The sequence below is a fragment of the Streptomyces sp. NBC_01515 genome, assembly GCF_045040345.1.
Classification (GTDB): Bacteria; Actinomycetota; Actinomycetes; order Streptomycetales; family Streptomycetaceae; genus Streptomyces.
In genome coordinates, this window is record NZ_CP109416.1 from 461,372 (window position 1) to 576,714 (window position 115,343).

Annotated in this window: 92 protein-coding genes and 4 pseudogenes (2 of these 96 running past the window's edge); 61 read left to right on the plus strand and 35 right to left on the minus strand. The window is 70.0% G+C overall.

Annotation, left to right across the window (positions count from 1 at the left end):
* Positions 1-500, plus strand: the 3' portion of a protein-coding gene (locus OG407_RS01710) for an NADPH-dependent F420 reductase (RefSeq protein WP_405854268.1). The gene continues 97 nt to the left of window position 1, outside the view; the window shows 500 of its 597 coding nt (coding positions 98-597); its start codon lies beyond the left edge, outside the window; the stop codon is at positions 498-500.
* A gap of 28 nt (positions 501-528) precedes the next feature.
* On the opposite strand, the pseudogene OG407_RS01715 reads toward OG407_RS01710, so the two are convergent.
* Positions 529-945: pseudogene (locus OG407_RS01715) on the minus strand (pyridoxamine 5-phosphate oxidase).
* Between the two features lie 77 nt (positions 946-1,022).
* Entirely contained in the window at positions 1,023-1,532 is a 510-nt protein-coding gene (locus OG407_RS01720; protein ID WP_405854270.1) for a winged helix-turn-helix transcriptional regulator, read from the minus strand.
* A gap of 80 nt (positions 1,533-1,612) precedes the next feature.
* Between OG407_RS01720 and OG407_RS01725 the strand changes: the two genes are divergently transcribed.
* The 10 genes from OG407_RS01725 to OG407_RS01770 all read left to right on the plus strand — a co-directional run bounded on the left by OG407_RS01725 (position 1,613) and on the right by OG407_RS01770 (position 12,434).
* The gene (locus OG407_RS01725; RefSeq protein WP_405854272.1) at positions 1,613-2,443 is read left to right on the plus strand and encodes an SDR family oxidoreductase; all 831 of its coding nucleotides are present in this window, start codon (positions 1,613-1,615) and stop codon (positions 2,441-2,443) included.
* 49 nt (positions 2,444-2,492) lie between these two features.
* Entirely contained in the window at positions 2,493-2,852 is a 360-nt protein-coding gene (locus tag OG407_RS01730; RefSeq protein WP_405854274.1) for a nuclear transport factor 2 family protein, read from the plus strand.
* A gap of 156 nt (positions 2,853-3,008) precedes the next feature.
* Positions 3,009-4,823: a RecQ family ATP-dependent DNA helicase gene (locus OG407_RS01735; RefSeq protein ID WP_405854276.1), complete on the plus strand. Its 1,815-nt coding sequence runs from the start codon at positions 3,009-3,011 to the stop codon at positions 4,821-4,823.
* Positions 4,824-5,034: 211 nt separating this feature from the next.
* Positions 5,035-6,060 carry a LacI family DNA-binding transcriptional regulator gene (locus OG407_RS01740; protein ID WP_405854278.1) on the plus strand — a complete coding sequence of 342 codons (1,026 nt, stop codon included), beginning with the start codon at positions 5,035-5,037 and terminating at the stop codon, positions 6,058-6,060.
* A 105-nt stretch (positions 6,061-6,165) separates the two neighbouring features.
* The gene (locus OG407_RS01745; RefSeq protein WP_405854279.1) at positions 6,166-7,392 is read left to right on the plus strand and encodes an extracellular solute-binding protein; all 1,227 of its coding nucleotides are present in this window, start codon (positions 6,166-6,168) and stop codon (positions 7,390-7,392) included.
* Positions 7,385-8,365, plus strand: a complete 981-nt coding sequence (locus OG407_RS01750; RefSeq protein WP_405854281.1) for a carbohydrate ABC transporter permease — start codon at positions 7,385-7,387, stop codon at positions 8,363-8,365. Before OG407_RS01745 ends, OG407_RS01750 begins: the two co-directional genes overlap by 8 nt.
* A gap of 7 nt (positions 8,366-8,372) precedes the next feature.
* The gene (locus tag OG407_RS01755; RefSeq protein ID WP_405854283.1) at positions 8,373-9,242 is read left to right on the plus strand and encodes a carbohydrate ABC transporter permease; all 870 of its coding nucleotides are present in this window, start codon (positions 8,373-8,375) and stop codon (positions 9,240-9,242) included.
* Positions 9,239-10,072 carry a ThuA domain-containing protein gene (locus OG407_RS01760; RefSeq protein ID WP_405854285.1) on the plus strand — a complete coding sequence of 278 codons (834 nt, stop codon included), beginning with the start codon at positions 9,239-9,241 and terminating at the stop codon, positions 10,070-10,072. Before OG407_RS01755 ends, OG407_RS01760 begins: the two co-directional genes overlap by 4 nt.
* Positions 10,069-11,211: a Gfo/Idh/MocA family protein gene (locus tag OG407_RS01765; protein ID WP_405854287.1), complete on the plus strand. Its 1,143-nt coding sequence runs from the start codon at positions 10,069-10,071 to the stop codon at positions 11,209-11,211. The genes OG407_RS01760 and OG407_RS01765 overlap by 4 nt, the downstream gene beginning before the upstream one ends.
* A 77-nt stretch (positions 11,212-11,288) precedes the next feature.
* On the plus strand, positions 11,289-12,434 hold the full coding sequence (locus OG407_RS01770; RefSeq protein ID WP_405868241.1) for a Gfo/Idh/MocA family protein: 1,146 nt from the start codon (positions 11,289-11,291) through the stop codon (positions 12,432-12,434).
* A 492-nt stretch (positions 12,435-12,926) separates the two neighbouring features.
* On the opposite strand, the gene OG407_RS01775 is transcribed toward OG407_RS01770, so the two are convergent.
* Positions 12,927-13,400 carry a hypothetical protein gene (locus OG407_RS01775; protein WP_405854289.1) on the minus strand — a complete coding sequence of 158 codons (474 nt, stop codon included), beginning with the start codon at positions 13,398-13,400 and terminating at the stop codon, positions 12,927-12,929.
* Between the two features lie 309 nt (positions 13,401-13,709).
* On the opposite strand from OG407_RS01775, the gene OG407_RS01780 reads away from it, so the two are divergent.
* Positions 13,710-14,144 carry a DUF485 domain-containing protein gene (locus tag OG407_RS01780; protein ID WP_405854291.1) on the plus strand — a complete coding sequence of 145 codons (435 nt, stop codon included), beginning with the start codon at positions 13,710-13,712 and terminating at the stop codon, positions 14,142-14,144.
* Entirely contained in the window at positions 14,141-15,748 is a 1,608-nt protein-coding gene (locus OG407_RS01785) for a cation acetate symporter (protein ID WP_405854293.1), read from the plus strand. Before OG407_RS01780 ends, OG407_RS01785 begins: the two co-directional genes overlap by 4 nt.
* A 232-nt stretch (positions 15,749-15,980) precedes the next feature.
* On the opposite strand, the gene OG407_RS01790 is transcribed toward OG407_RS01785, so the two are convergent.
* The gene (locus OG407_RS01790; protein WP_405854294.1) at positions 15,981-16,334 is read right to left on the minus strand and encodes a hypothetical protein; all 354 of its coding nucleotides are present in this window, start codon (positions 16,332-16,334) and stop codon (positions 15,981-15,983) included.
* 357 nt (positions 16,335-16,691) lie between these two features.
* Here OG407_RS01790 and OG407_RS01795 point away from each other — a divergent pair, with 357 nt between their 5' ends.
* The 5 genes from OG407_RS01795 to OG407_RS01815 all read left to right on the plus strand — a co-directional run bounded on the left by OG407_RS01795 (position 16,692) and on the right by OG407_RS01815 (position 23,681).
* Positions 16,692-17,150, plus strand: a complete 459-nt coding sequence (locus tag OG407_RS01795; RefSeq protein WP_405854296.1) for a cupin domain-containing protein — start codon at positions 16,692-16,694, stop codon at positions 17,148-17,150.
* Between the two features lie 68 nt (positions 17,151-17,218).
* Complete coding sequence (locus OG407_RS01800; protein WP_405854298.1) at positions 17,219-18,025, plus strand: alpha/beta fold hydrolase; 807 nt, start codon at positions 17,219-17,221, stop codon at positions 18,023-18,025.
* Complete coding sequence (locus tag OG407_RS01805) at positions 17,991-18,392, plus strand: MBL fold metallo-hydrolase (protein WP_405854300.1); 402 nt, start codon at positions 17,991-17,993, stop codon at positions 18,390-18,392. Before OG407_RS01800 ends, OG407_RS01805 begins: the two co-directional genes overlap by 35 nt.
* Positions 18,393-18,683: 291 nt before the next feature.
* The gene (locus OG407_RS01810) at positions 18,684-20,174 is read left to right on the plus strand and encodes an MFS transporter (protein ID WP_405854302.1); all 1,491 of its coding nucleotides are present in this window, start codon (positions 18,684-18,686) and stop codon (positions 20,172-20,174) included.
* A gap of 297 nt (positions 20,175-20,471) precedes the next feature.
* Positions 20,472-23,681: a TIM-barrel domain-containing protein gene (locus OG407_RS01815; protein ID WP_405868243.1), complete on the plus strand. Its 3,210-nt coding sequence runs from the start codon at positions 20,472-20,474 to the stop codon at positions 23,679-23,681.
* 84 nt (positions 23,682-23,765) lie between these two features.
* On the opposite strand, the gene OG407_RS01820 is transcribed toward OG407_RS01815, so the two are convergent.
* From OG407_RS01820 to OG407_RS01830, 3 genes are all read right to left on the minus strand, one after another.
* Positions 23,766-25,379: a flavin-containing monooxygenase gene (locus OG407_RS01820; protein ID WP_405854304.1), complete on the minus strand. Its 1,614-nt coding sequence runs from the start codon at positions 25,377-25,379 to the stop codon at positions 23,766-23,768.
* A 2-nt stretch (positions 25,380-25,381) separates the two neighbouring features.
* Positions 25,382-25,846 (minus strand): cupin domain-containing protein, encoded by a 465-nt coding sequence (locus tag OG407_RS01825; RefSeq protein ID WP_405854306.1) that lies wholly within the window; start codon positions 25,844-25,846, stop codon positions 25,382-25,384.
* A 116-nt stretch (positions 25,847-25,962) separates the two neighbouring features.
* Positions 25,963-26,748 (minus strand): IclR family transcriptional regulator, encoded by a 786-nt coding sequence (locus OG407_RS01830; RefSeq protein WP_405854308.1) that lies wholly within the window; start codon positions 26,746-26,748, stop codon positions 25,963-25,965.
* Positions 26,749-26,846: 98 nt separating this feature from the next.
* Here OG407_RS01830 and OG407_RS01835 point away from each other — a divergent pair, with 98 nt between their 5' ends.
* From OG407_RS01835 to OG407_RS01855, 5 genes are all read left to right on the plus strand, one after another.
* A complete protein-coding gene (locus OG407_RS01835) occupies positions 26,847-27,629 on the plus strand; it encodes an SDR family oxidoreductase (RefSeq protein ID WP_405854310.1) in 783 nt (260 codons plus the stop codon).
* Positions 27,629-28,132, plus strand: a complete 504-nt coding sequence (locus tag OG407_RS01840) for a cupin domain-containing protein (protein WP_405854312.1) — start codon at positions 27,629-27,631, stop codon at positions 28,130-28,132. The genes OG407_RS01835 and OG407_RS01840 overlap by 1 nt, the downstream gene beginning before the upstream one ends.
* Positions 28,129-29,007 carry an alpha/beta fold hydrolase gene (locus OG407_RS01845; RefSeq protein WP_405854313.1) on the plus strand — a complete coding sequence of 293 codons (879 nt, stop codon included), beginning with the start codon at positions 28,129-28,131 and terminating at the stop codon, positions 29,005-29,007. Before OG407_RS01840 ends, OG407_RS01845 begins: the two co-directional genes overlap by 4 nt.
* A complete protein-coding gene (locus tag OG407_RS01850; protein ID WP_405854315.1) occupies positions 29,004-29,939 on the plus strand; it encodes a 2,3-dihydroxyphenylpropionate 1,2-dioxygenase in 936 nt (311 codons plus the stop codon). Before OG407_RS01845 ends, OG407_RS01850 begins: the two co-directional genes overlap by 4 nt.
* A 332-nt stretch (positions 29,940-30,271) precedes the next feature.
* Positions 30,272-32,299, plus strand: a complete 2,028-nt coding sequence (locus OG407_RS01855; RefSeq protein ID WP_405854317.1) for an ATP-binding protein — start codon at positions 30,272-30,274, stop codon at positions 32,297-32,299.
* Positions 32,300-32,372: 73 nt separating this feature from the next.
* On the opposite strand, the gene OG407_RS01860 is transcribed toward OG407_RS01855, so the two are convergent.
* The 4 genes from OG407_RS01860 to OG407_RS01875 all read right to left on the minus strand — a co-directional run bounded on the left by OG407_RS01860 (position 32,373) and on the right by OG407_RS01875 (position 36,838).
* The gene (locus OG407_RS01860) at positions 32,373-32,750 is read right to left on the minus strand and encodes a hypothetical protein (protein ID WP_405854319.1); all 378 of its coding nucleotides are present in this window, start codon (positions 32,748-32,750) and stop codon (positions 32,373-32,375) included.
* A gap of 155 nt (positions 32,751-32,905) precedes the next feature.
* A complete protein-coding gene (locus OG407_RS01865) occupies positions 32,906-33,538 on the minus strand; it encodes a LysE family translocator (protein WP_405854321.1) in 633 nt (210 codons plus the stop codon).
* The gene (locus OG407_RS01870; protein WP_405854323.1) at positions 33,535-35,301 is read right to left on the minus strand and encodes an FAD-binding protein; all 1,767 of its coding nucleotides are present in this window, start codon (positions 35,299-35,301) and stop codon (positions 33,535-33,537) included. Before OG407_RS01870 ends, OG407_RS01865 begins: the two co-directional genes overlap by 4 nt.
* A 49-nt stretch (positions 35,302-35,350) precedes the next feature.
* A complete protein-coding gene (locus tag OG407_RS01875; RefSeq protein WP_405854324.1) occupies positions 35,351-36,838 on the minus strand; it encodes a B12-binding domain-containing radical SAM protein in 1,488 nt (495 codons plus the stop codon).
* Positions 36,839-36,963: 125 nt separating this feature from the next.
* Between OG407_RS01875 and OG407_RS01880 the strand changes: the two genes are divergently transcribed.
* Entirely contained in the window at positions 36,964-37,365 is a 402-nt protein-coding gene (locus OG407_RS01880; RefSeq protein WP_405854326.1) for an MMPL family transporter, read from the plus strand.
* 36 nt (positions 37,366-37,401) lie between these two features.
* On the opposite strand, the gene OG407_RS01885 is transcribed toward OG407_RS01880, so the two are convergent.
* Genes OG407_RS01885 through rutA form a run of 3 tightly spaced genes read right to left on the minus strand, consistent with a single transcriptional unit; the run spans position 37,402 to position 40,650 of the window.
* Positions 37,402-38,037: an isochorismatase family protein gene (locus OG407_RS01885; protein WP_405854328.1), complete on the minus strand. Its 636-nt coding sequence runs from the start codon at positions 38,035-38,037 to the stop codon at positions 37,402-37,404.
* Positions 38,034-39,518, minus strand: a complete 1,485-nt coding sequence (locus tag OG407_RS01890; protein WP_405854330.1) for an MFS transporter — start codon at positions 39,516-39,518, stop codon at positions 38,034-38,036. Before OG407_RS01890 ends, OG407_RS01885 begins: the two co-directional genes overlap by 4 nt.
* 58 nt (positions 39,519-39,576) lie before the next feature.
* Positions 39,577-40,650 carry a pyrimidine utilization protein A gene (rutA, locus tag OG407_RS01895; RefSeq protein ID WP_405854332.1) on the minus strand — a complete coding sequence of 358 codons (1,074 nt, stop codon included), beginning with the start codon at positions 40,648-40,650 and terminating at the stop codon, positions 39,577-39,579.
* Between the two features lie 262 nt (positions 40,651-40,912).
* Here rutA and OG407_RS01900 point away from each other — a divergent pair, with 262 nt between their 5' ends.
* Positions 40,913-43,849, plus strand: a complete 2,937-nt coding sequence (locus tag OG407_RS01900; RefSeq protein ID WP_405854334.1) for a SpoIIE family protein phosphatase — start codon at positions 40,913-40,915, stop codon at positions 43,847-43,849.
* 178 nt (positions 43,850-44,027) lie between these two features.
* Here the strand turns inward: OG407_RS01900 and OG407_RS01905 are convergent, their stop codons facing one another.
* Both OG407_RS01905 and OG407_RS01910 read right to left on the minus strand, forming a co-directional pair.
* Entirely contained in the window at positions 44,028-44,330 is a 303-nt protein-coding gene (locus OG407_RS01905) for a hypothetical protein (protein ID WP_405854336.1), read from the minus strand.
* Positions 44,331-44,369: 39 nt separating this feature from the next.
* Positions 44,370-44,516: pseudogene (locus tag OG407_RS01910) on the minus strand (FAD-dependent monooxygenase); the annotation flags it as partial.
* Positions 44,517-44,569: 53 nt separating this feature from the next.
* Between OG407_RS01910 and OG407_RS01915 the strand changes: the two are divergent.
* Entirely contained in the window at positions 44,570-45,199 is a 630-nt protein-coding gene (locus OG407_RS01915; RefSeq protein ID WP_405854338.1) for a cellulase family glycosylhydrolase, read from the plus strand.
* A gap of 206 nt (positions 45,200-45,405) precedes the next feature.
* Complete coding sequence (locus OG407_RS01920; RefSeq protein WP_405854340.1) at positions 45,406-47,445, plus strand: non-reducing end alpha-L-arabinofuranosidase family hydrolase; 2,040 nt, start codon at positions 45,406-45,408, stop codon at positions 47,443-47,445.
* A gap of 238 nt (positions 47,446-47,683) precedes the next feature.
* Here OG407_RS01920 and OG407_RS01925 read toward each other — a convergent pair whose 3' ends face one another.
* Entirely contained in the window at positions 47,684-48,481 is a 798-nt protein-coding gene (locus OG407_RS01925) for a FadR/GntR family transcriptional regulator (RefSeq protein WP_405854342.1), read from the minus strand.
* A gap of 361 nt (positions 48,482-48,842) precedes the next feature.
* On the opposite strand from OG407_RS01925, the gene OG407_RS01930 reads away from it, so the two are divergent.
* The 9 genes from OG407_RS01930 (at position 48,843) to OG407_RS01970 (ending at position 58,371) form a co-directional block, all read left to right on the plus strand.
* Entirely contained in the window at positions 48,843-50,204 is a 1,362-nt protein-coding gene (locus OG407_RS01930) for an ABC transporter substrate-binding protein (RefSeq protein ID WP_405854344.1), read from the plus strand.
* Positions 50,201-51,115: a carbohydrate ABC transporter permease gene (locus OG407_RS01935; protein WP_405854346.1), complete on the plus strand. Its 915-nt coding sequence runs from the start codon at positions 50,201-50,203 to the stop codon at positions 51,113-51,115. The genes OG407_RS01930 and OG407_RS01935 overlap by 4 nt, the downstream gene beginning before the upstream one ends.
* 55 nt (positions 51,116-51,170) lie before the next feature.
* Positions 51,171-52,073, plus strand: coding sequence for a carbohydrate ABC transporter permease (locus OG407_RS01940; RefSeq protein ID WP_405854348.1), 903 nt, complete (start codon positions 51,171-51,173; stop codon positions 52,071-52,073).
* A gap of 66 nt (positions 52,074-52,139) precedes the next feature.
* Positions 52,140-54,152, plus strand: a complete 2,013-nt coding sequence (locus tag OG407_RS01945) for a hypothetical protein (protein ID WP_405854350.1) — start codon at positions 52,140-52,142, stop codon at positions 54,150-54,152.
* Entirely contained in the window at positions 54,149-54,496 is a 348-nt protein-coding gene (locus OG407_RS01950; RefSeq protein WP_405854352.1) for an L-rhamnose mutarotase, read from the plus strand. The genes OG407_RS01945 and OG407_RS01950 overlap by 4 nt, the downstream gene beginning before the upstream one ends.
* A gap of 46 nt (positions 54,497-54,542) precedes the next feature.
* Positions 54,543-55,454 carry an amidohydrolase family protein gene (locus OG407_RS01955; protein ID WP_405854354.1) on the plus strand — a complete coding sequence of 304 codons (912 nt, stop codon included), beginning with the start codon at positions 54,543-54,545 and terminating at the stop codon, positions 55,452-55,454.
* A 113-nt stretch (positions 55,455-55,567) separates the two neighbouring features.
* The gene (locus OG407_RS01960) at positions 55,568-56,623 is read left to right on the plus strand and encodes a zinc-binding dehydrogenase (RefSeq protein ID WP_405854356.1); all 1,056 of its coding nucleotides are present in this window, start codon (positions 55,568-55,570) and stop codon (positions 56,621-56,623) included.
* Entirely contained in the window at positions 56,620-57,381 is a 762-nt protein-coding gene (locus OG407_RS01965; RefSeq protein ID WP_405854357.1) for an SDR family oxidoreductase, read from the plus strand. The genes OG407_RS01960 and OG407_RS01965 overlap by 4 nt, the downstream gene beginning before the upstream one ends.
* An 18-nt stretch (positions 57,382-57,399) precedes the next feature.
* Positions 57,400-58,371, plus strand: a complete 972-nt coding sequence (locus tag OG407_RS01970) for an aldo/keto reductase (protein WP_405854358.1) — start codon at positions 57,400-57,402, stop codon at positions 58,369-58,371.
* 92 nt (positions 58,372-58,463) lie between these two features.
* On the opposite strand, the gene OG407_RS01975 is transcribed toward OG407_RS01970, so the two are convergent.
* Positions 58,464-61,154, minus strand: coding sequence for an RICIN domain-containing protein (locus OG407_RS01975; RefSeq protein WP_405854360.1), 2,691 nt, complete (start codon positions 61,152-61,154; stop codon positions 58,464-58,466).
* Positions 61,155-61,540: 386 nt separating this feature from the next.
* Positions 61,541-62,263, minus strand: coding sequence for a FadR/GntR family transcriptional regulator (locus OG407_RS01980; protein ID WP_405854362.1), 723 nt, complete (start codon positions 62,261-62,263; stop codon positions 61,541-61,543).
* A gap of 299 nt (positions 62,264-62,562) precedes the next feature.
* Here OG407_RS01980 and OG407_RS01985 point away from each other — a divergent pair, with 299 nt between their 5' ends.
* The gene (locus OG407_RS01985) at positions 62,563-64,794 is read left to right on the plus strand and encodes an alpha-L-fucosidase (protein WP_405854364.1); all 2,232 of its coding nucleotides are present in this window, start codon (positions 62,563-62,565) and stop codon (positions 64,792-64,794) included.
* 220 nt (positions 64,795-65,014) lie between these two features.
* Here the strand turns inward: OG407_RS01985 and OG407_RS01990 are convergent, their stop codons facing one another.
* A complete protein-coding gene (locus OG407_RS01990; RefSeq protein WP_405854366.1) occupies positions 65,015-66,205 on the minus strand; it encodes an RNA-guided endonuclease InsQ/TnpB family protein in 1,191 nt (396 codons plus the stop codon).
* A gap of 162 nt (positions 66,206-66,367) precedes the next feature.
* Here OG407_RS01990 and OG407_RS01995 point away from each other — a divergent pair, with 162 nt between their 5' ends.
* From OG407_RS01995 to OG407_RS02005, 3 genes are all read left to right on the plus strand, one after another.
* On the plus strand, positions 66,368-67,315 hold the full coding sequence (locus tag OG407_RS01995) for an expansin EXLX1 family cellulose-binding protein (RefSeq protein WP_405854368.1): 948 nt from the start codon (positions 66,368-66,370) through the stop codon (positions 67,313-67,315).
* A 98-nt stretch (positions 67,316-67,413) separates the two neighbouring features.
* Positions 67,414-67,686 (plus strand): hypothetical protein, encoded by a 273-nt coding sequence (locus OG407_RS02000; RefSeq protein ID WP_405854370.1) that lies wholly within the window; start codon positions 67,414-67,416, stop codon positions 67,684-67,686.
* On the plus strand, positions 67,683-67,910 hold the full coding sequence (locus OG407_RS02005; protein WP_405868994.1) for a hypothetical protein: 228 nt from the start codon (positions 67,683-67,685) through the stop codon (positions 67,908-67,910). Before OG407_RS02000 ends, OG407_RS02005 begins: the two co-directional genes overlap by 4 nt.
* On the opposite strand, the pseudogene OG407_RS02010 reads toward OG407_RS02005, so the two are convergent.
* The 6 genes and pseudogenes from OG407_RS02010 to OG407_RS02035 form a co-directional block, all read right to left on the minus strand.
* Positions 67,894-68,007: pseudogene (locus OG407_RS02010) on the minus strand (MgtC/SapB family protein); the annotation flags it as partial. The gene OG407_RS02005 and the pseudogene OG407_RS02010 overlap by 17 nt on opposite strands.
* A 165-nt stretch (positions 68,008-68,172) precedes the next feature.
* Complete coding sequence (locus tag OG407_RS02015; protein WP_405854372.1) at positions 68,173-69,051, minus strand: TauD/TfdA dioxygenase family protein; 879 nt, start codon at positions 69,049-69,051, stop codon at positions 68,173-68,175.
* 44 nt (positions 69,052-69,095) lie between these two features.
* The gene (locus tag OG407_RS02020; RefSeq protein ID WP_405854374.1) at positions 69,096-69,239 is read right to left on the minus strand and encodes a hypothetical protein; all 144 of its coding nucleotides are present in this window, start codon (positions 69,237-69,239) and stop codon (positions 69,096-69,098) included.
* 10 nt (positions 69,240-69,249) lie between these two features.
* Positions 69,250-78,264, minus strand: a complete 9,015-nt coding sequence (locus tag OG407_RS02025; RefSeq protein ID WP_405854376.1) for an amino acid adenylation domain-containing protein — start codon at positions 78,262-78,264, stop codon at positions 69,250-69,252.
* A gap of 38 nt (positions 78,265-78,302) precedes the next feature.
* Positions 78,303-82,232: a non-ribosomal peptide synthetase gene (locus tag OG407_RS02030; RefSeq protein WP_405854378.1), complete on the minus strand. Its 3,930-nt coding sequence runs from the start codon at positions 82,230-82,232 to the stop codon at positions 78,303-78,305.
* Between the two features lie 559 nt (positions 82,233-82,791).
* Positions 82,792-83,178 (minus strand): signal peptidase I, encoded by a 387-nt coding sequence (locus OG407_RS02035; protein WP_403597283.1) that lies wholly within the window; start codon positions 83,176-83,178, stop codon positions 82,792-82,794.
* Positions 83,179-83,340: 162 nt separating this feature from the next.
* On the opposite strand from OG407_RS02035, the gene OG407_RS02040 reads away from it, so the two are divergent.
* Positions 83,341-84,240: a helix-turn-helix domain-containing protein gene (locus OG407_RS02040; RefSeq protein ID WP_405854380.1), complete on the plus strand. Its 900-nt coding sequence runs from the start codon at positions 83,341-83,343 to the stop codon at positions 84,238-84,240.
* A gap of 183 nt (positions 84,241-84,423) precedes the next feature.
* On the plus strand, positions 84,424-85,389 hold the full coding sequence (locus tag OG407_RS02045) for an SMP-30/gluconolactonase/LRE family protein (RefSeq protein ID WP_405854382.1): 966 nt from the start codon (positions 84,424-84,426) through the stop codon (positions 85,387-85,389).
* A 195-nt stretch (positions 85,390-85,584) separates the two neighbouring features.
* Here the strand turns inward: OG407_RS02045 and OG407_RS02050 are convergent, their stop codons facing one another.
* The gene (locus OG407_RS02050; RefSeq protein ID WP_405854384.1) at positions 85,585-86,790 is read right to left on the minus strand and encodes a glycosyltransferase; all 1,206 of its coding nucleotides are present in this window, start codon (positions 86,788-86,790) and stop codon (positions 85,585-85,587) included.
* A gap of 494 nt (positions 86,791-87,284) precedes the next feature.
* Here OG407_RS02050 and OG407_RS02055 point away from each other — a divergent pair, with 494 nt between their 5' ends.
* Both OG407_RS02055 and OG407_RS02060 read left to right on the plus strand, forming a co-directional pair.
* Positions 87,285-87,989, plus strand: coding sequence for a hypothetical protein (locus OG407_RS02055; RefSeq protein WP_405854386.1), 705 nt, complete (start codon positions 87,285-87,287; stop codon positions 87,987-87,989).
* Positions 87,990-88,178: 189 nt separating this feature from the next.
* Positions 88,179-88,850: a DeoR/GlpR family DNA-binding transcription regulator gene (locus tag OG407_RS02060; protein WP_405854388.1), complete on the plus strand. Its 672-nt coding sequence runs from the start codon at positions 88,179-88,181 to the stop codon at positions 88,848-88,850.
* A gap of 123 nt (positions 88,851-88,973) precedes the next feature.
* On the opposite strand, the gene OG407_RS02065 is transcribed toward OG407_RS02060, so the two are convergent.
* Entirely contained in the window at positions 88,974-89,411 is a 438-nt protein-coding gene (locus tag OG407_RS02065) for a RidA family protein (RefSeq protein WP_405854390.1), read from the minus strand.
* Positions 89,412-89,626: 215 nt separating this feature from the next.
* Between OG407_RS02065 and OG407_RS02070 the strand changes: the two genes are divergently transcribed.
* The 7 genes from OG407_RS02070 to OG407_RS02100 all read left to right on the plus strand — a co-directional run bounded on the left by OG407_RS02070 (position 89,627) and on the right by OG407_RS02100 (position 97,333).
* Entirely contained in the window at positions 89,627-90,481 is an 855-nt protein-coding gene (locus tag OG407_RS02070; protein WP_405854392.1) for a fumarylacetoacetate hydrolase family protein, read from the plus strand.
* Between the two features lie 2 nt (positions 90,482-90,483).
* Entirely contained in the window at positions 90,484-90,969 is a 486-nt protein-coding gene (locus OG407_RS02075; RefSeq protein ID WP_403597328.1) for a cupin domain-containing protein, read from the plus strand.
* Positions 90,966-91,952, plus strand: a complete 987-nt coding sequence (locus tag OG407_RS02080) for an acyl-CoA thioesterase (protein WP_405854394.1) — start codon at positions 90,966-90,968, stop codon at positions 91,950-91,952. The genes OG407_RS02075 and OG407_RS02080 overlap by 4 nt, the downstream gene beginning before the upstream one ends.
* Positions 91,953-92,013: 61 nt before the next feature.
* Positions 92,014-93,672 (plus strand): AMP-binding protein, encoded by a 1,659-nt coding sequence (locus tag OG407_RS02085; RefSeq protein WP_405854396.1) that lies wholly within the window; start codon positions 92,014-92,016, stop codon positions 93,670-93,672.
* Positions 93,669-96,038 carry a bifunctional salicylyl-CoA 5-hydroxylase/oxidoreductase gene (locus OG407_RS02090; RefSeq protein ID WP_405854398.1) on the plus strand — a complete coding sequence of 790 codons (2,370 nt, stop codon included), beginning with the start codon at positions 93,669-93,671 and terminating at the stop codon, positions 96,036-96,038. Before OG407_RS02085 ends, OG407_RS02090 begins: the two co-directional genes overlap by 4 nt.
* The gene (locus OG407_RS02095) at positions 96,035-96,472 is read left to right on the plus strand and encodes an acyl-CoA thioesterase (RefSeq protein WP_405854400.1); all 438 of its coding nucleotides are present in this window, start codon (positions 96,035-96,037) and stop codon (positions 96,470-96,472) included. Before OG407_RS02090 ends, OG407_RS02095 begins: the two co-directional genes overlap by 4 nt.
* A gap of 12 nt (positions 96,473-96,484) precedes the next feature.
* The gene (locus tag OG407_RS02100; RefSeq protein WP_405854402.1) at positions 96,485-97,333 is read left to right on the plus strand and encodes a PaaX family transcriptional regulator C-terminal domain-containing protein; all 849 of its coding nucleotides are present in this window, start codon (positions 96,485-96,487) and stop codon (positions 97,331-97,333) included.
* A gap of 10 nt (positions 97,334-97,343) precedes the next feature.
* Here the strand turns inward: OG407_RS02100 and OG407_RS02105 are convergent, their stop codons facing one another.
* Both OG407_RS02105 and OG407_RS02110 read right to left on the minus strand, forming a co-directional pair.
* Complete coding sequence (locus OG407_RS02105) at positions 97,344-97,958, minus strand: hypothetical protein (RefSeq protein ID WP_405854404.1); 615 nt, start codon at positions 97,956-97,958, stop codon at positions 97,344-97,346.
* Positions 97,955-98,524 carry an RNA polymerase sigma factor gene (locus OG407_RS02110; RefSeq protein ID WP_405868245.1) on the minus strand — a complete coding sequence of 190 codons (570 nt, stop codon included), beginning with the start codon at positions 98,522-98,524 and terminating at the stop codon, positions 97,955-97,957. Before OG407_RS02110 ends, OG407_RS02105 begins: the two co-directional genes overlap by 4 nt.
* A 103-nt stretch (positions 98,525-98,627) precedes the next feature.
* Here OG407_RS02110 and OG407_RS02115 point away from each other — a divergent pair, with 103 nt between their 5' ends.
* The 6 genes from OG407_RS02115 to OG407_RS02140 all read left to right on the plus strand — a co-directional run bounded on the left by OG407_RS02115 (position 98,628) and on the right by OG407_RS02140 (position 105,147).
* Entirely contained in the window at positions 98,628-99,128 is a 501-nt protein-coding gene (locus OG407_RS02115) for a MarR family winged helix-turn-helix transcriptional regulator (protein ID WP_405854406.1), read from the plus strand.
* A complete protein-coding gene (locus tag OG407_RS02120; RefSeq protein WP_405854408.1) occupies positions 99,125-100,846 on the plus strand; it encodes an MFS transporter in 1,722 nt (573 codons plus the stop codon). Before OG407_RS02115 ends, OG407_RS02120 begins: the two co-directional genes overlap by 4 nt.
* A gap of 445 nt (positions 100,847-101,291) precedes the next feature.
* Positions 101,292-102,323 carry a hypothetical protein gene (locus OG407_RS02125; protein WP_405854410.1) on the plus strand — a complete coding sequence of 344 codons (1,032 nt, stop codon included), beginning with the start codon at positions 101,292-101,294 and terminating at the stop codon, positions 102,321-102,323.
* A gap of 53 nt (positions 102,324-102,376) precedes the next feature.
* A complete protein-coding gene (locus tag OG407_RS02130; protein ID WP_405854412.1) occupies positions 102,377-103,753 on the plus strand; it encodes an alpha/beta fold hydrolase in 1,377 nt (458 codons plus the stop codon).
* 74 nt (positions 103,754-103,827) lie between these two features.
* Positions 103,828-104,310, plus strand: a complete 483-nt coding sequence (locus OG407_RS02135) for a MarR family winged helix-turn-helix transcriptional regulator (RefSeq protein WP_405854414.1) — start codon at positions 103,828-103,830, stop codon at positions 104,308-104,310.
* Between the two features lie 78 nt (positions 104,311-104,388).
* Positions 104,389-105,147, plus strand: coding sequence for an aspartate/glutamate racemase family protein (locus OG407_RS02140; RefSeq protein ID WP_405854416.1), 759 nt, complete (start codon positions 104,389-104,391; stop codon positions 105,145-105,147).
* Between the two features lie 106 nt (positions 105,148-105,253).
* On the opposite strand, the gene OG407_RS02145 is transcribed toward OG407_RS02140, so the two are convergent.
* Entirely contained in the window at positions 105,254-105,823 is a 570-nt protein-coding gene (locus tag OG407_RS02145) for a hypothetical protein (protein ID WP_405854418.1), read from the minus strand.
* A 148-nt stretch (positions 105,824-105,971) separates the two neighbouring features.
* Here OG407_RS02145 and OG407_RS02150 point away from each other — a divergent pair, with 148 nt between their 5' ends.
* Entirely contained in the window at positions 105,972-107,225 is a 1,254-nt protein-coding gene (locus OG407_RS02150) for an acyltransferase family protein (protein ID WP_405854420.1), read from the plus strand.
* Positions 107,226-107,261: 36 nt separating this feature from the next.
* On the opposite strand, the gene OG407_RS02155 is transcribed toward OG407_RS02150, so the two are convergent.
* A complete protein-coding gene (locus OG407_RS02155) occupies positions 107,262-108,524 on the minus strand; it encodes an MFS transporter (RefSeq protein WP_405854422.1) in 1,263 nt (420 codons plus the stop codon).
* Between the two features lie 207 nt (positions 108,525-108,731).
* On the minus strand, positions 108,732-111,368 hold the full coding sequence (locus OG407_RS02160) for an alpha-L-rhamnosidase C-terminal domain-containing protein (RefSeq protein ID WP_405854424.1): 2,637 nt from the start codon (positions 111,366-111,368) through the stop codon (positions 108,732-108,734).
* A gap of 222 nt (positions 111,369-111,590) precedes the next feature.
* On the opposite strand from OG407_RS02160, the gene OG407_RS02165 reads away from it, so the two are divergent.
* The 3 genes from OG407_RS02165 to OG407_RS02175 all read left to right on the plus strand — a co-directional run bounded on the left by OG407_RS02165 (position 111,591) and on the right by OG407_RS02175 (position 114,712).
* Positions 111,591-112,136 carry a hypothetical protein gene (locus tag OG407_RS02165; protein ID WP_405854426.1) on the plus strand — a complete coding sequence of 182 codons (546 nt, stop codon included), beginning with the start codon at positions 111,591-111,593 and terminating at the stop codon, positions 112,134-112,136.
* Between the two features lie 113 nt (positions 112,137-112,249).
* Positions 112,250-114,010: a sensor histidine kinase gene (locus OG407_RS02170; protein ID WP_405854428.1), complete on the plus strand. Its 1,761-nt coding sequence runs from the start codon at positions 112,250-112,252 to the stop codon at positions 114,008-114,010.
* A 45-nt stretch (positions 114,011-114,055) separates the two neighbouring features.
* The gene (locus OG407_RS02175) at positions 114,056-114,712 is read left to right on the plus strand and encodes a response regulator transcription factor (RefSeq protein ID WP_327406809.1); all 657 of its coding nucleotides are present in this window, start codon (positions 114,056-114,058) and stop codon (positions 114,710-114,712) included.
* 11 nt (positions 114,713-114,723) lie between these two features.
* On the opposite strand, the pseudogene OG407_RS02180 reads toward OG407_RS02175, so the two are convergent.
* A pseudogene (locus tag OG407_RS02180) lies at positions 114,724-114,999 on the minus strand (ester cyclase); the annotation flags it as partial.
* 35 nt (positions 115,000-115,034) lie between these two features.
* Positions 115,035-115,343, minus strand: the 3' portion of a protein-coding gene (locus OG407_RS02185; RefSeq protein ID WP_405854430.1) for a dihydrofolate reductase family protein. Its footprint extends 357 nt past the window's final position; only the last 309 of its 666 coding nucleotides appear in the window; the start codon falls outside the window, past its right edge; the stop codon is at positions 115,035-115,037.

Sequence of the window (115,343 nt, forward strand, 5' to 3'; positions counted from 1 at the left end):
CGCCGGGCACCGCCGCGGACGCCGTACGAACAGCGCGCATCGTCATCAACGCCACCCCCGGCGCAGGCTCGCTGGAGCGGCTCGCCGCGCTGCGCACGGAACTACGGGGCAAGATCCTCGTGGATGTCTCCAACGCCACCGTCGACGGACCGGACGGGCTGCCCGCCGGTCTGCTCTACCCGGGTTCGAGTCTCGCGGAGCAGCTTCAGGAGGCGCTGCCCGAGACGCACGTCGTCAAGACGCTCAACACGATGCTCCACTCGGTGATGACCGAGCCCTCCTCGCTCGCTCAGCCGCCCACCGCTTTCCTCTCCGGCGCGGACCCGGAGGCCAAGCGGGTCGTCCGCGGGCTTCTCGTGGACCTCGGGTGGCGGCAGGAGTGGATCACGGACCTCGGCGGGATCGAGACGGCCCGGGCCGCCGAGGGCGCGATCCTGTTCGTACCGCACGTCATCCGGTCCAGCGGATTCGCGCCCTTCGCGATCTCGATCGCCCGCTGATCCACGTGCTCGGCGCGGCCTGCGCCGATCAGGCGTTCTCGCGCTCGGCGCGCCGCTCGACCAGCTCCTCCACCGCGCTCGGCAGGGTCGTCTCGAAGTCGATCAGCTTCACCCATGTCGGCGTCACCACGATGCGGACCATGCCGTCGTAGGGCGAGCGGACCTCGGCCTCCCACTCGACCCGCTACCCGCTACCCGCTGCTCGGGCGTCATCTCGTAGGAGCCGTTCATCCGCAGGTACCGTCGGGTTCTCCCGCAGAGCCGGGAGCTTCGGGGCGTTCTTCGTCGTACACATGACGATCCCCGAGCCGTTCCAGGTGAACGCGATCGGGACGTTCCGGGGCGTGCCGTCCTTGGCCACGTAAGCCAGCCGGAGCACGTCACGCGCCAGCAGCTCCCGGCTGATCGGCCGGTTCAGAATCCCGGTGATCTCAGTCGCTCGCATGACCGTCCTCCGGGGAAGCCGTCGCCATCCGCCCCGGGGACGGAGCCGTCACCGCGATCTCGACATCCGCCGGGAGGTCATCCCTCTCCTCCGGGATCAGTCGGACGCCCCGCGTAGCGGCTGCGCATCGCGCCGCTGGCCGCCGGGCCCGCGGTGAAGACGTAGGCGGCACTGTCGTCGAGGCGGCGGCCGGACTTCGCGTCGACGACGACGGGTTCGACCTCCTCGCCGCTCTCCGCGTCGACGAGGATCATGCTGCGCTCCGCCGCCGTGAGGCGGGAGTTGCCCCAGGCGGCCAGGGCGACGATCACCGGGCGCAGGGAGCGCCCGAGTTCGGTGAGTACGTATGCGTGGCGCACCGGATTGGTCTGGTAGGGCCGGCGTTCCAGCAGGCCGTCCGCGACCAGGGTCTTCAGTCGTGTGGTGAGCATGCTGGAGGAGATGCCCAGGTTCTCCTGGAACTGGTCGAAGCGGGTGTAGCCGTCGAAGGCGTCATGGAGGATCAGCAGCGTCCACCACTCGCCGACGTGTTCCACCGTCGTGGACAGCGGGCACTCGCGGTCCTCCAGCCTGATCCGACTTGCCACGGTGGCCACCCTCTCAGTTACTGCTAAAGTCGAAGTTAGTAGCTTCTATTTTAGCAGTTAGTACGGGCGTGGCGCCTGGCATGCCCGCGCCCGGGAACGGACTCGACGTGACCGCATCCATCAGTGAATCCTCGTCCATCAGCGAATCCCTCGAAGGCCGACGCGCCCTGGTCACCGGCGGCACCAAGGGCACGGGAGCCGCGATCGCCCGACGGCTCTCCGAAGCCGGGGCGACCGTGCTGGTCACCGCCCGCAGCCGCCCCGACGACATCGAGTCGAAGACGTTCATCGCCGCCGACCTGTCCACCGCCCAGGGCGCCACCGATGTCGCCTCCGAGGTGGACGCCCGCGCGGGAGGCGTGGACATCCTGGTCCACACCCTCGGTGGCTCCAAAGCGCCGGCCGGAGGGTTCGCCTCGCTCGGCGAGGACGAGTGGGCGACGGAGCTGAACACGAACCTGCTGGCCGCCGTCCGCCTGGACCGCGCGCTCGTGCCGCACATGATCGCCACGGGCCGGGGTGCGATCGTGCACGTCACCTCCATCCAGCGCCGCCTGCCGCTGTGGAACGGCACCCTGGCCTACGCCGCCGCCAAGGCCGCTCTGTCCACCTACAGCAAGGGCCTGGCCAACCAGCTCGCCCCGCACGGCGTCCGCGTCAACACGGTCTCGCCCGGCTTCATCCAGACCTCCTCCGCCGACCACCTCGTCGCCCGGATCGCCCACGAAGCCGGGATCAGCCAGGAAGCGGCACTGGGCCGGCTCATGGAGTCCCTGGGAGGCATCCCGCTCGGCCGCCCCAACCGGCCCGAGGAGGTGGCCGAACTCGTCGCCTTCCTCGTCTCCGACCGCGCCTCGGCCATCGTCGGCGCCGAGCACGTCATCGACGGCGGCACCACACCCACCGTCTGAACCCACCGTCGCCCAACCGCCCGAACCCACCGTCACCGACAGGAGCGTCATGCACGACACCCAGCCCCGGACCATCGCCCCGAACGACCTGCCGGAGGTCATCACCCGCTACCTCGCGGCACAACGCGCCCACGACACCGCCACCGCGGTCGCGACGTTCACCGACGACGCCGTCGTTGTCGACGACGGCAACACCTACCGAGGGAGCGCCGCGATCGAGCGATGGCTAAACCGTGCCGCCACCGAGTACACCTACACGACCGAACTGACGCACGCTCAGGAGACCGACACGGCGCACTACATCGCCACCCACCACCTCGAAGGCGACTTCCCCGGCGGCACGGTCGATCTCCACTACCGGTTCACCCTGCGCGACGACCTCGTCGAACATCTCGTCATCGAACCCTGAGCCCGTTCCAGCGGCACCTGGAGGTCCACGAGCATCGGCGACACCCCTTGTGCCCAACGGAGTTGGGAGACACGGCCCCACCGCGAGGCGATATCCCGGCGAACGGGGGTAGCCGCCAGACACACGGCGGTTGGACGCCCCCTTTCAAGGAGAACCATGTTCGCACTCACGTCCCGTCGGCTGCGCGGCACCGCCCGTCGGGTCTTCGGCTGGCAGCACCTGCGTCCGGCCCAACTGAGCGCGATGAAGGCCGTGATGAAGGGGCGTGACGTACTCGCCGTCATGCCGACCGGCGCGGGCAAGTCCGCCGTGTACCAGGTGCCCGCGGTCCTGCTGGGCGGTCCGGTCGTGGTCGTCTCGCCGCTGATCGCGCTTCAGCGGGACCAGATGCAGAGCCTGCTCGGATCCGGCGCGCTGCGCACCGCCGCCATCAACTCCGCACAGCGCAGAAGCGACAACGAGACGGCATGGGCCCGCATCAGCGCCTCCTCGGTCGACGTGGTCTTCCTCGCTCCTGAGCAGCTCGCCAAGCCGGACGTCACGGACCGGCTCGCCGCTGTCCGGCCCCGGCTGCTGGTGGTGGACGAGGCGCACTGCGTGTCGTCCTGGGGGCACGACTTCCGGCCGGACTACCTGCGGCTGCGCCACGCGCGCGAACGGCTCGGCAACCCGCCGGTGCTCGCCCTGACCGCGAACGCGGCGGCCCCGGTACGGCGGGACATCGCCGAACGTCTCGGCATGACCGACCCGGTGGAGATAGTCGCCGGCTTCGACCGCCCCAACATCCGCCTGGAGGTGTCGGCCTTTCAGGACGCGGCAGCCAAGGAGCGGTTCGTCCTGGAGCGGACGGCCGTCGAGGAGAAGCCGGGAATCCTGTACGCGGGGACACGGAAGGCGGCGGACAGCTACGCCGAGCAGCTGAGCGACCTCGGACTGGCCGCGGCGAGCTACCACGCGGGCCTCTCCGCCGCCGAACGCCGCCAGGCCCAGGACCGGTTCAGCTCCGGTGAACTCGACGTGGTCGTGGCCACCTCGGCGTTCGGGATGGGCATCGACAAGGCGAACGTACGGTTCGTGCTGCACGCGTCCGTCCCCGGCTCGCTCGACGCCTACTACCAGGAGATCGGCAGGGCCGGCCGCGACGGGGCGCCGGCCAGGGCGATCCTCGCCTACCGCCCGCAGGATCTGGGCCTGCAACGCTTCTTCGCCACCGGCGCTCCCGACGCCGACGCACTGCGCCGCGTGGCCGAACTCCTGCGCGGCGAGGCGGCCGCCGTGAGCGCGACCCGGCTCCGGGCCGAGTGCGAACTCGGCGCGACGGCGCTGTCCGCCGTGCTGAACCTGCTGGAGGAGACCGGGGCCGTCCGCACCGGACGGGACGGCAGCCGTTTCGTCGGCGCGGTCGGCGCCGACGGCACCGACGGCGCCTCCGCGGACGACGAGGTCGACGCCGTTGTGCGGAGCGGCCTCGCCGTCCACGCCACACACCTCAAGCTCGAACAGTCCCGGGTGGACATGATGCGCGGGTACGCCGAGACGACCGACTGCCGGCGGCGCTTCCTCCTCGGATACTTCGGCGACTCCGTCCCGGTCCCGTGCAGGGCGTGCGACAACTGCACGGGTCCGGTGACCGAGCCTGCGGGCGGGCTGAGGCGCGAGCGGTCCGGGGACGCGGGACGGCCCGACAAGGCGACCGCACGGCAACGTTGGTGGCCCCGGGCCGGTGCCCGCTCGGACACCACAGCGGGTGCCGTCCGGACGGCGGAGACCGTTGAACGCCCCGCGCCCGACGACCACGCCTACCTGCCGGGCGTCCGCGTCAGCCACGACCAGTGGGGCCGGGGCGAGGTCATGAGCGAGGGCGACGGCAAGATCACCATCCTGTTCGAGTCGGTCGGCTACCGCACCCTGTCCCTGGCCGTCGTGACGGACAAGCAGTTGCTCGTCGCCTTGCCCGACGCACCGCGCTGACGCCGACTCCGCGAGCCCGGCGCGGCTGAAGTGGCCGCCGTCGGTGAAATGCCAGAGCGCGGCGGCCTCGGACCGGAGTCCCGGGCCGGCGAAACTTTTTCCCTGCACGACCCTTGCCGCCCTTCGGGGCCCCTCCCTACAGTCTCGTCCCAGTCAGTCGATACGTATCGACACCGCATATCGACACCGAGGAACCGAGGGAGGTGCTCGCATGGTGACAAGCCGGGACGTGGCCCGGTTGGCGGGCGTCTCCCAGAGCACCGTGTCCTACGTCATGAGCGGGCGCCGCTCGATATCCCCCGAGACCCGGCGTCGGGTCGAGGAGGCCATCGAGACGTTGGGGTTCCAACCCAACGCGGGTGCGAGGGCGTTGGCGAGTCAGCGCAGTCAAGTCATCGGCCTGGTGGTGCCGTTCGCGCCGGGGGCCGACATGACGGGGGTGCTGCCCTTCATCGAGACGATCACCAAGTGCGCCCGGGAAGAGGACCACAACGTCATCCTGGCCACCGAGGACGAGGGCGCCGAGGGCCTTACCCGGCTCAGCGACCAGTCCCTGTGCGACGCGATCGTGCTGATGGAGGTCGGGTCCAAGGACCCGCGCATCCCCGTGGCGGCCGGGCTCAGCGTGCCCGTCATCCTGATCGGCGTGCCGGACGACCCCGCGGGCCTGTACTGCGTCGACCTGGACTACACCCTGGCCGGACGCATGGCGGTGGACGAACTGGCCGCCTCCGCGCACGACCGCGTCGTCCTGCTCGGCTACCCGCGTGACGTGATGGCCCGCGACGTCAACTTCGTACGACGCTTCCTGCGGGGAGCCGAGGAGTCGGCCGCCGAACACGGCATCGCCTACGCCGAGGTGAGCCCGCCGGACACCAGCCGCGCCGGAGCCGAGTCCGCACTGGATGAAGCGCTTGCCGAACAAGGGCCTGGCGGCGGCCGGTTGGGGCTCGTCGTCCCCGATCCCCAGTTGATCCAGCCGACCTTGCAGAGCCTGCTGGACCGCGGTCTGGTTCCAGGCCGCGACCTGTCCGTCATCGGACTGTGCACGGACCGCACCGCCGAGACCTCCACACCCCCCGTCACCAACCTCTCGCTGGAACCCAGGGACGTCTCGCGCCGCGCGATGAGGATCCTGTTCCGGCTGCTCAACCGCGAGAGCGTGTCCACCACTTCGACCGTCGAACTGGTCACCCCACGCCTGACCCTGCGTCAGACCAGCCTGCCCGTCCGCTGATCCCCACTGTTCCGTGCCAAGGGGGATGACGCGTCATTGCTGTCGATACGCATCGACACCTCGCGCGGTCCGCCCGAGACAGCGCCGACCGAGGAGAGAACGAACATGGCTCAACGACGAGCGATCCTCAGCAGAGCGACACCGATAGTGGCCCTCGCACTCATGGCGCCGCTCGGCCTCAGCGCGTGTGGCTCGAACAGCGGATCGTCCGGCGCCGACACCCTGCGGGTGATGGACTACTACGCCGATCAGCCCGACAAGGGGATCTACGCCAAGGTCCTGGACGCCTGCGGGCAGCAGAGCGGCGTGAAGATCAAGCGGGAGGCGGTGGCCGGACCGTCCCTGATCCCCAAGGTGCTGCAACAGGCCTCGTCGCGCACCCTGCCCGACGTCCTGATGCTCGACAACCCCGACCTGCAGCAGATCGCCGCCAGCGGCGCCCTCGCCCCGCTCGGCGACTTCGGCCTGAAGGCCGACGGATACGCCAAGGGCGTGGTGGACGCCTCGACCTACCAGGGCAAGCTCTACGGCCTGCAACCGGTCACCAACACGCTCGGCCTGTTCTACAACAAGGACATGCTCGACAAGGCGGGGGTCAAGCCGCCCACCACCTGGGCCGAGCTCAAGTCGGCCGCCAAGACGCTCACTTCGGGCAAGCGGTACGGCATCGCCTTCGCCGCACCGGCCACCTACGAGGGGACCTGGCAGTTCCTGTCCTTCATGTGGTCCAACGGCGGCGACGAGAAGGACATAGCAACTCCCCGGACCGCACAGGCACTTCAGCTCTGGGTGGACCTGGTCAAGGACGGGTCGGCCTCGAAGTCGGTGGTCAGCTGGGCCCAGGCCGACGCCGACGACCAGTTCGCGGCGGGCAACGCGGCCATGATGATCAACGGCCCCTGGCAGTTCCCGATCCTCGACAAGAAGACGAGCCTGCACTACGGCGTCGTACAGATCCCCGTGCCCAAGGCCGGCGGAACTCCCGTCGTCCCGCTGGGCGGTGAGACCTGGACCGTCCCGCAGACCGGCAACGCGCAGCGCCAGGCCAAGGCCGCCAAGGTCGTCGCGTGCCTCAACTCCGACAAGAACCAGCTGTCGTTGGCCCGGCAGCGCCAGACCGTGCCGACGAAGACCGCGCTGATGGACAGGTTCGCCGCCGAGCAGCCCCGGATGAAGGCGTTCACCGACCAGGTACGCAACGCCCGTGCCCGCACAGGTGAGTTGGGCAAGGACTGGCCGAAGGCAGCCACCAAGATCTACACCGCGATACAGACCGCACTCACGCAGGGGGCGACTCCGGCGAAGGCACTGAAGCAGGCCCAGGATGGCTGACGTACTGCGCCGCGCGGTGCTGGCCAAGGGGCATGCGGTGCCGGCCGCGGAAAGCGCCCCGGCGGGCAGGAGGCTCGGAAGCCTCGGGAATCGCAACCGGCTGCGCCAGTCCCACGTGCTGTTCCTGCTGCCCGCCCTGGCCTACATGGTCGCCTTCTTCGGCTACCCGGTCGTGAAGAACGTCGTCATGGGGTTCCAGCACTACACGACGACCACCTTCTACACCGGCCAGGCGCCCTGGGTCGGTTTCGCCAACTACCGGGCCGCCATATCCTCCTCCGTCTTCGACAAGGCACTCCTCAACACGATTCTGTTCACGGTGGGTTCGATCGCGGGACAGTTCCTCACCGGTCTGGCGATCGCCCTGTTCTTCCGCCGCCGTTTCCCGCTGAACGGCCTACTGCGCTCCCTGCTGTTGCTCCCGTGGCTGGTGCCGCTGATCGTCTCCAGCGCGGTGTGGCGCTGGATCCTCGACCAGGACAACGGCGTCCTCAACCGGTTCCTCGGCGCCCTGCACCTCGTACAGGACCGTCCCGGCTGGCTGACCAACACCTCGCTGGCACTGTTCGCGGTGATCGTGGTCAACATCTGGATCGGGATCCCGTTCAACGTCGCGATCCTCTACGGCGGACTCCAGGACATCCCCGAGGAGTTGTACGAGGCGGCGGCCCTGGACGGCGCGACGGGCTGGCGGGCGTTCCGGCACGTGACGTGGCCCCTGCTGCGGCCCGTGGTCAGCGTGGTGCTCGTCCTCGGCGTCGTCTACACGGTCAAGGTCCTCGACGTCATCCTCGGGCTCACCAACGGCGGCCCGGCGAACGCGACACAGACCATCGCCAGTCAGTCCTACCAACTCTCCTTCCAGCAGTTCGACTTCGGGCAGGGTGCCGCGCTCGGCAACATCCTCATCGTCGTCTCGCTGGTCTTCGCCGTCCTCTACCTGCGCGCGAACCGCCGCGCCGTCGAGCAGTGAGGCCGTCATGGCAACCGTCACGCACACCTCTGTCCAACCGGCCACGCTCCCACCCGTCCACCGGCGGCGTTCCCGGCGGCGGCCGTGGGGATACACCGCGATCGGCGCGCTGATCCTGGCCGTGATGCTGTTCCCGGTCTACTGGATGGTCAACGTCTCCCTCCAGTCGGCCAACACCGCGGTGAGCACACCCTGGTTCCCGACACATCTGAACTTCGACGGCTACGCCACCGCGCTGAGCCAGCAGGGGGCAAATCTCCTGACCAGCCTGGTCGTTGCGGTGGGGAGCGTGGTGTTCAGCCTGCTCATCGCCAGCCCGGCCGCGTACGCGCTCGCGCACGTCAACGCGCGCTGGGTCGGCCCGGCGCTGTTCGGGATCCTGATCAGCCAGATGGTCCCGGGCATCGTCGTGGCCAACGCCCTCTACAGCGCGTACAACGACGTCGGGCTGCTCAACTCGATCCCCGGCCTGATCCTGGCCGACTCCACCGCCGGCATCCCGTTCGCGATCCTGATCCTGCGGGCGTTCATGGGCAACATCCCCGCCTCGGTGATCGAGGCGGCCCGGGTGGACGGGGCGGGCCGGGTGCGGGCGTTCGTGTCGATCGTCCTGCCCATGAGCCGGAACGCCCTTATTACAGCTGGGCTGTTCACCTTCCTGTTCACCTGGAGCGACTTCCTCTTCGCGCTGACCCTGACGACGACCGAGGACGTCCGCCCCGTCACCCTCGGCCTCTACCAGTACCTCGGCGCCCACGTCAGCGACTGGAACGCGGTGATGGCCACCGCGACCCTCGCCTCGGTCCCGGCTCTCGTGCTGCTCCTGGTGGCGCAGCGCTACATCGCCACCGGCGTGACCGGCGGAGCCGTCAAATGACCCGCCCCCAGGGCGACTTCGGAGAAAGGCAGAACACCCCTGTGACCACCTCTTCCGCACCGCCCCCGGCCCCGATCCACGTGACCGCGTGGGGGGAGAACCGCCACGAGAAGATCGAGGAGCACGTGGCCAAGATCTACCCGCAGGGCATGCACAGCACGATCGCCGAGGGCATCAAGGAGAACCTCGGCGACGCCTGCACCGTACGCACCGCGACGCTGGACGACCCCGAACACGGCCTGACCGAGGAGGTGTTGGCCTCGACCGACGTCCTCACCTGGTGGGGACACGCGGCCCACGCCGAGGTCTCCGACGAGGTCGTGGAACGCGTGCACCGGCACGTGCTGTCCGGCATGGGCCTCGTGGTCCTGCACTCCGGCCACTGGTCGAAGATCTTCGTCAAGCTCATGGGCACCAGCTGCACCCTGCGCTGGCGCAACGAGCACGACCGCGAGCTGGTGTGGACGGTGAACCCAACACACCCCATCGCCAAGGGAGTTCCGCATCCGCTCGTCGTGGACGAGGACGAGATGTACGGGGAGTTCTTCGACATCCCCGTCCCGGACGAGCTGGTCTTCGTCAGCTCGTTCACCGGCGGCGAGGTGATCCGCAGCGGCTGCACGTTCCGTCGCGGCCACGGCCGGATCTTCTACTTCAGCCCCGGCGACCAGGACTACCCCGTCTACCACAACAAGGACATCCGCCGGGTGATCGCCAACGGCGTGCAATGGGCGCGCACGGACCGGCCCGAACGCAGCCACCCCGTGCTGCTGCGCTACGACACCGACGACTTCTTCAACGGCGTCGACTACTCGGGGCCGCTTCGATGACCCACCGGACCATCCCCTGCGGGCCCGACCACCCCCTGCGCGTGCTGGTGGTCGGGGCCGGCTCCATGGGACAGCAGTGGCTGACCACCGTGACCGCCGCGCCCGAGACCGAACTGGTCGGCATCGTCGACCTCGACCCGGACACGGCCCGGCGGTCCGCCGCCGATCTGGGCCGGCCGGACCTCCCGGTCGACTCCGACGCGGTCGCGCTCGCGGCCGACACCGGTGCTCAGGGGATCATCAACGTGACCGTTCCGGTGGCCCACCACCCCGTCACCACCGCCGCGTTGTTCGCCGGGCTGCCCGTCCTCGGCGAGAAGCCGATCGCCGACACCCTGGCCCACGCCCTGTCCCTCGCCGCCGCGTCCGAGGTCAGCGGCGAGCTGTTCATGGTGAGCCAGTCACGACGCTGGAACCCCCAACTGTTCGCCCTGCGCGGGATGTTGGGAGAACTCGGCGCGATCGGCACGCTGACGACCGAGTTCTTCAAGGCGCCGCACATGGGCGGTTTCCGTGAGGAGATGGCGTACCCGCTGCTGATCGACATGGCGATCCACGCCTTCGACTCGGCCCGTTTCCTGCTCGGCGCGGACCCGGTATCCGCCTACTGCCAGGCGTACAACCCGCCGTGGAGCTGGTACGACGGCGACGCCGCCGCGAGCGCCGTCTTCGAGATGGAGGGCGGAACACGCTATGCCTACAGCGGCAGTTGGTGCAGTCCGGGCGCCGAGACGTCCTGGAACGGAACGTGGCGGGCGAGCGGCGAGAAGGGCTCGGCGCAGTGGGACGGCGACACCGAGCCCGTGCTCGTCGCCGACGTACAGCCTGCCGAGCGGCCCGGCTCCCCGTACTCCGACATCGCCGGAGCGCTGCGGGTCTTCGTCGAGTCGCTGCGGACCGGCAGCACGCCCATGGGCGAGGTGCACGAGAACACCATGAGCCTGGCGATGGTCGAGGCCGCGGTGGAGTCGGCCAGGACCGGACAACGCGTACTCGTCGACGACGTCCTCGACCGGGCATACGCGGCGGCCCTGCGCGACGAGAAACACCCCAACGTACATGCCGCCCTCGCCAGTTGGCCGTCGGTCCGCAGTGCTCTCGCCCCGCACCAGGCACCGCCCGACGCCGCGTCCGCCTGACGCCCCACCGATACGGAGACGCCGTGCCCCGCCCTTCGCCCGACCCCGTTTCCGACCGCCCCCGCCTCGGGGTGGCGATGATCGGCCACTCGTTCATGGGAGCCGTGCACTCCCAGGCCTGGCGCACCGCGCCCCGGGTGTTCGACCTGCCCTTCGACGTCGACATGGCCGTGGTCTGCGGCCGTGATCCGAAGGGCGCGGCGCGGGCCGCCGAACGGCTGGGGTGGGGTGACTGGGCGGCCGACTGGCAGGAGGTGGTCCGACGCGACGACGTGGACGTCGTCGACATCTGCACGCCCGGGGACTCGCACGCCGACATCGCGATCGCCGCCCTGGCCGCCGGCAAACACGTGCTGTGCGAGAAGCCCCTCGCCAACACGGTCGAGGAGGCCGAGCGCATGGCCGCCGCAGCGCAGGTCGCGGGCGAGTCCGGCGTCCGGTCGATGGTCGGCTTCAACAACCGGCGCGTGCCCGCCCTGGCACACGCCGCCCGCCTGATCGCCGAGGGCCGGATCGGCGAGGTGCGGCACGTCAGGGCCCAGTACCTCCAGGACTGGCTCGTCGACCTCGAGTTCCCCCTGGTGTGGCGGCTGCGCAAGGAACGGGCCGGCTCCGGCGCGCTCGGCGACCTCGGCTCGCACGTCGTCGACCTGCTCCAGCACCTGACCGGCGAGCGGCTCACCGGAGTCTCGGCGACGCAGGCCACCTTCGTCGCCGAGCGCCCCCTGCCGACCGAATCCAGCGGACTCTCGGCGCGTGCCGGGGAACAGCGCGGACCGGTGACCGTCGACGACGCGACGGCGTTCACCGGCCGGCTGGAAGGCGGCGCCCTGGTCGTGGTCGAAGCGACCCGCTTCGCCACGGGACGCAAGAACGCGCTGCGGATCGAGGTGAACGGCTCACGCGGGTCGGTCGCCTTCGACTTCGAGTCGATGAACGAACTCCTGCTGTACGACGCCGACGACCCGGAGACGGAGGCGGGATTCCGTCGGATCCTGGTCACCGAGCCCGGACACCCGTACCTGGGCGCCTGGTGGCCGCCCGGTCACGGTCTGGGCTACGAGCACGCGTTCGTCCACCAGGTCCACGACTTCCTGACCGCGGTGTCCGAGGACGGAAGCAACCCGCACCCGTCGTTCGCCGACGGCCTGCAGGTCCAGTACGTCCTGCAGGCCGTCGAGCGCAGCGCCGCGGACTCCTCTCGCTGGACGAGCATCGGCTGACCCCATGTCACCTCTGGGCGCCTACACGGGCTTTCTCCGTCAGGACGTCGCGCACCGTTGCCGGACATCGCGGCGGTGGCCCCAGACGAGGATCACCAGAATGCAGATGACGATCGTCCGCGGGCTCTGTTCTGTTCCTGCCATCAGAGACAGGATGAAGTCGTAGTACATGCCGGGCCTCTCGTGTCGGTGCTCGGTAGCAGGCCCCGGAGACTTGTCGAAGGGCCCGGGGCCTGCTGCGGATTACTTCAAGAGACCGCGGTGCGTGTCCCTGTGTCACCCTCCCTCAAGGGTCAACTACGCCGGGAATCAGTCGCGTTACTCAAAGCTATTCGCCACAAGACGCCCCAAGTGCGGGGATTCTTCGCGCAATTGGATACCGCCGGTGACCTCTTGCAGGCTCGGCGTCATATGCGTGCCCATCCGGTTGGCCACATCGCTTGGCCAACCGGGTTGGCCTGTCCGGAACACTGAGTGACCGGCCCGGGACTGTCAGCCGTTGCGCTCCAGCCGACGCAGTGTCTCCCGGCTCCATCCCGACAACCGCACGAGCACGGACTGCGGGATTCCGGCGTCGGACGCCTCTGCGACGGCCGTCCGCAGCAGCCGGCGGGCGTCACGCAACCTGCGCTCCGCATCCGCGCGCAGGGCAGCGGCCCGGCGCACCCGCTGTTCCATCAGCTCGCGCAGGACGAACACTTCAGGACGCCCGCCGCGCTGCGGAGGCCGGACAAGGACGCGCACCGCAGGCGCACCCGGGGCCGTGACCTCTTCGAGCGTGCGGCCGTGCTGACTCAGGTAGGCCTGAAAGGCGTCGACCGCCAAATCGACGGGGCTGCCTCCGGATCCCCACTCAGGGCTGATCTTCCGAACCTGCCAGCCTTGCTCGTCCCGCAACTGGACCTCCATGCGGTAGTACCCCGCACCCTGACCCGCAACGGCCAACTCCCCCGCCTCCTCCACCATGGCCCAGCAGCCCCGGCACCACCGGCCGCAGCGTGGAATCTCCCCCCGGCACGTCCCGCTGATGCCACCACGCGCCCGCCCGGCCGATTCGACGCGTCCAGGGCCCACAGGGCACTCGTGTAGTGCTCCGTCACACGCTTCACACTCACAACATCCGAGGTCAGAGCGTCGCAGTGCTCTTCACCAGGGAGTTCACCGGAAGTCCTGCGCGCGGTCCGCCACCCGCATAGCGTGCGATGACCCGGACCATTCCCCGCCTTCTCGCGGTCCGCACCTCTTGGGGCCCACGACCCACTAGGAGATCTTGGAATGTCTTCCGACAGCTCCGAGTTACACCCGCTCCAGTACCGGCCCGGACGCCACGCCTCCTCCACCACCACGCCCACGTGGGCCTCGGCCCCGCAGGGCGACCGCCGGCCGGCGGCCCTGCCCCGTTCGCCGACCGGACCGCACCGCGATCTGCGTCTCCTGCGCCGGGCCTGCCGCTGGCAACGGCGTGTCGCCGCGTTCGCGGCGCTCGGCTACTTCGCCGTCTTCCTCACTCTCACCGTCGAGTTCCCCTCGGTGATGGCCCGCCCCGCCCCGGGCGGCTTGCCCACCGGACTGTTCCTCGCCCTGGTGCAACTCCCCGTCACCTGGCTGGCCGTGCTCTTCTACGAGGGAATCGCGCGTCGGTACGTCGACCCCCTCGCCCGCCGGGTGCGCCGGGCCCATCACGCCCGCGACGGGCAGGTGCGGCCGTGACGGACTTCAAAGGCGCCGCGCAGTCCTGGTCGCTCGTGGCGTTCTTCAGTGTCGTGACCCTCACGCTGCTGCTGTGCGTGGTCACCGGCCCCGACCGTGACGACCTGGACGAGTTCTACACCGGCTACCGCTTGCTGTCGCCCCTGCGCAACGGCCTGGCCATCGCCGGCGACTACATCTCCGCGGCCACCGTCCTCACGGTCGGTGGCATCATCGCGCTGTGCGGCTACGACGGTGTCGTGCTGGCCCTGAGCACCCTGCTCTCGCTGCTGCTCCTGATGTTCGTGCTGGCGGAACCGCTGCATCACACCGGCCGGTTCACGATGGGCGACGTGCTGGCCCGCCGTATGCCCGGCCGCGCGGTGCGGATCACCGCGTGCGCGGTCACCCTCGCGGCGCTGGTACCCATGATGGTGGTCCAACTGGCCGGCGTGGGACAGCTGTTGGCGTTCGTCCTCGGCTTCAACGACAGCACCATGCGCACCGGCTGCGTCGTCGGCGCCGGAGGACTGATGATCACGTACGCGGCCATCGGGGGCATGCGCGGGACCGCCCTGATCCAGATTCTCAAGACGGTCATCCTCCTCGGCTCCGGGCTCGTAGTCGCCGCGATCATCCTGCACACCTTCGGCTGGAGCCCGGAGACCCTGTTCCAGTCCGCCGCACAGAACAGCGGGGCCGGTCCGAACTACCTGCGCTACGGCCTTCAGTTCGCGGGCGGACAGCACCCGGCCCTCGACATGGTGAGCACCCAGTGCGCCATCGTGCTGGGCGGCGCCTGCCTGCCGCACGTCACCATGCGCATGTACACCGCCGGCAGCACCCGACAGGTACGCCGCGCGATGTCCTGGGCGGTCTCGGCGGTCGCCCTGTTCATCGCGGTCATGACCGTCGTCGCCGTCGGCGCCACCGCCCTCATCGGCGGCAAGACGATCGCCGCCGCGGACCCACACGGCAGCACCGCCTATCTGCTCGGGGCGCGCGCAGCGTTCGGACCGAACCTCTCCCGCGCGGAGAGCCTGCTGTTCACCACCGTCACCACCGCCATCTTCCTGACCCTGCTGGCATCGGTGGCCAGCATGACGCTGGCCTGCGCCAACTCCCTGGCCCACGACGTCCTCGCCCGCACGAACACACCGCCCCTGCGCGAGATGGCACTGGCGCGCCTGGCCGCCCTGGCCGTGGGCATCCCGGTGATCGCACTGGCCGTACTCGCCCAGCACCGCAGTCTCCAACCGCTGGCCATCGTCTCCTTCTGTCTGGGCGCCTCGGCCATCGCCCCCGCGCTCGTCCTCGGCCTCTTCTGGCGGCGCTACACCCGTGCCGGTCTGCTGTGCACCCTCATCGGCGGCAGCCTCAGCGTCCTCGTCCTGATGACCGGCACCAACCTCGTCTCCGGCTCCCCCCAGTCCGCCTTCCCCGAGGCCGACTTCAACTGGTTCCCCTTCACCACCACCGCGCTGGTCTCGGTCCCGGCGGGTTTCCTGTTCGGCCTCCTCGGCACTGTCCTGTCAGGCCGAAAGGCCACCGCACGCGAACGCCACCGCTACGAGGGGATCGAACCCGTACTGCTGGCCGGACCGTCGCATCCCAGAAACGGATGACCGTGCGCCGCCGACCGGGGTCCACGCACTTGCCGAGTGGTGTCAGATGGCCGCGCAGCCCTCGGGTGGGAGGCAGCCAAGAAGCGCTGACGGCAGGCGCCCTGTACGGGTCAGTTCCGCGCCGCTGTGGTCGATCGGGCGTAGTCGGTCGGCGTCCGGCCGTGCGGCGAACGCCAGGTGCAGGCTGCGTAGGAAGACATTGAGTTCGCGTGCCAGCATCGTGCCGGAGAGTTCAGGGACGGCCAGTGGGGTTGCCCGCGAGGTCCTTCGCGGCCTGGGCCAGTTGGGGTTCCGCGTCGTCGACGCGGCGCCTGGCCACCGCCTTCGCCAGTTCGATCAGCGTGCTGTGCGCGGCCTGCACTTCGGCCGGGCCGAGGTCGGCGACCGTTTCGTAGGCCATGTCCGAGTGAGCCACCAGTAGGCGCACCTCGGCGGAGTCCACCGGCCCGCTGACGCTCCGTCGCTCGCCGAGCAGCGGTCTGAGTGTCGCGGCGGAGAGCACGAGAACCTTCGCCCTCGTGTCGGACAACGTCTCGAAGTGCAGGGACGGTCCGATGTGGCAGATGAGCAACTGCCCTGCCGGCACGGCCTGTTCGTCGCGATGGCCGACGCACCGTGGAGATCGGTGACAGCCACACGCCTGATCCGGCCTGACCGACCGCCGAAGCCACGCCACCCGCGAGATCGCCAACTCACCCTCCCCATAACCGTCTTGTCGATCCTGCGACAGGCCCGGCCGCAAGCAGCGGTCCAGCACCGGCGCGCTCCGCTCCGCATAGCAGCAGAGCCGAAGGCAACGACTCTCCCCTCACACCGGGGCAACACCCGAACCCAAACTCTCATCATGAGAGTTCACTTGCACGAACAAGTCGACCCGCCTATATTGATGAGAGTCAACCCCAACGAACACAGTTAACTCTCTTACTCCTCCTTGGAGGCTCAGATGACAGACGTCTCAGTAGTCGGCCCGGACAACGGTGAGTCGATCCAGCTCGGCCCGACCCGGATGCGGATCCTCGAAGACGGCACCACGACCGGTCACCGCCTCGGCATCGGGGAGATCACACTCGCCCCGCACACCGACGGCCCGCCGCAGCACCGGCACGCCCGGCACGACGAGGGCTTCTACGTCGTGTCCGGCGCGGCCCGTTTCACCGTCGGCGAGACCGTGTACGACGCGCCCGCCGGAACGCTCGTCATGATCCCGCCCGGCGCCCCGCACACCTTCGCCAACCCGACCGACGGCACAACGGTCCTGCTCAACACCTTCACCCCGGACCTGTACGTCGACTACTTCCGGGACCTGCGCGACATGATCGCCGCCGGCCGGCCCCTCACACCCGAGGCGACGATCGAGGCGATGAGCCACTACGCCACCGAGCCGTCCACCGACTTCGCCTGAACACCCGCACCGACAACCCATCAACCCACCCAACGCCCGAACCGGTCACGCCAATCCAGGAGAAACCCATGGCAACCACCGCTCAATACACCGTCAGCCTCGACGGAATCGGCCCGGTCGAGGTGTCCGTGGCCGGATACGGGTACGGACAGCCGTTCCTGCTGCTGCACGGCGGCGCCGGCCCGCAGTCGGTGACGGGGTTCGCCGAGAAGTTCGCCGCCGCTCACGACGTACGCGTGCTGGTCCCGACCCACCCCGGCTTCGGCGGCACCGAACGCCCCGAGGCACTGACCACCGTCTCCGGCCTGGCCACCCTCTACGGCGCGCTCCTGGACCAACTGGCGCTCACCGACGTCACCGTCATCGGCAACTCCATCGGCGGCTGGATCACCACCGAGATCGCGCTGCTCAAGTCGCCGCGCGTCAGCGGCATCGTCCTGATCGACGCGGTCGGGATCGAGGTGCCCGGCCATCCGGTGGCCGACTTCTTCTCCCTCACCATGGACGAGGTCTTCCGGCTCACCTTCCACGATCCCGAGCCGTTCCGCATCGACCCCACGACCCTGCCCCCGGCGGCGCAGGCGATCGCCGCGGGCAACCGCACCGCGATCGCCGTCTACGCGGGCTCCGCCATGGCCGACCCCACCCTCGTAGGACGTCTCGGCTCCCTAGAGATCCCCACCCTCGTGCTCTGGGGCGAGAGCGACGGAATCGTCGACGTCGACTACGGACGCGCCTACGCCGCCGCGATCCCCCTGGCCCAGTTCCAACTGCTCCCCGAGACCGGCCACTCCCCGCAGCTGGAGACCCCCGACCAGGTCATACACGCGATCTGGGACAGTGCCGACACCGACTTCACCGCCTTCGCCCGCTGAACCTCGGCCACCTATCCCCCTCGTCACCTCCCGCCGCCTTCCTCACCCCCCAGGGAGACCACCCATACCCAAGACCGCCGTCACCCGCATCACCCACAGCCGCCACCTCATAGAACTCGACGGCGTACTGATCAGCCACGAGCACTACGACCACTGCGACTTGACTGCTTTCGCCGCCTACCGTGACCGCAACGTCCCGCTGTTCGTCGCCGAGACCCTCGTCGAGGCGGCACGCAAGCACGGCTTCTCGAACGTCACGGCCCTCGCGCCCTGGCAGGGGGCCGAGGTCGACGGCGTCACCATCACCGCCAACCAAGCGCGCGATGTCCCCGGCCGCTTCCACCTCGACGAAATCCCCATCACCTAGCCGCAGTCGATCCCCACGCCCCCTGGCATTGCACCACCACGTCACGAACGGCGAAGCGACACAGGATCCGGCTCAGGCAACCCGCCACCGCCACCGCGTCACCCCGCCGAAGTACGAGCGCGCGCCGGCCAGCCCGTTCTCCCCCGCCGCCTTCCGGCCCGTTCCGCAGCCCGGTGACCACCACGCACCCCCAACTCCCACTCCACACTGCGCCGTTGGCGACCCGGACCGCCGGACATCCCGCACGCCACCAACGCGGAACGCACCACCCCCCGACCGAGGAGATCCACCATGCCGACGCACACCCCCCTCCCCAACAACACACGTCGGCAGGGAACGCTCATCCTCGCGGTCTGCTGCCTCAGCCTGCTGATCACCGCCCTGGACACCACCGCCGTGAACGTCGCCCTGCCCGCCGTAGGCCACGATCTGCACGCCCCGGTGAGCGGACTGCAGTGGACCGTCGACGGCTACACCCTCGCCGTCGCCGCGTTCATGATGCTCGCGGGATCCACCGCCGACCGGATCGGACGGCGCCGGGTGTTCCAGGCCGGACTGGCCCTCTTCACCGCCGGCTCGCTGGCCTGCTCCCTCGCTCCGAGCCTGGGCTGGCTGATCGCCTTCCGCATCGTCCAGGGCCTGGGCGCGAGCATGCTCAACCCGGTCGCCCTGTCGATCATCACGCACGCCTTCCCCGACCCCCACGAGCGCGCCCGCGCGATCGGGCTGTGGGGCACCACGGTCGGCCTGTCCCTGGCCGCCGGACCGGTGGTGGGCGGCCTGCTCGTCGCCTCAGCCGGCTGGCGCTCGATCTTCTGGATCAACATCCCGATCGGGGTGGCCGCCCTGGTGCTCACCGCGGTGTTCATCCCCGAATCCAGGGCCGCCGCGCCCCGACGCCCCGACCCGGTCGGTCAGATCCTCGTCGTCACCATCCTCACCTCGCTGATCTTCGCGATCATCGAGGGCTCCCATCAGGGTTACGGCAGCACCCTCATCGTCGCCCTGTTCGCCCTGGCCGCAGCAGCGGCCGTAGCGCTGCCCGCCTATGAACGGCGTCGCCAACAGCCCCTGGTGGAGCCGGTGTTCTTCCGTTCGGTCCCGTTCACCGGCTCCTTCGTCGCCGCCGTCACGGCGTTCGTCGTGCTGTCCGGATTCCTGTTCCTCAACACCCTCTACCTACAGGACGTACGCGGCTGCAGCGCACTGCAAGCCGGCCTGCTCACCATGCCGATGGCCGCCGGAACCGCGCTCGCCTCACCGCTGTCGGGACGCCTCACTGCCTCGCGCGGCCCCCGCCCTCCGCTGGTCGCCGCGGGCCTGCTGATCGCCGTCGCCGCACTGACGCTGACCACGCTCACCCCGACCACGCCGTGGGCGACCCTGCTCACCGCCTACGTATTGCTCGGCATCGGATTCGGCCTGGTCAACGCCCCCATCACCAGCACCGCGGTAGCCGGTATGCCGCGCGCCCAGGCCGGGGTGTCCGCCGCGATCACCACCACCGGCCGCCAGATCGGCAACAACCTCGGCGTCGCGGTCCTCGGCTCGATCGTCACAGCCCGCACCCGCGCCCCGGGCAGTCCCGGACTCGCCACCGCCAGTCACCCGGGCTGGTGGATCCTCGCCACCGGCGGCCTCGTGATCACGGCGATCGGCCTGGCGACCACCACAGCCCGCGCCACCGCCACCGCCGCCCGGGTCGCCGCGCACTTTCCGGCCGAGCCGGCCGTCGCAGGGGTGAGCGCCGCGCCCGCGGTACACGACAGCGCTCAGACCTGACAGCACGTCAGCTGAACGCTACGGCATCCAGGGAAGTCCACGCCGTCCCCTTCCCGCCCAGAAACCCGACCCGGTGAACCGATACGCACAGGAACCCTCAACCGCGAGGGTTGACAACGATGTCGGCCAGGAGCAGATTCCACCAGGCGCGAACGGGAAACGGCACACCTCCACCACGGGCCCACGTGGCCCCACTCCAGGACGGAGCTGCCCGTGAGAAGACGATCGGCGTCACGCACCACACGCACCCCGCGAAGACACGTCACGGTCCTCGCCCTCATCAGCACCCTGGCCGCCATGCTCGTGACCGGCACCGGAGCGGCCTCGGCACACGTGGCGACCAACCACCGCACCGCGTCGGTGACTTCGGGCAACGCGCGCTTCCAGGTCCTCTCCCCCACCCTGATCCGCACCGAGTACGCGCAGGACGGGAAGTTCACCGACAGCGCGACGTTCAACGCGATCGGCCGCACCGCGTTCACCCCGCCCCCGTACACATCGAGTACCTCCAACGGCTGGCTGACCATCACCACGAGCGCGCTCACGCTCAAGTACCAAGTGGATTCAGGGCCGTTCGACGCACAGAACCTCTCCGTGCACCTGTCGGCCGGCGGGTCGGCGGTCGACGCCAGCCCGTGGCACCGGCTCACCTGTGGCCTGGGTGCCCTGTGCGAGGCCGAGCAACTGCCCCACAGCGGGGCCGGTACCGCCTCGGACCACACCGGCTACACCGGGTCCGGGTTCCTCGCCGGTTTCGAGGGGACGGGAGACTCCGTGTCGGCCGACGTCGACGTCAGCGCGGCGGGTACGTACACGTTCGACGCGCGCTACGCCAACTCCGTCGGCGGGGACGGCCAGAACACCGCCCGCACCCTCACGCTGTCGGTGGACGGCAGCGCGAGCCGCACGCTCAGCCTGCCTACGACCGCCAACTGGGACACCTGGGGCCTCGCGAGCAGCGCGGTCCAACTCGCCGCCGGGCAGCACACGTTGACGCTGACGAGGACGGCCGCCGACTCCGGGAACGTCAACCTCGACAGCATCGCCCTGGTGAACCAGGGCAGCGGCTTCCCGTCCACCTCCACGACCGCGATCACGAGTTGCGGATACGGCGTGAACTGCGAGGCGGAGGACGGTCGCGTCTCGGGTACGGCGATCACCGCCACCGACCACGCCGGGTACTCCGGCAGCGGTTTCCTCGCCGAACTGAACCAGGGCACAAGCGCGTTGACCCACGTGGTCGGCGTACCGGCCGACGGCACCTACGCGTTGCAGGTCCGCTACGCCAACGCCACCGGCCGCGACGGGCTCTACCAGACCCGTACGGCGACGGTGTCCTCCGGCGGCACCACGCAGACCCTGTCGCTGCCCGTCACCGGCAACTGGGACACCTGGAGCACCGCCTCCGTCCCCGTCACCCTCAAGGCCGGGGCGAACGACATCACCGTCGACTGCCCGGACGCCGCGAGCTGTCACGTCAACCTCGACACGGTCTCCGTCACGGCGGCCAACTCCCCTGCTCCGCAGCCTCACTTGGCGCTCGGCGGCTACCGTCGCAGCCTCGACGGCGTCAACGGTGACAACGGGGCACCGGCCACCACACCCGGCCTGCTCTACAAGGACGGCTGGTACCTCCTCGACGACACCGCCTCGGCCCTGTACGACACCGGCACCCACCAGGTCACCCAACGCCCCTCCCACGGCGGGGCGCCGTACCAGGACGGCTATGTCTTCGGCTACGGCCACGACTACCAGCGGGCGCTGACCGACCTGGCCACCCTCACCGGTCCGCCCGAGCTGCTCCCCCAATGGGCCTACGGCGTCTGGTACTCGGAGTACATGGACCGCACCGCCGCCGACTACGAGAACCGGATCCTGCCCGCCTTCCGTGCCGAGGGCGTGCCGCTCGACGTCCTGGTGACCGACACGGACTTCAAGTCGCCCAACACGTGGAGCGGTTGGGAGATCGACCAGTCCAAGTTCCCCGATCCGAAGGGGTTCTTCGACTGGGCCGCCTCCCAGGGGCTGCACAACACGCTCAACATCCACCCGAGCATCCTGAGCAGCGACCCGCAGTTCGCGCAGGCCCAGGCGACCGCCAAGGGCAAGCTGCACAAGGGTGGTTGCGCGTCCTCCGCGAGCAGCGGTGCCGGTGACTGCTACACCTTCGACTGGGGCGACCCCGACCAGCTCAAGGCGTACATGGACCTGCATCAGACCATGGACCAGCAGGGCAACGACTTCTGGTGGCTGGACTGGTGCTGCGACGCCTCCCAGTCCGCACTGCCCGGTGTCACTCCCGACGCGTGGATCAACCAGCAGTACGCGACGGACGCCGACAAGACCATCGGCCGGGGCTTCGCCGTCTCCCGTGCCTACGGCTCGCTCCAGGCGGGCGGTTACAGCGGCCAGCAGGGGCTGCCCACCGGGCCGTGGGCCGACAAGCGCACCACCGTCCACTTCACCGGCGACACCTCCTCCACCTGGGGCACCTTGAAGGCCGAGGTCGGCTACACCCCCGGTGAGGCGGCCGCCACCGGCATGTCGGCGATCAGCCATGACATCGGCGGCCACAACGACACGACGAACCTGACCGGTTCGGAGACCTACACCGCCGACGGCACGACCCACACCACACACAAGCTCCCCGACGACATGTACGCCCGCTGGGTCCAGCTCGGCACCTTCCAGCCCATCGACCGCCTGCACAGCAACCACAGCGACCGCCTGCCCTGGCAGTACGGCACGGCGGCCCGCGCCTCGGCCGACAAGTTCCTCAACCTCCGCGAGAACCTGGTGCCTTACACCTACTCCCTCGCGCAGCAGGCCAACACGACCGGCGTCCCGGTCACCCGCCCGATGTACCTCCAGTATCCCAACGAGCCCCAGGCGTACGCCACTTCGGGCAGCGAGTACTTCTACGGCCCCGACATGCTCGTCGCCCCGGTCACCACGCCCGGCACCACGGCGACGACCTCGGTGTGGTTCCCGCCCGGCAGCCAGTGGACCGACTACTTCACCGGGCAGACCTACGCCGGCGGCACCACCCAGAACATCACCAACGGCCTCGACACCATGCCGGTGTTCGTCCGCGCGGGCGCCGTCATCCCGACCCGCACGAACGACGTCACCAGCAACGACAAGGCCCCGCTGACCAAGGTCACGCTCACCGTCGCGGCGGGAGCCTCCGGTTCCTCCACCCTCTACGAGGACGACGGGACCGCCCGCACCGGGCGCGGCCACAGCGCCGTCACGAAGATCCGGTACCGGGAGAACGGCACCCGGCACACAGTGACGATCACCCCTCCGACCGGAACCTTCCACGGCCAGGTGAAGACGCGGCAGTGGACCGTCTCCCTCCTCGGCGTCACCGCCCCGAACAGCGTCAGAGTGGGAGGGGCTCAACTCCCCGCCCACGCCTACCACTTCGACAGTACGACCCGCACGTTGACCGTCACGCTCCCGGCGCGGAGCGCGCACACGCCGATCACGGTGACGTGCGGTTGACCGGCTTCAGCAAGTCCCCATGACCCCGTGGGCATGACGTCGAACCCCGGCGAGTTCCTCTCGCCGGGGTTCAACTCATCGGTCTCAGCCCTGCGTTGAGGACTTGGTCAGGCTCTCCGGCACCGCATGCCCCGCCCCTGAACCCGAGGCCGAACTGCCCGGGCCGGGAAGGACGCTTGGCCGGTCCCCGTCCCCGTCCCGGTCCCGGTCTCCGGGCTCGATCGACGACAGGCGCTTGAGCAGCGTCGGAGTCAGTCGTCGGTACGCGGCCGGATCCACCGGGCCGAGCCAATGGGCGGCGCGGACCAGCAGGTTGACGTTGAGGTCCAGGTCGCCGAGCACCTCGTCGGCGTTGTGCATGGAGAACGGGATGATCTTGGTGCCGCGGCAGTGGTGGGTGTCGGTGGCGATGTCCATGAAGGCCAGCTGCTCGACGACCGCGTCCCTCATGGTCTCGGCGCCGGGAGTCTCCACCGCGCCGGCGAGGTCGGCGGCGATCCACAGGGCGGCGATCTCGGCGTTGAGCGGGCTGAAGAAGGAGGAGTTGTAGCCGTTGAAGTACAGGCCGGGGATCCCGAGGGGCAGGATCTGGCGGTAGAGCATGAAGTTGCCGCGCTCGTCGAGCAGTTGCTCGCTGACCTTCTCGGGCAGGAACGGAACGCCCTGGGTGAAGCCGGTGGCGCAGACCACGAGGTCCGCACGGAGCACGGTGCCGTCGGAGAGGCGGGCGGAGGGCTTGCCGTCCACGACGAGGAGCTGTTCGATGGTGCGGTCCCGGTGGACGGTGATGGCGCCCGCCCCGACGGCCTCGAAGAAGCCCTCGGTCGCGAGGCCGATGGCGCCGCGCACGATGTCCTCCATCGTTCCCCGGGGCACGAGATCGAGCCGCTTCAGGCCGAGTTGACGTATCGACACCGTGCCGATGGAGTTGATCATCCGGCGGCGCAGACCGTTGCCGGGGCCGTGCAGGAAGCGTTCGAAACCGCGCCTGCGGATGTAGCGGAACAGCGCCTCGCCGAGCCGGGTGAGCAGCAGCATCTTGAAGTTCAGCCGGCCGCCGATCTTCCGCGGGACCTTCCACAGCAGTTGGCGCGCGATGACGTCGGTGCGGGCGGCGACGGTGCTGATCGGCACGGCCACGTCGCAGGCCGACTTGCCGTAGCCGACGACGAGGACGTTGCGGTCGCGCGCCTGCTCGGCGTCGTGGAACTCGGTGCCCGCGCACACCTGGCCGCCGACGGCGGTGAACTCCGCGAGCCCGTCGAACTTCGGGACCGCCGGTTCGCAGAACACCCCATTGGCGACGACGAGTCGGTCGTAGGTCTCGGTGCTGTGCGTTCCCGCGGAGTCGCGGTACTCGACGCTCCACCTGCCGTCGGCGGTCGGTCTGGCGGAGAGCACCTCGGTGCTCAGGCGCAGGACGGGTTCGAGTCCGAAGTGCGCGGTGTAGTCGGCGAGGTAGGACTGGATCCGGGCGCCGTCGGGCCACTCGGGGAAGTCCGCGGGCATGGGGAAGTCGGAGAAGGAGTACTGCGCCTTCGGGCTCTGTGTGGTGACGCCCGGGTAGCGGCGCGTGCGGCTCCACACGCCGCCGACGTCGGGGGTCTTGTCGAACACGTCCGTCCGGTGTCCGGCCTGCGTGAGCACCTTCGCGGTGACCAGGCCCGCGACACCGGCACCGATGATGGCGATCCTCATGATCAGGCGACCTCGGGCGGCAGTTGGAGCTCGATGCCGAAGTCGGCCATGATCTTCTTCATCAGCCCGATGTCCTTCGGGCCGGGCGGCATGTCCGCGAGCGTCTGGTAGTACGCCTCCAGGCCGGCCGGCGAGACGACGGAGATGACGCGCGACTCCTCCTGGTAGGGGTTGCGGAAGGCGTGGATCACGTCGCGCGGCAGGAAGAGGTAGTCGCCGTGTTCGAGGACGAAGTCCTTGCCGCCGAGGTGTACGTCGAGCCGTCCGGCCAGGCAGATGAAGGACTCGTCCTCACGGGTGTGCAGGTGCGGCGGCGGTCCGTCGGTCTCCGGCGGGACCGTGTACTCGAACAGCGAATACGCGTCGTGCGTCGCGGCGCCGTCCGCCTTGAGGGTGATGCCCAGCCCGATCGCCGCGATCTTGTGTCCGTCGCGGGAGGGCAGCATGTAGCCACCGCCTAGAGTCACCGTCGTCTCCTTCCGGTCGCCACCGTGGCCGACCGGCCACGGCGCTGGTCTGCTGCGCCCAGCGTGGGTTCGGCGCGGTCGGCGCGCAATCAAACGTCCCACGGGCTGGGACGATTTCAGCGGCGGGTGCTGTAGGCCCGGGAGGCGGCCGCGGCGGCGAGCCGTACGGCGGGTCCGGCCCGGTCGGCGCGGACCAGGGCGGTGGGCCCGGTGACGGACAGGGCCGCGGCGACCCCGCCGGACGGGCCGAAGATCGGGGCGGCGACGCAGCTCACGCCGATGTTGCCCTCCTCGCGCTCCACCGCCCAGCCCCTGGCGGGCACGGCGGTCAGCTCGCGGATCACGGCTTCCTTGGTGGTCAGCGTGCGCGGGTTGCGCGGCGGCGTCCCGGCGTCGAGTACGGCGTCGATGGTCGCGGTCTCGCTGTAGGCGAGGATGGCCCGGCCCAGCGCCGAGCAGTACGCCGGGATGATTCCGCCGACCTGGGAGAGCATCGGCATGGGGCGGTGGCCGGTGATCTTCTCGACGACCAGGATCTGCGCGCCCTCCAGGACACCGAGCTGCACGGTGGTCCTGGTGGCGCTGTGCAGGTCCTGGAGGTAGGGCAGGACGGCCTCGCGCAGTTCGAGGCGGATCGGGGCCAGGCTCGCGATCTCGAAGAGCCGGTTGCCGATGCGGTAGTGGCCCTGGGGTTTGTCCAGCCAGCCGAGCCGGATCATCCGGTCCGCGGTGCGGTGGGTGGTGGAGCGGGGCAGCCCGCAGCGGGCCACGAGCGCGGAGAGGGTCAGCTCGCGGTGCGCCGCGTCGAAGGCGCCGAGGATCGCCGCCGCGCGCTCCAGGCCCGAGGCCTCGGTCTTGCCGTCCCGCGCAGTGGGACTCGTCCCTTGTTCCCCGGGGGTCATGCCGGTCACGCTAAGGCTGTCCCCGCCCGGCGGACAAGGGGAAGGCTCGGCTGTCCCTGCCGGCGGGCAGGGGGAGGACTCGGGAGGATGCCAACATCATGCGGACAGCATTGGTCGGCGGCGGTGCGAGCGGTATCGGCCACGCGGTCGCCGAGCGCCTGGCGGGTTCGGGCGACCGGGTGGTGATCACCGGCCGCCGCGCCGAGGCCCTCGAAGCCGCGGCGGCCCAGCTCGGCCACGCCGTGGGCGACGGCCCGGCACGCGAGGTGCACGCCCTGGTGAGCGACATGGCGGACCCGGCCTCGGCCGTAGCGGCGATGGAAGAGGTCGACGACCGGTACGGCGGCCTCGACGTGCTCGTGCTCAATGCCGGTGGTCCACCGCCCGGCGGGATCCTCGATCTCGACGACGCGCGGTGGCGGGAGGCGTCCGAGCTGTTGTTGCTGGGTCCGCTGCGGCTGGCGCGCCTCGCGATGCCGGGCATGGCGAAGCGGGGTTTCGGGCGGGTGGTGTTCGTGACGTCCACGGCGGTACGGCAGCCGCAGCCCGACCTGGCCGCGTCCGTGGTGCTGCGCTCGGCGGTCACGGCGGCGGCCAAGCTGCTCTCCCGCGAGTTCGCGGCGGCGGGTGTGACCGTCAACTGCGTTGCCCCCGGCGCCACTTCGACCGATCGGCGGACGCGGATCCTGGCCAACCGGGCACGCGCCGCACACCTCGGCTTCGACGAACTCGACGCGCAGGACCTCGCGGACATTCCGGCCGGGCGGGCCGCGCGACCGGCGGAGATCGCGTCGGCCGTGGCGTTCCTGGCCTCCGACGAGGCGGCGTACATCAACGGGACCGTGCTCACGGTCGACGGCGGAAGGACGGAGACGATCTGATGGCTGAATCGGGACCTCAGTTCACCATGGCCGATTTCCTCGGCTCGATCCAGGACACCGTGCGGCCCGGGACGGCCCGGCCGGTCGTCGTGCACGCCGACGAACTCGCGCCCCTGCCGGCCGACCAGGTGCACAACCCGACCGTGCTGGCGATCGCCGGGCTGCTGCCGACCGCCAGCTTCGAACTCTTCCGGCAGACCATTCCGGCGGGTCTCAGCTCGGACATGCAGCGCCACCATCACGAGACGGTGCACTTCGTCATCAGCGGTCGGGGCCACAGCGAGATCGAGGACGACACCGAACCCTGGGCCACCGGCGACTTCATCTACACCCCGCCCTGGACCTGGCACCGCCATTACAACGACTCGGACACCGAGCCGGTCGAGTTCCTCACCATCGAGAACTCCCGCCTGCTGAACCTGCTCGGCGTCGGGCGCCGGCAGAGCGCGGGCCTGGTCACGGTCGCGGAAGCCCGCGCACGGTTCAAGGAGGAGCAGGCATGAGCCCGTTGCCCGCCCACATCGGCATCTGGGGCGAACTGTCCGACATCGAACACGAGTTGCGCTTCGTCGACGTCGCCGGCGTCCGCACCCGGGTGCTGCGCGCCGGGTCCGGTCCCGAGCTGGTCCTGCTGCACGGCACCGGTGGACATCTGGAGGCCTACGCCCGGGACATCGCCGGGCTCGCCGCCGACTTCCGTGTCACCGCCTACGACATGGTCGGCCACGGCTGGTCCGACCTCCCGGACCGGCCGTACACGATCGACGTGCTCTCCGATCATCTCCTGGGCCTGATGGACGCGTTGGGGATCGAGTCGGCCCATCTGTCCGGCGAATCGCTCGGCGGCTGGGTGACCGCGTGGACCGCCGCGTACCACCCCGACCGCGTCGAACGGCTCGTCCTCAACACCCCCGGGAACATCGCCAACAAGCCCGAGGTGATGGTCCGGATGCGCGACAGCACCCTGGCCGCCGTCCGGGACCCGAGCGACGAAACCGTGCGCCGCCGGGTCGAGTTCCTCTTCCACGACACCTCGATGGTCACCGACGAACTGGTGAACCTGCGACGCGCGGTCTACGGCCGTCCCGGCTTCCTGCGCGCGATCGAGAACACGTTGGTGCTCCAAGACCCCGACGTACGCAAGGACTTCGCCTGGGACCCGGCCTGGGTCGGCCTCATCACCGCGCCCACACTCCTGCTGTGGACCGACCACGACCCGACCGGCGGACTCGACGAGGCGGCGATGCTCCAGAGCTGGCTCCCTGACGCCCGCCTGCACGTCATCGAGGACGCGGGCCACTGGCCGCAGTGGGAGAAACCCGCCGAATTCCTGCGCGCCCACCGGGACTTCCTCCTGCTCGGCAAGGACCCGGCATGAGCGAGATCCTCGGCCTGGTCGCCATGTCCCACTCCCCGTTCGCCACCCTGCTGCCGCCCGAAGGCCCCGAACAGCCCGGCGGCCGGTTCCTCGCCGAGGCGGCCCGGCTCTCCCGGACCGTCGCGCGGTTCGCGCCCGACGCGGTCGTGGTCATCGGGCCCGACCACTTCCACTCGAACTTCTACGACGCGATGCCGCCATTCCTCATCGGCGTCGAACACGCCGTCGGATTCGGCGACTTCGGCAGTCGGCCCGGCCCGCTGCCCGTCGCCGGTGAACTGGCCTGGTCCGTCTACGACGGGCTCACCCGCGCGGGCTTCGACCTGTCGCTGTCCTACTCACTCACCATCGACCACGGGCTCGTGCAGAGCTACGAGATGGTGTGCGCCGGCATCGACATCCCGATGGTGCCGCTCGTCGTCAACACCGCCGCTCCCCCGCTGCCGACCATGGAACGCTGCATCGGCTTCGGCCGGGCGCTGGGCGACACCCTGCGCGGCGACGGCGCCGCCGGACGGGTCCTGGTCATCGCGAGCGGCGGACTCTCCCACTGGCTGCCGACCAACGACCCGCGCGATCCGGCGATGGCCGAGGACCGCCGCCACTCGGTGATCCACGGCCGAGAGGACGCCCAGGCCTTCGCGGCCGCACGCGAACCCCGGGTCCGTGCGATGGGCGGCGACCCGCACGCCCACGTCAACAGCGCGTGGGACCGCTGGTTCCTCAAGCAGCTGGGGACGGGAGAGCCCGAGCCGATCGCGGCCCTCGGCGACGCGGGTCTTGAGGAGCAGGCGGGCAGCGGCGGGCACGAGATCCGTACGTGGCTGATCGGGCAGGCGGCGGTACGGGCACCGCTGGTGTGGAGCGCGTACGAGCCGGTTCCGGAGTGGATCACCGGGATGGGGATCGGGGCGACGTTCGAGGTGGAGTGAGGGGTGGTGTCGTCGCGTGGTCGAGTAGGAAGGTGCGGGAACTGCCCGTCGGTCAGCGGAAGATGGAGGAATCACGCTCCGAAAATCCGTGCCCGCATCCGCGCCTCTGAGCGGCTGCCGAGCCGTTCCGCCACGCGCAACCGCCCGTTGTCGAAGGTCGCCGGGACCCCGCCGAATCGATACAGCCGCCACCGCACTTCACCCCGTCGGCCACGGCAACCGTTCGATCGGATAGTTGCCAACTCCGATCACTTGTGACCGTTTCCGATGAGAGGGTTTAGCCCCTCGTCCGGGCCGTGCAGGATGGGACCGTGTTAGGCAACCTCCCAGTGATGACGACCAGCTTTGTCGGCCGCGACAGCGAACTCGACACAGTCAGAACGGCGTTGGCGCAGCGGCGATGCGTCACGCTCACCGGTGGTGGCGGGGTCGGGAAGAGCCGGCTGGCGCTGCGCGTCGCGGAGCAGATCCGGGGGCAGTACGCCGACGGGGTCTGGTGGGTCGACCTGTCCAACCTCTACGACGACAGGTTGTTCACCGCGACGGTCTGCGACGCGGTCGATCTCCTGGACCACAATCCGCGCGCCCCGGTCGAGGCGTTGTGCGAGTGGCTGACCGGTCGGCAGATCCTGCTCGTCTTCGACTGCTGCGAACGCGTGTTGGCCTCCTGCCTGCTTCTGATGAGCGAACTCCTCGCCGCAGCACCGCAGTTGACCATCCTCGCCACCAGCAGACAGGCCATCGGGGTCCGGATCGAGCACCGTATCGAGGTGGCTCCGCTCTCCATGGACGACGGTGACGACACCGGAAACGGCGACGCCGTACGGCTGTTCCGCGAGCGCTGCGCCACGACCGCGCCGGCGCTGTCCCTGGACTCCCCCGGCTCGGCCGAAGCCGTCTCCGCCATCTGCCATCGCCTGGAGGGAATCCCGCTCGCGGTCGAACTCGCCTGTGCGCGGCTGCGGGAGAGCAGTCTCACGGAGATCGCCGAACGTCTCGGCTCCCGGCTGGACACGCTCGTGGACGAGACGGTGTGGCCCAGACGGCACCGGGCGCTGCGTACGGCGATCGGCTGGAGCCATGAACTGTGCTCCCCGCTGGAGCGGTTGCTGTGGGCCAGGCTGTCCGTCTTCCGCGGTCCCCTGGACCTGGCCGACGCGCAGTCCGTCTGCGCGGGCGGTCCGCTCATCGCCGACGACATCCCGTGGCTGATGGAGCGGCTGGTCGACCAGTCGGTTCTCCAACAGGTGGGCGAGCGTTACCGGATGCTCGACACGCTGTGCGAGTACGGCGCCATGTGGCTCGCGGAACTCGGTGAGGAGGACGCCCTCGCCCGGCTCCACGCCGAACACTTCGCCGCCATGCTGGCCGAGGCCGAGGCCGGTTGGCTCAGTGACCGGCAGGTCGCCTGGTACGCGCGGATCTCGGCGACCCACGCCGACGTACGTGCCGCACTCGACCACCTCATCGAGGCGGATCCCGACGCCGCGGTGGAGATGGCCGGACGGACGGGCCTGTTCTGGCCCTGTTGCGGGCACCTCCACGAATCCCGCGACTATCTCGAACGCGTCCTGGCCCTCGACACCCCCAAGGGTCCGTCCCGCACCCGCGCGCTCTGGGCCCTGGGGATCACGCTCACCCTCCAGGGCGACCACCCGACCGCCCTGCGCATCGGGGAGGAGTGCACCGAAGCGGCGTGCGAGGACGGCACCCCGCAGTCCGAGCTCTTCGCCGCCCACACCCTCGGCCTGACCCACCTCATGGCGGGCCGTCCCGAGCTCGCGTACGACGTGTGCGACCAGGCGCTGATCGGCCACGGCACATCGCCGCCGTCGGGCGCGCCGCAGCTGTGCTGCATGGTGATCCGGACCTTCGCCCACTCCGCGCTGGGCCGACTGGCCGAGGCCTACGAGGCGGCCATCGCCCTGCGCCGGCTCAGCGTCCGGTACGGCGAGCACTGGGCCCGGTCGTACGCGTTCCACCAACTCGCCTTCATAGACCTCCTCCAGGGCCGTGCGCACGACGCCGAACTCCATGCCCGGGCCATGCTCGCCAGCAAGCACAACCTCAACGACAACCTCGGCATCGCCCTCGCGCTCGACCTCCTCACCGGGGCGAACGCGGTCCAGGGCAACGGCATCGCGGCCGCGCGCACCTCCGGCACGGGGAACACGTTCTGGCGCATGCTCGGCCACCCGAACCACGGCACCCCGGAACTCTCCGAGGTCCGCGACCAGTGGGAGTCGCAGGCCCGCAGGTCGGTGGGCGACGACGCCTACGACAAGGCCTTCACCAACGCCCTGAACGACGACGCGGAAGAGGGCCTCGCCCTGGTGATGCAGGGTCCGCTTCCCTCCTGACCGTGGGCTTCGCGGTCAGGAGGGAAGCGGGAGGGCTGCACACACAGCCTTTCCGCGAAGGGTCACCCGCGGTTCAGGCGTAGCAGCGCGAGCCGATGTCGATGCGGATACCGTTCACGTAGCCGTAGGACCGGATGGTCAGATTGGCCCGGCGTCCCGGTTCGACGCAGCTGGTGTAGCCACCGCTGTAGCGGAAGTACGCGGCACCGGAGTGCCGGGCGTTGTAGGCGTACGTGACGTCGTGACGACGGAAGGGCTGCCAATAGCCCGTGACGTCTTTGTAGTTGCCCACCATGATCTGGCCTGAGTACACGCAGACGTACGGATGCCAGCATGGGCTGAGCGACGAGGATGACGCCTGAGCTGCCGGTCCGGCCACCAGACCTGCCCCGATGAGCAGAGTGGCCGACGCGCACAGCACGGCGAACCGTTGCGCAAGACGATGACGCATGTCCTTCTCCCCCTCTTTGTACGGACGACGAGCACATCAGTGACCGGTCGCCAACAGGAGGGCGTGCGGGGGTGGTTCGGAGGTGTGCGTACGAGGTGCGGCCGCCCCGGCGCCCTTCTACACGCCTGTGTCGTGCGGAAGGTGTTGACGGTTCGTCATGCCTGCGACTGGTCCGTCGCCAGCAGCAGGGCGAGAGCGCCGAGGGCGGATCCCGTGACGTACCGCTGTGCCCGCAGCCAGGCGGGTCGTGCGGCGAGGCACTCCGACAGGGTCCCCGCGGCCATGATGATGACCAGGTTCGCGCACACGCTCACGGCGACCTGGATGCCGCCGAAGGCGAAGCCCTGGAGCAGGACGTGGCCCGCCCGGGGGTCCACGAACTGCGGGATCAGCGAGAGGTACAGCAGGGCGATCTTGGGGTTGAGGAGGTTCGTGACCAGCCCCATGGCGAAGAGGCGGCGGGTGGAGGTGTCCGCCATCTCGCGCGGAGCGAAGACGGATGCGCCGTCCGACCTGAATGCCTGCCAGGCCAGCCAGCCCAGATAGGCGGCGCCCGCGATCTTGAAGGACGTGTACAGCACGGGGACGGTTCGCAGCACGGCCATCAGGCCGAGGTTCGTCACCACTACGAAGACGAGGGCGCCGACCGCGACCCCGCCCAGCGACACCACCCCGGCGCGACGGCCCTGGGCGATGCTCCGCGAGACCATGTACATCATGTTCGGCCCGGGAGTGACCACGACGCCGAGGGATATCGCGGCCACGCTGATCCCGTTGTCCAGGTTCACCGTCGGTGCTCCGCGCCGGCGTCGGAAGGCCGGGCTCCACCCCGGCGAACGGGCTTCCAGACCAGTTTCCCGGAGTCCCGCACGACCGCGTTGCCGGTGATGTGAGCGGCCGTCGAGGGAAAGTCCTCTCGGTGGTGCGCCCCGCGCGACTCTTCACGGAGCAGCGCGGACTCGACGATCAGCCGGGAGGCCAGCAGGAGGTTCTCCAGGTCGAGACACGTCTGTACCTGGCCAGCGGCCCGAGGCCCGGAGGCGATGTCCAGCCTCTCCCGACGCTCGTCCAGCGCCGCGATCGTCTCCGTCATCGCCAGGAGGTCGCGGGCCGTACGGATCGGGCCGGCCTTCAAGTACATCTCCCGCCGCAGGAGTTGGAGCAGGGCCTCGGGGCAGGCACCGTCCGGGGAGACGTCCATGCGGTAGGGCCCGGTGACCCGGATGTGCGCTTCCTTCAGCCCCGTACCGGCGCTGCGGGCCGCGTGCCGACCGGCGATCCGGCCGAAGACGAGGGCCTCCGACAGGCCGTTCCCGCCGAGGCGGTTGGCACCGTGGACGCCGCCCGCGGTCTCGCCCGCCGCATACAGGCCGGGGATCGTGGTGCGGGCCGTGCTGTCGGTCCGAAGTCCGCCCATCAGGAAATGGGCGGTGGGGCGGACTGCGAGTACCGATGCGTCCGCCGAGCCGAATCCGGGCCTGATCAGGCGGAGACGTTCGTACAGGGCCGGATAGCGCTCCGGGATCAGATGCGCGCAGGCACCGAGATCGAGCTGGACCGTGCCGTCCGGGAAACCGCGCCCCTCCACGATTTCGCGGTAGGCACCGCGCGACACCTTGTCCCGGGTGGCCTGTTCGCCCAGAGGGTCGTACCGCAGCATGAACCGCTCGCCGTCACGGTTGAGCAGGGTCGCCCCGTCGAACCGGACGGCTTCCTCGACCGGCATTCCGTCGTACGTCGGTACGTCCGACGCGAGCCCGGTGGGATGGAACTGGACGTATTCCATGTCGATGGCCTCGGCGCCGGCCCGCAGTCCGAGGGCGAGACCGTCGCAGGTCTTGTCCGTGGAGGCGGCCGACGGTGCGTACATCGAGGTGCCGCCGCCGTCCGCGAGGATCACGGAGTCCGCGGCGATCTCCAGGATTTCGAGGCTCTCGACGGACAGCACCTGAAGTCCGCGTACGGCTCCGTCTGCGTCGAGCAGGATGTCCGTGGCCCGCAGTCCGGAATGGACCTCGACGCGGCCCTCCTCGACGAGTCGCGCCAGTCGTTCACCGAGCACACGCTGGATGTGGAAGCCGAGCCGGTCCTCCAGGTGGACGGCACGGGGCGCGCCGTTGCCGCCGAACGGGCGGGTGGCGAACCGGCCGTCGCCGCTCTTCTCGAATCGCAACCCGAGGCCTTCCAGCCATTCCACCAGGCCCAACGCGCCCTCGCACAGCGTCCGTACGATGTCCTCGTCGCCCGCGTACGCGCCACCCGCGAGGGTGTCCTCGATGTGGGCCGCGACGCTGTCGTCCGGGGCGACGGCCGCATTGAAGGCGTGGGTCTTCCAGGTGCAGCCGCCGGCCGAGGCCCAGCGGTGCCGGTCGTGCTCGTAGAGGGCCTTCGTGGCGAGGACGACGTGTGCGCCCTCGGCGGCGGCCTCGACGGCGGCGGCCAGGCCCGCGCCACCGGCGCCGACGACGATCACACGCGGGGTCCGCGCTGCGGGTACGGACGTCGTCCGAGCCGCATTCACGATCGTATTCGCGGTCCTGTTCGCGGTCATGTTCCCTGCCTTCACCGGAGTCGTCGCCCTCTTGAGCCCGTCGCTCGTGTCAGAGCTGGGCGCAGATCTCGTCGAGCAGTCGTCGCTCGGCCGCCTCGTCGTCGACTCCGCCGAGCATGTAGCCGCCGAACTTCATGTGTCCGCGCTCCCGGCCGAGGGCGATCACGCCCCGGCCGACGTCGGCGATGGCGGCTTCCACGTCGGCGAGTTCGACCTCGGTGTTCTCGTGGACGTACAGCTCGGTGAGGCGCCGGGCCGGAATGATCTCGCCGTGTGCGGCGCGCACTTCGGGGTGGGTGCGGAAGCTCTCCCAGTACATGCGCGAACCCGGGATAACACCTGGCGCCGCGACCGAAACCGTCGTAATGGTGTCCCGATAGGTCTCCGCCAGGGAGAGCCAGGAGTCGACCTCTTCGTGGAGCTGCTTCCGGGTGGTACCGGGCAGGCCGAGAATTCCCGAGGCGTAGATCTTGTAGTCCAGTTCCTGAGCCAGTTCGAGCGCCTCGTAAACCCGGTCGGGTCCTTTGTTGATGCCCTTGGAGTCGCCCTTGAGGAGTTTCGGGTCGAAGGCCTCCAGGCCGACGTTCCACGTGCGGACGAAGCCCTGGCACAGCTTGGCCGACTGGAGGAACTCGAAGACCAGGCCGTAGGCGAGGAGGAACCGGTGGTCGCGGAGCACCGGCGAGGCGGCGCAGCGTTCGGCGACTTCGTCGAGGTAGCCGATGTCGCCGGACCACTGCGCGCGGGAGAAGCCGAGGGTGGAGTCACCGGCGGCGTAGACATTGGCGCCGAGGCCGCCGACCGCCTTTTCGAATGCGGGAACGATCGTGTCCATCCGGGCGAATTTCGGGGTGAGCCCCTGGATCGAGCAGTGTTTGCACCGGCGTCCCGGGCGCGTTCCCCAGGTGCAGCCCGCGTCCAACGGGAGAGTCACCATGCGTTTCAGGTCATAGTGGTGCGCGTACCAAACGTCGAACGCCTTGTCGTAGTACCGCTCCAGTTGGTCTTCGATGAGCGTGTAGTCGGGGAGCATGCGGCGGTCGAGTGGATAGGTGGGAGCGGGCTGGTTCACGACCCCGAGGTGTTCGCGATAGGCGAGGGAAGGGACGCGTTTCAGATCGAGTTGGCCTCGTAACGCGTACAGGAGGCCGAGCATGGTGAAGGGGCCGTTGTTACCGGTGCTGACGAAATCGACGAGCCGGTGACCGTAGTGGCCGGTGAGTATTTCGCGATGGAGGATTCCCGCATGGTCGTTGCCGAACACGACGACCGCGTCCGGGTTCACGCGCTTGATTTCCGCGGCGACGATGAAAGCCCACAGTGCGGTGGCGGTGTAGACGGTGAACGCGGCCACGTCCGGGGGGTCCGCGGCGATGGCGGCACGTACGTCGTCCCACGGGACATGGCTCAAGTCGAGGTATTTCCAGGAGAGTTCGGGGAGGTACCGCTCCTGGTAGGTGATCATCTCGACCAGGCCGGAGTGCGGGTAGACCGTCCCCTCGTTCCGGTACCGCTCCTGGCCGTCGACGCCGTCCACGAGCGCACCGCCACCGGAGTGGCCGCCGCGGTGGGCGGAGGTGAGCGGCAGGGCGAAGTACCAGACGGACAGGGCGGCGGAGGCGGGGCGAGGACCGCTACCCGAACCGGGGCCGGTACCGCCGGATGCGCGAGGAGTACGACCGCACCGGCTCCACCGCGTACGCCGTGGAGCACGGCCTGGGCCGCACCGGGCGGCTGGTCACGTCGGCCGCGCTGATCCTGTTCTTCGCCTTCGCCGCGCTGGCGTCCGCCCCGGGCACCGACATCAAGGTCCTCGCCACCGCGCTCGGCGCCGGCATCCTGCTGGACGCCACGGTCGTACGGGCACTGCTGGTGCCGGCGATGGTCTCGCTGTTCGGCAAGTACAACGGGTGGCTGCCCACCGGGATCGCCCGGCTGCTGCGCGTCGAGCCGTCACCGCTGGTCCCCGACGCCGTCCTTCCCGCCGGATTCGAGGCCGACCCGCACCCGCCGACCCAGCCCACAGCCGACCGCGAACCGCTCCTCCCCGAGGCGCGTCCGTGACCCGAGCGGCCTGCTGCCCACGACGCGCACGACCCGTCAGCCGAGAGACGCGAGGTACTCCTGAGCCCGCCCGAGCGGCCACACCTCGCCGATCTTGTGCCTGATGTCGAAGAGGTTCGCCGCGTGGATGTCCGGGTCACGGTCGCCCACGGCCTCCTCGACCACGATCGGTACGAATCCGTGCTGCATGGCGTCCAGCGCGGTGGCCCGGACGCAGCCGCTCGTCGACAGTCCGCCGATGAGCAGGGTGTCGATGCCGTCGGCCGTGAGGTGGGCGGCCAGTTCGGTGCCGAAGAAGGCGCTCGGGCACTGCTTCGTCACGGTCAGCTCGTGCGGCGCCGGGGACAGGCCGTCGATGAAGTCGCCGAAGGGGTTGCCCTCGGCGAACACCCCCAGGACCGGCACCTTGCGCAGGAAGAGGCCGCCGTCGCTGCCGTCCGCCCGCAGCAGCACCCGCGTGACGATCACCGGGATACCGGCCCGGCGGGCGTCGGCGAGGAGGAGCCTCATCGCGTCGACCGCCGGTTCGACACCGGCGTACAGCGGGCAGTCCGGGTCGATGTAGGCGCGGGCGGGGTCCACCAGGATCAGGGCCGGGGACGTGCCGGGGGTGAGTTGGCCGTCGAACCCGGCGCGTTCGTAGTCCTCCTGCGCGGAAGCGGAACCGGTCATGGCGTTGCCCTTCGTGAAGTGGCGGACTCCGGTGGGGTGTTGACGGCGACCGCGTCAGCGGTACGGGGTGCCCGCAGCGACGTGGGAAAGGCCAGGCAGATCACTCCCCCGACCGCGACGATGCCCGTGAGGACGAACCCCGTGGCGCGGATGTTGGCGACGAAGCGGTCCAACTCGCCGGACGCGAGCACGTTCAGGGTGTTCAGTGTCCCGTCGTACGCGGCCTGGCGGGCCGGTCCGCTCAGCCCGGTCGTCGTGAACGCGAGGGCGAGGGCCGTACTGAGGAGGTAGCCCACGTTCTGTGTGGTCGAGCGCAGGCCGTTGGCCATGCCGCGCCGGTCGGCCGGCACGGACAGCATCAGGGCACTCGTGCTCGGTGTCATGAACAGCCCGGTGCCGGCCCCGACGAGGAAGAGGAACGGGGCCACGGCCAGGAACGGCACGGTCGTCGTCGAGAGGGTCAGTGAGAAGCCCAGCAGTCCGCAGGCCGTGACCGCCATGCCTGTCGTCGTCAGGGTGCGCGGGGTGAAGCGGTCGAACAGGGAACCCGCGGCGGCCGAGGTGATCAGCGTGCCGGCCGCGACCGGTGTCACCAGCACCCCCGCCTCCAGCGACGTGGCACCGCCGACCGCCTGCTCGTGCAGGGACGCCAGGAGGACGACGGCGTAGCTGCCGACCGCGTTGGCGAGGACGGCGACGAGCACGAGGGCGATCGCGCGGGTGCGCAGCAGCGCCACGTCGACCAGGGGGTGCGAGCGTCGCGTCTGGACGGCGACGAAGGCCGTGAACAGTGCGAGGGTCGCGGCGCCGCAAGACCACGGCAGCCAGTCGGCGACGGTGGACGTGACACCGGGGGTCAGGGTGAGGACGAGCGCGGTCAGCATCGCCGTGGACAGCAGCGCACCCGGCAGGTCGAACGGTTCGCGGGCCCGGCCGGCCCGCGTTCCGGTCGCCGGGACGGCCAGGACCGACGCACCGATCGCGACCAGCCCGATCGGCACGCAGACGACGAACAGCCCACGCCAGCCGAGGAGTTGGGTCGCCGCGCCGCCGACGACCGGTCCGGCGACCTGGGCCGTGGCGGCGACGGTGACGTTCCAGCCGAGGGCCCGGCCCAGCGTCCGTGCGGGGAACACGTCGGTCAGCAGGGCCGTGTTGTTGGTGATCACGGCGGCGGCACCGACGCCCTGCACGACCCGGGCCGCGATCAGGAACCCGGCCGACGGGGAGAGCGCCGCGAGCCCGGTCCCGGCGGTGAAGACGACGAGCCCGGCGAGATACAGGCTGCGGCGGCCGACGATGTCGGCGACCCGGCCGAAGACGAGGATCAGGGCGGTGGTGACCAGCATGTAGCCGAGCAGGATCCAGTCGGCCTGCCCGGGGTCGGCCCCCAGCTCCCGGGTGATCGTGGGCAGCGCGACGGCGAGACCGCTCATGTTGAGGAACACGGCCACCACCCCCACGGCGGTGGCCGCGAACACCCGCCACGGACCTCGGCCCGCGGTCACCACCGCAGGCCCGGACCGTCCGGAGCGACGGTCACCCGGCGAGGGACCGTGACTTCATCAGCGGCTGGATGCGGGTGCCGAAGTTCTCCAGGCCCACGAGGAAGTCGTCGAAGACGAGCATGATCCCCTTGGTGCCCTCGACCTCGGCGACCTCGTCGAGCATCCTCGCCACGGTCTCGTACGACCCGACCAGCGTGCCCATGTTGAAGTTGACCGCGCCCTCGGGCAGCACGATGGTGCGGGCGGTGGAGGTGTCGTCGGCGGTGGTGTCGGTGGCGGATTCGCCGGCCATGTACGCCAGCGCCGCATGGTCGGCGTTGTCGTGGTAGTCCTGCCACTTCGCCCGGGCCGCCTCGTCGGTCTCGTCGGCGATGATCATGAAGAGAGAGAGTGCGCCGACGTCACGGCCCGTCCCCTCCGCCGCGTCCACGAGCGAGGCCGTGGTGTCCGACAGGGCGAGGGGTGTGTTGACGCCGCTGCCCAGGATGAAGTTGTACTGGGCGTGCTCGGCGGCGAACCGGATGCCCGTGGGGCTCTGTCCGGCCGCGACGATGTCGATGTGCCCGTCCGCCGGGCGCGGCGAGAGCACGCAGTCGTCCATCTCGTAGAACTCGCCCTTGAAGTTGCTGACGCCCTCGCTCCACAGCTCCTTCATCACGGTGACGTACTCGGCGGCGCGGGCGTAGCGGTTGCCGAAGTGTTCGTCGCCGGGCCACAGGTCCATCTGGGAGTACTCGCCGGGTGCCCAGCCGGTGACGATGTTGATGCCGAAGCGGCCCGGGGCGATGGAGTCGATCGTCGTGGCCATGCGGGCGACGATCGCCGGGGGCAGCACGAGGATCGGGGTGGAGGCGTACAGCTTGATCCGCTCGGTCACGGCGGCCAGGCCCGCCATCAGCGTGAACGACTCCAGGTTGTGGTCCCAGAACTCGGTCTCGCCGCCGAATCCCTTGAGTTTGATCATCGACAGCGCGAAGTCGAGCCCGTGCTCCTCGGCCTTCTGCACGATGGCCTTGTTCAGCTCGAAGCTCGGCAGGTACTGGGGTGAACTCTTCGATATGAGCCAGCCATTGTTGCCGATGGGGATGAATACGCCGATGTCCATGCCGCTCCTGTGTGACGGGTGGGCGGGGGTGAGCCTGACGGGGTGACAACGTCCGGACATGATCAAGGGGTTCCATACCCCGTTCACGACGCCCCGTTCCCCCGGATGCCGAGTATTGTCACCCGAGCGAACACGGGTGGACCACCGGGGTAACTCGGTCTGGAACGCTGCCTGTTGAGAGCCGTGTGCGAGAGCGGGAGTCAAAGGTGAGAGTCCTGCGCAGCACCGCGTTATGTGAGGCGGGAACGGTAAAATTTACGGTATGAACGCACGTCTGGCGCTGCTCGGCACCGTGGACCCCGGCGTCACCGAGAGCGAAGTGTTCCGGCTGGCACTGCAGCACGCCGTGGGCGAGCTGGGCGCGCTCGGGGGAGCGATTCACCTGCGCGGGCCGATGTCCGCGCTGCGGCTGGTGTCTTCGACCGGTCTGCCGCCCGCCCTCACCCGCCCGTGGGAGATCATCGACCAGGAGGGCCCGACGGCCCCGGCCAGGGCCGTGCGCCAGGGCCATGGTGTGTGGGTGCCGGTGCAGCCCGCCGCCGCGGGCCAGAAGCTCGCCTGGCCCGGCACCGGGCTGGCCGCCGTATCGGTGTCCGGCGGGGACCGCAGCATCGGCGCGCTCACGGTCCTGATGGGCGAGCAGGGCGAGCCCACCCCCCGGCAGTGGGACTTCCTCCGGGATCTGGTCGCCTGGACCGAGGAGCGGATGCGGCAGGCGCCCCCGCCCTCCGGGCCTTCCCAGAGCGATCCGAGCGGCCACCGTGACCGGCTTCGGCAGGCTCTGAAGGAGGTCAGCGTCGGTTCGTGGGACTGGGACATCCAGGGCGGCGAGCTGATCTGGGACGAGGCGGCCCTGGAGCTCTACGGCACCAGACCCGAGGACTACACCGCCAGGGTCGAGAACTGGATGGCGTGCGTCCACCCCGACGACCTGGCGCCGACGCTGGACGCGGTGGACCGGGCGATCCGCGAGCACGGCGTGTTCGAGGCCGAGTACCGGGTACGGCGCCTGGACGGCACGTACGGCTGGACGCAGGCCCGCGGCCGGGCGACCTACGACGAGGACGGCGAGCCCCTCCGGATGATCGGCGTGGGCTGGGAGAGCAACGAGTCGCGGTCGGCCCGGGACGCGCTGAGCCGGGCCCTGCGTCACATGAGCGACGGGTTCCTCGCGGTGGACGAGGAGTGGCGGATCACCTTCGCCAACCTGGAGGCGGAGCGCACGCTGGGCCTCTCCGAGGAGGAGCTGTTCGGGCGCCTCCTGTGGGAGCTGCCCACGGTGCGGAACGTCCCCGGTCTGGAGGACCGCTGCCGCAAGGCCGCCGCCGAGGAGACGCCCGTCGGCTTCGACGCCCAGTTGGAGGGCACCGGCCGTCGCCATCACCTGCGGCTGGTCCCGGGTCCCGACGGAGTCACCCTCTACCTCACCGACGTGACCGAGAAGCGGCAGCACGAGGAGGAGCGCCGGGCGTCCGAGCTGGCGGTGGCCCGACGCGCGGTCCGGATGGGCGAGCTGACGGCCGCCCTCGCCAAGGCGACGACCTCGAAGGACGTGGTGGCCGCGGTGGCCCGCCGGGTGCTGCCGCCGTTCGCCGCCGCCGGGCTCCTGGTGCAGGCCGTCGAGGGCGACCGGCTGCACACGGTGGGAGCGGACGGCTACCCGGACGACTTCCTGGCCACCGTCGACGGCCGCGTCCGGACGCCCGGCGAGCCGGGCTGGGACGTGATCGCGTCCGGTCTGCCGATGTTCCTCTCCTCGGCCGAGGAGTACGCGGCCCACTACCCCGAGCTGGCCGCCAGACCGGAGCGGGCGGGGAAGGAGGCGTGGGCGTTCCTCCCGCTGACCGCGTCCGGCAAGACCTTCGGCGTCTGCGTCGTCGCCTTCGACCGCGCCCGCCGGCTCACCGACGAGGAACGCACCCTGCTGACCACCATCAGCGCCCTCGTCGCCCAGGCCCTGGAACGAGCCCGGCTCTACGACGCCGAGCACACCCGTTCCCGCGAACTCCAGCGGAGCCTGCTCCCCCGGGCCCTGCCCGAGCTGCCCGCGTGCACCGCGGCCGCCCGCTACCTTCCCGCGGGCCAGGGCATGGACGTGGGCGGCGACTGGTACGACATCATCCCGCTCTCCGGCGGCCAGGTGGCCCTGGTGGTCGGCGACGTCATGGGCCACGGCCTCCCGGAGGCGGCGACGATGGGCCGCCTCCGCACCGCGCTGCACACCCTCGCCGACCTGGAACTGCCGCCCGACGAGATCATGAGCCACCTCAACGAACTCGTCTCCGGTATGGGCGAGGAGTCGTACGTGACGTGTCTGTACGCGCTCTACGACTCGACGACCCAGATCTGTTCCATCGCCGGGGCCGGTCATCCGCCACCGGCGGTGGTCCACCCGGACGGCACCGTGCACTTCCCGGAGCTGTCGGCCGACCCGCCCCTCGGCGCGGCGGAACCCCCTTTCGAGACAGTCGAGTTGAAGGTGCCGGAGGGCAGTCTCCTCGTGCTCTACACCGACGGCCTGGTCGAGTCGTCGAAGCGCGAGATGGACGAGGGCATGGCGGACCTGGCCCGCCTCCTGAGTACGGCGATCCGGACCGAGTCCGGTGCGGAGGCGGACCTGGAGCAGCTCTGCGACACCCTCACCGCGGGCCTGCTCCCCGCCGAGCACTCGACGGCCGACGACGCCGCGCTCCTCGTCGCCCGCCTCCACGCCCTGACCAGCGACAAGATCGCCTCCTGGCCGCTCCCCCAGGACCCACGGGCGGCCGGCCAGGCCCGCCGTCACGTCCGGGAGCAGCTGCGCACCTGGGGCCTGGAGGACCTGACCCCGACGACGGAACTCCTGGCCAGCGAGCTGGTCGGCAACGTCGTACGCCACGCCAAGGGCCCGGTCAGCCTGCGCCTGCTGCACGGCGCCGAGCTGATCTGCGAGGTCTTCGACGGCAGCCTCACCATGCCCCGTATCCGCCGCGCCACGGAGACCGACGAGGGCGGTCGCGGTCTGCAACTGGTCACCGCCCTCTCCCAGCGCTGGGGCACCCGCTACACGCCGACGGGCAAGTGCATCTGGACGGAGCAGACACTGGGCACGCCCGGGGGCCAGCCGGAACTCCCCGACGACGCCTTGGAGTTGATGTTCCCGACGGCGGTGGACTTCACCGGGGATCTCGACGCGCTGCCGTTCGGGGACGAGGACTGAGCGACCGCCTCGGGGCGTTCCGGCCTATTGGTCGGTTCGGAGGGTGTTTCGCCGGCCGGGTGACGCCCCGGACGGCGAGTTCGGCGAGGTTCGAGCGGGTGACGACGGCGGAGGTCTCACCGTGCCGTCGGACGCTGCGCAGGCCGCGCCGGACCTGGCGCGAGAGCTGGTGCAACTCTCACTGGAAGGTGGCGAGTCGCTGCTCGGCGGCGCTGCGGACGCGACGGTCTCCCCTTGGGTGCGGGGCGTACCGCTGCTCTCGGAAGGACTCGGTGCGGACGTGGTCGCCGGTGTGGAGGATGTCGTCTCGGGCCCCGGTGGTGTAGATGTGCAGGCCTCTGCGCGGTGCGGGGGCCGAGGAGTCGTCGACATCGTGGCCGAGCAGAGTCCAGCGGGAGCCCTGGAAGAGGCTGAACAGCCGGGCGGGATGACCGCCAACCCCGGTCACGGGTGCGTCGGGCGCACGGTCGCCGGCCGGCACGCCGGTGTCACGGTTCTTGGCCGCTTCGAGCAGCTTCTCGCACAGCCCGCGGACGGCCTCGGCGGGTTTCCAGTCGAGGTTGCAGGAGTCCTGGACCCTGGTGTTGAGGCTCTGTCCGCCGGTCGGCGGATGACAGTGCGCCGCGTCCCCGGTCAGGAAAACGTGTCCCCGCCGGCAGCTGTCGGCGAGCCGGGCGTTGCACGATCGACCCGGCGTACCTGAGCCGGGTCAAGGAGGTCGTGGACCGGGCGATCGCCGACGGCTTCTACGTGATCATCTTCGACACGACCTGGACCCGGAACGCCGCCGCGTTCCGGAACGAGCCCGCACAGCTGATCTTCGAGAGCGTCAACGAGCCCAAGTTCGACAACGCCGACAACGCTCGCGCGGCCGAGTTTCCCAACGAGCTGAACACGTCCTTCTGCACCCCCGACCAGCCGCTGATGAACAATCTGGCCACCACGATCAAGCCGCTGCACGACTCCCGGCCGATCGCCACCATGCACTACTACGGCTGCTTCCTGTTCAGCGTGAACGTCGCCGGCGCCATCCGTCTCGACGCGCAGGCCCACGGGGACCTGGACAAGACGTTCCAGCGGATGCACGACACCTTCGTCGCGAAGGGCGTCCCCGTCGTCCTCGGTCACGCGGCTCGTCGGCAACCGTTCCTACGGGGTCAGGGCGACGCTCCAGGCCGAGTCCGCCGTCCAGCTCATCCCCGGTCGGGCAGGTTCGAAATTTCGCTTCACATTCGGAATCTTAAGGCCTCATGGAGACTAAACAATCGACCGAACATGTCAACACCCGTCACCGAAGCACCGTCACAATGCAGCCAGACATCGCGCATGGCTACATCAACCGGCAACTGAGCTGCCAAAACTCCAACTTGAACGCTTCGAATGTTTCGGTCCTCTCTACGACTTGTGCGAGAGGGATTGACGGAGTTCACCGACTCCCTATCATCCTGAATGCCCGACAAGCCGATCGCTGTTCGACATCCCGCACACACACATGTCATGTGCGCCTCAAGATCCACAGACCGCACCACACAACCCCCCACGCCACGAGGAGAACCATGAATCCACTGAAACGGCTCGGCTGTCGCCGAGTCTCGATCCTGGCCCTGCTGGCCTCGACCGTCCTGGCGACGCCCGGAACCGCGACCGGCGCGCCCGATGCCGTCCGGGCCTCCACCCTGGGCGCCCAAGCGGCCCAGTCCGGGAGGTACTTCGGAACCGCGGTGGCCGCGGGCCGGCTCGGTGACGGCACGTACACCGGCATCCTGGACCGGGAGTTCAACGCGGTCACACCCGAGAACGAGATGAAGTGGGACACCACCGAGCCCTCCCGCGGGTCGTTCAACTTCGGGGCCGCCGACCAGATCGTCAACCGCGCCGTCGCGCACGGCCAGCGGATGCGCGGCCACACCCTCGTCTGGCACTCCCAATTACCCAGCTGGGTCAGCTCCATCAGGGACGCGAACACCCTGCGCGGTGTGATGAACAATCACATCACCACGGAGATGAGCCACTTCAAGGGCAAGATCTACGCCTGGGACGTGGTCAACGAGGCGTTCGCCGACGACGGCAGCGGCCAGCTCCGCAGCTCGGTCTTCCGGGACGTGCTGGGCACCGGGTTCGTGGAGCAGGCATTCCGCACCGCTCGATCGGCCGACCCGGCGGCCAAGCTCTGTTACAACGACTACGGCATCGAGGACTGGAACTCGGCCAAGACACAGGGCGTCTACCGCATGGTGCGCGACTTCAAGTCCCGCGGTGTGCCCATCGACTGCGTCGGCTTCCAGTCCCACTTCGGCACCGGCGGACCACCGGCCGACTTCCAGACCACGCTGTCGAACTTCGCCGCCCTCGGTGTCGACGTACAGATCACCGAACTGGACATCGCCCAAGCGTCGGCGACGGCGTACGCCAACACCGTCAGGGCCTGCATGAACGTCGCCCGCTGCACCGGCATCACGACCTGGGGCATCCGGGACAGCGACTCGTGGCGCAGCGGCGAGAACCCCCTGCTGTTCGACCGCAACGGCAACAAGAAGCCGGCCTACAACGCGACACTGACCGCACTGGGCGGCACCCCCACCACCACGCGCGGATCAACCGCCGCACAGAGCAAGGCAGTTCACCCGGCCGAGTCCGCCGCCCTGCCCGCCACCTTCACCTGGAGCTCCAGCGGTGCACTGATCGCGCCGAAGCCCGACGCGACCCACAACATCGCCGGGATCAAGGACCCGACAGTCGTCTACTACAACGGCAAGTACCACGTGTTCGCGAGCACCGCGAGCACCTCCGGCTACAACCTGGTCTATCTGAACTTCAGCGACTGGTCGCAGGCGGGTTCGGCGACGCACCACTACCTGGACCGCACCGCCATCGGGTCCGGTTACCGTGCCGCGCCACAGGTGTTCTACTACGCGCCGCAACGCCTGTGGTACCTCGTCTACCAGACCGGCAACGCGTCCTACTCCACCAACCCCGACATCAGCAACCCGAACGGCTGGAGCGCGCCGCGCAACTTCTACGCCTCGATGCCGGACGTCATCCGGCAGAACATCGGCAACGGCTACTGGGTCGACATGTGGGTGATCTGCGACAGCGCCAACTGCTATCTGTTCTCCTCCGACGACAACGGGCATCTCTACCGCTCCCAGACGACCGTCGGTCAGTTCCCCAACGGGTTCACCAACACCGTCATCGCGGCCCAGGACTCCAACAGGTACGCCCTGTTCGAGGCCAGTAACGTCTACAAAGTGCAGGGCGCCAACCAGTACCTGCTGCTCGTCGAGGCCATCGGATCGGACGGCCGACGCTACTTCCGTTCGTGGACGACCAACAGCCTCACCAGTTCCTGGACACCCCTGGCCGCCTCGGAGAGCAACCCGTTCGCCCGGGCGAGCAATGTCGCCTTCCCCGCAGGCTCGTGGACCAAGGACATCAGCCACGGCGAGATGATCCGCGCCGGCTACGACCAGACGCTCACGATCCCTGCCTGCCGACTCCAGTACCTCTACCAAGGCAAGGATCCCAACGCGAGCGGCGACTACGACAGCCTCCCGTGGCGGCTCGGCCTCCTCACCCAGACCAACTCCACCTGCTGACCGACCGCGCCGTGGGGAGTGCTTCCGGCGGGAGCGCTCCCCACGATCATGGCCGCCTCGGGGGCCAGCCACCGGCAGACCCACGGCTTCTCACGCACGGCAACCGCGGCGTCGGAGCCGGCTCCTCGGCAGGACAGATCCCGCCCACGTCGCCCACAAAGTGATCTACGGCCAGTCACCAAAGGCCCGAAGGACGTTCCTGTCGGCGGTCCACCCGGCTGGACTCCGGCCCCGAACGCTATCCGAACAGGCGTCGCTGGATCTCGCGCCGGTAGTCCTCAAGAGTCCTGTCGAGATGGGCCGCAGTCGCCTCGGCCGCCTCGTCGGGCCGACCGTCGCGAATGGCCCGGTAGATCACCTCGTGCTCGGCGACCGCGGCCTCGGTTCCCTCGCCGAGCGAGTCGTGGATCCCGATCGCGCTGGACTGTCGTTGCAGTCGGCGCGCGTCCCGCACGGCGCTGACGAGGAAGGCGTTGTGCGAGGCCGCGGCCACAGCCATGTGGAAGTCCTCGTCCGCCTTGTTGAAGACACCGACCTCACCGTTGACGAACCCGTGCCGGCACTGCTCCACGGCCACCTCAAGGCTCCGTAGCTCGGCGGGCGTGGCGCGGGTGGCGGCCAGGCTGCTCGCGGCCATCTCCTGGACCCTGCGGAACTCGAACAGCATCAGCACGTGATCGAGGTCGACGGGACGGAAAAAGCCGCCCCAACGGCTGGTGACGAGCATGCCCTCGTCGTCGGCGACGAACAGTCCGCGTCCCTTGTGCGCACGGACCCGGCCGAGCGCCGAGAGGATCTTCACGGCCTCCCGCACCACCGCCCTGCTGGTGTTCAGCCGCTGGGCCAGGTCGTTCTCCGTGGGCAGCCGATCGCCTGCCTCCAGTCGGGACTCGGCGATGAACTCAAGCAGCTGCTCCGCCACGATCTCGTAGCCGGGCCGGTAGTCACCCCGCTTCTCCGCGCCGTTCACCGCCGCCGCCGCAACGGGAGGTGCCTGCGTCGGCAGGGCCGCCTGGGGCGCGGGCATGTCGCTCATCTGTTCTGCCTCCTGGCTGACGCAACTGGGGCGGCTCGTCCTGTGCAGCCACGCCATCCTATCCCAAGCGGCAATGAGTCGTATTCATTGAGCAGATCATCTCGCCCATCGTGCGCGATCATCAAATACCCCAATAGTCACTTAGCAGACACCAATAGCTCCATCCTCGGCGTATTGCCGGAGAAGAAGGTTGCACAAACCCTTGACGCGACCCTCGATAGGGCGGCTAATTTCTTCCGCGACGGCAAACGAGACGGCCGTCCGCAGTCTTCGGCGCCCGACCGCTTCGGCCCCGCGTCGCCCTGTCCTCGCGCCACCTGCCCATCTGCTCCGGGCGCCCTGTAAACGAGTGGAGTCGCACATGACCGTCTACAAGCCTTCGTCCGGCCGGGAGAGGGCAACCAGCAAGAGGCGTACGGCGTCGCTGGCCTGCTGTGCGGTCACCGCTGCGCTCACCTTGACCGCCTGCGGCGGAGGCGCCACGGGTACGACGGCCAAGGACGGCTTCGGTCAGGCTCCGCAGAAGGACGGCACGTTGACCGTCTGGGTGGACGCGACCCGCGTGGAGGCCGCGAAGCTGTACCAGCAGCAGCACCCGGACGTGAAGCTGAACATCGTCACCTACGACGGCGACGCCAACGGCTCGAACTACCTCCAGACCAAGGTCCAGCTCTTCAACCGCACCGGCAAGGGCTGGCCGGACCTCGTGTTCAGCTCGCAGAACAACGAGGCGTCCTGGGCGGTCGACGCGAACTTCGCCGCTCCGCTCAACAAGGGCCTGATCCCCGCGGCGACCCTGGGGAAGTTCGCGAGCGGAGCCAACGACGTCTGCACGGTGGGCGGCACCGTCTACTGTCTGCGCAACGACCTCTCCCAGGCGGTGCTCTGGTACAACGCGCCCCTGATGAAGAAGTTCGGCTACCGGATCCCCACGACCTGGGAGGACTTCCAGGCGCTCGGCGAGAAGGTGGCCAAGGAGCACCCGGGCTACCTCGTGGGCGACGCCGGCGACTCCTTCACGCCCGAGATCTACCTGTGGGCGAGCAAGTGCGGCGCCAACGACATCACCGGCCCGAAGGCGGTGTCGGTGAACACCTCCAGCGAGGCCTGCACCAGGATGGCCAAGCTCATGGACGTACTGATCAAGAACAAGTCCATGTCCATCAGCGGGGTGTTCAGCACCGACTTCGGCAAGAACGAGGCCGACAAGGTCCTGCTCATGCCGGGCCCCGCCTGGTACGGCGGCGCGGTGTTCGAGGGCACCTTCAAGACCCCGGCCAAGCAGATCGGCGCGGCGCCCGTCCCGCAGTGGAAGGGGGAGACCTCGCCGTCCACCGGCAACGTCGGCGGCGGCACCTGGCTGCTGTCCAAGCACTCCACCCACATCAAGGCCGCGACCGACTTCCTGAAGTGGGTCACCACCGACAACGCCTACCAGGGCGAGAAGGCGCCGGGCTTCCCCGCGTACGCGCCGGCGGCCGAGACGTGGCTGAAGGGACAGGACACCTCGGGCTACTTCGCAAGCGACCTGAGCGCTCTCAAGACCGCGTCCTCCCAGGTCTGGACGGGCTGGGGCGCGGGCCAGTTCAGCCAGGAAGCGATCTGGGCCGCGACCGTCAAGCCCGGCCTGACCCAGGGCAAGAGCGTCGTCTCCATGCTCCCGGCCTGGCAGGACTCCATCGTCAAGTACGCCAAGTCCAACGGATACAAGGTCTCCCAGTGACCCTCACCCACTCCGCGGGCAGCTCTGCCGGCCGGCGCCGCAACGGCGCCGGCCCGCAGAGCCGGGCCGGTATGGCCTTCGTCGCCGCCTATGTCGTCCTGCTGGTCGCCTTCGGCGTCCTTCCCACGGCCTACGCGGTCTACTTCGCCTTCACCGACGCCGGGGGCAGGGTCACCGGGTTCGCCAACTTCGTGTCCACGGCTCAGGACTTCCGGTTCCTGGACGCCCTGGGCCATGTCGCCGCCTACCTCGCCTTCTGGCTGCTGTCCCTGGTGGTGTTCGTGGTGGCCCTGGCGTTGCTGCTGCACGGCCTGGCCTCGGGTTCCGCCGGCAAGGTGCTGCGTTTCCTCTACTACATACCGGGGGCGCTGGCCGGCGCCGCGAGTGTGCTGGTGTGGCTGTTCATGCTCGACCCGACGGTGAGTCCGGTCAGTTCCCTGCTGGGCGTGATGGGGTTCCACACCTTCGGCGAGGTGATCGCGCCCGGCCACCTGCCGCTGCTGTTCACGGTCATCGCGTTCTGGACCGGCGCCGGGGGCTGGATCGTCGTCATCTACGGCGCGCTCAACAACATCCCCACGGACGTGATGGAAGCCGCGCGGATCGACGGCGCGGGCGCCTGGCGGACCGCCTGGCACGTACAGATCCCGATGCTCCGCAAGTGGATCGTGTACATGGTGATCCTGGCCTTCGCGGGCGGGGCCCAGTTGTTCGTGGAGCCGCAGTTGCTGTCCCTCGCCAGTGTGGGCGTGGCCGGACGCGACTACTCGCTCAACCAGTTGACGTTCGACTTCGCCTTCCAGATGAACAACATCAACGGCGCCGCCGCGGTCTCGGTGGAGCTCCTGGTCGTCAGTGTGTCGGCCGCCGCCGTCTTCGTCGCACGGTCGGGGTTCTTCGATGCCGACTGAAACCTCTGCCGGCCGAGTCGCCGCCACGGCGGGCCCGGAACGGGAAGCGCCCCTCATGAGCCGATCGCATCACCAGCCGTCGCCCCGCCCGCCCGTACGACACCTGGCCGCCCGGCTGCTGACCGGATCCGTACTGGCCGCGTTCCTCGTCTTCTTCGTGCTGCCGGTGCTGTGGCTCGTCCTCGCGGCGACCAAGACCGACCAGCAACTGGTCCACGACAACCCGCTGTCCTTCGGCTCCTTCCACGCGCTGAAGGCCAACTGGGACGCGCTCACGGCGTTCCAGGACAACGCCGTCATGCAGTGGCTCGGCAACTCCGCGCTCTACGCGGTGATCTCGCTGGTCATCACCCTCGCTGTCGCCGTTCCCGCGGGATACGCCCTGGCCATGACCGAGTTCCGCGGTCGGCACACCCTGCTGGTCGCGACCCTGGTCGTGATGCTCATGCCGAACGCCACGCTGGTGGTGCCGTTGTTCCTGGAGATCAACGCGGTGCACCTGATCGGCACGATGTGGTCGATCATCCTGCCGTACTCGTTCTATCCGTTCGGCGTGTACCTGACCTACATCTACTTCACCACCGCCGTACCGAAGGACCTGCTGGCGGCGGCACGGATGGACGGCTGCTCGGAGTTCCGCGTCTTCTGGCACATCGCGCTGCCCCTGGCGACGCCGGTCATCGCGCTCGTGGGCTTCTTCAGCTTCGTCGCCAACTGGACCAACTACTTCCTCCCCTACGTCATGCTCCCCGACAGCAGTCAGATGCCCATCCAGGTGGGAGTCGGCAGCCTGCTCAGCAGCGTGCCGTCCTTCAACCCGGCCGTCGGCACGCTCGCGATCGAGCGGCCGCAGCTGGCCCTGGCGACCCTCGTGGCCATCACGCCCGTCCTGGTCGTCTTCCTCTTCGCCCAGCGCTTCCTGGTCAGCGGGATGCTCGCCGGCGCCACCAAGGAATAGCGGCCCGTCCCGGCCGTCGTCGCCGGCGCGCGCCGTCCCGCCGCCCACCCCGAACGGAGATCTCCCATGCCCTTCAGCTCTGCGGACCGCAGCACGGCCGAGGACGCCGCCGACGGCGGCCCGGTCGCGCCACCCGGAATCGAGGCGGGGGTACCGCTGCTCGAACCACCCGGCTGGGCCCTGGCCCAGCGGTCCCTCTTCGATCTCCTCGACCATGCCTGGCGGCGCTTCGCCCACGACTTCACCGGTCCGGACGGACGGCTGAACTACTCCGGCGCGCTGACCACCCGTGACGGTGTGGACGACTTCTACGAGGTGTTCTTCAACTGGCCCCAGCTCTACCTTCTCGGCGGCGCCGACGACCTGCTGCCCGCCAGCGAAAGGCACTGGGAGGGAGTGACCCGGCAGCTCACCGAACTGGGCATGCTGCACGGGGAGTTCGAGCGCGGCTACGACTGGTTCCACCAGGGCGAGAGCCTGCTCCTGCTCTACTTCCTCAGCATGGCCGCCCCCGATCGATGGTCCGAACGCGCCCTGCGCTTCGCCGACTTGTACGTCGACCCGGCCCACGGCAACTACGACCCCGAGCACCGCGTCATCACCCGCCCACACAACGGCAGCGATCCCGACCGCCGGGGCCTGTTCGACGGTGCCGTCTATCCCTGGCTGGAGAAGGAGGCACAGACCTACGGCTTCCCGCTCGACTGGATCCCCGAGGCCGGCGAGGGCCCCTACCCGCTCTCCGCGGACCCACGTCTCGGCACGCAGATGCGCGACCGGACGGGTGTCGGTGACACGGCGGTCAACCTCGCCGCGGCCGGGCTGGTCCTCAACGCCTGGATCCTGTCCGGCGAGGACCGCTACCGCGACTGGATCGTCCAGTACGTCGGGGCGTGGCGGGAGCGCACCGAGGCGAACGGCGGCCTCGTCCCGGACAACGCCGGCCCGGACGGCGTCGTCGGCAGTCTGCTGGAGGGCCGTTGGTACGGCGGCCACTACGGCTGGTCCTGGCCGCACGGCTGGCACAGCGTGGGCCACGCGGCCTGTGTGGCGGCGCTGGCGGCGGCCACGGTCACCGGCGACGACGGCTACCTCTCCATGGTCGCGACCTCACTCGACACGCTGATCAGCCACAGCAAGGTGATGCCCTACACCGAAGCGGACTCCAGCCTCCCCTCCAAGTGGGAGGTCGAACTCGGCCCCGACGTCGACACACCCACGCCTCACCTGCCGTTCCGCCACAACGACTCGGGCTGGTTCGACCACAACCCGGCCACCCCGCCGGTCCCGGTGGCCCTGTGGCACCACACGGCCTCCGACGCCGACCGTGCGCGGCTGGAGGGGCTGCGCGAGGTCGACGGCATCGACTGGCGGACCGTCCGGCCGTTCCGGGCCAAGGAGGAGTCCGGGCACGAGAAGGCGTGGTTCGCCTTCCTCGCCGGCGACGACCCGGGCTACCCCGAGCGGATCCTCGCCGCCGCCCAGGCCCAGATCCGCCACCGCCTGCGGCGCATCCGGCGCTACCGCGACCTGGACGTGCCCGAGGCCGACATCCACGTGTGGCAGCAGTGCAACCCCGTGGCCACCGAGGCCCTCGTCCAGCTGACGTGGGGCGGCCCCCAGGTGCTGTACAACGGCGGCCTTCAGCAGGCCCGGCTGCGCTATCACGACGCCGACGCCCGCCGGGCCGGCCTGCCGCCGGACGTGGCCGCGCTGGTCACCTCCATCGACCCCGGGGCGACCACCGTCGAGCTGGTGAACCTCTCCCCCGAGTCCACACGCACGGTGATCGTCCAGGCGGGTGCCTTCGCCGAGCACACCATCACCACCGTCCGGTACACGACCTGCGCGGACGACGGCTGGATCGGCGGCATGTACGACTACGGCCACACCGAGCCCGTGGTCACCGAAACCGAGTACGTCTGCGACAGCGCCTTCCTGACGGTCCGGCTGCCCGCGTCCACCCGCATCCGGCTCACCCTGTGCCTGCGACTGCGCACCAACACGCCCAGCTACCGCACGCCGTTCGACGCTCCCGCCGACCGGCCCTCCCCCGGTGCGGAGGAGGAAGCCGCATGAAGCGCGTCGCCCAGACCATCAGGCTCCGACCCGAACACCGCGAGGAGTACCTCGCACTCCACTCGGCCGTCTGGCCCGGCGTGGAAGCCGCCTTGCACCGTTCGAACATCCGCAATTACAGCATCTTCCTCCAAGGCGACGTGCTGTTCGCCTACTTCGAGTACCACGGCGACGACTTCGAGGCCGACATGACCGTCCTCGAAGCCGACCCGTCGACCCAGGAGTGGTGGAAACTCACCGACCCCTGCCAGGAGCCCTGGCCCGACCGTGGCGCTTCCCGGCAGTGGACGGAACTCCCCGAGATCTGGCACCTCGATCCGCCGGGCGACACGACCAGCACCTGACACAACTCGCCCCGGACCACGGGGCCCCACCGGACTTGGACCACCAGTGACCCCCACCGCCGCTCCTCTCATCGACGCCCACCACCACCTGTGGGACCTCGCCCTGCGTCCGCAGCCCTGGCTCGACGACCCCGCTCTGGCAGCGATCCGCGGCACCTTCACCCCCGACGACCTGCGTACCACCGCCACGCGGCCCATCGCGGGCCGCCGTCTGCACAGCACGGTGGCTGTCCAGTGCGTGGCCGACATGTCCGAGACGGAGGACCTGCTCGCGCTCGCGGAGCGGGAGGCGTTGATCGGGGCCGTGGTCGGCTGGGCGGACCTGACGTCCCCGGGGATCGGCGACCGGCTCGACGGGTTGCTCGCCGGGCCGGGCGGCACACGGCTGCGGTCCCTGCGTCACCTCGTACAGGGCGAGACGGATCCGCGATGGCTGCAACGCCCCGATGTCGAAAGCGGGTTGGCGGCGGTGCGGGACCGCGGGCTCTCCTACGACGTGCTCGTCCGCGGCCACCAGCTCGACCAGGCGATCCGGCTGGCCGAGCGGTTCCCGGACCTGCCTCAGGTGCTCGACCACGCCGGGAAACCGTCGATCGCCGACGGTGAACTGGCCGACTGGGAGGGCCGGTTGCGCAGGCTGGCCGCCCACCCGCACGTGGTCTGCAAGGTCTCGGGGCTGATCACGGAGGCGGACCACGGGAAGTGGACCGTCGACGACATCCGCCCGGTGTGGGACGTCCTGCTCTCCGCCTTCGGACCGGACCGGCTGATGTTCGGCTCCGACTGGCCGGTCGCGAACCTCGCGGGCGGCTGGAACCGCTGGGCCGCCACCGTGGACGAACTGCTCCAGGGCTGTTCCGACGCCGAGATCCACTCGATCCTCGCCGGCACCGCGACCGCCTTCTACCGCATCCCCTCCGTGCCGGACGCGGCCGACGTCGCCCCGCACACGATCTGACCACTACGCCCACCCCGTCGCGCGCACCTGTCGCGCCCCCTGCGAACCCGCGCCGGACACCCAACACATCTGCTGACGAAGGGTGCCCGCGCTGAAAGGACCCTGACGACCCGATGCCCCTTGCCGTCCGTTACGTCTCCGCCCGCACTCTGGACACGGCTCCGGCCGAGCCCTCCCCTCCCGGCCCCGGTGAGGTGGAACTGACTCCCGCCTTCGTCGGTATCTGCGGCACCGATCTGCACCTATTCCACGGCGACATGGACGCCCGCGTCGCCGCGCCCGCCGTCCTGGGGCACGAGATGTCCGGCCGGATCGCCCGGGTGGGTCCGGGTGTGGAGGGCTGGCGGACCGGTGACGCGGTCACGGTGATGCCACTGCGCTGGGACGACACCTGCCCGGCCTGCCGCGCCGGCCATCAACACATCTGTCAGCACCTGGACTTCATCGGTATCGACTCCCCGGGCGCGATGCAGCAGCGCTGGACCGTACCCGCCGCCACCCTCGTCCGGCTGCCCGGCACCCTCGCTCTGGACCTGGCCGCGCTCGTCGAGCCCACCGCGGTGGCCGTGCACGACGTGGGCCGCGCCGAGGTCACCGGGGGCGAGAAGGTCGTGGTGGTCGGCGGCGGGCCGGTCGGCATCCTGATCGCGCTGGTCGCGCGGGCGACGGGTGCCGACATCCGGGTGGTGGAGCCGAGCGCCCACCGTCGGCTGCTGGCCGAGGAGTTGGGGCTGACGGCGTGGGACCCGGCCACGGACGATGTGGCGGCACTGGTGGGTCGGTGGACCGGGGACGCGGGCGCGGACGTCGCCTTCGAGGTGTCCGGTGCGGCGGCCGGCGTGGACACGGCAGTGGACGTCCTGGGGGTGCGGGGCCGGCTGTGCCTGGTGGCCATCCACTCCCGGCCCCGCGAGGTGGATCTGCACCGCTTCTTCTGGCGCGAACTCACCCTGGTGGGTGCCCGCCTGTACTCCCGCCGCGACTTCGAGACGGCGGTGGCCCTGGTGGCGGACGGCACTGTTCCGGCCGGGCGGCTGATCAGCAAGGTCGTCCCTCTCACCCAGGCGCCCGCCGCGTTCGAGGCGCTGGAGGGCGGCGGTGACGTGATGAAGATCCTCGTGGACTGCACCGCCGCCACGGCCCACGACGTCCGGGAGGCCGGCGTATGACCTCCTTCGACCTCACGGGGAAGCTCGCCGTCGTCACCGGTGCCCGACGCGGCATCGGCCGTGCCATGGCCCGGGCGCTCGCGGCGGCCGGGGCGGACATCATCGGCGTCAGCGTCGGCCTGGAGGAATCCGGCAGCGCGGTGGAGAAGGACGTCCAGGCCGCCGGGCGCGGCTTCGAGGCGATCCGCACCGACTTCGCCGACCCCGAAGCCGTACGGGCCCTGGGCGCGGACCTGGCCGGACGCGGGCGGCCGATAGACATCCTGGTCAACAACGCGGGCACGATCCGCCGCACTCCGGCAGCCCAACACACCGACGCAGACTGGGAGTTGGTGCTCCAGGTCAACCTCACCGCACAGTTCGCGCTGACCCGTGCGGTGGGCGCGACGATGGTGGACCGCGGCCGGGGGAAAGTCATCTTCACCGCCTCGCTGCTCAGCTTCCAGGGCGGTATCACCGTCCCCGGCTACACCGCCGCCAAGCACGGCATCGCCGGGCTGACCAAAGCCCTGGCCAACGAATGGGCGCCGCACGGTGTGAATGTCAACGCCCTCGCCCCCGGGTACATCGCCACCGACAACACCCGGGCACTCCGCGACGACCCGGACCGCAGCACCGCGATCCTGGACCGCATCCCCGCCGGACGCTGGGGCGACCCGGACGACCTGGCAGGCGCAGCGGTCTTCCTCGCCTCCGACGCCGCCGCCTACCTCCATGGCGTCGTCCTCCCTGTCGACGGCGGATGGCTCGGCCGATGAACTGCTCCAGGAGCTCCCTTGCAGCAACGTGAGATCCCCGGAACATCCGTCGCGCTCACCGAACTCGGCTTCGGAGGGGCGGGGATCGGCAATCTGTTCCGCGTCACGCCGGTGCACGACGCGAAGGCCGCCGTCCACGCGGCCTGGGACGCGGGCATCCGCTACTTCGACACCGCACCGCACTACGGCCTCGGCCTCTCCGAGCGTCGTCTGGGGGCCGCGCTGCGAGACCGCCCGCGGGACGAGTACGCCATCTCCTCCAAGGTGGGCAGGCTGCTGGTGCCCAACGAGGATCCGCGCGGTGTCGACACCGAGGGCTTCGTCGTCCGCGACGACCTGCGCCGTCGGTGGGACTTCAGCCGCGACGGCGTCCTGCGCTGCATCGAGGACACCCTCACCCGCACCGGCCTGGACCGCCTCGACATCGTGTACCTGCACGACCCCGACGACCACTGGCGGCAGGCGGTCGAGGAGGCCATGCCCACCCTCGCGGACCTGCGCCGGCAGGGCGTCGTCGGCGCGATCGGCGCCGGCATGAACCAGTCCGCGATGCTCTCCCGCTTCCTGCGCGAGAGCGCCGCCGACGTGGTCATGCTCGCCGGCCGCTACACACTCCTGGACCAGTCCGCACTGGACGATGTCCTGCCCGCCGCACGGGAACAGGGCAGGAGCGTCGTCGCCGTCGGCGTCTTCAACTCGGGCCTGCTCGCCCTCGACCGGCCCACCGAAGGCATGAAGTACGACTACCAGGACGCCCCACCGGAACTCGTCGCGCGGGCCCTGGCGATCGCCGGGACCTGCGAGGCGCACGGCACCACCCTGCCCGCCGCCGCCATCGCCTTCCCGTTCACCCACCCCAGCGTCGTCAACGTCACCCTCGGCATGCGCAGCCCCGTCGAAGTGACACGGAACGCGGAACTGCACGGGAGTACCGTTCCCGCGGCCCTCTGGGACGACCTCCGCGCTCAGGGGCTGATCAGGCACGTCTGAGAGCGATACCGACGACCGCGTACGGTGGGGCCGGAAAGCGACGCTTTCCGGCCCCACCGGCTACCGCCCCACCAGGTCGGGCAGGCGGCCTGTCACTGGATCGTCCAAGCCTGGTTGGACTGGTTGAGCGGCATCCACTGATCGACGGCGGCTCCGTTCGCCGTCGATCCGCTGCTCACCTCCAGGACCTGCCTGCTCTCGAAGTTGCGGATGAGGTACCCGCCGCTGGTCGGCTCGAAGTACCACAGCTGGTTGTTGCCACCGCCGTAGGTCCCCTGCTGCGCCCCGGTCCCCTTCCAGTGGCTGGAGAAGTTCATCTCGAGGGCCTTGCCGCTGTTCCTGTTCACGATCTTGTAGAGCTGCCCGGTGACCGGAACGATGGTCCACTGCTGGTTGGCGCCACCGGTGCTCGGCCACTGGACGACGCTGCCGCCGTCGGCGGTGGACCATCCGTAGACATCCATCATCTGCCCGCTGTTGACGTTCTTGATCGTGTAGAACGTCGACGGGTTGATGGTCGGCGTACCGGTCGCGTCCTCCAGTGCCCCGTCGGCCCGCTGCACACTGAAGTCCGTGATGTAGAAGTACGCGGCGTCGGTCTTGGCGACCCGCACGTAGCGGAACTGCTGGCGGACGTCGACGTTGCTCGTGAGTGTCGCGGCGAGCGGCAGGGTGTCCGTCTGACGTCCCAGGACGGTGTAGTTGCCGAAGGACGGGTCGTTGGACGCCCGGATCTCGAAGTTGCCGCGGGTCTCCGACTGGTCCAGGTTCTGGCGGGTCGTCAGTGAGAACTGTCCGAGCTGGTAGGCCTGCCCCAGGTCGACCTGCCACCACGCCGAGGAGTCACTTCCGGTGGGCGACCAGCCGGTCGAGTTGTTGTTGTCGACGGCGTTCGCGGCCGGCGTGCCGGAATCGTAGACCGACGAGGAGGACGCCGACTTGTTGTAGGCGAGGTTGAGCTTCGTCGCCAGCCCCTGGTAGGCGGACTCAAGACCGGAGGCCTTGATCACCGAGTCGCCGGACGTCGTGTTGTTGGTGAGCGTGACGTTGGGGCCGTTGCGGTTCTGGTTGATGAATCCGTCGGTACGCGACAGCACGTTGTTCGAGACGGTCATGTTGTCCGACCCCTCGTCCAGGTAGACGCCGTGCACGGCGTTGCCGCAGGCGGACGGCACTCGTATCGCGTCGTGGACGTAGTTGCCGTTGATGACCGTGTTCGGGTCGTTCGAGAGGTGGTAGATACCGGCGGAGTCGCACAGCCGGTTCATCACGTTGCCGATGCGGTTGTAGCTGACGCTGTTGTTGCCTTCGGCGTTGGCCGCCGACTGCCAGCCCCAGCCGAGCGAGATGCCGGCCCACGGAGTGTCGGAGATGTCGTTGTGGTCGATGGTGGTGCTGTTGACGAAGCCCGCGTTGATGCCCGCGGTTCCCAGGTAGTCCACCCCGATCCGGGTGATCAGGTTGTTCTTGACGGTGACGTTCTTGACCACCTCCCGGGCGTCCTCACCAGGCGGTGAGGTGGGCGGGTTGTAGACGGTGTGGTACTCCACGGTCGGGTCGGAGAACTTGCCGACCATGATTCCGTTGCCGGAGATGTCGGAGACGAGGTTGCCGGTCACCGTGCTGTCGTGCACGCCGTGGGACAGGTCGAGGGCGGTGGAGCCCATCTGCGTGAAGGTGTTGCCCGTGAAGGAGACCCGGTCGGCGTCCGCGGCCTGGACCCCGGCCGGCGGGCGACCGACGTACTGGTTGTTCGAGTTGTCCGCCGAGATGTTGTAGTTGCCGCCCTGGGCGTTGAGGTAGCCGTTGACCGTCGGTTCCATCCAGGTGGTCCGGGTGAAGGTGATCCCGGAGAAGCGCAGATCGTGGGCGGGACTGTCGAGGTTCGTGCCCTTGACGTCGAAGAGCGTCTCCAGCGTCGGCGCCTGCACCGCGGCCGTGGACATGTCTTCGCCGGGGCGGGGCTTGTAGTAGACGGTCTGCGCGGCCGTGTCGACGTAGAACTCGCCCGGCTCGTTGAGGAACTCGTGGGCGTTCTCGAAGTGCAGGGGAACGCCGTCGGAGAGCACCGGGAAGGGGCGCTGGAAGAGGATGCCCGCTTCGTGGTCCTGGATGGACACGTTGGCGGTGCCGTTGCTGGAGCTGATCGACTTCAGCCGCAGGAAGCTCTCGCCCCACTGCGTTTCCAGCATCATCTCGACCTGGTTGAGGTGGTCCCAGTTGGGGACCTGCGAACTGAGCACCTTCAGCAGCTTGTTGGGCTTGTCACTGCCCTGGAGCTGGAAGTCGGAGCCGATGTCGGGGAAGCGGGCCCGGGTGGCGCGGACCCCGTTGACGTACAGCTGCCGGAAGTTGAGGGTGCCCACGGACGCCTTGTACTCGCCGTTGGCAGCCGCGGTCCAGCCGGTGACGGCCTTGCCACTGGTGATCACGGGCGTCTCACCGTTGTACGCCTGGTAGACGACCGTGTGGCCGTTGGTGCCCGAGTCACTGGTGCCGAAGCTGATCGGGTCGGTGAGGGGGTAGGTGCCTCCGCGCAGGTTCACGACGATGTCGTCGGCCATGTTCGCGTTGACGGCTCGGACCGCGGTCTTGGCGGCCTGGACGGTTTTGAACGCCGCGGTGGTGCTGGTTCCCGAGTTGCTGTCACTGCCGTTGACAGGGTCGACGTAGAAGTTCGTCGTGGCCGCGTAGGCGGGTTGAACGGGAAGTACGGCCGCGAAGACGACTGTTGCCGCCGCAAGCGCCTTCAGTGTCCCCGCCCCGATGCGTCGAGGTCTCATCTGTGGTGTCCCTCCTCCAGACCCCCGCTGCTTATGAGTTGCATTTATCGACGCACTACGGCACCCCAGTCAAGACGATAGGCATATCTATTTTTCACCGACGCAACGCCGATGACATCCAGACATGCCAGGGCCCAACACGGTGTGCGTTACTCCAGCGGAAGGGAAACAGCAGGTGACAACGGATGGCATCACGTCGATCAAGCTGCGTGGCGCAGCCCGTCCAGCACACTTAGGAGATCAACCCAGATCATAAGTACTACTCATTGAGCACCCTGTTGCCGCCCACTGGACGCGAAGGTCAGCCACATCCCGATGCGCCGGCGTGACCGTGGCTCCGCACACGACCCGCCTCAGGCCCAGCACGGCCGGACGGCGCCCGCCCGTCAACTCCCCGCTGTCGCCCCGAAGGGAAGGGGTGCGCCTGAGCGCAGATACTCCTTCAGCCACCGCTCGGTGTTGCTCACATGCAGCAGTGCCGCGGCCTGGCCGAGGGCGGCATTGCGCGCGGCCAGGGCGTTGAAGATCGCCTCGTGCTCCGCGAGGGTGCGGCCCGCGGCCTTGTCGTCGACCAGACCGCGCCAGATGCGGGCGCGCAGGGTTCGGCCCGAGATCCCTTCGAGGAGGGCGAGGAGGGTCTCGTTGCCCGTGGCCGAGACGACGGCGCGATGGAAGGCCGCGTCGTGGACGTTCAGCCGTTCGACGTCGTCGTGGGCCTCGCGCATGGCGTCCAGATGCCGCTTCACCTCGGCCAGTTGCTCGTCGGAAATCCGCGTGGCGGCCAGGGCCGTGGCCATGGGTTCGAGGAGCCGCCGTACCTCCATGAGGTCCTGCAGGGCGACCGAGTCCCCCTGCAGGAGTTCCACCGCGCCGCCGAGCCCCTCCAGCAGGAGACTCGGCTGCAGGCTGGTCACATACGTGCCGTCGCCCCGCCGGACCTCCAGCACTCGGGCGACGGCCAGCGCCTTGACCGCTTCGCGGGCGAGGTTGCGGGACAGCCCCAGCTGTGCGGCCAGGTCCGGCTCCGGTGGAAGCTTCGCGCCCGGCGGCAGGGAACCCGTCGTGATCAGCTCACGGATCCGCTCGATGGCCTTGTCCGTCAGAGACACCCGGCACCCCTCCCCCGACCGCGCCCGGAGATCGCCCCGGAGATCGGTTGATGGTACTGGGACGTGCGCGAGAGCACTCACGGAGGCGGCGGTGGGCGCTCAGCTTCCTCGCGCAGACATACCATGTTCCGGCGAGAACATAACGCCCGAATCTTCATCAAACATCGTCAACTCCCTTGCCGGATAACGCCTTTCATCCCTGCAACCTGGTTGACACCTCAGGGAGAGACGACAAACCTTCATGCGTGACGCAAAGCGCCGCGCACCCCCCTCTCCCCTTCTGCACCAGGGATGTCTCCATGCCGAGTTCGATCAACAGACGCCACTTCCTGGCCAGTGCGACTGGCGTCGCCGCGACGGCCGTTGCCGGAGGTGCGCTCGACACCGGCACGGCCCATGCGGCACCCACCATGTACACGCCCGACTGGGACTCGGTCGACCGGCATCCGCCGGCCCCGGAGTGGTTCCAGGACGCCAAGTTCGGGATCTACTTCCACTGGGGCGCCTTCAGCGTCCCCGCCTACGACAACGAGTGGTACCCGCGCAACATGTACGAGGCGGGCAGCAACGCCAACCGGCACCACATCACGACCTACGGTCAGCCATCGGCATGGCCGTACCACGACTTCATCAACGGGGCGCGGGACCTCGCGGGCAACTTCGTGGAGTTCGCGCCGAAGCTGAAGTCGGCGGGCGGGAAGTTCGACCCCGACGAGTGGGTGCAACTGTTCGTCGACGCGGGCGCCAGGTTCGCCGGCCCGGTCGCCGAGCACCATGACGGCTTCTCCATGTGGGACAGCCAGGTCAACGAGTGGAACTCGGTACGGAAGGGCCCTGGGCTGGATCTCCTGCGGCTCTTCTCCACGGCCGTCCGCGCCAAGGGCCTCAAGCTGCTGGTGGCCATGCATCACGCGTACCACTTCAACGGCTTCTACGAGTTCGCCCCCGCCCAGACGGACCCCGGACTCAAGAAGTTCTACGGGCAGCTGGGCCCGGCCGCGGAGAACCAGCTCTGGTACGACAAACTCAAGGAAGTCATCGACCGCGCCCAGCCCGACATCCTGTGGCAGGACTTCAAGCTGGACGCCGTCGACGAGAAACAGCGGCTGGACTTCCTGGCGTACTACTACAACCAGGCCGAGAGCTGGGGCCGTGAGGTCGTCGCCACGTACAAGGACGGCATGAACGGCAAGGGCGAGGTCTTCGACTACGAGCGCGGCGGTCCGGGGGACCTGACCTCCCCGTACTGGCTGACCGACGACAGCGTCTCCAGCAGCAGCTGGTGCTACACCGAGGGCATCGGGTACTACACCGTCCAGCAGATGCTGCACTCGTTCCTCGACCGGGTCAGCAAGAACGGCAACGTGCTGCTGAACATCGCGCCGATGGCCGACGGCACCATTCCCCAGGCGCAGAAGGACATCCTGCTCGGCATCGGAGACCACCTGAAGCGCTTCGGCGAGTCGGTGTACTCGACCCGCGCCTGGACGGCGTACGGCGAGGGCCCGACGAAGATGGGCGGCGGTGCGTTCACCACCCCGCACGCCGGCACACCGCAGGACATCCGCTTCACCCGCGACAAGGCCGGCACCGTCCTGTACGCCACCGTCCTCGGCTGGCCCGGCAGTTCACTGACGATCAAGACCCTCGGTTCGGACCGGATCAACCTCTCGTCGTTGACCTCGGTGAAGCTCCTCGGCACCACCGCCGGCACATACGTCGACCTGCCCGCGCCGGCCCAGAACCCGTCCGGCCTCACGGTCACCCTGCCGGCCTCGGCTCCGTACAAGGCCAACGCCTACGTCCTGAAGCTCACCTTCTCCGGCACGATTCCGGGTCTGCGGCCACTCGCCGGCGCCGTCGCCTTCGCGGACGTCGACTACACCGGCGACGCGGGCGTGTTCGCCCTCGGCGACTACACCACGGCCGATCTCACCGCGGCAGGACTGGGCCCGCGCACCCTCTCCTCCCTGCGGCCGGCCCCCGGTTACCAGGTGACCGGCTACACGGAGGACGATTTCAGCGGCACTTCCTGGACGTTCGACAGCGATGTTCCCGACCTGCGGGTCACCGGCAGCAACGATCGGATCGCCTCACTGAGGGTCCAGTTCAACCCGGCGGAATTCTTCCGGGCCACCAACGCCACCAACGGCCTCGCTCTGGACAGCGGCGGCGATGTTGCCTCCGGCTCCGACCTCAAGCAGTGGACCTGGGACGGCAGCAGCAACCTCCAATGGCAGGTGGAGGCGGTCGACGGCGGGTACTACCGGCTGGTCAACCGCGCCAACGGCATGGTCGTCGACGGCTGGGGCGCCACCGCCGACGGCTCCCCCGCCCGTCAGGCCCCGTGGAACGGGGACAGCGACCAGCAGTGGAAGATCACCCACCGGGGCGGCGACCTCTACTCGATCGCCAACCGCACCACCGGCCTGGTCCTCGACGGCGGCGGCGAGGTCGCCTCGGGCTCGGTCACCAAACAGTGGACGTACGGCAGCAGCACCAATCTGCTGTGGTCCTTCACGGCCGTCTGATCCCCGGAACGTGACGGCGGCTGCGGCGCCGTGCTCCTCCCGCACGCCGTGGACCGACAAGTCGAGGCAGGGGAGGTCACCACACGGACGGGTCGCCGGCCCGGAAAAAAAATCGTCGGCAACCTTTGCGCTTCCTGTGACCACTGGAACTTTGCAGCATCGGCACGGTCATGGGAACGGACAGACTTGACTTCCTCCCCCTCCTGAAGGAGGGGGATTCCTACGGCTCGCGCTGTAGGGGTTCCTGTTTCAACGCCGACTGCCCGCCAGGAGAACTCCCTTGAGGTCTTACACCAGCTCCACAGGCCAAGACGGCCAGCCCGGCCGCCAGGATGTTGCAGGCCGCGTTGACGTCGCGGTCATGCACCGCGCCACAATCACACGTCCACGCGCGGACGTTCAACGGCATCTTCGCCGCGACCGCCCCGCAGGCCCCGCATAGCTTGCTGCTGGGGAACCAGCGGTCGATCACGACGAGGTCGCGCCCGTACCAGGCGCACTTGTACTCCAGCATGGAGCGCAGTTGAGTCCACGACGCGTCCGAGATGGCGCGGGCCAGCTTGTGGTTCTTCAGCAGGTTGCGGACGGTGAGGTCCTCGATCACGACCGTTTGGTTCTCACGGACGAGACGAGTCGACAGCTTGTGCAAGTGGTCGCGGCGCCGGTCGGCGATCCGCGCATGCACGCGGGCAACCGTACGGCAGGCCTTCTCCCGGTTCGCGGAGCCCTTCGCCTTCCGAAACAACTCCCGCTGCGCCCTGGCGGGACGAGCGCGGTCACGGCGCTCGTGACGCGGGTTGGTGACCTTCTCGCCGGTGGACAGGGTCACCAGGGAGGTGATGCCCGCATCGATACCGACCGCATTCGTCGTGGCCGGAGCCGGAGCAATGCGGTCGTCGCACAACATCGACACGAACCACCGGCCCGCACGGTCACGGGACACGGTCACCGTGGTCGGTACCGAACCCTCCGGGAGGGGACGCGACCAGCGGATGTCCAGCGGACCGGACATTTTCGCCAGAGTCAGGCGGCCGTTGCGCCACGTGAAGGCGCTCCGCGTGTACTCGGCGGACGCGCGGGACTTCTTCTTCGCCTTGAAGCGCGGGTACTTCGCCCGCTGGGCGAAGAAGTTCCCGAACGCCGCCTGAAGATGCCGCAACGCCTGCTGAAGCGGAACCGAGGACACCTCCGCCAGGAACGCGAACTCCCCGGTCTTCTTCCACTCCGTCAGCGCGGCCGACGACTGCACATAGGAAACACGGCGCTGCTCCCCGTACCAGGCCCGGGTGCGCTCCTCCAGCGCCTTGTTGTAGACGAGACGGACACAGCCGAACGTACGCGACAACTCCGCCGCCTGCCCGCCCGTCGGGTAAAAGCGGTACCTGAACGCCCGCTTAACCTGCTCCGCCATACCTCACACTCTATCAACTCCCGTGTGAGAGACGGGTATCGGACGGTCGGCGGTGGGCGCCGGTCCGCCCCGGCGGCGAACCGACTCCTCCTGCCCTGCTCCGCAGGAGCTTCGTTTCCTACCCCGGCCTAAAGGCCGGGGTATCCACGAAGGAAGGCCCCGATGAAGACAGCACGACAGATCGCGCGGCAGCGAAGGCGCAGACACAGGGCGATGGTGGGCACCACGGTGGCGCTCGGCGTCGCAGGGGTCCTCGTCGCCCTGGTCTTGGCATTGCTCCCCGACCGGGAGACAGACGGCACGTCGGTCGCGCTCGCGTCCGCCGCCGGTACCCCGGCAAGGGTCGCACTCCCGACGGACATCCCGAGTCCCACAGGCACTCCGAGTTCGACGGACTCACCGACGACGAAGCCGTCCGCGCACACCCCGTCGAAACGACCGTCGGCCACGGCCACGCCGAAGGCCTCGCGAGCAGCGTCGACCACGGAACCATCGGCGGGACGGATACGGCCCGGGACCACCTACACGGGCGTCGCCACCGCCTACGAGGCCGGAGACGGAGACGGCGCCTGCCTGTTCGGCCCGAGCGACGACATGATGATCGCGGCGATGAACACCACCGACTACGAGACGTCCAGGGCATGCGGTGCGTACGTCCGCGTCCGCGCGGCGAACGGCGCCTCCATCACGGTGCGGATCACCAACGAGTGCCCGCTGCCCTGCGCTCCCGGGCAAATCGACCTCAGCCGGCAGGCCTTCGCCAAACTCGCCGACCTCAAGGTCGGCCGGATCCCCATCACCTGGAACCTGGTCAGCCCCAGCACGTCCCGGACGGTGTCCATCAGGTACAAGACCGGGTCCAACCCCTACTGGTGCGCCATCCAGGTGATCGGCCATCGCAATCCGGTGGCACGACTCGACGTCCGCACCGGCAGCGGCTGGCGGCAGTTGCCCCGCACCGCTTACGACTACTTCGTATCCGCCGACGGCAGTGGGTGCGGCAGCACGATCAGAATCACCGACGTCTACGGAGAACAGCTGACCGTCAGTGGAATCGCCCTCCGGGCGAACGTCGTGCAACCGACCCGGGTCCAGTTCGCCCAGCACTGATTGATCGCTCTTGGCGCAACGGCGGCCCGCGCCTGACGCGCCTCGGGCTGCCCGGCGAGGCGGACAGCGGCGCCGGTGCGCGCCTGCCCCTGGTGGAGGTGACGGCCACGGGTCACGGTCGCGGCTGGTCGGGCAGCCGCCTCGTCGGCACCGGTCCCGGCGAGCGGCTGCGCGACCGGGCTCACCGCGCGACCCGCGACCGGCACCCCCTCGCCGTCCACCTCCAGGACGCCGAGACCGGAGTGGCCGCCGAGGTGACGTACCGGTCGCAGGACGGTGTGCCCGTTCTGCACCTGGAGTCGGTCAGCTCGCTCGTGGTGGGCTGCCTCGACGCCCAGGACCCGATGACCGTCGATGCCACGGACGTGTGAGCGACGTCAACGGCAGACCCGGCTTCAGCCTGAGCGGACAGGGCACCTGGTCAAGCTGCGGGCACCTGCCCATGGGCGGTCCGACGGACCGCCGTTCCGGCCGCACCTGGGTGTGGCAGATCGAGCACAACGGCGGGGGCCGGCGCTGGCAGAGCGGCGAGCGCGACGAGGCGGCCTACGCGGCACTGTTCGGACGTCGGCGCCGTCGCCGTCGCGCTGGATGACTCCGCCGCCCAGGAATCCGATGCCGGACACGACGCAGGAAGCGACGCCGGCCGGGCTGTTCGCGTCGCCCATGGCCACGCCGCGGAGGACGAAGAGCGGCCACCGTCCCAACCGTCCAGGGCATGACCGGCCGGCTCAGTTGTGTCCGTCGGCTGCCGGGCTACGGAGCCGAACCGCTCGGGGAGGTCGCCGGGGTGCGCTCACGAAGGCTGCCCGCCGCACAGGGGCGCCTTCGCTCGTGTCGGGGAACCCGGAACCCGTTCAGGCCCGCAGCGGGGAGCCGTTGACGGCGACCCGGCGGCCCTCCCTGGTGTGCGGGAAGTAGTCCCAGACGGCGTGGTGCTGCACGCTGCGGTTGTCCCAGAGGACGAGGGTGCGCTCCTGCCAGCGGACCCGGCAGTGCAGCACCTGGGTGCGGGCGATGTGCGCGTACAGCATGTCGAGCAGCGCGTCGCTCTCGGTGCGGGACAGCTCGGTGATGTGCGAGGTGTAGGGGGCGTTGACGAACAGCAGCTTGCGGTCGGTCTCGGGGTGGCGGACGACGACCGGGTGTTGGGTGCGCGGCACCTCGTACTCGGGCGGCGGGGTCTGTCCGGCCGCTGTCCAGGGCAGGGCTCCGTCGTGGACGGCGGTGAGGCTTTCGAGGAAGGTGCGCATCGCCGGAGAGAGAAGTTCGTAGGCGAGGTGCATGTTGGCGAAGACGGTGTCGCCGCCGCTGCCGCCCTCGGGGACGGTGGTGATGTACAGCAGCGAGCCGAGGGAGGGTTCGGCGTCGGCGGTGCCGTCGGCGTGCCAGCCGTTGCCGGCCACGGCCTTGGACTCCTTGGTCGCCTTGATGTCCAGGATGTACGGGTCGGATCCCTCGGGCGCGAGGGCCACGGGATGCAGTTCGCCGAAGACGCCCGCGAAGCGCTTGTGTTCCTCGGGGGTGATGTCCTGGTCGCGAAAGACGAGGACGTGGTGGGTGTGGAAGGCGTGCTTGAGTTCCTTCTCCTGCTGGGGTGTCAGCTCCCGGGACAGGTCGAGGCCGGTGACCTCGGCGCCGAGCAGCGGGGTGATCGGGGCGACGGACAGGGTGTCGTAGGGCTCGGCGGGGCGGGTGGTGAGCCGCTCGACGGCCTTGAGTGCGTACTCCTCCATGGGGGACCTCCGTGGGATCGGTGGGGTGGGTGAGGGTGACCGGCCTACAAGGCCTCGGTCGACGACGGGGCGTCCCGGCCGCTCGTGAACCTCTGCGTGCGCAGGTCGGTGATGTCGAAGGCGTCGGGTGCGGCAGCGGCCTGACGCCGGGAGTACCGCTCGGGCAGGCCGGTGCAGGGGTGCCGCACGCCGGCCTCCTCAGGACCGTCCGGCGGACCGGGACAGGGCGGCACGCGTTTCGGGCGGGCCGGCCGCGAGTGCTGCGGCGATCGCCGATATGTGGGGTTCCGCCACGAGTTCGTAGTGGGTGGCGTCGATGTGGTGGAGGCGGTAGGGGCGGGGCAGATGGGCGTCCCACGCGTCCGGCTCGGTCGGTTCGGGGGTCAACAGCCCTTCCTCTAGCGGGCGTTGGGCCAGCCACACTTCGGCGGGCGTCCGGTGCAGTCGGGGCAGCCGGTGCTCGGCCATGGCCGCGAGGTTGGTGCGGCAGCAGTGCGCGAGACGCTCGGCGTAGGCGCGGCCGGACTCCGGCAGCCGACCGCCACCGTTGCCGCTCAGCTCCCGGGCGAACACGGCGTCCACCTGCTCCTCGTCGTAGGCGGCGAGCTGCTGTCCGGCACCGGGTGGCGGCGGATCGAGGAGGTGGACGGCGTCGACCGGGCGGCCGTCCGCCTCGGCAAGTGCCGCCATGGACAAGGCGGTCCACGCTCCGAACGACCAACCCGCCAGACTCAGCCGGGAGTTGGGGTCGGGGAACGCGGCGCGCACGGCTTCCAGGTAGGCGACGGCGCGGTCGGCGATCGACCGGGCGGGCTGCGCCGGGTCACGCAGTGTCGGGTCGGCGATCAGGCAGACCGTCAGTTCGTCGGGCAGCGCCGCCACCAGGGGGCGGTAGGCCTGGATGTCGCCGCCCACCGGATGCACCAGGCACAGCACGTCCGGGCCCGGTCCGCGCTGCCACACCTCGACGTCCACGGTGGCTGACGCGCGCGTGCCGGTGTCGAGGTGGCCGAGGATCTCGGTGAGGCTCACCCGGTGGCTGAGCCGGGACAGGTCGATGTCGGTGCCGTAGCGGCGTTTCACCTCGTCGATGAGTTCGAGCAGGGTGAGCGAGTCGGCGCCCAGGTCGTACAGCGGCGCCTGCGGGTCGATCGTGTCCACGCCGAGGAGGTCGAGCAGGATCTCGGTGAGGTCGGCCGTGGGGTCGGCGGGTGCGGGTCGCGCGGAGGGCACCGGCCCGGGGTCGGTGAGCGGCTCGTGTTCGTAGAAGTAGGGGGCCTCCGTCAAGGGGGTGGTGTTGACCAGCAGGTGGGGCAACTGCAGGTGCAGGACCCGCTCGAAGACCGCGGCGCCGTCCTCGGGGGTGAGCGCCGCCTTCAGGTGTTCCTGGTGTCGGGCGTCGGTGGCCAGGGCGTCCTGTGCCATGCCGACGTCCCGCCAGGCGTCCCAGCCGATGCTCATACGGACGGTGGCGTCGTCACCGCCGGCAGGCGCGTGGTGGGCGTAGGCGTCCAGGCAGGCGTTGGCCGCCGCGTAGTCGAACTGCCCGACTCCCCCGAACCGGGCGGCCATTGACGAGCAGTAGGCCGCGTAGTCGGGGTCGTGCTCGGCGATGACCCGTTCGACGAGCAGGGCGCCGCGCAGTTTGGCGGCCGTGGCGCGGCGGGCGGTGGCGGGGTCACGGCGGGCGAGGAGCCCGCCGGCGGCCGTGCCCGCCGCGTGGACGATGCCGGCGAGCCCGTCGAGGTGCGGGGCCAGCCGGTCCACGATCGCGCTCAGGTCGTCCGTGGCGAGGTCGGCCCGGACCAGGGTGACGCGGTCCCGGTGTGCGAGCAGGGCGGCCGGGATCTCCGTTCCCCGGGCGACGAGGACCACGCGGTTGCCGGGGTGTTCCAGAAGGCGTGCGGCCAGGGTGGCGCCGATGCCTCCCGTGCCGCCGAGCACCAAGTGGGTTCCGGGGGCGGCCGATCGGACCGCGGGCCGCGGGGTGTGCGGGACCGGCACCGGCTGGAGGGTGCGTTGCCACCAGAAGCCGTCGCGCAGGGCGGTCGCCGGTTCGGTGACGGTGTCGTCGAGGAGCAGGTCGGGCAGGTGTGCCGCCCAGTCGGCCGGGCGGGGTCCGGGCAGGTCGGTCCAGCGCAGGGTCACGCCCAGTTCCTGCCTCGGGACTTCGAGAGCGGCGGCGAGGAGGCCCGCCTCGGGAGTGCGGACGGGGCCGGTTACCGGCTGCGCCCCGTGGGACAGCAGCCGGACGCGGGGCCGTTGGGCGTCCGGGACGTCGGCCAGGGCGCGGGCGAGCGCCGCGACGGTGTCGAGGCAGGCCCATTGCGCCGCCTCCAGCGCGTGGTCGTCGAGGCTGCCGTCGAGGGCCAGCGGCAGCGCGTGCAGCCAGTCGGCTCCAGGCCCGAACTCCGCCAGCAGGGCGGCGAGTTGTCCGGAGTCGGCAGGGTCGGCGGCGTAGCGGTTCTCGTCGAGGCGGGCGAAGCTCTCCGCGGCGCGGACGGTCACCACCCGGGCGTAGTGCCGTTCCAGGAACCGCCACGTTCCGCCGCCCGCGTCCGGTGCGGTGACCACGACGGCGGTGCGTCGCGGTTCGTGGGCGCCGGTGCGGGCGCGGCGCAGGCGTGTCCACACCGGCTGGTGCAGCCACTGGTCGGCGGGCAGTCGCCTCGGTCCGGTCGGCGGTGAGGGTGTGCGCGAGAAGTCGTACTCCGCCGTCTCGAAGGCGGGCGGTGGGAAGTCCCAGGGGGCGCCAGCTGGACCCTGCGGCCATATGAGGGTGTGTCCGGCGGTCCAGGCCTCGGCGAGGGCATACCCGTCCTGGTCCTGGGCCGACAGCCCGGCTCGCGGGTGCGGCGCGGTGACCTCGCCCATCGCGTCGAGCCATGCGACGGCGGAGCCGGCGTCCGGGCAGACGGCCGCCGCCCGGTGGCCGAGCTGGGGTCGGCCGGCCTGGAGGTGGCGCAGGACCTGCGGATAGGTGTCGGGGCGCGCCCTCAGGTAGGCGGCGATCCGACGGCCGTCCGCGCGGACGGCGGAGGCGGAGCCGGCCGACAGCACCAGGCAGGGCATCGTCTCGGACGGAGCGGATCCGTCCTCCCCCGACTGCGGTCGTTCCAGGAGCACATGGGCGTTGGTCCCCCCGATGCCGAAGCTGCTGACCGCGGCGACGCGCGGCACGTCCTGCGGCCAGGGTTCGGCGGTGACCGGTATGCGGAACGGCCCGTCGTCGATCTCGGGGTTGAGCCGGTCGAAGTCCGCCGTGGGCGGGACGATCCCGTGGTGCACGGCGAGCACGGCCCGCACCAGGCCGACGACGCCCGCGGCGGCGCCCAGGTGCCCGATCTGGCTCTTCACGGAGGACAGCGCGACCCGTGCGTCGTCCGCCAGTCCGTACGCCTGGCGCAGGGCTGCCGCCTCCACCGGGTCCCCGAGGCGGGTGCCGGTGCCGTGGGCCTCCACATAGCCGAGGTCGGCGCCGCTACGGCCGCTGCGGTGCAGGGCGGTACGGATCGCGGCGCGTTGCCCGGCCAGGGCGGGGGCGCTGTAACTGAGCTTGTCCGAGCCGTCGTTGTTGATGCCCGAGCCGGTGATGACGGCGTAGACGGTGTCCCCGTCGCGGCGGGCGGCGGTGAGCGGCTTGAGGACGACGACGCCGGTGCCGCTGGCCCCGACGGTGCCGGCGGCGTCCGCGCTGAAGGGCCGGCAGTGGCCGTCCGGCGAGAAGATGTGCTGCGGCCGGTAGGTGTAGCCGTCGGTGAGGTCGGCGTCGACGAGGACACCGCCGACGAGCATCACGTCGGCGTCGCCCTGCCGGAGCAGACCGGCGGCGACGTGCACGCCGACGAGTGAGCTGGAGCACGCCGACTGCACGGTGAAGGCGGGGCCTGTCAGACCGAGGTGGTAGGCGGCTTTGGTGGCCAGGAAGTCCTTCTCGTGGTGGAGTGCCAGCCGGAAGGTGTCGGGCAGTTCGGCGGGGTCCGACTCGCGCAGCAGGTGCTGGAAGTAGGTGTTCTCCCCGCAAGCGGCGAGGAGTCCGACCCGGTGTGCGGCCGGGTCTCCGATGCCGGCGTGGGCGAGCGCCTCGACGCAGTTCATCAGGAGCTGCCGCTGCTGGGGGTCCATCAGCCGGGCCTCGTGCGGGCTGATCGTGAAGCGGCCCGGGTCGAAGGTGAACATCCCCGCCAACTGGCTGCGGGCGCCCACCCGTTCGTCACTCGTCGGGAAGTGCTCGATGCCCCGGCGGCCGGAGACCACCAGGTCCCAGAAGGCTGCCAGGTCGGGGGCGCCGGGCAGTCGTACGGCCATCCCGATGACGGCGATGGGTTCGCCGGCCCGCTCCGCCGCCGGTCGCGGCGCGTCGGGGGTGAGCGGGGCGGTGGCCTCCGATGCCCGTTCCTCGATGAGACGGGCCAGCGCGCGGAGGGTGACATGCTCGAACAACTCCGGTACGGCGAAGGGGAGATCGCCCTCTCCCGCGCAGCGGAGCTGGAAGCGCATCAGGTCCAGGCTGGTGGCGCCGGCGTCGAAGAACCGCTGTTCCACGTCGATGGTCCTGCCGGTGACCGTTTCGAAGAGCGCGGCCAGCCGTCCTTCGAGAGGTGACCGGGTCGGGGTGGTCGCGCCCGCCGGGCGCAGCTCGCGGCCCTGGGCGGTGAGCGCGGCCGTACGGTCCACCTTGCCGCTCGGTGTGCGCGGCAGTTCTGTCAGGCGGCGGAAGCGGCCGACGCGGACGTAGGCCGGCAGCAACCCGGCGAGGTGGTCCGCGAGTTGTACGGGGTCGGGGTCGCCGCCCCGGCATTGCAGGCAGGCCACGAGCCGTCCGTCCGCCACCGTCGCGACCGCGTTGGTCACCCCGGGGTACTGGAGCAGGGCGGCCTCGACCTGTCCCAGCTCCAGCCGGTGGCCGCCGAGTTTGACCTGGCTGTCGGCGCGGCCCGCGTAGTGCAGGAGGCCCTGCGCGTCGAAGCGGGCGAGGTCGCCGGTGCGGTAGAAGGTCCCGAGGCCGGGGTCGTCGGTGAAGCGGTCGCGGTGCGGAGTGTCGTCGCCGAGGTAGCAGCGACCCGCCATGAGGCCGCCGATCAGCAACTCGCCGGTGGCGCCCGGCGGGACGGGGTGGCCGCCGCCGTCGACGACCCGCAGGACGGCGTTCGCCACCGGACGTCCGATCGCCGGGCGCAGCGGCCAGCCGGTGGGGTCGCCGTCGAGGCACAGGCCGCTGACGACGTGGGTCTCGGTGGGGCCGTAGTGATTGAACAGCCGGGCGTCCGGCAGACCGGTGAACCAGCGGCGGATCGCGTCGGTGCACACCAACTGCTCCCCGGCCGTGACGACTTCGCGCAGCCGGGACGGGAACTGCCGGGTGCGCACGCCGTGTTCGGCGAGTAGTTGCAGAGCGACGTACGGCAGGAAGATCCGCTCCGCTCCCCCGGTCTCCAACTCCCGCAGGAGGGACGGGACATCGTGCCGCCAGGCGGGCTCCACCAGGCGCAGCCGTCCGCCGGAGCACAGGGTGGTGAAGATCTCCTGGAAGGAGACGTCGAAGGACAGCATGGAGAACTGCTGGGTGGCGGCGGGCCCGCGCAGGCCGCCGTCGACGCGCTGCCAGGTCAGCAGGTTGCACAGCGTCCGGTCGGGGACCTGAACACCTTTGGGGGTGCCGGTGGAGCCGGACGTGAACAGGGTGTAGAGCGGCCGCAGCCCCTGGTGCGCGGGCAGTCGGGGCCTTGCGGTGGGGGCTTCGGCGAGGGTGAGGAGGTGCCGGGGCAGGGACGGTGGTGCGATCGCGTCGAGGATGTCCTCGTCCTCGGGTGCCACGAGTACGCACAGGGGGTCGGCCTGGTCGAGCACGTGCCGGAGCAGGGGCGGCGGGTAGGCGGGATCGAGGGGGACGACGGTGAGGTTGAGCCGTGCCGACGCGAGCAGCGCGACGATGTGTTCGGCGGAGGGCTGGAGGTAGAGCGCCACGGCGGCCGCGGCGGCGGGATCGGCCGGGAGGCGGGTGCTCAGCACGGCCGCCAACTCCGCTGCCTGGGCGTCCAGTTCGGCGTAGGTGAGGGTCAGCTCGCCGGTGGTGACGGCCGGGGCGTGCGGGGTGCGGGCCAGCTGTCGGGTGAAGCCTTCGGCGACGGTGGTGAAGTCCGGTGTCCGCGTGGGGCCTTGGCCGTGCTCGGGCAGGGAACGACGGTGGGCGGCGACCAGTTCGTGCAGGGTGACGTCGGTGTCGTCGGTCAGATGGTCGAGGGCCTGGCGGAAGAGGAGGGCCGCGGCTTCGGCGCGTTCGGCGCCGATGTCGTCGCGGTACTCCCAGAGGCAGTCGAACCCGCCCTCGTGCTCCACCACCGACAGGGCGAGGGCGCACTTGGCGCCCAGCGGCTCGGGCCACAGGGGGCGCACCTCGCAGCCGTCCAGGCGCAGAGCCGAGAAGTCGGTGTTCTCCAGGACGAACAGATAGTCGAACAAGGGGGTTCGCTCGCGGAAGGCGCGGTCCGCGAGGATGTCGGCGAGGGCGACCTCCTGGTCCCGCAACACGGCGTGAACGGCGTCGGAGTGGGCCGAGAGATGGGCGTCCAGTGAGCGCTGCGGCTCCATCGGCAGGTCGAGGAGCACGGTGTTGGCGAACATGCCGACCGTGTCCGCGAATTCGGGCCGGGGCCGGTTCGCCACCGGCGTGGCGATCAGCGGACGGTCCTGCCCGGTCACGCCGTACAGGCTCGCGGCGAACGCGGATATCAGCAACTGGAAGCGGGTCAGGCCGAGTTGGGCGGCGCGGTGGTCCAGTGCGCTGCGGCGGACGAGGTCGAGCGAGGTGCGCAGCAGGCGGGCGCGTGGCGCGTCGGGGACCGGCAGTGCGGGTGACGGTTCGCCGTCGCGGCCGTAGTGGGAGCGCAGTCGCGCGCGGCGCTCCTCGTAGGCAGGGCTCGGGTGCCAGGCGCGCTGCCAGTGGGCGAAGTCCAGGGGTGTGTGGGTCGGACTGTCGGCGGTGCGGGCGTCGGTGAGGTCGCGCAGGATGAGGTTGAGCGACCAGCCGTCCACGGCGACGTGGTGCAGGTGCAGCAGGAGCAGTCCGCCGTCCGGTCGGGTCACCCAGGCCGCCCGGAACATCCGGGCGTCGGCGAGGTCGAAGCGGTGGTCGAAGAACCGGTCGGCGGTGTCCTGCCACTCCTCGCCGGGGTCGGCTTCGAGGTGGTGCCAGGGGTCGTAGGGATCGCCGGTCCGCTGGAGGAGTCCGTCGGGGGTGGGGACCAGCCGGGTGCGCAGGGCCGCGTGCCGTTCGACCAGCGTGCGCACCGCGCTGTGCAGGGCCACCGTGTCGACGCGGCCCTGGACGCGGAAGGCCAACGGCACGTCGTAGGAACGGTTTTCGGGCTCCCGCTGGTGCAGGAGCCAGAGGCGTTCCTGCTCGCTGGTGGCCGGTGCGGTCGCCTCGCCGGAGGGGGCGGGCACGGCGGGGTGTTCACCGGCGGCTCTCTCCGGGGCGTGGACGGCGTCCGCGAGGGCGGCGAAGTCCGCCCGCAGGACGAGGTCGTGCGGCAGGTCGACGGCGAAGCGGTCGAGGATCTCGAAGCGGAAGCGCAGCGCCTTCAGCGAGTCGCCGCCGCTGGCCGCCCAACGGTCGCCGGGACGCAGGCCGTCGACGGCGAGGATGTCCTCGGCGATCTCCAGCACCCGGCGTTGTTCGGCGCTGACGGGGGTGTCGCCTTCCGGCGTACCGCGCCACGGGCTGGGAGCGTCGCGCAGCAGGGCGGCGCGGTCGACCTTGCCGTTGGCGTTTCGCGGCAACTCGGCGACGAGGTAGGTGTGGTGGGGACGCATGTAGGAGGGCAGGGCGCCGGCGAGGTGACGGTCGTAGGCGTCGTAGGAGAGGTCGTCGCCCAGGACGAGGAAGGCGAGCAGTTCGCTGCGGTCCGCGTCGTCGCGGCGGGTGCACACGTAGGCCTGGCGGACGGATGACTGGGCCAGGATCTGCCGCTCCACCTCGCCCGGTTCGATCCGGAAGCCGCGCACCTTGACCTGGCGGTCGGCCCGGCCGACATAGGTGATCCGGCCTTCGGTGTCCTGGCGCACGAGGTCGCCGGTGCGGTACCAGCGCCGGTCCCCGCCGTGCGGAACACGTACGAAGCTGCGGCCGGTCTGCTCCGGGAGGTTGCGGTAGCCGCGGGCCAACGCCGGTCCGGACAGCAGGAGTTCGGCCACCTCGCCCGGTGCGGCGGTGCGGTCGTCCTCGGTGCGCAGCAGCACGCCGGTGCCGGGCAGCGGGGTGCCGATGGGGACCGTGTCGCCGGCGAAGTCCCGTGGGATGGGGTGGCACAGGGCGAAGGTCGTCGCTTCCGTCGGCCCGTAGATGTTGTGCAGGACGGTGCGGGCGGCGGAGTTGGTCCGGTACCAGCGGCGGATGATCCGTGCGTTGAGCTGTTCGCCGCCGACGAGGATCTGCCCGATGGTGGCGAACGAGTCGGGCAGCTGCTCGACGACCGCGTTGAACAGCGCCGTGGTGATGAAGAGGATGTCCACGCGGCGCTCGCGGAGTACGGCGGCCAACCGCTCGGGTCGCTGCACCTGCGTGTCGTCGAGGACGACGCACACGCCGCCGGTCAGGAGCGGGACCCACACCTCGAAACTGAGCGCGTCGAAGGCGGGGTTGGCCAGGCAGGCGAAACGGGCGCCGGGCCGGAGGTCGAGGTAGCCGGGCCGGGCCAGCCGCAGTACTCCCTCGTCGGTGACCTCCACGCCCTTGGGGTGTCCCGTGCTGCCGGAGGTGTAGAAGACGAAGCCCGTGGAGGTGTCGGCGGGGTGTGCCGCGGAGACGGTGGGCAGGCCGGAACCGTCACCGCCCAGGAGCGAGTGGACGTCCAACACGGCGAGATGTACGGGCAGTTGGCTCCCTCCGTTGTGCACTACGGCGACGGCGTCCGAGTCGTCGAGGATGTGCCGTTGCCTGTCGGGCGGGCTGAGGCGGTCGAGGGGGACGACGGTGGCGCCGGCGCGGCGGATGCCGAGCATGACGCAGACCAGTTGCCAGGAGCGGGGCAGGCTCACGGCGACCGCGTGTCCGGGGCGAACTCCGGCCGCGCGCAGGCGCGTTGCCACTCGGCCGCTGGCTCGTTCGAGTTCCGCGTAGTCGAGGACCCGGTTGCCGTCCTCGACGGCGACGGCGGTGGGGATGCGGCGAGCCTGGCCCAGCACGGCCTCCGCGAGGGAGACGGACCTCATAGGGACCGGGGAGACTCTGTGGGCATGACGGAGGTCCATCACGCCTCCCGTATCGGCAGAGCCAACTGGGCGCTGTGATGGGCCAGTTCGGCGGCGAGCAGGGTACCGACCTGGGCGGCTCCGACGCCCTCCAGGATCTCCCAGTGGTCGCACTCCATCGTCTCGACGCGGTAATCGCCCTCGGCGCGGCGGCGCCAGAAGTCGCGGACCTCGGTGTGAAAGGGGGTGTCGTCGCCGTCCGGTACGGCCTGGGCGAGGACCAGGCGCGTCGGGGAGGCGGCCGGGAGGTGTTCGCGGGCGGTGAGCCGGTTGTGGTTGTAGAGGTGGAAGTAGCGGTCGACCTGGGCGTCGTCGATGCCGGGATACATCCCGTTGAACCTCACGAGTTTGTCGCGGAACTCGGCCGCGTCGACGGCGCCGATCTCCGCCCGGGCGGACGCGTCGTCGGTGGCCTGGGTGTCGAGGAGGACGACGCTGACCGCACGGTGTCCGGCGCGGGCCAGGAGACGTCCCATCTCGTGGGCGACGAGGCCGCCGTAGGACAGGCCGGTCAGGACCAGGGGTGCCCCGTCGAGTGGTTCCAGCAGACGCAGGTACGCCTCGGCCATGGCCTCGACGCTCGGCAGGAGGGTCTCGTCCGGGTTCACTCCCGGCGACTGGATGCCGTAGAGCCCGACGGTCTCGGGCAGGAGGGCGGCCAGGGGCAGGTAGCAGAAGGCGGTGCCGCCGGCGGGGTGGACGCAGACCACGCGCGGGCCGGTGCCGGAGCGGAACTCGATGAGGCTGCCGGGTGCGCGGGCGGTGCCGTCCTCGCGCAGCAGCGCGGCCAGCGACTCGATGGTGGGGCGGGTCATCACCTCGCCGACCGGAAGACGGCGGCCGAAGGTCTCGGTGACGGCGTGGGCCATCTTGATGGCCGACAGTGAAGTGCCGCCGATCTCGAAGAAGTTGTCGCTGACGCCGATGTCGGGGTGGAGCAGGATGCGCTGCCATATGCGGTACAGGCCGTGTTCGATGTGGTCGCGTGGGCTGGCCGTGTTGACCTGGTCGGAGGTCGACTCCTGGGCCAGGCGCAGGAGTTGGGGCCGGTCGAGTTTGCCGCTGCGGTTGAGCGGCAGGGCGTCGAGGTCGAGGAAGACGGCGGGGATCATGTAGTCGGGCAGGCGTCGGGCGAGGGCGGTGCGCCAGTCGTGGGTGCTGCGGGCCGGTGCGGTGCCCCGGCCTATACCGGCGACCAGACGGGGCTGGCCGGCCTGGTCGTGGTCGACGAGGACGGCGGCTTCACGGACGCCGGGCAGGGACATGAGCGCCGCTTCGACCTCCGCGGGTTCGATCCGGAATCCGCGGAGTTTGACCTGGTCGTCGGCGCGGCCCATGTAGTGCGCCTGGCCGTCCGGCAGGCGGCGGGCGAGGTCTCCGGTGCGGTAGATCCGCTCGCCGGGCACGAACGGGTCGGGCAGGAAGCGTTCCTTGGTGAGGTCGGGGCGGCCCAGATAGCCGCGCGCCAGGGAGGCTCCGCCGAGGTACACCTCCCCCGCCACACCGGGCGGGACGGGTTCCATGCGGCCGTCGAGCACGTACATCCGGGTGCCGGGCAGCGGGCGGCCGATGGGGCAGGGCCGTTCCAGCGGGCGGGGGTCGTAGTACGCGGTGCTGTAGAGGGTCGCTTCGGTGGGACCGTAGCCGAAGCAGATCCGCAGGCCGGGGAGGTCCTGTGTCATGCGGTGCAGGGCGGCTTCGGTGAGCGACTCGACTCCCGTGAGCAGCGTGCGCAGTTGGAGCCCGCGCAGTCGTACGGCGGGGTCCTCGTCGATCCACTTGACGTAGGCGGGTGGCAGGAACGCCTGGGTCACCGCGTGTTCACGCATCCACGCCAGCAGGGCCTCGGGGTCGCCGCGCAACTCCTCGGGGACGATGTGCAGTTCGCCGCCGGTGGTCAGGGGCAGCAGCAGTTCGTGGATGGAGGCGTCGAAGCCGATGCTGGACCAGGCGGAGCCGACCTCGCCGGGGGCGGTGCCCATGCGGGTGTGCCAGGTGGCGAACAGGTTGAGGACGCTGCGGTGTTCGACGGCGACGCCCTTGGGCCGTCCCGTGGACCCGGAGGTGAAGATCACGTAGGCCAGCCGGTCGGGTGTGTGTCCGATGTCCGCGAGCGGTCCCTGCCGGGTCGCTCCCTCGGCCTCCACCGCGCTCAAGTCGAGCCATTCCGGCGGGCGTTCGGCGCTGTCGTGGTCGCTCAGGACGACGGGGCAGGCCGCGTCCTCGACCATGTTCGCGAGGCGTTCGGCGGGCTGGCCCGGGTCGAGCGGGAGATAGGCGGCTCCTGCCTTGAGGATGCCCAGGATGCCGACGGCCAGGTCGCGGGACCGTGTCGCGTGGAGGCCCACGACGTCGCCGGGGCGTACGGACCGGGCGGCGAGGGCGTGTGCGAGGTGGTTGGCGCGGCGGTCGAGTGCCGTGTAGTCGAGGGAGCTGTTCCGGTCGACGACGGCGGTCCGGGTGGGGCGCTCGCGGACCTGGGCCTCGAAGAGTTCGACGAGCCCGGACGCCGTACGCAGGACGGTTTCCTCCGGGTCGGGGCGGACGGCGGTGTCGGGTCGCGTGGCGTCACCGTCGAGCAGCACTCGTTGGCGTTCCTCCGGCTCCATCAACTGCAGGGCGCGGATGTCCCGTTCGGGATGACGGACCATGTCCGCGAGCAGATGCCGCAGATGTCCGGACCAGCGCTGGGCAGTGGCCTGGTCGAGGAGAGCCGTCGCGTAGTCCAGGTGCCCGGTGATGCGGCCCTCGGACTCGGTCGCCGACAGCGCGAGGTCGAACTTGGCCGGCGCCTGCGCGATCGGCAGCGGCTCGGCCTCGACTCCCGGCAGGTGCAGCAGATTCCGCCGGTCGGGCTGCCAGGCCAGCATGGTCTGGAACAGCGGGGTGCGGGAGGCGCTGCGCGGCGGGTTGACCAGTTCGACGATGCGCTCGAAGGGCAGGTCCTGGTGGGCGAGGGCCTCGCGGACGACGGCGCGGGTTCGGGTGAGCGCCTCGGACGCGGTGAGGGAACCGGACAGATCGATGCGCAACGGCAGGGAGTTGACGAGGAAGCCGATGAGACCTGCCGCTCCCGGGCCGCGCCGGTTGGCGAACGGGCTGCCGACAACGATGTCTTCCTGCCCGGAAAGGCGCGACAGGAGGATCGCCCAGCCGGCCAGCAGAGCCACGAAGGGGGTGGCGCCGTGCTGTCGGGCCAGGCCGCGGAGCCCGGCCGTGACGTCGGCGTCGACGGCGAACTCGGCCCGGCCGCCGTCGTATTGCTGTTCCGTCGGCCGTGGACGGTCGAGGGGCAGTTCCAGGACGGGCGGCGCGTCGTGCAGCGCGCGCTGCCAGTACACCTCCTGGTCGCCGAGTCCGCCGCCGAGGACGGCTTGGCGCTGGGTCCGCACATGGTCGCTGTACTGCACCACCAGCGGCGGCAGGGGGTTCGGGGCGTCTGCCGCGAACGCCTCGTAGAGATGCCCCAGTTCGTCCATCATGACGTTCATCGAGACGCCGTCGTAGATGCTGTGGTGGAACGTCAGCAGGAGTACGTGGCGCTCGGGCCCCAGGGCAAGCAGACGACCGCGTCCGAGCGGGCCTGCTTCGAGGTCGAACGACCGCCGTGCCTCGTCGAGTTGGCGGGAGGACACACATGCGTCGCGGTCCGGGCCGGGGATGTCGGTGAGGTCCTCGAAGGCCAGGGAGAATCCCGCGCCCGGCGGGTCGACGTGCTGGCGCACGTCACCCTCCGTGGCCACGAGCCTTGTCCGGAGCGTCTCATGACGGTCGGTCAGCGCGTCGAAGGCACGGGACAGTAACGCACGGTCGAGCGGGCCGGTCAGCGAGAAGGCGATCGTCTCGTTGTACGCGGAGTTCGCGCCCGGCAGTTGGGCCAGGAACCACAGCCGCTGCTGGGCGAAGGACGCGGACAGGATGCGGGGCACCCGTCCGGTGTCGCCGACGGAAGCCTCGGTGGACGCGCATGGAGTGGGGACAGAGTGGGGGATGTTGTGCACCGGCGGTACCTGGCCTTCCCATCGGTGTGGGGCTGGGTGACATCGGGCGCGACAAGCCGGGATCACCGGACTGCCGACGGTCCGCAAGAGGGTGCGCCCGCCGTCGGACGGGCTTCGCGGGGGGGGGCAGGGCCGACGAACGGGGGGTACTCAGGGCGCCATCGCCCCGGAACACTCATCGACAGAAGGGGGGAATGTCAGGTCGCCGACGAAGGGGCAAGCACACGGGGCGAGGCGGCCGAAAACGGACCGCTGATTAGATGAATCGATTCCCGAAATCGCTGGCCAATTACCTGGTCACATCGCTTTCTTACTCACGAGGATTTCCTCCCGGAACTCCGTGACACAGTCGTAATCATCGATCACGGGCTCAGCACCTGTCAATACTCGACATTCCGCGACACTTCACATAACACCCACACGGAAAAAGAGTCCCATGAAATTCACATACAGGAAGAAAGGTTCCACAACGTCGCCTGAACCCGCTTTACGGACTCTTCCGCTCTTCTTCCTTCGGCACGGCGTATCCGGGCACAGAAGGCCACCGCAGGGTCAGCACCACGGACTCCTCCTCCGCGGCCCAGGAGTGATCCACGCCCTGCCCCCAGACGACATAGTCGCCCTGCCCTTCCAACAGCACGCTGCGACCGGGGAACTCCATACGGAAGCGGCCCGAGATCAGCACCAGGAAGGTGGTCCGCACCTCGCCCTTCACCCACTGCGCCCGCTGTTCGCCACGTGGGTGAACGCCCCACTTGACCTCCACGGCATCGCTGTGGCGCGGACCGCCCTGTTCCTTGAAGTGACCGAGCAGCCACCCCCGGTCCAGTGCCGCGTCCTTGCCCGCATTACCCACGTACACGCCGTCTTCCATGCGGCGGAACGCTAGCAGTCGACCACTGGGCGTCGGGCCCATCAGGGACGCCGGGTCGTCGGACCCGGTTTCGTCAGCGGTCCCGCGGGGGAGCCTGACCCGCTGGTGCCTATCCACAGTTGGGGCAGGTTATGCCTTTCTCCTCGGCCCATACTCGGATCCATGACCGGTAAATCACAGCTCGGGGACTTCCTGCAGGCGCGGCGCTCCCAACTGCGTCCCGAGGATGTCGGTATGCCCACCTACGGGGAGCGTCGGCGGGTGCCTGGTCTTCGGCGTGAGGAGTTGGCGCTGTTGGCCGGCGTAAGCGCCTCGTACTACACCCGGTTGGAACAGGGGCACTCACCGAGCGCCTCGCCCGAGGTGTTGGACGCGCTCGCCGGGGCGCTGCGGCTGGACGAGTCCGAGCGGCGGTACCTGCACGACCTGGCCCGGGTGGAACGGCCTCGCTCTCGGGGGCGGCGGCCCGGGCCGGAGCGTGTGACGGAGGCGATGGCTCAGTTGCTGGACCTGCTGGCGAACGCTCCAGCGCTCGTGCTCGGCCGGCGCGGTGACGTGCTGGCGTGGAACCGCCTGGGTCACGCACTGTTCGCCGGACACCTGGATCCCGGCGCCCCTGAACTGTCGGCGCGGCGCCCCAACATGGCCCGGCTGGTGTTCCTCGACGCGCACACCCGTGACCTGTACGCGGACTGGCAGGGCAAGGCCAGGGCGGTCGTGGGGAATCTGCGCCTGGTGGCGGCCCGGCATCCGCAGGACACGGCACTGCACGCGTTGCTGGGCGAACTGAGCGCGAAGAGCGGTGAGTTCGCGTCCCTGTGGGCCGACCATCGGGTCAAGGCGTGCACCGTCGCCACCTATGGGATGCGGCACCCGCTGGTCGGCCAACTGACCGTCGTACAGCAGACCTTGAGCCACGGGCCGGGCCCCCACGTCGTGGTCGCCACCACGGAGGCGGGCTCGCCCTCGCGGGCCGCGCTGGCCCTGCTCGCCCAGGCCGTCACCCGAAGTACCGTCCCTGCCGAGCCACCTCGGTCGGGGGCCCGAGCCGACGCCGACTGACGTCGCACACCGCCGGCTGACGCTCAGCCGGCACCTCTGCGTACCCGTCCCACCCGGACACGGCCGACGATCGGCCGCCTCTGGGCACCGTCCCGGGAGCCGCACGGCCCCGGGCAGATCCCGTCCACTCGTCCCCGGCGTCGGCGCGTTGCCGCCGTATGCCCGAAATCCAGTGAAAGAACCATGTTCAAGAAGCTCTCCACGTCCGCCCTGTCAGCGGCCGTCATTGTCGCGGCCGGTGCCGCGGCGCTCACCCCGACATCGGCGTCGGCCGTCTCCTCCCCGCTGAGCGGCGCGCGGACCGCCGTGCACTTCGACCTGGCCAAGGGGCAGACACCGGAGAACATCGCCCTGGCACCGGGCGGCTCCGCGTACGTCACCTTCGCCGAGAGCCGCCAGATCGCCGAGGTCTCCCCCAAGGGCGCCATCCGGATCCTGGCCACCCTGCCCAAGCCCGCTGACGGGGGCGTCCACACCCCGGTCCTGGGATTCCCGCTGACCGTCGGCATCGTCCGCGCCCACGACGGCACCCTGTACTTCCTCTACGCCACCGGCACCCCCGACCTCACCGGCGTGTGGCGCCTGCGCCCCGGCGGGGAACCGCAGCGGATCGCCGCGCTACCGGCGGACGGCCTGCCCAACGGCCTGGCACTGGACCCTCGCACCCACATCCTCTACGTCACCGACTCCGTGCGCGGCGCCATCTGGAGCGTGCCCACCACCGGCGGTACCCCCACCACCTGGTCCAGCGCCCCCGAACTGGCCTCCACCGGATTCCTGGGCGCCAACGGCCTGAAGATCCACAACGGCGCGGTCTGGGCAACCAACCTCGACAAGGGCACCGTGCTGCGCATCCCCATCCGCCGGGACGGTGGCCCCGGCAAGGTCCGGACCGAGGCCACTGGTCTGCCGGGGATCGACGACTTCGCCTTCACCGGCCACGGCGACCAACTGCTGGCCGCCCTCAATGGCCCGAGCGAGGTCGCCCTCGTCCAGCCCGACGGCACCCACTCCACCCTGCTGACTGCGGCCGACGGCCTGCAGAACCCCACATCCATCGCCCTGCGCGGCGACACCGTCTATGTGCTGAGCGCCGCCTACGTCACCGCCAAGGACCCCAACCTGATCCTCGCCCGCCTGAACGACTAGCCCCGCAGACAGAGACAGGCCCGGGGCCGACCGTGCCCGCGGACCATTTCCTCCCGGACCTGCCCGAGCATGCGGGGCAGGTCCACCGGCAGCCGCTCGAACTCGGCCGTCTCGGCACCGGTGCTCCGCACAGCGGGCACTCGGCGGATCGCTATGACCGAAAGCCACACATTCTCCAGGCCGGGCCGGCCCCACTCACCGGAGGGCGTCTCGCAGGAGGTTCGCGGCCACCGTCGCTCCGTCGGTGCGGAACCTGCCGCTCGCATCCTCTGCCCTCGCCCGGGTCTCCGGTGCCAGAGCCGTCTTGAACGCGACGTTCAGCGACTCGGTGGTCACCGTCGCGCTGTCGAGTGCCGCGCCGAGATCGAGGTCCGCGACCCGGTCGGCCCAGTAGGGGTTGTCCGCCAGTTGGAGAGGCACCACCACTTGCGGCGCACCGGCCCGGGCGGCGGTCAACGTCGTGCCCGCGCCGCCGTGGTGGACGACGGCGGCCACCCGGCCGAACAGACGCTGATGGTTGACCTCACCGATGGCGAAGCAGTCGTCCTGTCCGTCGACCAGGTCCAGTTCCGCCCAACCACGGGAGACGAGTACGCGGCGGCCCTGTGCGCGGATCTCCTCGACGGCCCTGCGGGCGATGTCCGGCGACGGGCTCATGCTGCCGAAGCCGACGTAGACCGGCCGTGTGCCCGCGTCCAGGAACGTCACCAGATCGGCCGGGAGCGGGCGTTCGTCCGGCAGGGTCCACGCACCGGTCTGTGTCACGTCGAGGCCGGGGGTCTCCCGCCACGGTCCCAGGACCGGGTCCGCCGCCAACCACGGCCGATCGCTGTAGACGTGGTCGCGGACGTTGTTCACCGGTGCCAGATTGAGCGCTGCCCGGTGGTTGTTGAGGGGCTCGGCGAACTGAGCGTTCACGTTGTCGGCGTCGCGTTCCCACCGTGTCCGGTTGTCGTCCGCCGCCGACTCCGGCCAGCCCGGACGCGGTGGCGGCGCGTGGTGGGGCGACGGCAGGTTGACCGCCGAATAGCTCACGTACACATAGCGGATGCCCGCGGCCTCGGCCACGGACCGCGCGGCGATCTGCGCCAGGCCGGCCGCCACCAGGACGTCACATCCGTCGAGCGCCGCGGGGAAAGCGTCGAACTGCGCGCCGACCATCTCGGTCCGGTACCGGGACAGATCCGCCTCCGACGGCAGCGTCGCCCCACGCATCACCTCCCGCACCGGTGGCCCGACCGGCACGAGCCGCACCCCGAGACCTGCCAGCCGCTCCGCGAACTCCTCGTCGGGCGGGGCGCACATCCGCACCTCCACGCCCAGCGCCCGTAGCCGCACCGCGAGTGCCACCAGCGGTTCGACATCGCCGCGCGTTCCGTACGTGGACAACAGCACCCGCATTCCGCACCCTCTTTCGTTCTGGCTTCTCCTGCCATTCGGCCCGTGCCCGCCCGGACTTCGAGCCGCACCCGCTCCGGCGACGGGTCGGCCGGATCGGGTGCGGCTGCAGTGTACGGCGTGCACGCTCAAGTCAGGTCCCCCGCAAAGGAGTTGGAACTGCCGCGCACAGGCGATGCGGGCGCGACTGCGGCATTGCCAGACCGAACTTCGTTTACCGGTGGGCGGTCTTGTGCCGCTCATGGGCCAACTCGACTGTTCCGACGCCGAGTTCCGCCTCCGACGGCAGCGGCGAATACCTACCGGTCCGCGTGGGGACAATCTCGTCGATCAATGCTCCGCGCGCTCTCGCGTGGAGCCGTCCTCGATGGCTACGGTGAGCGCCGGCGTTCCTTCCATACCTATGGCGCGTATGGAGTCGGCCCTGGATCGCCCGTACCCGTACCCGGCGAAATGCGCAAGGTTCCCGATCGTCAACACAATCTGAGAGCCACTTCATGCAGAGTTCGTCCGCGCCCGTCCCTGATGTTTCGATCATCCTGCCCTGCGCCGGATTCGCGACGCGCTTCGGTGCGCCCTACTCGAAGGAGCTGCACTGTCTGGCTCCTGGGGTCACCGTGCTGGACCGCAGTCTGGAGGCCGTTGTCGAGCTGGCCAAGAGCGGGCTCAACGTGCGCCTGGTCGTCGTGTTCGGGACGCACAAGCTGGACACGGTGAGTTACCTCGCGCGCTACGCCGAGATCTTTCAGATGGTCTTCGTATACCAGGACCAGTCGCTTGAGCCGGATCTCGACGGCGCGATCCGGTCCGCCCTGCCGATGACGCACGGTCCGGTGGCCCTCGTCCTGCCCGACATCGTTGTCTCCGGCGCGGGCAGCGCCGGCGTTCTTCTCGCCGCACTGCGACAGACGGAGGTGGCGGGGTGGAGCGTGGTGGCCGCCGAGGAGCGCGACCCCGACACGCTCCGCCAGATGGGCGCGCTGGCCGTGGCCCAGGGGGACGACGTCTCGACAGTCCGGGCGGCCACCGACAAGCCGTCGGACCCGTCGGGCTTCAACGCGTTCTGGGGCATGGTGGCGGCCACCGAGGAGCAGGCGCACCGGTTACCCGACGTGGTGGGCAAAGGGTCGGACAGTCCCCTGGCCGGTGCGGTCGCCCTCGTCGTGGAGCGAATCGTCAACTACAACACCACCACGGGCTGATTCCCCGGGCGCCGACCAGGACAGAGACGGTCGGCGCCCCGCCCGCGCGGTGACAACTGGCGTGATACAGGACGCTGTCGGATCGGTGCCCGGCAGGATCGGCGCCTGCCGAGTTCACGTTCGACAAGCGCACCTCATGCAATACGACAGCAGTCACCCGCCCCGGAACCAGCGAAGACAGGTGTCAGCGTGGTGACCATCCTGCGGGACATCACCGCGATGGACGGTCAGGGCCTGCTGCGCCGGACCCGCGGCGGCGCGAGCGTGGAGCCGTCGGCACTCTTCGAGAGCAGCGTGACCGTACGGCTGGAAAGCCAGGCCGCGGCCGAACAGGCCATCGCCCGGGCGGTTCTGCGGTACGTGGAACCGGGGCAGGCGATCATGCTCGACGACAGCGCCACCGGCATCAACCTCGCCCGCCTGCTGCGGGACACCGGCCCCGCCACGGTGATCAGCAGCTACCTGCCCATCATCCGTGAGCTGAAGGGCGCCCCGGGAATCCGCCTGATCGGTCTCGGCGGCATCTACCACGAAGCCGGCGACGCGTTCATCGGCGGTATGACGGTCGACGCCATCCGCGGCCTCTCCGTGGATCTCACGGTGCTCTCGACGTCCGCCACCACGGCCGGGACCTGCTACCATCAGACCCAGGACACCGTCTCGTTCAAGCGGGCGATGATGGATGTAGCGGCCGAGCGGATCCTGTACGTCGACCACACCAAGTTCGAGCGCCGCGCCCTGCACGCCCTGGCCCCGCTCACCGACTTCGACCTCGTGATCGTCGACGAGAACACCCCGAAGTCGGTCCTCAAGGATCTCCACGACCGCCAGATCACCGTCGAGGTGGCCAAGGCGGAATGACCGTCCGCCCCTGACCGGGAGACCGCGTCAGGATCTGCGCACATGCTGCGGGCGTCAGCCCCGAGGGCAGCACCCGCGGCACCGGATCCCGACCAGCTCCGGACACCGGTGCCAGGCGATCCGTCACACCCCGGGAGTGTCCCGCGTCCCCGCCCGGACGACCCGCTCGTCCGGAATCACCGCGACGCCCAGGATCTCGATCATCGCCTCCGGCTGCCAGAGCGCGGTCGTGCCGATCCCCGCCATCGCCGGATACACCGGCCCCGCCAGCTCGCGCCAGACCTTCCCGATCTCCTTGCCGTGCGCCTGGTAGTCGGGGATGTCGGTGAGGTAGATCGTCAGGCTCACCAGGTCCTCGGGGATACCCCCCGCCGCCCTCAGCGTGGTGAGCACGTTGCCGAACGCCTGCCTGAACTGCTCGACGATGCCGCCGGGGACGATCCGCATGTCCGCGTCCAGGGCCGTCTGTCCGCCCAGGTACAGCGTGTTGCCGCTGAGCGTGCCGTGCGAGTAGCCGCTCGGGGTGGGGAGCGAGGGCGGGTTCACCGGGATCGGAGTCATTGCTGGTTGCTCCTCGGATGGATCGGACGGACCGGATGAGCCGCACGGACCGGATGAGCCGGATGAGCCGGACGGACCGGACGGGCTGACACAGGCAGCCTAACTCATCTATTGACTGTTTTCGACGGTCGTGAAAATCTCGCTATAACGCAGCCCGGCCACTCCGGGCATCCCGGTCGCTCCGGCCACCGCCACCACCCCGAGGGAGTACGCCCATGAAGCTCGCCACCGTGGCCCACGGAGGCCGCACCACGGCCGCCGTGCTCGATGGCGACCGCTGGCGGGCGCTGCCGGCCGACGACCTCTCCGCACTGCTGACGACCACCGAGCCCGACCGCATCGCCGGCCTCGCCGGGTCCGAACTGCGCGGCGCCACCCCCGTGTTGCCCCTGCCGTCCCCCCGCAAGGTCGTCTGCTGCGGCCTGAACTACGCCGACCACATCACCGAGATGGGCCGCGAGCTGCCCGCACACCCCACGCTCTTCGCCAAGTACGCCGACACACTCACCGGCCCCGAGGACGACCTGGTCCTCCCACCCGGCCTCGACGTCGACTGGGAGGCGGAGCTGGCAGTCGTGGTCGGAGCCGAACTCAGGAGCGCCGACCGGGACACGGCCGACCGCGCGATCGCCGGATACACGGTCGCCAACGACATCAGCGTCCGGGACTGGCAGAAGCGCACGCTGCAGTGGTTCCAGGGCAAGGCATGGGACCGCACCACCCCGCTCGGACCGGTGGTCGTCACGCCCGACGAGCTCGACCCGGTCACCGGCGTCGAGGTGATCTGCCGGGTCAACGGCGTCGAGCGGCAGCGCGGAAACACGAGCACGCTGGTGTTCGACGCCGCCGATCTGCTCGCCTACGTCTCCACCTTCACGGTCCTGCGCCCCGGCGACATCGTGCTCACCGGCACCCCCGGTGGCGTCGGCTCGGGCATGAACCCGCCGGTCTTCCTCGCCGACGGCGACCTCGTCGAGACCGAGATCCCCGGTATCGGCACCCTCCGCAACCGCTTCCGCCTCACTGACTCCCGCCTCGCCGACTCTCCCCTCACCGACTCCAGGAGCTGATCATGGAACCCGATTTCTCCAAGTACGTCCTAGAGGGCGACAACTCGTTGTACGCCAACGAGTCCGGCCTGGTCGTACCGGTCGTGACGCGCGGCGGTCTGGAGGTCGGCGCCACCGGCCAGTCCGACGGCGCGACCCGGATCTCCGGTGTCTCCGTGCAGCACACGCCGGCCACCAAGCTGTGGTTCGGGAAGGTGAGCAACGAGTCGGGCTACCGCTCGGTGCCCCACCACCACGGCGAGGCCGAGACCGGCGGCTATGTCCTCTCGGGGCGGGCCCGGATCTACTTCGGCGAACGGTTCGAGGACTACCTCGACCTCGCGGAGGGCGACTGGGTCTTCGTCCCGCCCTTCATGCCGCACGTCGAGTGCAACCTCGACCGCAACAACCCACTCACCTGGATGACGACCCGCACCCCGGAAAACATCGTGGTCAACCTCGACGAGGTGGCCGACGCCGACCTGCGCGACTGGATGGACCGGCCGTGAACGACATCCAGAGCACCAGCTCCGACCCCCGAGCCGCCGGCGCCGACTCCCGGACCACCGACACCGACGTCCGCACGGACGCCCGCTCCGCCCCGACCTCGGCGATCTTCACCGACGCGATCGCGCTCACCCCCGTCGAGCCCGAGCACTTCGACCTCGCCTTCACCGCGACCACCCAGCCCTGCCCCTGGCCGAAGGCCTACGGCGGTGACATGGTCGCCCAGGCCACGGCCGCCGCCATGCGCTCGGTCGAGGGCAAGACGCTGCACTCGATGCACTCCTACTTCCTGCGGCCGGTCGACATCGGCGCCGAGGTCCGTTACGAGGTCGAGCTGCTGCGCGACGGCCGCGGCTACGCCACCCGGCAGGTCCGCGGCTTCCAGAACGGCAAGCCCGTCTACACCTGCCTCGCCAACTTCGCCGCGGGCGAGCCCGGTGCCACCTACGCCGCCGAGCCCCCTGTCGGCGTGCCGGATCCCACCGAACTGCCCAGCTCAGCCGCGTACTTGAGCGACACCGCCGCACCCCGGGGCACGATGACCGACACCTCCGAGGAGTACTGGAGCGGCGGCCGCAGCTTCGACATGCGGCACGTGCCCGGACCCGTCTACCTCACGGTCGAGGGTGAGCGTGTACCCCAACAGGCCGTGTGGGTACGGCCGTTCGACACCCTGCGTCCCGTCGACGGTCTCACCGACGAGCAGCGCGACCTCGCCGCGCTCGCCTACGTCTGCGACTACACGATCCTCGAACCCGTCCTGCGCGTACTGGACTTGCCGTGGGCCCTGCCCGGACTCGTCACCGCGAGCCTCGACCACGCCATGTGGTTCCACCGGCCCGGCCCCATGGACGGCTGGCTCCTCTACGCCCAGGAAGCCGTCGCCGCCGACGCCGGTCGCGGCCTCGCCGTCGGCCGCTTCTTCACCCCCTCCGGTACCCACCTGGCCACCGTCGTCCAGGAAGGCCTGATCCGCAGCTCTTGATTCCCACGCAGCTCCTGATCCCTGCACGGCCCACCCCCGGCCTGCGGAAAGGACCCTCCCGATGGACCAGTTGGACCAGATGGGCCTCTCGCCCTCCGCCTATCCGGACACGTTCGCCCGCGACCACCTCCCACCACGCGCCCAGTGGCCGGTCCTTGAGTTCACCACCGACGAACTCCGTTACCCCGAGCGCCTCAACGCCGGCGCCGAACTGATCGACGTACCCACCGCCACGTTCGGCCCCGACCGCCCGGCCCTGCGCACCCCGGAGGGCGAGCTGTGGACCTACGGCGAACTCCTGCGCCGCGCCAACCAGATCGCCCACGTCCTCACCGACGACCTCGGCCTGGTACCCGGCAACCGCGTGCTGCTCCGCTCCCCCAACAACCCCTGGACCGTGGCGTGTTGGCTCGGCACACTCAAGGCCGGCGGCATCGTCGTCACCACTATGGCGGCCCTGCGCGCCCGCGAACTCACCCCGGTCGTCGAGAAGACCCGCCCGGCCGTCGCCCTGGTCGACCACCGCTTCACGGCGGACGTCGAGACCGTACGCGACACCGTCCTGCCGGACCTCACGATCGTGGCCTACGGCGGCGACGCACCCGACGACCTGACGCGCCAAGTGGCCGCGAAACCGGCGGAGTTCACAGCGGTCGACACCGCCGCCGACGACGTCGCCCTCTTCGGCCCCACCTCGGGCAGCACCGGCGTACCGAAGATCACCACCCACTTCCACCGCGACATCCTGTCGATCGACAACACCTTCGGCCGCCACACGCTCCGCCTACGGCCCGACGATCTCGTGTCGTGCACCGCCCCGCTCGCCTTCACCTTCGGCCTCGGCATCCTGGTCGTCTGCGCCCTGCGGGCCGGTGCGTGCGCGCTGCTGACGGAGGCCGTCGCGCCGGAACCGCTGGCCGAGTTGGTCGCCGAGGCCGGCGTCACCGTACTCGCGACCGCACCGACGGCGTACCGGCAGATCCTCAAGGCCGGGAAGGCGGACCGGCTGCACGGCCTGCGCGGTGCGGTCAGCGCCGGGGAGCACATACCCGAGGAAGTGTGGGAGCAGCTCCACACCGAGACCGGGATCAAGGTCATCGACGGCATCGGCGCCACCGAGATGATCCACATCTTCATCTCCGCCGCCGGTGCCGACATCCGGCCCGGATCGACGGGACGACCGGTGCCCGGTTACCGCGCCACGGTCCTCGACCTGGACGGCGAGGAGGTCGGCCCCGGGGTCGAGGGGCGGCTGGCCGTGATCGGCCCGGTCGGCTGCCGCTATCTCGACGACCAGCGCCAGGAGAGCTACGTGGTGAACGGCTGGAACGTCACCGGCGACACCTTCGTGCGCGACGAGGACGGCTACTTCTACTACCGCACCCGCACGGACAACATGATCGTGTCCTCCGGCTACAACATCGGCGGTCCCGAGGTCGAGTCCGCGATCAACACCCACCCGGACGTCGTCGAATCGGCCGTGGTCGCCAAGCCCGATCCCGAACGCGGCTCCGTGGTCTGCGCGTTCGTCGTCCTGGCCGAGGGAGTCGTCGGCGACGAGGCCAAGGTCAAGGACATCCAGGACCACGTCAAAGCGCAGCTGGCGCCGTACAAGTACCCCCGGGCGGTGCGCTTTTGTGACGCGCTGCCCCGCAACACCAGCGGAAAGCTTCAGCACTTCCTGCTGCGCCGGATCGTCGAGAAGGAGAAGCAGGCATGAGGATCGCGATCGTGGGCGGCGGGCCTGGTGGGCTGTATCTCGCCGCGCTGATGAAGCAGCTCGACCCCGCCCATGAGATCACCGTGTGGGAGCGCAACGCGCCCGACGACACCTTCGGCTTCGGGGTGGTCTTCTCCGACGAGACCCTCGGCGGCATCGAGAACGCGGACACGGTCGTGCACGACGCGATGGAGAGCCGGTTCGCCCGCTGGACCGACATCGACATCGAGTTCGACGGGCATCCCTTCACGGTCGGCGGCCAGGGCTTCGCGGCGATGGCCCGCAAGGACCTGCTGCACATCCTCCAGGAGCGGGCCGCCGAACTCGGCGTCACCGTCCACTACCGCACCCTCGCCCCGGAAGTGGACGAACTGCGCGGCTCCTACGACCTCGTGGTCGCGGCCGACGGCATCAACTCGGCGGTGCGCACCAAGTACGCCGACGCGTTCGTCCCCTCCCTGGATCAGCGGACGAACAAGTACATGTGGCTGGGCACCGACCGGGTCTTCGAGGCGTTCCAATTCCTCGTCAAGCAGACCGAGTTCGGGACCATGCAGATCCACGGCTACCCCTTCTCCGATGCCGGTTCGACGTTCATCGTCGAGATGGCGGAGGACGTGTGGCGCAAGGCCGGCCTCGACGCGACGGAGGGCACACAGTTCCCGCCCGGGGTGAGTGATGAGCGGTCGGTGGCCCGGATCCGCGAGATCTTCGCCGGGGAACTCGCCGGGCACAACCTCCTGACCAACAACTCCCGTTGGCTGAACTTCACGACGGTCCGCAACGAGCGCTGGCACCACCACAACGTGGTCCTGCTCGGCGACGCCGCCCACACCGCGCACTTCTCCATCGGCTCCGGCACCAAGCTCGCCATGGAGGACGCCCTCGCGCTCGCCGCGTGTCTGCACGAACACCCCACGGTGGACGAGGCGTTGACGGCGTACGAGACCGAGCGCCGACCCGTGGTGGAGTCCACCCAACGCGCCGCCCAGGCCTCCCTTGAGTGGTTCGAGAACATCGGCCGGTACGCCGACCAGGACCCCGCGCAGTTCTGCTTCAACCTGCTCACGCGTTCCCGCCGGATCACCTTCGACAATCTCAAGGACCGCGACCCCGGCTTCGCCGACCTGATCGAGCGCGGCTTCGCGGAGGCGCAGGGCCGCACCGAGTCGGTTCCGGCGATGTTCCAGCCGTTCTCCATCGGCGCCTTGGAACTGAAGAACCGGATCATCGTCTCGCCGATGGACATGTACTCCGCCGTCGACGGAGTGCCGGACGACTTCCACGTCGTCCACCTCGGCTCGAAGGCGCTCGGCGGCGCGGGCCTGGTGATGACCGAGATGGTCTGTGTCTCCCCCGAGGCCCGCATCACTCCGGGCTGCACGGGCCTGTGGAACGACACCCAGCGCGACGCGTGGACCCGGGTCACCGACTTCGTCCACGGCCGCAGCACCGCCAAGATCGGTCTCCAGCTGGGCCATTCGGGCCGCAAGGGCTCAACTCGCCTCATGTGGGAGGGCATTGACGAGCCCCTCACCGAGGGCAACTGGGAGGTCGTGGGCCCGTCCCCGCTGCCCTACGGCACGGGCTGCCACGAGCCGCGCGAGATGACCCGGGCCGACATGGACGCGGTCGTGGCCGACTTCGTGTCCGCCGCCCGCCGGGGCGCCGAGGCGGGCTTCGACCTGCTCGAAGTGCACGCGGCCCACGGCTACTTGCTCTCCTCCTTCCTCTCCCCCATCGCCAATCACCGCACCGACGAGTACGGCGGCGATCTCACGAACCGGCTGCGTTTCCCGCTGGAGGTCTTCGACGCCGTGCGGTCCGCGTTCCCCGCCGACCGCCCGGTGACGGTGCGGATCTCCGCCACCGACTGGACCCCCGACGGCAACACCGAGCACGACGCGGTGGAGATCGCGCGGGCGTTCGTCGCGCACGGCGCGGCGGCCGTGGACGTGTCGTCCGGGCAGGTCACCAAGGACGAGAAGCCGGCGTACGGCCGCTCGTACCAGACCCCGTTCGCCGACCGCATCCGGCACGAGGTCGCCGCTCCGGCGGGGGCTGCCGTGATCGCCGTAGGGGCGATCTCGTCGTACGACGACGTCAACTCGATCCTGCTCGCCGGGCGGGCCGACCTGTGTGCGCTCGGCCGTACCCATCTCTACAACCCGCAGTGGACGCTGCAGGCGGCGGCCGAGCAGGAGTACCGCGGCGCGGGTGCCGACTGGCCGGTGCAGTTCGCGGCGGGCCGTCGCAAGCCGCCCACCTCGCGCACCGACGCGGTCCGTCCGCGTCTCGCGCTGCTGCGGGAGGCCCCGCGGGACGCCGTGCACCTGCGGTGGACCCCGGGCGGAGCGGCGGAATGAGCGGCCCCTACGGCGTTCATCGGGCTCGCGTGGAGTGGATCGACACCGACGCGGCCGGGATCTACCACAACACGACCGTCGTCCGGTTCGCCGAGGCGGCGGAGGCCGAGTTGATGCGCGCGTACGACATCCCGGGCTACTTCCCGGTGGCCCCGAGGGTGCGGTACGAGGTGGAGTTCGAGGCGTCGATCCGGTTCGGTGAGGAGGTCGAGACGCGGGTCGAGCTGATCCGCCTCGGCCGGTCCTCGATGACCTTCGGCTTCGAGGTGTGGCGGAACACCGAGGACGGCGAGCCGAACTGCCGTGCCGCCCGGGGCAGTTACGTCACCGTGCACGTCCCCGACAAGGCGACCGGCGGCAGCGCGCCCTGGCCGGCCGCCTGGCGTGCGGCGCTGGGCGGCCGGCCGGAAGCGGCGGCCGGCCAGGCGCACTGAAATACTACGATCGTGACGGCAAGCGATCTCGAAGACGACAGCCCGGGCCAGCCCGCACCGCCGCGATCCTTGATCGTGACGGTGTACGGGCTCTACGCGCGCGAGGTCGGCGGCTGGATCAGTGTGAGCACGCTGATCCGTCTGCTCGCCGAACTCGACGTCGACGCCCAGGCGGTCCGCTCGTCGATCTCCCGGCTCAAGCGCCGCGAGATCCTGGTGGCCGAGCGCCGGGACGGGCGTGCGGGCTACGCGCTGTCGCCCTACGCCCGTTCCGTCCTGGAGACCGGTGACCGCCGTATCTTCGAGCGCCACGCCGTGACCGACGACGGCTGGGTCATCGCCGTCTTCTCGGTGCCGGAGAGCGAGCGCCAGCACCGGCACCAACTCCGGTCACGGCTGGCCTGGTTGGGCTTCGGCACGGTCTCGTCCGGGATCTGGATCGCCCCGGCCCACGCGCTCGACGACACCCGCGGCCACCTGCTCCGCCACGGCCTGGACCAGTACGTCGACCTCTTCCGCGGCGACTACGTGGCCTTCGGTGACCCCGCCGAACAGGTGGGCCGCTGGTGGGACTTGGAGGCACTCCAGAAGCTCTACGACGATTTCGTCGCCGAGTTCACGTCGATGGCGGGGCGTTGGGCCGGGCCGGGCACGGTGTCGGACCGGGCCGCGTTCATCGACTACGTCCAAGTCCTCACCGCCTGGCGGCGGTTGCCCTATCTCGACCCGGGCCTGCCCAGCGCCCTCCTCCCCGCCACGTGGTCCGGCACGACGGCGGCGGATCTCTTCGCCACGCTCCGGCACACCCTGGCGGACCCGGCGCACGAGTTCGCCCGGAGTCTGCTGGACGACCCCTCGTGATCGGGCGGAGTCACTTCCCGAACGCCTGGCGGAACTCGGCGATGTCCTTGGGCGATGCCTCGATCGCGGCGCACATCGGGACGAAGCCGTCCTCGGCGCCCACGATGTAGTGCCCGCCCTCCGTGTACGTCAGCGTCTCCGGGATCCTGGTGTCGCTGGTGAGGACGACCGTCTCCGCGTCGCCGCCCTTGAACCACCGGTCCACCCGGAAGGTGGCCGTCGAGCCCTCGACGGAAATGGCCGTTCCTTGGAAGAGGGTCGGGTACTTGCTCAGGGTGTCGAGGCCGGGCGGCACGCACTTGCCGGAGCCGCCCTCGGCGGTGAGCTTCAGCGCGCCGGTCGGGGCCGCGCTCTTGGCCGTAGCCGAATGACCGTTGCCGCTACCGCTGTTGGCCATGATTCCTCCGGCGATGCCGCCGCCCAGTACCAGTAGTCCGGCCGCCGCGAGTCCGAAGAGACGACGGCGTCCCCATCCCGCGGTCGCGATGCCGGCGGCGGTGGTCGCGGACTGGAGCGCGGTGTCGGTGTTCAAGGTGTCCTCCACAAGGCGGTCGATGTCGGGCGGCGGAGCAATTCCGGCCGGGTCCGCGGACTTCAGCCGGGCCAGCAACTCGTCGTCATTCACTGACTGCTCCTTCCTTCATCCCTCTTGTGTCCGGGCCGTCCGGCATCCTTTCGCCCCAGCCGGGCGGCGAGTCTCGCCTTCGCCCGGTGGAGCCGGATGCTCACCGCGTTGGACGTCAGCCCGGTCGCCTCCGCGATCTGCCGCGGCGCCAGTCCTTCCCACGCCCACAGCCGCACGACCTCGCGGTCCAGCGCCCCGAGGGCGTCGAGCGCGGCATGCAGTTCGCTGTGATCGGCGGCCCCCGCCGGAGCCTCCTCCTGGGTCCGGACCAGCCGCTCCACGAGCCGGAGCCTGCGCCCGTCGGCGCGACGGGCGTTCGCCAGGCACCCCCGGGCCACCCCGTAGCACCACGGCAGCACGTCACCCGGATCGGGCTCGGACTCCTCCCTCAGCCCGGGGACATCGTCGAGCCGACGCCACAGCACGAGCATCGTCTCCGACAGCACGTCGTCGACCATGTCGGCGCTCGTCCTTCGCAGCAGATACCGGTGCAGCGGTTCCACCACCAGATGCGCCAGTCCTTCGAAGCGCGCCCGCCGCATCCGGCGCGCCTCCTGTTCCGTCATGGATTCCACAACCCGTACTGTCCGGCAGCGGCCGGTTCCTTTCCGCTCCGACATTGAATCAAGCTACATGTAAGTGCATAATGCCGTTATGCATAAGCGGGTTATGGATCCAGCGACGCCGGCGGTCCCCGAGGCCTCACCCGAGGACCTGATCATCGCCGTCGAGAGGATGGTCCGCTACGTCCGGCAGAGCGCCGTCACCGGCGGCCTGAGCGTGGCCGCCTCCGCCGTGCTCGGACGCCTGGGCCGCGAAGGTCCGTGCCGGCTGACCGATCTGGCCCGGGCCGAGGGCGCCTCGCAGCCGAACATGACGCAGCTCGTCACCCGGCTGGAGCGCGCGGACCTGGTACGGCGCACCGCCGACCGCAGCGACGGCCGGGGCGTACTGGTGGAGGCGACCGACACGGGCCTGGAGGTCTCCCGGCAGCGGCGCGCCGAACGCGCCCACGCCCTCGACCTGCTCATCGCGGAGTTGAGCGAGCCGGAACAACAGGCGGTGCGGATCGCCCTCCCGGCCCTGGCCCGCGCGATCCAGGACCACCGGCCCCCCTCCCGACAGAGCCCTCTCGCACCCTTCAACTCCCTGGAGGACAAGCACACATGAGCGCACCACACGGAACTGCCGCCAGCCCGTTCCGGCAGCCCAGGGCCGTCTGGGCCGTCGCGTTCGCCTGCGTCATCTCCTTCATGGGGATCGGCCTCGTCGACCCGATCCTGCCCGCGCTGGCCGACAGCCTGCACGCCACGCCGAGCCAGGTCTCCCTGCTGTTCAGCAGCTACCTGATCGTGACGGCGGTGGCGATGCTGTTCGTGGGCTGGTTCTCCAGCCGCTTCGGCGCCAAGCGCACCCTCGTCATAGGCCTGGCGGTCATCGTGGTCTTCGCCGCCCTGGCCGGCACTTCTGGTTCCATCAACGGCATCGTCGGCTTCCGCGCGGGCTGGGGGCTGGGCAACGCCCTGTTCATCGCCACCTCCCTGGCCGTCATCGTGGCTTCCGCAAGCGGCGGGTTCGGTGGCGCGATCATCCTGTACGAGACGGCGCTGGGCCTCGGAATCGCCGTAGGGCCGCTGCTCGGGGGCGAGTTGGGCGGCATCAGCTGGCGCGGCCCGTTCTTCGGCGTCGCGGTCCTCATGGCCATCGCGCTCGTCGCCACGGCCGTGTTCGTGCCGGACCTGCCCAAGCCGGAGCGGGTCACCTCACCCCTCGCGCCGTTGAAGGCCCTGCGGCACCGCGGCCTGCTGACCATGGGCATCATGGCGCTGCTCTACAACTGGGGCTTCTTCACCATGCTGGGCTACGCCCCCTATCCCATGGAACTGGACGCCCATCGGCTCGGCCTCGTGTTCACCGGCTGGGGCCTGCTCGTGGCCGCGTTCAGCGTCTTCTTCGCCCCACGCCTCCAGGCGCGCTACGGCACCGCGCCCGTCCTGTACGTCAATCTGGCCGGTCTCTCCGTGGTGATGGCGGTGATCGCCGCCGGGGTCGCGACGCCGACCGTGGTCATCGTGGCGGTCATCGTCAGCGGCGCCTTCATCGGCATCAACAACACCCTGACCACGCAGGCCGTCATGCTCGTCTCGCCGGTGGAGCGGCCCGTCGCCTCGTCCGCGTACGGCTTCCTGCGCTTCATCGGCGGCGGATTGGCCCCGTACGTGGCGGGCAAGCTCGCCGACGCCACGGATCTGAGCGTCCCCTTCTATCTGGGCGCGGCCACTTTCCTGCTGGCCATTCCGGTCCTGGCCAGCGGCCACAAGCTGCTCCGCGAGGCCGAACAGCAGACCGGGGAGGGCGAGTCGGTCGCGCCGACCCTCATCCCGGTCGGCAAGCCCGCGAGCGGGAGCACGCCTCGGGTCGTCGTCGCCGTCTCCGCCCATGACCAGGCCGCGGCCATCGTCGACGCGGCGGCGCGGCTCGCCCGCGACACGCACAGTCCGCTGGAGGTCGTACACGTCCAACTGACGGCCCTTGTCGAGGAATTGGCCGCTGACACGGAGACGCGCGACCAGGCCCGCGCCGCCGTGACCGCCCACCTCGACCGCCTCGCCGGGCAGGGCGTCCCGGCGACCGGCCAGATCCTCACCACCGTCGGCGACCACTCCGCGGCCGGCCGTGTACTGGCCCGGCACGCCGCCGACACGGGCGCCCGCGCCATCGCCGTCGGCCGCTCGCCGCACGGCCCCCTCACCCAGTTCGCGGAAGGCAGTTTCACCACCGCCCTCACCCACGCGGCCACCTGCACCGTCGTCCTCGTCGAACCCGACAACGCGCCACGGCAGCTGACGTCGGCCACCCTGCCGGCCCTGCGCGACGGGGCCGCCTGACCGTCACCGCACACCGACAACGACGACGACACGTGGCGGGCCCGACGACCGACGGGCCCGCCACAGACGTATGCGCGGCCTCGTGACAGGCACCCGGGAGCGATCGGTACGCGAAGCCGAGGTCAGGTCGCACCTGCGCGACTTTCCTGACGGTTCGTCATGAAATAACCGTGTTAACTCGGCGCGCGAACCCTTGCCAAGCAGAGATAGTACGTGCTCGGATTATCTCTGTCGGGCGGTACCCCACCACCCCGAATCCGCTGCTCAACCATGCACCGCGGGGCCTGTTCGCCCTGCCTCCGCTCCCCGCCTCCCCCGCTCACCCCCTCCTCTCTCCCTCTCTTCGCTCCCCCTTCCGTCACCGCGCCCGGAGCCTGTCCGCGACATGCCCACAGCCCGTCGAAGAGCGCGATCGGTACCCCCTCAGCGATACCTGGAGAAGCCCGTGTTCGATCTTTCGTCCGTCGACCTGCTCGACGCCTTCACCCGCGAGCTGAAGCTCTGCAAGCTGCGCGGCGACGAGCACGTCGTGGTGCTGTCCGAGCCCGGCAGCCGAGGTGACTACGTCGCCGCCGCCTTCGGTGCCGCCAAGGCGTGCGGCGCGCACGTCATCTCCGCCACCGTGCCGGGCGGCAGCCCCGCGCCGATGCCGAGCACCCACACCGGTGCGGGTCCCGGCCTGGTCTCCGTGCTCAACGACAGCACCGCGCAGGACCTGTTGAAGTCGGCCGACCTGGTCGTCGACCTCACCCGCGAGGGCTTCATCCACGCGCCGGTCCAACAGGAGATCCTGCGCGCCGGCACCCGCATCATCTTCGTCTGCGACGCCCCCGACGTACTGATCCGCAACCTCCCCAACGAGCGCGACAAAGCAGAGGTGTTGGAGGGCGTCGGCCTGCTCAGGCGGTCGTCCGTCATGCGGGTCACCTCGGACGCGGGAACCGACCTAACCGTCCAACTCGCCGGTTCCAAGCCGGAGTTCCAGTGCGGCTTCGCCGACGACCCGGGCCGCTGGGACCACTGGCCCAGCACGATGGTGCTGTGCTGGCCGGAGATCTCCGACGGCCAGATCGTGCTCGCCGAGGGCGACATCCTGCTGCCCTTCAAGGAGTACGTCCGCTCCCCCGTCACCCTGCAGATCGCGGGCGGCCACATCGGGAAGGTGTCCGGCGGCGCGGAGGCCGAGCTGCTGTCGACGTTCTTCGAGGACGCCCGGGACCAGTGGGCGCGCAGCCTCTCCCACATGGGCTGGGGCCTGATGCGCACCGCCGACTGGTTCGCCACGGCGATGTACGGCAAGGACGACCTGATGGGCATGGACGCCCGCGCCTTCGCCGGCAACTTCCTCTGGTCGACCGGCCCGCACCCGGTCCTCGGCCGTGAGTCGTACGCCCACCTCGACATCGCGATGCGCGGCTGCACCGTCACGGTCGACGACGTCGAGGTCGTCACCGCAGGGAAGCTCACCGACGGCTGAGCACGCCGCCGCTCCCCCGAACCACCCGTACCCGCACGCGAGTTGGAGGAAGTGTGGCGCCCAGCCAGTCGTACGAAGTCACCGTCGTCGGAGGAGGTCTCGGCGGGCTCACCACCGCGTTGGCACTGCGGCAGCGCGGTCTGCGGGTCACCGTCCTGGAGCAGGCGGCCGAGCTCGGCGAGGCCGGCGCGGGCATCCAGACGGCACCCAACGCGAGCCGCGTCCTGATGGGACTGGGGCTGCGCCCGCAGATGGAGGCCATCCACACCGAGCCGCTCGACCAGGTGCGACGGCGCTGGAAGGACGGCCGGATCGTCGGGCTGACCTCGCTGGGACAGCGCTGCAAGGACCAGTTCAACGCCCCGTACTGGCACTACCACCGGGCCGATCTCCACCGCGTCCTGCTGGACGCGTGCGTCGACCCCGCAGGCCCCGGCCCCGTCGTGGACGTACACACCGCGAGCAAAGTCGTCGAGCTGGACCGCACCGACCCCGAGCGTCCGGTCGCGGTCACCGAGGACGGGCGCCGGTACGCCGGTGACGTGCTCGTCGGCGCCGACGGCATCCGCTCGCGGACCCGGGACCTGATGGGCGCCCCGGACACCCTCCTGTTCTCCGGCGAGATGGCCTACCGGGCGCTGATCCCAGGGGAGTTGATCGCCGCCGACCCGGCGACACGCTGGCTCGTGGACCGCTTCCAGAGCACCATCTGGTACGGCCCCGACCGGCACCTCGTGCACTACATGATCCGCGGCGGCGAGTACCTCAACGTCGTGGCCTGCGTGCCCTGCACGGACGAGGTCGCCGAGAAGTGGAGCGTGTCCGCGACCGCACAGGACCTCGTGGACGCCTTCCCCGGCTGGGACGACCGCGTACCGGCCATGCTGTCCAAGGCGAAGGAGGACGTCTCCGCCTTCGCACTGCACCACCGGCGCCGCGACCCGGTGTGGACGGACGGCCGAGTCGCCCTCCTCGGCGACGCCTGCCACGCGATGCTCCCCTACCAGGCACAGGGCGCCTCCCAGGCCATGGAGGACGCCGCCGTACTGGCCGAAGAACTCGGCGCGGTCACCTCCGCCGGCGTCGAGGGAGCGCTGGTGGCCCGGTCCTGGCCGCGCTGGCCGCGCCGTGAGCAGGAGCTGCGGGCGCGCTGGCTGGCGAGTTGCGACACGGAGGCGGTCACCGCCACGCACCGCGGCTTCGAGAGCGAGGACTTCTTCGACTGGTGGCCCTCCGTTCCCGGACCCACGGCACTCCTCTACGGCGCCGACAGTCCGGTCGTCACCGCGGAGGGTGCCGCGGAGGCGGCCCGGCTGCTGCCGTCGGCCGCGTCGGTCGAGATCCCGGAGGCCGGGCACATGCTGTTCTGGGACAACCCGGCCGGCGCGCTCGCCGCCCTGCGCCAGGTGCTGCGGCCGATGCTGGTGTGACGCCGACGCGCGGGTTCCCGAAGATCACCGGTCCGGCTGCCGACCCGGTCAAGTGCCGTGCTTAAGTGGGCTCCATGGGTGACGAAACCGCAACCCCGACGTCCACGCCTGCCGGGCCGCCCCCGGCGCTCACCGCCGCGCCCGGCTACCAGGTCCGCCGTCTGTACCAGGCGTATCTCGCGGCCTGGATCCGTGCCGTCGACCCGACACTCACCGGGCCCCAGTTCGCGGTGCTCCAGGCTGTGGAAGCGGCGCCGGGAAGCGACCAGCGGTCCATGGCGGCGGCAGTCTCCCTGGACACGTCGACGATGGCGGACGTCGCGCGGCGGCTGGAGAACCGGGGTCTGATCGTGCGCAGGACGGCCGCGGACGACGGCCGGCGCAAGCTGCTCCACCTCACGGAGGAGGGCGAGCGGACCCTCCACGACGCGAACCTCCGCGCCCGCAGCCTGGACGAGCGCCTTCTCGCGCCGTTCGGACCGGAGCGGCGCGAGGACATCATGCGTCTCTTCACGTCCCTCGCCGATCACTGGGAGGGACTGGCCGAGGACTCCTGACCGCGAGGCGGCGGTCGGCGGATCCCCGGTCGCCGACAACCGTACGCAGCCTCGTAGGCAGGACACCCGGAGGATCCCGTGACCGATCACCACATCGGCATGATCGTGCCCAGCTCGAACCTGACCATGGAGACGGAGCTGCCGCGGATGATGCGGCAGCGTGAATCCTTGCTGCCGGAGGACCGGTTCGTCTTCCACAGCAGCCGTATGCGCATGCGGCACGTGACGCCGGAGCAGTTGCGCGCCATGAACGCGCAGACCGGGCGCGCGGCACTGGAACTCGCCGACGCCCGGCCCGACGTGGTCGTCACGGCCTGCCTCGTGGCGATCATGGCGCAGGGTCCGGGGTACCACTGCACCGCCGAGGACGAGATCACCGGCGTGCTGCGCGCCGAGGGCTCCAAGGCCCCCGTGGCATCGAGCGCCGGCGCCCTCCTCGACGGCATCAAGGCCCTCGGTGCCCGGCGGGTCGCGATCGTCACGCCATACATGAAGCCGCTCACGCGGTTGGTGGCCGACTACATCGAGGACGCCGGCGTCGAGGTGGTGGACGCGCTGAGCCTGGAGGTGGCGGACAACCTGGCCGTCGCCCGCCTCGACCCGGCCGACCTGCGCGAGCACTGGCGGCGCCTGGACCTGTCACGGGCCGACGCGCTCGTCCTGTCCGCCTGTGTCCAGATGCCCTCGCTGCCGTCGATCCAGCCGGTGGAGGAGGCGTCCGGGCTGCCGGTCCTCTCGGCGGCGACCGCCACGGCGTACCGCATCCTCGTCGAGCTGGGCCTGCCCACGGTCGTTCCCGACGCGGGCAGCCTGCTCAGCGGCCGGATCGGGGCCTGAGAGCCGAGCGGGGAAGATCCGGGGCCGCCGCGAAGGACGACATGACGGCCACCAGGTCCGCCTCGTCCTGCTCGCCAATGGGCCGGCGGACGTTCGGAGGGCAAGGTCAGAGGGGTGCCATCTCCAGTTCCCCGATGACCCGCAGGCCGACCTGTGCCGCCAGCCAAGGAGCCCGTTCGGCCTCGATCTGCTTCACGTGGACGTACAGCGTGTGGTCCGGTGCGGGCTCCTTGACGAAGGAGATGTCGAGGTCGCGTGCGTTCACGCACACCGTCACATAGGCGCCTCTGCAACCCCCGTAGCCGAGGCCCACCTCTGGAGCCTCGGGCCAACCGGTGAAGTCCCAGCGGACCATGGCCGGGACGTCCCCGGCCGCGGTCACGAACTCCTCCACGGTTTCCGGTGCCATGCACCATCTGCGCAGGAAGACCGGGAGGCACTCCGACGGAACGCCGCCGTCCTTCGAGGAGCCGTGTCGGTCGGTTCCGTCGGAGAACCATTCGGCATCCGGCATCACACCGCTCAACCGCTCCAGCTCTCCGGGCGTGGAGACCCACGCCTCGAAGTCGACTTCGAGTTCCGTGGTGTCCGCGAGTTCGAGCAACCGCCCGGCGGCACGCAGCGCCTCGGCAAGATCCGTCGTCCTCAGCACTGCCTGCGCGTACGAGTTGGCCATGCCGAGCAGTCTGCCAAGTCGGGCGGCCTGTCTGCCGACGATTAATCGCCGGACTCCGGCGTCCGAAAGGCAACGTCAGAGCGACCCCAGCCTGTGCGCAACATGAGAATTTGTGTGATCCGCGCAGGCGTGGGCAGACGCGGCCGGTATGAGCACCCTCCAGCGGAGCACGGTAGGCGAGGCCACGGAGCAGAGCCCTGATGTGCGGGCGGCGCCGCCGCTCGTGCCCGCGTCCGCGGAACGGGGCAGAGGCGGCGGGCGGGGCTTCTCGTCGGCGCTGCGGGGTGGTGGGCGGGTCGCGGGGCTGGACGGACTGCGGACGGTCGCGGTGGTGCTGGTGATCGTCTACCACGTGGAGCCGGACCTGGTGCCGGGCGGCTCGGTGGGTGTGGACGTGTTCTTCACGATCAGCGGTTTCGTCATCACGCGGCTGCTGGTCGGCGAGTACGCCCGTACCGGTGGCATCGGGCTGTGGTCGTTCTACCGGCGGCGGTGGCTGCGCCTGATGCCGGCCCTGCTGGTGATGTGCGCGGTGACCGCCCTGCTGTCCGTGGCGTTCGCGCTGCCGCTCTTCCGAGGGGCGTGGGTGGCCGCCGCCCTGGCCGCGGGATCGGTCGTCAATCTCGTACGGGCCGGGGACGCGGGAACGTACTCGGATCTCACCGCACCCCTCAGCCACACCTGGTCCCTCGGCGTGGAGGAGCAGTTCTATCTCGCCTGGCCGCTCCTGCTCCTCGTCCTGCTGCGGCACGCGACGGCACGCGTGGTGCTGGCCTGCGCCGCGGTGCTGTGCGTCCTACCGGTGCTCTGGCGGACGGTGCTCTGGGACCCGGCAGCCGCGCACCGTATCTACAACGGCCCCGACACCCGCGCCGACCAGCTCCTCATCGGCGCCCTGCTCGCCCTCGTCCTGGCCCGCCTGCGCGCCGACGATCCCCGGCTGGCGGCGCTGCGCCGCTGGGCGGGCCGGCTCTGCCGGCCCGCGCTCGCGGTGCTGGGACTGATCGCCTGGCAGATCCCGATCACCGAGGTGAGCGGGTGGAATCCCGTCTGGTACACGGTCGGTTTCCTGGTGGCCGCCCTGCTGACGGCCTGCGTGGTCGCCGCGCTGGAACTGTGCCCCCGGTCGTGGCCCACCCGCCTGCTGTCGCTGTCCGCGATGGTCTGGATCGGGCGCAACCTCAGTTACGGGATGTACCTGTGGCACTACCCCGTCATCCGGCTGCTGCACGACCTCGGTGTGCGCGGTGACGCCCTGCTCCAGACCGGCCTCGCGGCCACGTTCGCCGCGGCCCTCGCGTCGTACGCCCTCGTCGAACGGCCTCTGCTACGACGCGGCCGGCCCCGCGTGCGCCGGGTGGAGCCGGTTGTCGCCACGGGACCGGGTTCACCGGTCCTGTGACCTACGATCGGCTGCCGCCCGCACGCGCCGCCGGAGCTACGCCGGGTCCGCCGCCGCAGTGCTCGGCGCCTGCGTCCCCGTACCACCGAACCGGATCCCCTTGGCCTCCTTGCCCACGGCACTCAGCACAATCACCAGGACCAGGGCGGGAGTTACGGTCCACGCCATCGCCGTCGGATAGCCGTGCCGTTGGGCGAGGGCTTCCTGGATCGGCAGGTTGAGGGCGGCGATCAGGTTGCCGAGTTGGTAAGTGACACCGGGATAGAAGCCCCGGATCGTGTCCGGGCTCATCTCGGTGAGGTGCGCGGGGATGACGCCCCAGGCTCCCTGTACGCACAGTTGCATCAGGAAGGAGGAGAGCATCAGCCAGCCCACGGCGGTGGACAGGACGAAGAAGGGCACCACCACCAGGCCCGCGGTCGCCGCGATCATGATCGTGCGCCGGCGCCCCAGCCGCTCAGAGTACGCCCCGAGCACCATGCCGCCGATGATGGCGCCGATGTTGTAGACCACGGCGATGGCGATCGCGGTGTCCGGGGAGAGGCCCAGGCCCTTCTTGACGAAGGTGGGGTAGATGTCCTGGGTGCCGTGCGACATCCAGTTGAAGGCGGTCATCAGCGCGACCAGGTACACGAACCGCCGTAGCACCGCCGGGTTCTTGAACACCTGGTAGGCGGGGGTGCGGTTGAGTTTGACGCTCTTCTCCCAGACCTCGCTCTCCTCCACCCGGGCGCGCACCCACAGCGAGACCAGGGCGGGCACCAGGCTGAAGGCGAACAACCCGCGCCAGCCGAAGGCGGGTTCGATGACGAAGAACGCCACCGCGGCGAGCAGATAGCCGAGCGAGTAGCCGCTCTGCAGCAGGCCCGACCAGAACCCGCGCCGCTCGGCCGGGATCTTCTCCATGGCCAGCGCCGCGCCCAGGCCCCACTCGCCGCCCATGCCGATGCCGTAGAGCAGGCGCAGTACGAGCAGGACGGTGTAGTTCGGTGCGAAGGCGCAGGCGAATCCGATGACCGAGTAGAAGGCCACGTCGACCATGAGCGGGGTGCGGCGGCCTTTGCGGTCCGCCCACAGGCCGAAGATGAGGGCGCCGACGGGTCGCATCACCAGGGTGGCCGTGGTGAGGAAGGCCATGTCGGTGAGGGAGACATGGAAGTCGTCGGCGATCTCGCTGTAGACGAGTACGACGAGGAAGTAGTCGAAGGCGTCCATCGCCCAGCCCAAGTAGGCGGCGACGAAGGCGTTGCGCTGATCCTTGGTGAGTCCCGCTGCCTGTTCCCGGACGGTCTTCAGCATGTCGGCCCTCCCTTGGTCCGCAGGTCAGGCTAGGTGGGCGCGGCGACCCGGGGCAACGCAAGGACCGGCAAAACACCCGCCACAATTAGCCAAAGCGAACGCCCTGTTCACCCGGTTCACAGTGAACCGCCCCGAGCCAGACGCACGTTGGTCTGTCCCGGAGCGGTTCATCGCGACGCCGTGCGCCGACGAGGCTCCCAAACCAGGTCAGTTGCCGCGCAGTTCGCTCACGAAACTGTGGTCGCCCGCGCCGAGGCCCGCGACCGTGACCGTGCCGTCGGCCACGCTCACGTCACGGCTCGATGCCCGCCGCCCGTCCCACAGCGTCCGCCGACCGGCGCTCACGCGCAGACCGCGCGCGGCACCGGGGAAGGCGACCGAGCCCTGGGTGTGCCGGGGCACGTGGACGGTGAGCCGGAAGACGCGGGCCTTGTTCTCCCACTCGACGCCCAACGGGCCGTGCGGGGTGGGGAGTTGACCCGTGGCCCAGTCGACGTCGCCGGGTTGCGGGCGTACCTCCCAGGTGGCGTACCCGGGTGAAGTCGGCCGGGCACCGAGCAAGTTGTTGGTCAGCGCCGGCAGGACACCGGTGGACCAGCCGTGGGCCATGCTGGTGTAGGCGTCCTCGTACAGCGAACCGTTGGGGCCGATGCCCTCCCAGTGGGTGATGCCGGGGTCGTTCTTGTCCATCCACCCGTACATACGGCGGATCTGGTCGAGCGCGGACGCGGCCTGACCGCTGAGGAAGCGGGCCTCGATCTCCGGGTACGAGGTGAAGGCGTAGACCCGTTGCGACGCCTGGTCGAAGATCGTGTCGTTGTCCATGAAGGCGTTCCCGTACGGTCGTTGCGTCGTCGCGTCGAGGTGCGCGAGGGCCGAGGTGGCGCGGGTCGCGTCGGCGATGCCGGTGACGACGGCGAGGGAGTTGCCGTCCTGGGCGTGCCGTACCGCGCCGGTCGAGGAGTCCAGGTAGGCGCCCGCATCGGCGTCCCACAGCAGGGAGTTGACGGCCTGGGCAACGTTGTCGGCGCGTGTGCTCCAGCGTGCGGCGTCGGCCTTCTGGCCCAGCAGGTGGGCCAACTGGGCGGCGTTCTGGAGGGCTTGGACGTAGAGGGCGTTGTAGTAGGTGACGCGGCCGGTGCGGCCGAGGAAGGCGTAGTCGCCGTATCCGTCGGTGCCGTTGAGGCCCTTGCTCAGCAGTCCGGCGCCGTCCGTGACGCTCGGGTACCAGGTGTCCAGGACCTTCAGCAGGGTCGGGTAGTAGCGCGTCGCGTACTGGCGGTCGCCGGTGTAGAGGACGTAGTCCCAGCTGCACGTGACCCAGTACAGCGGATAGTCGAAGAGCGGGAGGGTGTAGTTGCCGATGGAGGCGGGCGGGATCCAGCCGTCGGCGCGCTGGTGGTCGGCGAGGTCGGCCAGGACGTTGCGGGCCGCGGCGGCTGCGTCGTCGTGGGTCAGGTAGAGGGTGCGCGCGGAGACGGCGAGGTCGCCGACGTACGGGTCGCGGTCGCGCTTGGCTCCGTCCTGGAGGACCAACTTCCCTTCCAGCGTGGCGCTCCAGGCGTTGCGGGGGTCGACGTCGTCCTGGCGGAAGGTGTCGGTGACGAGTTCGTTGGTGTAGGCGGCGCCGTACCAGTAACGATTCAACTCGTCGTCGGAGCACAGGAACCAGCCGCGGTAGGTGCTCGGTGTGCCCACGTACGCGGTGAACTGCAGTGCCACGGAGTCGATTTCGAGGGTTCCCCAGGGCTGGGCGGCGGGGCTGTCCGAGGCGAGTGCGTCGAGGCTGATCTTGAGGTAGCGGAATCCGTGCAGGCCGTCCGCGAAGACCTTGTCACCGGCCTGGAAGCCTTTGTGGTCGGTCCAGTTGGCGCCCTTGGCGGGGACGGCGAACTGGTCCGTGCCCCCTCCGGCGCCGCCCGCCTGGTCGGCGCGGGTGAAGTCCGAGCGGTCGGTGAGGAATTGGCGGGTCTCGGAGAACGCGACGCGTACGCCGGGCGAGTTGGCGGAGGCCGACGTGAACTTGATCTGCGGGTATCCGACCACGACCTTGCCGAAGTCCACGGTGATGGTCGGTATGGGGATCGGCTCGACCGGTGCGGGCCAGACCTCGTTGATCCGGGTGAAGTTGCCGTGCGAGGTGTCCTGGGCGTGGGTCACCGTGATGCGGACGCGGTCGGTGCTGACCTTCTCCGTGAACGGAACGGCCTTCTGCACCGCGTCGTTGCCGGTGACCGTGGCGGCGGTGTGCCAGTCGCCGTCGGTCCACACGTCGACGGTGTAGTCGGTCGGCACGCCGTCGCTGTTGGAGATCACCGTGATGCCCTGCAAGGTCGTGACCTGCGGCGTGGTGATGCTGAGGACGTCGGGGAAGACGCCGAGGGTGTCGTCGTTCCAGAAGGTGTCCGGGTTTCCGTCGATCGCGTTGGTGGCGTCGTAGGTGCGCGGCTGGCCGTCGTTGCCGTTGTTGCCCGCGTGGGCCGAGGAGGCCTCGGCGGTGGTGCCGGTGGGCCAGGTCGGCGCCGCCGCGGGCTGCGGGCGGCGCAGGACGGACCTGGCTCCGCCGGGCTTGAGCAGCGCGCCGGGGTTCTTCACGTCTCCGGTCGACGTGGTGATCCGCACCGGGCGGACCGTGCGCGAGGACGGGCCCTGGACGTAGCGGTGCCAACCACCGGAGCGGCGGGGCGGGTTGGCGGTGAGGGAAGCGGAGGCTTCCTCTGCGGGAAGTGCTTCGGCCGTGGGGAGTCCGGTGGAGAGGGACGCCGCGGTGAGTCCGACGGTGCCGGCTGCGGCCAGAGCTACGCGACGGGAAATGCCTTTGTCCGGTGTGCTGTTCGACGCCATGCTGTCCCCTTGAGCGCAATGGATTGAATCGTTTCACTCGGCAGCTGCGTGGTGACGCTATCTCGAACACGGGATACGCGTACAGCGTTGGGACAGAAGTAATCGCCGATGCGCACCGCGCGGAACGAGGCGCCGTACAACGGGAGACGACCGGACAGAACACTGATCAAACGCTGATCGGTCGCTGACAGAATCTTCATACGTGGACGGCACGTTGACGGCATGTCCTCCTCCCTCCCTTCCCTTCACCGAGGCGTCACCGCTCCCCTGCTGACCGTCGTCGCCTCGGGTGCGACCCTCGTGCTGCTCGCCGCCTGCGGTGGTGGCGGGGGCGGAACCCGTGACGAAGGCGTCGCCTCCATCGCGACCCCCTCCGCGCATGCCTCAACCGCCGCCGCCCCGGACGCCGGGCACGTGCGGATCCGTCTCGACGACAGCCAGGAAGACGTCAACAGGCTCTGGGACGCCTGGAGTCACTGTCTTGAGGAACATGGCGTGCCGTCCGGCAGGAAGGCTCCGGCGAACAGTCCCGCGATCAAGGCCTGCGACTCGAAATACCCGCTGCAGCCGGTGGAGATGGACCCGGCGAAGAACCCGCGCTACAGCGACGGCGTACTCGCCATGGTGCGGTGCATGAACAGCCACGGCATCAAGAGCGTCGTCTCCGACGGGAATTGGGCCATGGTCAGCGGAGACAGCATGGCTCTGCCCGACTTCGACAAGAACAAGGTGCAGTGCCAGGTCACGTCCTTCAAGAACGGCGGCTGACGGGACCAGTGCGCGGGCGAACCCGCGTCGGCCTCGGACCGTACGACTTTGGTCGTTCGTGGATGCGACGAACGGATGCTGTGCGCGCGGGCATTGCTGCATACCGTTGGCGCGTGAATGCGAAGACGATGGCCCTCGATGTCCGGAGCCGACTGGGCGCGGCAGGCATGTGGTCCCGGCGGCAGATCGTCGGCGAGACGGTGCTGGCCGTCGTCCTGGCCCTGTGCATGGGCGTGACCCAGACGGGCGACGGCGCCCTGCGGATGATCGCCGTCGGGGCCGTCGCCGCGGTGATCTCCCTGTTGCGGCGGGCGTTCCCCGCCGGTGCCCTGCTCGTCACCGGCGCGGTCGCCGGTGTGCTCGGTGGTTTCGGGTTCGTGCTGATCGTGGTGAGCTGGTCGGCGGGCGCGCGGATCGACGCACCGCGCCGGGCACTCGCGTTCTTCACGGCCACCTACGTCCTCTACGTCGGGCTGTCCGTCCCCAGTCCCTCGCAGCCGCTGTCCGGCGTGCAGACGCTGGTGTTCACCACGCTCGCGTTCCTGGCGACGGGGGTCGTGCCCGGCCTGGCCAGTCGCAACCGTGCCCAACGCCGCACGCTGATGCGCGCGTTGCACGAGCACAACGCCCAGCTCCTGCGCGAGCGCGAGATGATCGCGTCCCACTCGCGCCTGCGTGAACGGCAGCGCATAGCGCAGGACATGCACGACAGTCTCGGCCACCAACTGGCCCTGATCGCCGTGCATACGGGCGCGTTGGAGGTCGACCGCGAGCTGACGGGCGGGCAGCGCGAGGTGGTCGGCGTACTGCGGGAAGCGTCCGTGACCGCGATGCACGAACTGCGGGAGGCGGTCGGCATCCTGCGTGACGGCACCCCCGATCAACTGCGCGACGCGGAAACCGAGTTGGAGCCCCAGTCCCGGGGCGTGGCGGGGATCGACGGCCTGGTGGACGCGTCACGGGGCGCGGGGACGGTCGTAGCGCTGCGGCGTACGGGCCAGGCACGTCCGCTGGCTCCCGCCGCCGACCATGCGGCGTTCCGGATCGTGCAGGAGGCGTTGACCAACGCCCTGAAGCACGCGCAGGGCGCCGCGATCGCCGTCGAACTGCGTTACGAGCCGGACTCCTTGGTCGTCGAGGTGGCCAACGGGCCGATGCCCGCGCTGACTTCGGCCGTACGGCGGCCCGTGGTGAGCGGCGGGCAGGGGCTGACGGGACTGCAGGAACGGGCCCGGCTGGTCGGCGGCATGGTGCACGCGGGGCCCGCGGCGGACGGCGGGTTCCGCATCGCGGGCGTGCTGCCCTACGGTCCCCGGTCGCCGCGCGCGTCGGACAGCGGCCGGTGGCCGGCGGACCCCAGGCCGGACGGAGCGACCTTCGTCGATACGGCGAACGACTTCCGGGGGCAGAGCGAGGGGGCGGTGCCGGGCGACGGTGGTGCGGACATCGACTGGTCCGGTGCGCCGGACAGGCAGAAGGAGTTCGACATCGCCATGGGACGCAAGAAGAAGGGTGTCGTGATCGGATGCGGCGGCGCCGTGCTGGCCTTCGTGGTTCTCGGGGTGCTTGCCGTCGTGCTGATCGTCAACCTGGTGGGGAAGGAGGGCGACAAGCTCATGCTCGATCCGAAGGTCTACGAGTCGGTGAAGGTCGGGGACTCCGAGACGGCCGTACGGGACAGGCTGCCGCACGGAAAGTCGTTCCTGGCCCCGGCCCTGGGCGACGAGGCGCCCGCCAAGCCGCGGGGGGCAGCCTGCTCGTCGTATCTCTCCACGGAGAACTGGCCGACCGGAGGAGGGAAGATGCCCGCCTTCCGCTTCTGCTTCAAGGACGGCAAACTGATCGAGAAGCGGGCCTTCGCGACCAAGTCGTAGTCTTGGGCCGCCCGTCGCCCCCGTCGCACGTCCCGCAGGAGAATCGTGATCAGAGTCCTCGTCGCGGATGACGAACCCCTCATCCGGGCGGGCATCAGGATGATCCTCACCTCCGCCGACGACATCGATGTCGTCGCGGAGGCGGCCAACGGCCGTGAGGCGGTCGACCTGGTCCGCGCGCACGCCGTCGACGTGGCCCTGCTCGACATCCAGATGCCCGTGCTGGACGGGCTGTCCGCACTGGCCGAACTGCGGCGGGTGGCACCGGCCGTACGTCCGCTGATCCTGACGACGTTCGGTGAGCGGGAGAACGTGCTGCGGGCGCTGAGTCAGGGCGGCGCCGGGTTCCTGCTGAAGGACTCGGCGCCGGCCGAACTGATCCAGGCGGTACGGGCGGCCGCGGCCGGGGACGCGTATCTGTCACCGGCCGCCACGCGTCACGTGGTCGACCAACTCGCCTCGGGCCGGGCGGCGGCGCGCGGCGAGGAGGCGCGCCGGCGTCTGGAGTCGCTCAGCACCCGGGAACTCGAAGTGCTCGCGCTGCTCGGCGAAGGCCTGTCGAACGCCGACGCGGGCGAGCGGATCCATGTGAGCGAGGCGACGGTGAAGACGTACGTCAGCCGGATCCTGACCAAGCTGCGGTGCGAGAACCGGGTCCAGGCGGCCCTGTTGGCGCGGGACGCGGGGCTGGGACCGAGCTGATCCGCGGCTCGTCAGCCGCCGGGCCTGGCTCCCAACTGCTCCATGAGGGAAAAGAGGTTGGCCACGCCCCAGTGCTCCGTGATCCTCCCGTCGACCACACGCATCGCGTCCACGGTCTCGAACTCGATCGCCTTGCCGGTGGGGGCGATTCCGAAGAACTCGCCCTCGTGCGTGCCGTGGTAGGTCTTGTACGTGGTCACGAGGTTCCCCTCGGCCGCCTGCCAGTGCATCACCGCGTGGAAGTCGGGGAACGCGGCCCGCAACACCTTGTACAGCTCCAGGGCACCCGCCTTGTCGGGGGGAGACGAGGGGAGGTGAGGTGCTACCGCTTGCCGACGGTGTACGTCAGGTGGGTCACCCGGGACGACGTCTCCGTCCGGGTCTGGTCCAGCGTGAGCCGGTCGGGGTCCACGTGGTCGAACAGGCGGATGCCGGCGCCGAACAGCACGGGCGCGAGCGCGATCGAGAACTCGTCGACCAGGCCGCTGTCCAGGTACTGCTGGATCGTCTCGGCGCCGCCGGCGATGCGCACGTCGCGGTCACCGGCGGCCTCGCGGGCCCGGTCGAGGGCGCTCTCGATGCCGTCGTCGACGAAGTGGAAGGTGGTGCCGCCCGGCCGCTCCCACGGGTC

What these genes read in the sequence shown, in the direction of transcription:
- OG407_RS01740 (WP_405854278.1), top strand. Translation starts at nt 5,035, where the DNA reads ATGGTGACAAGCCGGGACGTGGCCCGGTTGGCGGGCGTCTCCCAGAGC.
- OG407_RS02160 (WP_405854424.1), bottom strand. Translation starts at nt 111,368, where the DNA reads ATGGCGTCGAACAGCACACCGGACAAAGGCATTTCCCGTCGCGTAGCT.
- OG407_RS01945 (WP_405854350.1), top strand. Translation starts at nt 52,140, where the DNA reads ATGCCCTTCAGCTCTGCGGACCGCAGCACGGCCGAGGACGCCGCCGAC.
- OG407_RS01990 (WP_405854366.1), bottom strand. Translation starts at nt 66,205, where the DNA reads ATGGCGGAGCAGGTTAAGCGGGCGTTCAGGTACCGCTTTTACCCGACG.
- OG407_RS01810 (WP_405854302.1), top strand. Translation starts at nt 18,684, where the DNA reads ATGCCGACGCACACCCCCCTCCCCAACAACACACGTCGGCAGGGAACG.
- OG407_RS01795 (WP_405854296.1), top strand. Translation starts at nt 16,692, where the DNA reads ATGACAGACGTCTCAGTAGTCGGCCCGGACAACGGTGAGTCGATCCAG.
- OG407_RS01850 (WP_405854315.1), top strand. Translation starts at nt 29,004, where the DNA reads ATGAGCGAGATCCTCGGCCTGGTCGCCATGTCCCACTCCCCGTTCGCC.
- OG407_RS01975 (WP_405854360.1), bottom strand. Translation starts at nt 61,154, where the DNA reads ATGAGACCTCGACGCATCGGGGCGGGGACACTGAAGGCGCTTGCGGCG.
- OG407_RS01940 (WP_405854348.1), top strand. Translation starts at nt 51,171, where the DNA reads ATGAGCCGATCGCATCACCAGCCGTCGCCCCGCCCGCCCGTACGACAC.
- OG407_RS01775 (WP_405854289.1), bottom strand. Translation starts at nt 13,400, where the DNA reads ATGGTGGAGGAGGCGGGGGAGTTGGCCGTTGCGGGTCAGGGTGCGGGG.
- OG407_RS02065 (WP_405854390.1), bottom strand. Translation starts at nt 89,411, where the DNA reads ATGACTCCGATCCCGGTGAACCCGCCCTCGCTCCCCACCCCGAGCGGC.
- OG407_RS01860 (WP_405854319.1), bottom strand. Translation starts at nt 32,750, where the DNA reads ATGCGTCATCGTCTTGCGCAACGGTTCGCCGTGCTGTGCGCGTCGGCC.
- OG407_RS01855 (WP_405854317.1), top strand. Translation starts at nt 30,272, where the DNA reads ATGACGACCAGCTTTGTCGGCCGCGACAGCGAACTCGACACAGTCAGA.
- OG407_RS01725 (WP_405854272.1), top strand. Translation starts at nt 1,613, where the DNA reads ATGCCCGCGCCCGGGAACGGACTCGACGTGACCGCATCCATCAGTGAA.
- OG407_RS01930 (WP_405854344.1), top strand. Translation starts at nt 48,843, where the DNA reads ATGACCGTCTACAAGCCTTCGTCCGGCCGGGAGAGGGCAACCAGCAAG.
- OG407_RS02040 (WP_405854380.1), top strand. Translation starts at nt 83,341, where the DNA reads ATGACCGGTAAATCACAGCTCGGGGACTTCCTGCAGGCGCGGCGCTCC.
- OG407_RS01900 (WP_405854334.1), top strand. Translation starts at nt 40,913, where the DNA reads ATGAACGCACGTCTGGCGCTGCTCGGCACCGTGGACCCCGGCGTCACC.
- OG407_RS01995 (WP_405854368.1), top strand. Translation starts at nt 66,368, where the DNA reads ATGAAGACAGCACGACAGATCGCGCGGCAGCGAAGGCGCAGACACAGG.
- OG407_RS02035 (WP_403597283.1), bottom strand. Translation starts at nt 83,178, where the DNA reads ATGGAAGACGGCGTGTACGTGGGTAATGCGGGCAAGGACGCGGCACTG.
- OG407_RS01920 (WP_405854340.1), top strand. Translation starts at nt 45,406, where the DNA reads ATGAATCCACTGAAACGGCTCGGCTGTCGCCGAGTCTCGATCCTGGCC.
- OG407_RS02025 (WP_405854376.1), bottom strand. Translation starts at nt 78,264, where the DNA reads ATGAGGTCCGTCTCCCTCGCGGAGGCCGTGCTGGGCCAGGCTCGCCGC.
- OG407_RS01880 (WP_405854326.1), top strand. Translation starts at nt 36,964, where the DNA reads ATGCGCGAGGAGTACGACCGCACCGGCTCCACCGCGTACGCCGTGGAG.
- OG407_RS02150 (WP_405854420.1), top strand. Translation starts at nt 105,972, where the DNA reads ATGAGCACCCTCCAGCGGAGCACGGTAGGCGAGGCCACGGAGCAGAGC.
- OG407_RS01745 (WP_405854279.1), top strand. Translation starts at nt 6,166, where the DNA reads ATGGCTCAACGACGAGCGATCCTCAGCAGAGCGACACCGATAGTGGCC.
- OG407_RS02050 (WP_405854384.1), bottom strand. Translation starts at nt 86,790, where the DNA reads ATGCGGGTGCTGTTGTCCACGTACGGAACGCGCGGCGATGTCGAACCG.
- OG407_RS02085 (WP_405854396.1), top strand. Translation starts at nt 92,014, where the DNA reads ATGGACCAGTTGGACCAGATGGGCCTCTCGCCCTCCGCCTATCCGGAC.
- OG407_RS02110 (WP_405868245.1), bottom strand. Translation starts at nt 98,524, where the DNA reads ATGACGGAACAGGAGGCGCGCCGGATGCGGCGGGCGCGCTTCGAAGGA.
- OG407_RS01760 (WP_405854285.1), top strand. Translation starts at nt 9,239, where the DNA reads ATGACCCGCCCCCAGGGCGACTTCGGAGAAAGGCAGAACACCCCTGTG.
- OG407_RS01765 (WP_405854287.1), top strand. Translation starts at nt 10,069, where the DNA reads ATGACCCACCGGACCATCCCCTGCGGGCCCGACCACCCCCTGCGCGTG.
- OG407_RS01965 (WP_405854357.1), top strand. Translation starts at nt 56,620, where the DNA reads ATGACCTCCTTCGACCTCACGGGGAAGCTCGCCGTCGTCACCGGTGCC.
- OG407_RS01750 (WP_405854281.1), top strand. Translation starts at nt 7,385, where the DNA reads ATGGCTGACGTACTGCGCCGCGCGGTGCTGGCCAAGGGGCATGCGGTG.
- OG407_RS01845 (WP_405854313.1), top strand. Translation starts at nt 28,129, where the DNA reads ATGAGCCCGTTGCCCGCCCACATCGGCATCTGGGGCGAACTGTCCGAC.
- rutA (WP_405854332.1), bottom strand. Translation starts at nt 40,650, where the DNA reads ATGGACATCGGCGTATTCATCCCCATCGGCAACAATGGCTGGCTCATA.
- OG407_RS01780 (WP_405854291.1), top strand. Translation starts at nt 13,710, where the DNA reads ATGTCTTCCGACAGCTCCGAGTTACACCCGCTCCAGTACCGGCCCGGA.
- OG407_RS01820 (WP_405854304.1), bottom strand. Translation starts at nt 25,379, where the DNA reads ATGAGGATCGCCATCATCGGTGCCGGTGTCGCGGGCCTGGTCACCGCG.
- OG407_RS01830 (WP_405854308.1), bottom strand. Translation starts at nt 26,748, where the DNA reads ATGACCCCCGGGGAACAAGGGACGAGTCCCACTGCGCGGGACGGCAAG.
- OG407_RS01730 (WP_405854274.1), top strand. Translation starts at nt 2,493, where the DNA reads ATGCACGACACCCAGCCCCGGACCATCGCCCCGAACGACCTGCCGGAG.
- OG407_RS02090 (WP_405854398.1), top strand. Translation starts at nt 93,669, where the DNA reads ATGAGGATCGCGATCGTGGGCGGCGGGCCTGGTGGGCTGTATCTCGCC.
- OG407_RS01925 (WP_405854342.1), bottom strand. Translation starts at nt 48,481, where the DNA reads ATGAGCGACATGCCCGCGCCCCAGGCGGCCCTGCCGACGCAGGCACCT.
- OG407_RS02165 (WP_405854426.1), top strand. Translation starts at nt 111,591, where the DNA reads ATGTCCTCCTCCCTCCCTTCCCTTCACCGAGGCGTCACCGCTCCCCTG.
- OG407_RS01870 (WP_405854323.1), bottom strand. Translation starts at nt 35,301, where the DNA reads ATGACCGCGAACAGGACCGCGAATACGATCGTGAATGCGGCTCGGACG.
- OG407_RS01985 (WP_405854364.1), top strand. Translation starts at nt 62,563, where the DNA reads ATGCCGAGTTCGATCAACAGACGCCACTTCCTGGCCAGTGCGACTGGC.
- OG407_RS02115 (WP_405854406.1), top strand. Translation starts at nt 98,628, where the DNA reads ATGGATCCAGCGACGCCGGCGGTCCCCGAGGCCTCACCCGAGGACCTG.
- OG407_RS01835 (WP_405854310.1), top strand. Translation starts at nt 26,847, where the DNA reads ATGCGGACAGCATTGGTCGGCGGCGGTGCGAGCGGTATCGGCCACGCG.
- OG407_RS01735 (WP_405854276.1), top strand. Translation starts at nt 3,009, where the DNA reads ATGTTCGCACTCACGTCCCGTCGGCTGCGCGGCACCGCCCGTCGGGTC.
- OG407_RS02055 (WP_405854386.1), top strand. Translation starts at nt 87,285, where the DNA reads ATGCAGAGTTCGTCCGCGCCCGTCCCTGATGTTTCGATCATCCTGCCC.
- OG407_RS01815 (WP_405868243.1), top strand. Translation starts at nt 20,472, where the DNA reads ATGCTCGTGACCGGCACCGGAGCGGCCTCGGCACACGTGGCGACCAAC.
- OG407_RS02095 (WP_405854400.1), top strand. Translation starts at nt 96,035, where the DNA reads ATGAGCGGCCCCTACGGCGTTCATCGGGCTCGCGTGGAGTGGATCGAC.
- OG407_RS02155 (WP_405854422.1), bottom strand. Translation starts at nt 108,524, where the DNA reads ATGCTGAAGACCGTCCGGGAACAGGCAGCGGGACTCACCAAGGATCAG.
- OG407_RS02045 (WP_405854382.1), top strand. Translation starts at nt 84,424, where the DNA reads ATGTTCAAGAAGCTCTCCACGTCCGCCCTGTCAGCGGCCGTCATTGTC.
- OG407_RS01770 (WP_405868241.1), top strand. Translation starts at nt 11,289, where the DNA reads ATGATCGGCCACTCGTTCATGGGAGCCGTGCACTCCCAGGCCTGGCGC.
- OG407_RS01840 (WP_405854312.1), top strand. Translation starts at nt 27,629, where the DNA reads ATGGCTGAATCGGGACCTCAGTTCACCATGGCCGATTTCCTCGGCTCG.
- OG407_RS02135 (WP_405854414.1), top strand. Translation starts at nt 103,828, where the DNA reads ATGGGTGACGAAACCGCAACCCCGACGTCCACGCCTGCCGGGCCGCCC.
- OG407_RS02015 (WP_405854372.1), bottom strand. Translation starts at nt 69,051, where the DNA reads ATGGAGGAGTACGCACTCAAGGCCGTCGAGCGGCTCACCACCCGCCCC.
- OG407_RS02070 (WP_405854392.1), top strand. Translation starts at nt 89,627, where the DNA reads ATGAAGCTCGCCACCGTGGCCCACGGAGGCCGCACCACGGCCGCCGTG.
- OG407_RS01950 (WP_405854352.1), top strand. Translation starts at nt 54,149, where the DNA reads ATGAAGCGCGTCGCCCAGACCATCAGGCTCCGACCCGAACACCGCGAG.
- OG407_RS01800 (WP_405854298.1), top strand. Translation starts at nt 17,219, where the DNA reads ATGGCAACCACCGCTCAATACACCGTCAGCCTCGACGGAATCGGCCCG.
- OG407_RS02075 (WP_403597328.1), top strand. Translation starts at nt 90,484, where the DNA reads ATGGAACCCGATTTCTCCAAGTACGTCCTAGAGGGCGACAACTCGTTG.
- OG407_RS01960 (WP_405854356.1), top strand. Translation starts at nt 55,568, where the DNA reads ATGCCCCTTGCCGTCCGTTACGTCTCCGCCCGCACTCTGGACACGGCT.
- OG407_RS02145 (WP_405854418.1), bottom strand. Translation starts at nt 105,823, where the DNA reads ATGGCCAACTCGTACGCGCAGGCAGTGCTGAGGACGACGGATCTTGCC.
- OG407_RS02120 (WP_405854408.1), top strand. Translation starts at nt 99,125, where the DNA reads ATGAGCGCACCACACGGAACTGCCGCCAGCCCGTTCCGGCAGCCCAGG.
- OG407_RS01885 (WP_405854328.1), bottom strand. Translation starts at nt 38,037, where the DNA reads ATGACCGGTTCCGCTTCCGCGCAGGAGGACTACGAACGCGCCGGGTTC.
- OG407_RS01755 (WP_405854283.1), top strand. Translation starts at nt 8,373, where the DNA reads ATGGCAACCGTCACGCACACCTCTGTCCAACCGGCCACGCTCCCACCC.